102 protein-coding genes and 2 pseudogenes (2 of these 104 running past the window's edge) are annotated in these 115343 nt (G+C 66.9%); 46 read left to right on the top strand and 58 right to left on the bottom strand.

The features are described 5' to 3' along the window. From ACWEWT_RS01590 to ACWEWT_RS01565, 6 genes are all read left to right on the top strand, one after another. Positions 1–836: the 3' portion of a phosphotransferase gene (locus ACWEWT_RS01590; RefSeq protein WP_452555069.1), read on the top strand. 226 nt of this gene lie to the left of the window's left edge; the window shows 836 of its 1062 coding nt (coding positions 227–1062); its start codon lies off the left edge, out of view; its stop codon occupies positions 834–836. Between the two features lie 86 nt (positions 837–922). Beyond that, the gene (locus ACWEWT_RS01585) at positions 923–2569 is read left to right on the top strand and encodes an alkaline phosphatase D family protein (RefSeq protein ID WP_452555067.1); all 1647 of its coding nucleotides are present in this window, start codon (positions 923–925) and stop codon (positions 2567–2569) included. A 307-nt stretch (positions 2570–2876) separates the two neighbouring features. Next, entirely contained in the window at positions 2877–3965 is a 1089-nt protein-coding gene (locus tag ACWEWT_RS01580) for an ABC transporter substrate-binding protein (protein ID WP_452555065.1), read from the top strand. Continuing rightward, positions 3965–4825 (top strand): ABC transporter permease, encoded by an 861-nt coding sequence (locus ACWEWT_RS01575; RefSeq protein ID WP_452555063.1) that lies wholly within the window; start codon positions 3965–3967, stop codon positions 4823–4825. Before ACWEWT_RS01580 ends, ACWEWT_RS01575 begins: the two co-directional genes overlap by 1 nt. Further along, on the top strand, positions 4801–5547 hold the full coding sequence (locus tag ACWEWT_RS01570; protein WP_452555062.1) for an ABC transporter ATP-binding protein: 747 nt from the start codon (positions 4801–4803) through the stop codon (positions 5545–5547). The genes ACWEWT_RS01575 and ACWEWT_RS01570 overlap by 25 nt, the downstream gene beginning before the upstream one ends. Further along, complete coding sequence (locus tag ACWEWT_RS01565) at positions 5544–6890, top strand: LLM class flavin-dependent oxidoreductase (RefSeq protein WP_452555060.1); 1347 nt, start codon at positions 5544–5546, stop codon at positions 6888–6890. Before ACWEWT_RS01570 ends, ACWEWT_RS01565 begins: the two co-directional genes overlap by 4 nt. A 6-nt stretch (positions 6891–6896) precedes the next feature. Here the strand turns inward: ACWEWT_RS01565 and ACWEWT_RS01560 are convergent, their stop codons facing one another. Continuing rightward, positions 6897–7325 (bottom strand): MarR family winged helix-turn-helix transcriptional regulator, encoded by a 429-nt coding sequence (locus ACWEWT_RS01560; protein WP_452555058.1) that lies wholly within the window; start codon positions 7323–7325, stop codon positions 6897–6899. A 90-nt stretch (positions 7326–7415) separates the two neighbouring features. On the opposite strand from ACWEWT_RS01560, the gene ACWEWT_RS01555 reads away from it, so the two are divergent. After that, complete coding sequence (locus tag ACWEWT_RS01555; protein ID WP_452555056.1) at positions 7416–8138, top strand: SDR family oxidoreductase; 723 nt, start codon at positions 7416–7418, stop codon at positions 8136–8138. Positions 8139–8158: 20 nt separating this feature from the next. Here ACWEWT_RS01555 and ACWEWT_RS01550 read toward each other — a convergent pair whose 3' ends face one another. The 9 genes from ACWEWT_RS01550 to ACWEWT_RS01510 form a co-directional block, all read right to left on the bottom strand. After that, a complete protein-coding gene (locus ACWEWT_RS01550) occupies positions 8159–9292 on the bottom strand; it encodes an LLM class flavin-dependent oxidoreductase (RefSeq protein WP_452555054.1) in 1134 nt (377 codons plus the stop codon). After that, the gene (locus tag ACWEWT_RS01545; RefSeq protein WP_452555052.1) at positions 9289–10653 is read right to left on the bottom strand and encodes an NtaA/DmoA family FMN-dependent monooxygenase; all 1365 of its coding nucleotides are present in this window, start codon (positions 10651–10653) and stop codon (positions 9289–9291) included. The genes ACWEWT_RS01550 and ACWEWT_RS01545 overlap by 4 nt, the downstream gene beginning before the upstream one ends. Before the next feature lies 1 nt (position 10654). Next, complete coding sequence (locus tag ACWEWT_RS01540; protein ID WP_452555050.1) at positions 10655–11743, bottom strand: LLM class flavin-dependent oxidoreductase; 1089 nt, start codon at positions 11741–11743, stop codon at positions 10655–10657. Beyond that, a complete protein-coding gene (locus ACWEWT_RS01535; protein WP_452555048.1) occupies positions 11743–13377 on the bottom strand; it encodes a dipeptide ABC transporter ATP-binding protein in 1635 nt (544 codons plus the stop codon). Before ACWEWT_RS01535 ends, ACWEWT_RS01540 begins: the two co-directional genes overlap by 1 nt. Beyond that, positions 13374–13589 carry a hypothetical protein gene (locus ACWEWT_RS01530; protein ID WP_452555046.1) on the bottom strand — a complete coding sequence of 72 codons (216 nt, stop codon included), beginning with the start codon at positions 13587–13589 and terminating at the stop codon, positions 13374–13376. Before ACWEWT_RS01530 ends, ACWEWT_RS01535 begins: the two co-directional genes overlap by 4 nt. Then, positions 13586–14464, bottom strand: coding sequence for an ABC transporter permease (locus ACWEWT_RS01525; protein ID WP_452555044.1), 879 nt, complete (start codon positions 14462–14464; stop codon positions 13586–13588). The genes ACWEWT_RS01530 and ACWEWT_RS01525 overlap by 4 nt, the downstream gene beginning before the upstream one ends. Next, a complete protein-coding gene (locus tag ACWEWT_RS01520) occupies positions 14457–15425 on the bottom strand; it encodes an ABC transporter permease (RefSeq protein ID WP_452555042.1) in 969 nt (322 codons plus the stop codon). The genes ACWEWT_RS01525 and ACWEWT_RS01520 overlap by 8 nt, the downstream gene beginning before the upstream one ends. After that, positions 15422–17029, bottom strand: a complete 1608-nt coding sequence (locus ACWEWT_RS01515) for an ABC transporter substrate-binding protein (RefSeq protein ID WP_452555040.1) — start codon at positions 17027–17029, stop codon at positions 15422–15424. The genes ACWEWT_RS01520 and ACWEWT_RS01515 overlap by 4 nt, the downstream gene beginning before the upstream one ends. Positions 17030–17482: 453 nt before the next feature. Continuing rightward, entirely contained in the window at positions 17483–18700 is a 1218-nt protein-coding gene (locus ACWEWT_RS01510; RefSeq protein ID WP_452555038.1) for an acyl-CoA dehydrogenase family protein, read from the bottom strand. Between the two features lie 409 nt (positions 18701–19109). Between ACWEWT_RS01510 and ACWEWT_RS01505 the strand changes: the two genes are divergently transcribed. The 6 genes from ACWEWT_RS01505 to ACWEWT_RS01480 are packed head-to-tail and all read left to right on the top strand — an operon-like array spanning position 19110 to position 26470. Then, the gene (locus ACWEWT_RS01505; RefSeq protein WP_452555036.1) at positions 19110–20090 is read left to right on the top strand and encodes an ABC transporter permease; all 981 of its coding nucleotides are present in this window, start codon (positions 19110–19112) and stop codon (positions 20088–20090) included. After that, positions 20087–20932: an ABC transporter permease gene (locus ACWEWT_RS01500; RefSeq protein WP_452555034.1), complete on the top strand. Its 846-nt coding sequence runs from the start codon at positions 20087–20089 to the stop codon at positions 20930–20932. Before ACWEWT_RS01505 ends, ACWEWT_RS01500 begins: the two co-directional genes overlap by 4 nt. 1 nt (position 20933) lies before the next feature. Further along, positions 20934–22556, top strand: coding sequence for a dipeptide ABC transporter ATP-binding protein (locus ACWEWT_RS01495; protein WP_452555032.1), 1623 nt, complete (start codon positions 20934–20936; stop codon positions 22554–22556). Next, on the top strand, positions 22553–24193 hold the full coding sequence (locus tag ACWEWT_RS01490) for an ABC transporter substrate-binding protein (protein WP_452555030.1): 1641 nt from the start codon (positions 22553–22555) through the stop codon (positions 24191–24193). Before ACWEWT_RS01495 ends, ACWEWT_RS01490 begins: the two co-directional genes overlap by 4 nt. Before the next feature lies 1 nt (position 24194). Further along, positions 24195–25157 carry an LLM class flavin-dependent oxidoreductase gene (locus tag ACWEWT_RS01485; protein ID WP_452555028.1) on the top strand — a complete coding sequence of 321 codons (963 nt, stop codon included), beginning with the start codon at positions 24195–24197 and terminating at the stop codon, positions 25155–25157. Between the two features lie 44 nt (positions 25158–25201). Next, the gene (locus ACWEWT_RS01480; RefSeq protein WP_452557629.1) at positions 25202–26470 is read left to right on the top strand and encodes an LLM class flavin-dependent oxidoreductase; all 1269 of its coding nucleotides are present in this window, start codon (positions 25202–25204) and stop codon (positions 26468–26470) included. A gap of 29 nt (positions 26471–26499) precedes the next feature. Here ACWEWT_RS01480 and ACWEWT_RS01475 read toward each other — a convergent pair whose 3' ends face one another. Next, positions 26500–27414 carry a LysR substrate-binding domain-containing protein gene (locus tag ACWEWT_RS01475; RefSeq protein WP_452555026.1) on the bottom strand — a complete coding sequence of 305 codons (915 nt, stop codon included), beginning with the start codon at positions 27412–27414 and terminating at the stop codon, positions 26500–26502. Positions 27415–27633: 219 nt separating this feature from the next. Between ACWEWT_RS01475 and ACWEWT_RS01470 the strand changes: the two genes are divergently transcribed. Continuing rightward, positions 27634–28041, top strand: coding sequence for a hypothetical protein (locus ACWEWT_RS01470; RefSeq protein WP_452555024.1), 408 nt, complete (start codon positions 27634–27636; stop codon positions 28039–28041). A 48-nt stretch (positions 28042–28089) separates the two neighbouring features. After that, positions 28090–28716: a MerR family transcriptional regulator gene (locus ACWEWT_RS01465; protein ID WP_452555023.1), complete on the top strand. Its 627-nt coding sequence runs from the start codon at positions 28090–28092 to the stop codon at positions 28714–28716. A gap of 160 nt (positions 28717–28876) precedes the next feature. Here the strand turns inward: ACWEWT_RS01465 and ACWEWT_RS01460 are convergent, their stop codons facing one another. After that, positions 28877–29761 carry a helix-turn-helix domain-containing protein gene (locus ACWEWT_RS01460; protein ID WP_452555021.1) on the bottom strand — a complete coding sequence of 295 codons (885 nt, stop codon included), beginning with the start codon at positions 29759–29761 and terminating at the stop codon, positions 28877–28879. A 157-nt stretch (positions 29762–29918) separates the two neighbouring features. Here ACWEWT_RS01460 and ACWEWT_RS01455 point away from each other — a divergent pair, with 157 nt between their 5' ends. Beyond that, entirely contained in the window at positions 29919–31124 is a 1206-nt protein-coding gene (locus tag ACWEWT_RS01455; protein ID WP_452555019.1) for an acyl-CoA dehydrogenase family protein, read from the top strand. 332 nt (positions 31125–31456) lie between these two features. On the opposite strand, the gene ACWEWT_RS01450 is transcribed toward ACWEWT_RS01455, so the two are convergent. After that, entirely contained in the window at positions 31457–31954 is a 498-nt protein-coding gene (locus tag ACWEWT_RS01450; protein WP_452555016.1) for a DUF1269 domain-containing protein, read from the bottom strand. 209 nt (positions 31955–32163) lie between these two features. Here ACWEWT_RS01450 and ACWEWT_RS01445 point away from each other — a divergent pair, with 209 nt between their 5' ends. Further along, complete coding sequence (locus ACWEWT_RS01445) at positions 32164–32589, top strand: DUF7144 family membrane protein (RefSeq protein WP_452555014.1); 426 nt, start codon at positions 32164–32166, stop codon at positions 32587–32589. 18 nt (positions 32590–32607) lie between these two features. On the opposite strand, the gene ACWEWT_RS01440 is transcribed toward ACWEWT_RS01445, so the two are convergent. The 3 genes from ACWEWT_RS01440 to ACWEWT_RS01430 form a co-directional block, all read right to left on the bottom strand. Then, positions 32608–33144, bottom strand: coding sequence for a hypothetical protein (locus ACWEWT_RS01440; RefSeq protein ID WP_452555012.1), 537 nt, complete (start codon positions 33142–33144; stop codon positions 32608–32610). Positions 33145–33536: 392 nt separating this feature from the next. Beyond that, a complete protein-coding gene (locus tag ACWEWT_RS01435) occupies positions 33537–35690 on the bottom strand; it encodes an acyltransferase family protein (RefSeq protein ID WP_452555010.1) in 2154 nt (717 codons plus the stop codon). A gap of 450 nt (positions 35691–36140) precedes the next feature. Beyond that, positions 36141–37178 carry a cupin domain-containing protein gene (locus ACWEWT_RS01430; RefSeq protein ID WP_452555008.1) on the bottom strand — a complete coding sequence of 346 codons (1038 nt, stop codon included), beginning with the start codon at positions 37176–37178 and terminating at the stop codon, positions 36141–36143. Positions 37179–37359: 181 nt separating this feature from the next. Between ACWEWT_RS01430 and ACWEWT_RS01425 the strand changes: the two genes are divergently transcribed. Beyond that, the gene (locus ACWEWT_RS01425; RefSeq protein WP_452555006.1) at positions 37360–37692 is read left to right on the top strand and encodes a hypothetical protein; all 333 of its coding nucleotides are present in this window, start codon (positions 37360–37362) and stop codon (positions 37690–37692) included. 328 nt (positions 37693–38020) lie between these two features. Beyond that, complete coding sequence (locus tag ACWEWT_RS01420) at positions 38021–39484, top strand: SDR family NAD(P)-dependent oxidoreductase (protein WP_452555004.1); 1464 nt, start codon at positions 38021–38023, stop codon at positions 39482–39484. Positions 39485–39648: 164 nt separating this feature from the next. Here the strand turns inward: ACWEWT_RS01420 and ACWEWT_RS01415 are convergent, their stop codons facing one another. Beyond that, the gene (locus ACWEWT_RS01415; protein WP_452555002.1) at positions 39649–40554 is read right to left on the bottom strand and encodes a hypothetical protein; all 906 of its coding nucleotides are present in this window, start codon (positions 40552–40554) and stop codon (positions 39649–39651) included. A 393-nt stretch (positions 40555–40947) separates the two neighbouring features. On the opposite strand from ACWEWT_RS01415, the gene ACWEWT_RS01410 reads away from it, so the two are divergent. From ACWEWT_RS01410 to ACWEWT_RS01390, 5 genes are all read left to right on the top strand, one after another. Further along, positions 40948–42495 (top strand): ABC transporter substrate-binding protein, encoded by a 1548-nt coding sequence (locus ACWEWT_RS01410; protein WP_452555000.1) that lies wholly within the window; start codon positions 40948–40950, stop codon positions 42493–42495. A 55-nt stretch (positions 42496–42550) separates the two neighbouring features. Further along, positions 42551–43498: an ABC transporter permease gene (locus ACWEWT_RS01405; protein ID WP_452554998.1), complete on the top strand. Its 948-nt coding sequence runs from the start codon at positions 42551–42553 to the stop codon at positions 43496–43498. Beyond that, positions 43495–44403: an ABC transporter permease gene (locus tag ACWEWT_RS01400; RefSeq protein ID WP_452554996.1), complete on the top strand. Its 909-nt coding sequence runs from the start codon at positions 43495–43497 to the stop codon at positions 44401–44403. The genes ACWEWT_RS01405 and ACWEWT_RS01400 overlap by 4 nt, the downstream gene beginning before the upstream one ends. A 119-nt stretch (positions 44404–44522) precedes the next feature. After that, positions 44523–45533 (top strand): ABC transporter ATP-binding protein, encoded by a 1011-nt coding sequence (locus tag ACWEWT_RS01395; protein ID WP_452554994.1) that lies wholly within the window; start codon positions 44523–44525, stop codon positions 45531–45533. Further along, on the top strand, positions 45533–46558 hold the full coding sequence (locus tag ACWEWT_RS01390; protein WP_452554992.1) for an ABC transporter ATP-binding protein: 1026 nt from the start codon (positions 45533–45535) through the stop codon (positions 46556–46558). The genes ACWEWT_RS01395 and ACWEWT_RS01390 overlap by 1 nt, the downstream gene beginning before the upstream one ends. A gap of 270 nt (positions 46559–46828) precedes the next feature. Here ACWEWT_RS01390 and ACWEWT_RS01385 read toward each other — a convergent pair whose 3' ends face one another. The 4 genes from ACWEWT_RS01385 to hsaA all read right to left on the bottom strand — a co-directional run bounded on the left by ACWEWT_RS01385 (position 46829) and on the right by hsaA (position 50395). Further along, complete coding sequence (locus tag ACWEWT_RS01385) at positions 46829–47686, bottom strand: IclR family transcriptional regulator (RefSeq protein WP_452554990.1); 858 nt, start codon at positions 47684–47686, stop codon at positions 46829–46831. 119 nt (positions 47687–47805) lie between these two features. Continuing rightward, the gene (locus ACWEWT_RS01380) at positions 47806–48552 is read right to left on the bottom strand and encodes an SDR family NAD(P)-dependent oxidoreductase (protein WP_452554988.1); all 747 of its coding nucleotides are present in this window, start codon (positions 48550–48552) and stop codon (positions 47806–47808) included. Positions 48553–48761: 209 nt separating this feature from the next. After that, on the bottom strand, positions 48762–49226 hold the full coding sequence (locus ACWEWT_RS01375; protein ID WP_452554986.1) for a VOC family protein: 465 nt from the start codon (positions 49224–49226) through the stop codon (positions 48762–48764). Between the two features lie 2 nt (positions 49227–49228). Beyond that, on the bottom strand, positions 49229–50395 hold the full coding sequence (gene hsaA / locus ACWEWT_RS01370) for a 3-hydroxy-9,10-secoandrosta-1,3,5(10)-triene-9,17-dione monooxygenase oxygenase subunit (protein ID WP_452554984.1): 1167 nt from the start codon (positions 50393–50395) through the stop codon (positions 49229–49231). Positions 50396–50632: 237 nt separating this feature from the next. Between hsaA and ACWEWT_RS01365 the strand changes: the two genes are divergently transcribed. The 5 genes from ACWEWT_RS01365 to ACWEWT_RS01345 all read left to right on the top strand — a co-directional run bounded on the left by ACWEWT_RS01365 (position 50633) and on the right by ACWEWT_RS01345 (position 56726). Continuing rightward, a complete protein-coding gene (locus tag ACWEWT_RS01365) occupies positions 50633–51952 on the top strand; it encodes an MFS transporter (RefSeq protein ID WP_452554982.1) in 1320 nt (439 codons plus the stop codon). Between the two features lie 368 nt (positions 51953–52320). Beyond that, entirely contained in the window at positions 52321–53043 is a 723-nt protein-coding gene (locus tag ACWEWT_RS01360) for an SDR family NAD(P)-dependent oxidoreductase (RefSeq protein WP_452554980.1), read from the top strand. Next, the gene (locus tag ACWEWT_RS01355) at positions 53040–53933 is read left to right on the top strand and encodes an aldo/keto reductase (protein ID WP_452554978.1); all 894 of its coding nucleotides are present in this window, start codon (positions 53040–53042) and stop codon (positions 53931–53933) included. The genes ACWEWT_RS01360 and ACWEWT_RS01355 overlap by 4 nt, the downstream gene beginning before the upstream one ends. Before the next feature lie 89 nt (positions 53934–54022). Continuing rightward, positions 54023–55318, top strand: coding sequence for an LLM class flavin-dependent oxidoreductase (locus tag ACWEWT_RS01350; RefSeq protein WP_452554976.1), 1296 nt, complete (start codon positions 54023–54025; stop codon positions 55316–55318). Between the two features lie 184 nt (positions 55319–55502). Continuing rightward, positions 55503–56726, top strand: coding sequence for a DegT/DnrJ/EryC1/StrS family aminotransferase (locus ACWEWT_RS01345; protein WP_452554974.1), 1224 nt, complete (start codon positions 55503–55505; stop codon positions 56724–56726). Between the two features lie 475 nt (positions 56727–57201). Here ACWEWT_RS01345 and ACWEWT_RS01340 read toward each other — a convergent pair whose 3' ends face one another. Both ACWEWT_RS01340 and ACWEWT_RS01335 read right to left on the bottom strand, forming a co-directional pair. Then, the gene (locus ACWEWT_RS01340) at positions 57202–57753 is read right to left on the bottom strand and encodes a flavin reductase family protein (RefSeq protein ID WP_452557627.1); all 552 of its coding nucleotides are present in this window, start codon (positions 57751–57753) and stop codon (positions 57202–57204) included. Between the two features lie 6 nt (positions 57754–57759). Further along, a pseudogene (locus tag ACWEWT_RS01335) lies at positions 57760–59307 on the bottom strand (FAD-binding protein); the annotation flags it as partial. Between the two features lie 293 nt (positions 59308–59600). Here ACWEWT_RS01335 and ACWEWT_RS01330 point away from each other — a divergent pair. After that, positions 59601–60749 carry a Rieske 2Fe-2S domain-containing protein gene (locus tag ACWEWT_RS01330; RefSeq protein ID WP_452554972.1) on the top strand — a complete coding sequence of 383 codons (1149 nt, stop codon included), beginning with the start codon at positions 59601–59603 and terminating at the stop codon, positions 60747–60749. Beyond that, entirely contained in the window at positions 60746–61015 is a 270-nt protein-coding gene (locus ACWEWT_RS01325; RefSeq protein ID WP_452554970.1) for a ferredoxin, read from the top strand. Before ACWEWT_RS01330 ends, ACWEWT_RS01325 begins: the two co-directional genes overlap by 4 nt. Positions 61016–61368: 353 nt before the next feature. On the opposite strand, the gene ACWEWT_RS01320 is transcribed toward ACWEWT_RS01325, so the two are convergent. Next, positions 61369–63093, bottom strand: coding sequence for a 3-ketosteroid-delta-1-dehydrogenase (locus tag ACWEWT_RS01320; RefSeq protein ID WP_452557625.1), 1725 nt, complete (start codon positions 63091–63093; stop codon positions 61369–61371). Positions 63094–63451: 358 nt separating this feature from the next. Here ACWEWT_RS01320 and ACWEWT_RS01315 point away from each other — a divergent pair, with 358 nt between their 5' ends. Next, positions 63452–64231, top strand: coding sequence for an IclR family transcriptional regulator (locus ACWEWT_RS01315; RefSeq protein ID WP_452554968.1), 780 nt, complete (start codon positions 63452–63454; stop codon positions 64229–64231). 27 nt (positions 64232–64258) lie between these two features. Here ACWEWT_RS01315 and ACWEWT_RS01310 read toward each other — a convergent pair whose 3' ends face one another. Beyond that, the gene (locus ACWEWT_RS01310; protein ID WP_452557623.1) at positions 64259–64858 is read right to left on the bottom strand and encodes a PadR family transcriptional regulator; all 600 of its coding nucleotides are present in this window, start codon (positions 64856–64858) and stop codon (positions 64259–64261) included. Positions 64859–65012: 154 nt separating this feature from the next. On the opposite strand from ACWEWT_RS01310, the gene ACWEWT_RS01305 reads away from it, so the two are divergent. Together ACWEWT_RS01305 and ACWEWT_RS01300 are read left to right on the top strand one after the other, a co-directional pair. Next, entirely contained in the window at positions 65013–65360 is a 348-nt protein-coding gene (locus ACWEWT_RS01305) for a hypothetical protein (RefSeq protein ID WP_452554966.1), read from the top strand. Further along, entirely contained in the window at positions 65353–66030 is a 678-nt protein-coding gene (locus tag ACWEWT_RS01300) for a Dabb family protein (RefSeq protein ID WP_452554964.1), read from the top strand. The genes ACWEWT_RS01305 and ACWEWT_RS01300 overlap by 8 nt, the downstream gene beginning before the upstream one ends. On the opposite strand, the gene ACWEWT_RS01295 is transcribed toward ACWEWT_RS01300, so the two are convergent. The 12 genes from ACWEWT_RS01295 to ACWEWT_RS01240 form a co-directional block, all read right to left on the bottom strand. Next, positions 65973–66893, bottom strand: coding sequence for an alpha/beta fold hydrolase (locus ACWEWT_RS01295; RefSeq protein ID WP_452554962.1), 921 nt, complete (start codon positions 66891–66893; stop codon positions 65973–65975). The two genes, ACWEWT_RS01300 and ACWEWT_RS01295, sit on opposite strands and share 58 nt — an antisense overlap. 90 nt (positions 66894–66983) lie before the next feature. Next, entirely contained in the window at positions 66984–67244 is a 261-nt protein-coding gene (locus ACWEWT_RS01290) for a hypothetical protein (RefSeq protein WP_452554960.1), read from the bottom strand. A 188-nt stretch (positions 67245–67432) separates the two neighbouring features. Next, positions 67433–68665, bottom strand: a complete 1233-nt coding sequence (locus ACWEWT_RS01285) for an NADH:flavin oxidoreductase (protein WP_452554958.1) — start codon at positions 68663–68665, stop codon at positions 67433–67435. Positions 68666–68667: 2 nt separating this feature from the next. Further along, complete coding sequence (locus tag ACWEWT_RS01280; protein ID WP_452554957.1) at positions 68668–70635, bottom strand: flavin-containing monooxygenase; 1968 nt, start codon at positions 70633–70635, stop codon at positions 68668–68670. Then, complete coding sequence (locus tag ACWEWT_RS01275) at positions 70632–71516, bottom strand: SDR family NAD(P)-dependent oxidoreductase (protein WP_452554955.1); 885 nt, start codon at positions 71514–71516, stop codon at positions 70632–70634. The genes ACWEWT_RS01280 and ACWEWT_RS01275 overlap by 4 nt, the downstream gene beginning before the upstream one ends. Beyond that, positions 71516–72406, bottom strand: a complete 891-nt coding sequence (locus ACWEWT_RS01270; protein ID WP_452554953.1) for an SDR family NAD(P)-dependent oxidoreductase — start codon at positions 72404–72406, stop codon at positions 71516–71518. Before ACWEWT_RS01270 ends, ACWEWT_RS01275 begins: the two co-directional genes overlap by 1 nt. A 58-nt stretch (positions 72407–72464) precedes the next feature. After that, a complete protein-coding gene (locus tag ACWEWT_RS01265) occupies positions 72465–73451 on the bottom strand; it encodes an alpha/beta hydrolase (protein ID WP_452554951.1) in 987 nt (328 codons plus the stop codon). A 71-nt stretch (positions 73452–73522) separates the two neighbouring features. Then, on the bottom strand, positions 73523–75148 hold the full coding sequence (locus ACWEWT_RS01260; RefSeq protein WP_452554949.1) for a flavin-containing monooxygenase: 1626 nt from the start codon (positions 75146–75148) through the stop codon (positions 73523–73525). A 305-nt stretch (positions 75149–75453) separates the two neighbouring features. Next, positions 75454–76410 carry a VOC family protein gene (locus tag ACWEWT_RS01255; RefSeq protein WP_452554947.1) on the bottom strand — a complete coding sequence of 319 codons (957 nt, stop codon included), beginning with the start codon at positions 76408–76410 and terminating at the stop codon, positions 75454–75456. Positions 76411–76439: 29 nt separating this feature from the next. After that, positions 76440–77624 carry an acyl-CoA dehydrogenase family protein gene (locus tag ACWEWT_RS01250; RefSeq protein ID WP_452554945.1) on the bottom strand — a complete coding sequence of 395 codons (1185 nt, stop codon included), beginning with the start codon at positions 77622–77624 and terminating at the stop codon, positions 76440–76442. A 43-nt stretch (positions 77625–77667) separates the two neighbouring features. After that, complete coding sequence (locus ACWEWT_RS01245; RefSeq protein WP_452554943.1) at positions 77668–78852, bottom strand: Rieske 2Fe-2S domain-containing protein; 1185 nt, start codon at positions 78850–78852, stop codon at positions 77668–77670. Positions 78853–79047: 195 nt separating this feature from the next. Beyond that, the gene (locus tag ACWEWT_RS01240; RefSeq protein ID WP_452554941.1) at positions 79048–80142 is read right to left on the bottom strand and encodes a 2Fe-2S iron-sulfur cluster-binding protein; all 1095 of its coding nucleotides are present in this window, start codon (positions 80140–80142) and stop codon (positions 79048–79050) included. A gap of 245 nt (positions 80143–80387) precedes the next feature. Here ACWEWT_RS01240 and ACWEWT_RS01235 point away from each other — a divergent pair, with 245 nt between their 5' ends. Further along, the gene (locus ACWEWT_RS01235) at positions 80388–81188 is read left to right on the top strand and encodes an IclR family transcriptional regulator (RefSeq protein ID WP_452554940.1); all 801 of its coding nucleotides are present in this window, start codon (positions 80388–80390) and stop codon (positions 81186–81188) included. A 108-nt stretch (positions 81189–81296) separates the two neighbouring features. On the opposite strand, the gene ACWEWT_RS01230 is transcribed toward ACWEWT_RS01235, so the two are convergent. The 3 genes from ACWEWT_RS01230 to ACWEWT_RS01220 form a co-directional block, all read right to left on the bottom strand. Continuing rightward, positions 81297–82874 (bottom strand): FAD-dependent oxidoreductase, encoded by a 1578-nt coding sequence (locus tag ACWEWT_RS01230; RefSeq protein WP_452554938.1) that lies wholly within the window; start codon positions 82872–82874, stop codon positions 81297–81299. Between the two features lie 98 nt (positions 82875–82972). Next, the gene (locus ACWEWT_RS01225; protein ID WP_452554936.1) at positions 82973–83380 is read right to left on the bottom strand and encodes a VOC family protein; all 408 of its coding nucleotides are present in this window, start codon (positions 83378–83380) and stop codon (positions 82973–82975) included. After that, a complete protein-coding gene (locus ACWEWT_RS01220) occupies positions 83377–84135 on the bottom strand; it encodes an SDR family NAD(P)-dependent oxidoreductase (RefSeq protein WP_452554934.1) in 759 nt (252 codons plus the stop codon). Before ACWEWT_RS01220 ends, ACWEWT_RS01225 begins: the two co-directional genes overlap by 4 nt. A gap of 130 nt (positions 84136–84265) precedes the next feature. Here ACWEWT_RS01220 and ACWEWT_RS01215 point away from each other — a divergent pair, with 130 nt between their 5' ends. Genes ACWEWT_RS01215 through ACWEWT_RS01190 form a run of 6 tightly spaced genes read left to right on the top strand, consistent with a single transcriptional unit; the run spans position 84266 to position 90293 of the window. After that, positions 84266–85066, top strand: coding sequence for an enoyl-CoA hydratase/isomerase family protein (locus tag ACWEWT_RS01215; RefSeq protein ID WP_452554932.1), 801 nt, complete (start codon positions 84266–84268; stop codon positions 85064–85066). Further along, positions 85063–86229, top strand: coding sequence for an acyl-CoA dehydrogenase family protein (locus ACWEWT_RS01210; RefSeq protein ID WP_452554930.1), 1167 nt, complete (start codon positions 85063–85065; stop codon positions 86227–86229). The genes ACWEWT_RS01215 and ACWEWT_RS01210 overlap by 4 nt, the downstream gene beginning before the upstream one ends. Continuing rightward, positions 86226–87332 carry an acyl-CoA dehydrogenase family protein gene (locus ACWEWT_RS01205; protein WP_452554928.1) on the top strand — a complete coding sequence of 369 codons (1107 nt, stop codon included), beginning with the start codon at positions 86226–86228 and terminating at the stop codon, positions 87330–87332. Before ACWEWT_RS01210 ends, ACWEWT_RS01205 begins: the two co-directional genes overlap by 4 nt. Further along, positions 87329–88606 (top strand): CaiB/BaiF CoA transferase family protein, encoded by a 1278-nt coding sequence (locus ACWEWT_RS01200; protein WP_452554926.1) that lies wholly within the window; start codon positions 87329–87331, stop codon positions 88604–88606. The genes ACWEWT_RS01205 and ACWEWT_RS01200 overlap by 4 nt, the downstream gene beginning before the upstream one ends. After that, the gene (locus tag ACWEWT_RS01195; RefSeq protein WP_452554925.1) at positions 88603–89331 is read left to right on the top strand and encodes a GntR family transcriptional regulator; all 729 of its coding nucleotides are present in this window, start codon (positions 88603–88605) and stop codon (positions 89329–89331) included. Before ACWEWT_RS01200 ends, ACWEWT_RS01195 begins: the two co-directional genes overlap by 4 nt. Continuing rightward, positions 89328–90293, top strand: a complete 966-nt coding sequence (locus ACWEWT_RS01190; protein ID WP_452554923.1) for an alpha/beta hydrolase — start codon at positions 89328–89330, stop codon at positions 90291–90293. The genes ACWEWT_RS01195 and ACWEWT_RS01190 overlap by 4 nt, the downstream gene beginning before the upstream one ends. A gap of 101 nt (positions 90294–90394) precedes the next feature. Here ACWEWT_RS01190 and ACWEWT_RS01185 read toward each other — a convergent pair whose 3' ends face one another. The 9 genes from ACWEWT_RS01185 to ACWEWT_RS01145 form a co-directional block, all read right to left on the bottom strand. After that, a complete protein-coding gene (locus ACWEWT_RS01185; protein WP_452554921.1) occupies positions 90395–91675 on the bottom strand; it encodes an NAD(P)/FAD-dependent oxidoreductase in 1281 nt (426 codons plus the stop codon). Positions 91676–91678: 3 nt separating this feature from the next. Next, positions 91679–91999, bottom strand: a complete 321-nt coding sequence (locus ACWEWT_RS01180; RefSeq protein WP_452554919.1) for a 2Fe-2S iron-sulfur cluster-binding protein — start codon at positions 91997–91999, stop codon at positions 91679–91681. An 8-nt stretch (positions 92000–92007) separates the two neighbouring features. Beyond that, a complete protein-coding gene (locus tag ACWEWT_RS01175) occupies positions 92008–93246 on the bottom strand; it encodes a cytochrome P450 (protein ID WP_452554917.1) in 1239 nt (412 codons plus the stop codon). 33 nt (positions 93247–93279) lie between these two features. Continuing rightward, positions 93280–94185 carry an SDR family NAD(P)-dependent oxidoreductase gene (locus ACWEWT_RS01170; RefSeq protein WP_452554916.1) on the bottom strand — a complete coding sequence of 302 codons (906 nt, stop codon included), beginning with the start codon at positions 94183–94185 and terminating at the stop codon, positions 93280–93282. Between the two features lie 33 nt (positions 94186–94218). After that, on the bottom strand, positions 94219–95166 hold the full coding sequence (locus ACWEWT_RS01165; RefSeq protein ID WP_452554914.1) for an SMP-30/gluconolactonase/LRE family protein: 948 nt from the start codon (positions 95164–95166) through the stop codon (positions 94219–94221). Positions 95167–95609: 443 nt separating this feature from the next. Further along, on the bottom strand, positions 95610–97097 hold the full coding sequence (locus ACWEWT_RS01160) for an FAD-binding protein (RefSeq protein WP_452554912.1): 1488 nt from the start codon (positions 97095–97097) through the stop codon (positions 95610–95612). Between the two features lie 381 nt (positions 97098–97478). After that, a complete protein-coding gene (locus tag ACWEWT_RS01155) occupies positions 97479–98531 on the bottom strand; it encodes a hypothetical protein (protein ID WP_452554910.1) in 1053 nt (350 codons plus the stop codon). A gap of 311 nt (positions 98532–98842) precedes the next feature. Continuing rightward, the gene (locus ACWEWT_RS01150) at positions 98843–99232 is read right to left on the bottom strand and encodes a VOC family protein (RefSeq protein ID WP_452554908.1); all 390 of its coding nucleotides are present in this window, start codon (positions 99230–99232) and stop codon (positions 98843–98845) included. A 100-nt stretch (positions 99233–99332) separates the two neighbouring features. Beyond that, positions 99333–100829 carry an MFS transporter gene (locus tag ACWEWT_RS01145; RefSeq protein ID WP_452554906.1) on the bottom strand — a complete coding sequence of 499 codons (1497 nt, stop codon included), beginning with the start codon at positions 100827–100829 and terminating at the stop codon, positions 99333–99335. Between the two features lie 405 nt (positions 100830–101234). Here ACWEWT_RS01145 and ACWEWT_RS01140 point away from each other — a divergent pair, with 405 nt between their 5' ends. Beyond that, positions 101235–101615 (top strand): nuclear transport factor 2 family protein, encoded by a 381-nt coding sequence (locus ACWEWT_RS01140; protein WP_452554904.1) that lies wholly within the window; start codon positions 101235–101237, stop codon positions 101613–101615. Between the two features lie 187 nt (positions 101616–101802). Next, positions 101803–102750 (top strand): alpha/beta hydrolase, encoded by a 948-nt coding sequence (locus tag ACWEWT_RS01135; protein WP_452554903.1) that lies wholly within the window; start codon positions 101803–101805, stop codon positions 102748–102750. A 177-nt stretch (positions 102751–102927) separates the two neighbouring features. Here ACWEWT_RS01135 and ACWEWT_RS01130 read toward each other — a convergent pair whose 3' ends face one another. Both ACWEWT_RS01130 and ACWEWT_RS01125 read right to left on the bottom strand, forming a co-directional pair. After that, entirely contained in the window at positions 102928–103800 is an 873-nt protein-coding gene (locus tag ACWEWT_RS01130; protein WP_452557621.1) for an LLM class F420-dependent oxidoreductase, read from the bottom strand. Between the two features lie 5 nt (positions 103801–103805). Beyond that, a complete protein-coding gene (locus tag ACWEWT_RS01125; protein ID WP_452554901.1) occupies positions 103806–104321 on the bottom strand; it encodes a nuclear transport factor 2 family protein in 516 nt (171 codons plus the stop codon). Between the two features lie 284 nt (positions 104322–104605). Here ACWEWT_RS01125 and ACWEWT_RS01120 point away from each other — a divergent pair, with 284 nt between their 5' ends. Then, complete coding sequence (locus ACWEWT_RS01120; RefSeq protein WP_452554899.1) at positions 104606–105226, top strand: TetR/AcrR family transcriptional regulator; 621 nt, start codon at positions 104606–104608, stop codon at positions 105224–105226. A gap of 99 nt (positions 105227–105325) precedes the next feature. Beyond that, the gene (locus ACWEWT_RS01115) at positions 105326–105847 is read left to right on the top strand and encodes a nuclear transport factor 2 family protein (protein ID WP_452554897.1); all 522 of its coding nucleotides are present in this window, start codon (positions 105326–105328) and stop codon (positions 105845–105847) included. 69 nt (positions 105848–105916) lie between these two features. Here the strand turns inward: ACWEWT_RS01115 and ACWEWT_RS01110 are convergent, their stop codons facing one another. The 4 genes and pseudogenes from ACWEWT_RS01110 to ACWEWT_RS01095 all read right to left on the bottom strand — a co-directional run. Then, complete coding sequence (locus tag ACWEWT_RS01110; RefSeq protein ID WP_452554895.1) at positions 105917–106645, bottom strand: ABC transporter ATP-binding protein; 729 nt, start codon at positions 106643–106645, stop codon at positions 105917–105919. Beyond that, on the bottom strand, positions 106642–109419 hold the full coding sequence (locus ACWEWT_RS01105) for an ABC transporter permease subunit (RefSeq protein WP_452554893.1): 2778 nt from the start codon (positions 109417–109419) through the stop codon (positions 106642–106644). Before ACWEWT_RS01105 ends, ACWEWT_RS01110 begins: the two co-directional genes overlap by 4 nt. 37 nt (positions 109420–109456) lie before the next feature. Then, complete coding sequence (locus tag ACWEWT_RS01100) at positions 109457–110701, bottom strand: ABC transporter substrate-binding protein (protein ID WP_452554891.1); 1245 nt, start codon at positions 110699–110701, stop codon at positions 109457–109459. A gap of 189 nt (positions 110702–110890) precedes the next feature. Next, positions 110891–111394: pseudogene (locus ACWEWT_RS01095) on the bottom strand (SDR family oxidoreductase); the annotation flags it as partial. 1 nt (position 111395) lies between these two features. On the opposite strand from ACWEWT_RS01095, the gene ACWEWT_RS01090 reads away from it, so the two are divergent. Next, on the top strand, positions 111396–111734 hold the full coding sequence (locus ACWEWT_RS01090) for a hypothetical protein (protein ID WP_452554889.1): 339 nt from the start codon (positions 111396–111398) through the stop codon (positions 111732–111734). A gap of 101 nt (positions 111735–111835) precedes the next feature. Here the strand turns inward: ACWEWT_RS01090 and ACWEWT_RS01085 are convergent, their stop codons facing one another. The 3 genes from ACWEWT_RS01085 to ACWEWT_RS01075 form a co-directional block, all read right to left on the bottom strand. Further along, entirely contained in the window at positions 111836–112630 is a 795-nt protein-coding gene (locus tag ACWEWT_RS01085) for an SDR family NAD(P)-dependent oxidoreductase (RefSeq protein ID WP_452554888.1), read from the bottom strand. A 294-nt stretch (positions 112631–112924) separates the two neighbouring features. Further along, entirely contained in the window at positions 112925–114094 is a 1170-nt protein-coding gene (locus tag ACWEWT_RS01080; protein ID WP_452554886.1) for a CaiB/BaiF CoA transferase family protein, read from the bottom strand. After that, a protein-coding gene (locus ACWEWT_RS01075) for an aldehyde dehydrogenase family protein (protein ID WP_452554884.1) crosses the window boundary here: on the bottom strand, positions 114091–115343 show its 3' portion. The gene runs 223 nt beyond the window's last position; only the last 1253 of its 1476 coding nucleotides appear in the window; its start codon lies off the right edge, out of view; its stop codon occupies positions 114091–114093. Before ACWEWT_RS01075 ends, ACWEWT_RS01080 begins: the two co-directional genes overlap by 4 nt.

Below are 115343 nucleotides of genomic sequence, written 5' to 3'. Positions count from 1 at the left end.
CCGGGGCGGCGATGGGACTGTACGCGAGTGAGGTGCGGTTCTATCGCGAACTGGTCCCGCAGCTGTCCGCGGGCCCGGTCGCACGGTGCTTCCACGCCGCTATCGATCCGGACTCGGGCACCTTCGATCTGTTGCTCGCGGACGCGGCACCGGCCGTGGTGGGCGACGAGATCCGCGGTGCGACCGGGGAACAGGCGGCGATCGCGGTGCGCGAACTCGGGCGCCTGCACGCGCTGGTGGCCGCCCGGCCGGAACTCCTCGACGCCGAGTGGCTGGACCGGAGTTCGCTGCTCGATCAGGCATTGCTCGAACAGCTGTACGTTCTGTTCCTGGAGCGGTACGGGAAGCAGACGACGGTCGCCCAGCGTTCGGTATGCGACGCGCTGGTGGGCGCTTTCGACCACTATCTCGCGCTGGTGGACACCGACGCGCGCGGACTGGTCCACGGCGACTACCGGCTGGACAATATGCTGTTCGGGACCGCGGCCGCGGAACAACCACTGACAGTGGTGGATTGGCAGGGTGTCATGGCCGGCCCCGCATCGACCGATCTGGCGTATTTCCTCGGCGGCGCCCTGACCGTCGAGACCCGCCGCGCCGGCTACGACGAACTGCTCCGGGCCTATCACCGGGCGCTGGGGGCGGAGTCGGCGCTCACCCCGGCGCAGGTGCGGGAATCGGTGCGCCGGCAGAGTTTCATGGGGGTGGTGATGTCGATCGCGGCCTCGGTCGTCGTGGAACGCACCGACCGGGGCGACCGGCTGTTCACCACCATGCTGGCCCGGCACTGCGCCCATGTACTGGATACCGGCGCACTCGAACTACTACTCGGCTGAGCGGATCACCCGGCACTGGGACACACGGCGCCCCGCGCCACGCCCGGACTTGCCGATTCCGCCGCGATCGGCTGTGATCGGGAAACGTGAGCGGAAACGGCATCGTTTCGAAGAGCGGATTCCCGGGCGCATTGGATCGCCGGACGGTACTGCGCGCCGGGGTGGTGACCGCGGCCACGGCCGCACTACCGGTACCCACGGCGACCGCGGCGAGCCCGGTGTTCGCGCACGGCGTCGCCTCGGGCGACCCGCTGCCCGACAGTGTGATCCTCTGGACCCGCGTCACCGTCGGACCGGACGCCGTCCCCGGTTCGGGAGCGGGCGACCCGGCCGTCGTGCACTGGGAGATCGCCACGGATCCCGGGTTCACCGGCGTGGTCACCGCCGGATCCGTGACAACCAGCGCGGAATCGGACCATACGGTGAAGGTGGATGTACCCGGCCTGGAACCCGCACACGACTACTACTACCGATTCCGGGCCCTCGACCGGACCTCCGCGGTCGGCCGTACCCGGACCGCCCCGGCGGATTCGGCGGAACCCGACCGGCTGCGTTTCGGTGTGGTCTCCTGTGCGAACTGGGAAGCCGGCTATTTCGCCGCCTACCGTCACCTCGCCGCCCGCGACGATCTGGATATCGTCGTCCACCTGGGCGACTACCTGTACGAATACGCGGCAGGATCGCACGGCGGCCGCGGCGGGGCGGTCCGCCGGCACGAGCCGGCGCACGAGATCGTCTCGCTCGCGGACTACCGGATCCGGCACGGACAATACAAAACCGACCCCGACCTCACCGCCCTGCACGCGCGGGTGCCGTTCGTCTGCACCTGGGACGATCACGAATCCGCGAACAACGCCTGGTCCGGCGGGGCCGAGAACCACGATCCCGCGACCGAGGGCAGCTGGCCGGAGCGGCGGGCCGCCGCGATGCGCGCCTATTCGGAATGGATGCCCGTACGGATCCATTCCGCGGCCGGAGAAGTGCGGATCTACCGGCGGCTGCGGTTCGGGACCCTGGCCGAACTGTCCATGCTGGACCTGCGCAGTTATCGGGACCGGCAACCCGAACCCGGCACCAGGGAAGGTGACGACCCGGCGCGCACGATCACCGGTGCGCGCCAGCTGGAGTGGCTCACCGCGGGCCTGGTATCGGGATCCGCGCGCTGGCAGGTGGTCGGCAACTCGGTCATGATCGCGCCACTGGCGTTCCCGCCGCTGGACCCGGACACCACCGCGGCGGTCACCGCGGTCTTCGGCATCCCGCGAGAGGGTTTCGCACTGAACACCGACCAGTGGGACGGATACCCCGCCGACCGGCGGCGGCTGCTCCAGGTGCTGACCGACCGCGGAGTCGGCGATATCGTCTTCCTAACCGGAGATATCCACAGCTCCTGGGCCGCCGATGTCCCATTGGAAGCCGCCCGCTATCCCGCCGGCCCCACCGCGGGAGCCGAATTCGTGGTCCCGTCGGTGACCTCGGCCGGAATCGGCGACCTGCTACCGACCCCACCGCGCACGGGTTCGGTCGCACTGGAGAATTCGGTCCGCGCGCTCAATCCGCATATCCGCTACGCGGAACTCGATTCGCACGGGTACGGCGTGGTCGAGATCGTGCCCGACCGGATACGAATGGACTGGTACTACGTCGCCGACGTCACCGATGCGGGCACCGCGGCCCGGCTCGCCACCTCGTGGGAGCTGCCGCACGGCGGCCGTATCCGTCCCGCGGGGTGACGCGCTCGCCCGGGTGCATTCGATACGCGCGGCCCATCGACCACCCGCAACGGCGCCGAATCACCCAGGAGACCGGGCGCGCCGACACCCCCTCACACTCACTCCGGACGGTCCACCTCACCGGCGGGGCCCGCCCCGATTCCGGAGCGACGTAGCGAAGGAGCGCGGCGACTGAGCGCAGGAATGAAGACCGGGGTCGACAGGGCCCCGCCCCCTGCGGCGCCGAAGGCGCCGCAAAATAAACACAGTTCGGATCAGGGTCGAATTAATCATTCCCTCGCGGTCGCGGCGTTGTTTCAATGCCGCTATGCACCAGTCTCGTTCTCTCGCCGCGCGTTTCCGTCTCAGGTCGGTAGCGATGCTGCTCGCCCTCACCACTGCCGGAATGGCACTGACCGGGTGCACCAGCGGCGACGGGCCGAGCGGTGCGGCACTGGATACACCCCTGCCCACCGAGATCCCGCCCGGCACCACCCTGGTGATCGCCGACCAGCAGGAACGTTTCCAGACAGCGTTGCGTGCCTCCGGAGAGCTCGAGAAACTGCCGTTCGAGGTCGAGTTCGCGAATTTCATCGGCGGTCCGGAGATCCTGGAGGCGTTCCGGGCGGGGGCTGCCGACGTGGCTCCGGTGGGTGATGTGCCGCCCATCCATGCGCTCGCCGCCGGACAGGACGTACCCATTGTCGCCGCGTATCAGACGGATCCGGCGGGGATCAAGCTCGCTGTCGCGCCGGGGGTGACGGCGACCCGGCTGACCGATCTGAAGGGTAAGAAGATCGCCTACGCCGAGGGCACCGCACAGCAGGCCGCGGTATTGCGCGCACTGGACAAGGCCGGTCTGAGCACGTCCGATGTCGAGCTCGTGAACCTGAAGCTGGCCGATTTCAACGATGCGGTCCGGACGGGGCAGGTCGATATCGCACCGTTGAACGAACCACGGCTGACCCGGTTCCTGCGCACTCCCGGTGCCACGGTGATCGCCGACTCGGAAACCACCGGGATCTATTTCGGCCTGGGCTACCTGTACGCCCGGCGGGAGGCGACGCAGGATCCGGCGAAGTCCGCCGCGCTGCGCGCACTGGTGGGGGCGTTCGTCCGGTCGTTCCACTGGACCAACACCCATCGTGACGAATGGGCCCGGATCTACTACATCGAGAATCAGAAGCTCAGTGCCGAGGACGCCGGCCGGATCGTCGATTCCCTCGGCGAATTCACTTTTCCCCGTTTGGATCAGACGTTGATCGACGCGCAGCAGGCGACCATCGACGTCCTCGAGTCGGCCGGTCAGCTGCCGCGCAAGGTCGAGGCCGCGGACGGGTTCGATACACGGTTCGACCAGGTGATCACCGAAACCGTCCCCGCGGTGGGCGCGCGATTCGAACAGGAGAAACGGTAATGGCTACCTTGGACGTCTCCGCGGGCGCGCGGACCGGCTCCGCCCCGCTCGCGGCACCGGCCCGGTCCACCCGGTCCCGCCGCCGGGTCCGGCTCGGTCCCGGCCGGCCGATTCCCTTCGGTTTCGCGCTGGGGCCGGTACTGCTGTCGGCCGCCTGGGTGATCGGTTCGCTGTCGGGCCTCCTCGATCCCGAAACGCTTCCGGCGCCGTGGGATGTGGCCCGGACCGCGGGTGATCTGATCGCCGAGGGCACGCTCCAGACCAATCTGCTGACCTCGTTGCAGCGCGCCGCGATCGGTCTGGTGCTCGGTGTCGCGATCGGTGTGGTGCTCGCCCTGGTCTCCGGGCTGAGCCGGGTCGGCGAGGCGCTCGTCGACGGCCCGGTACAGATCAAGCGTTCCATTCCGACCCTCGCGCTGATCCCGCTGTTCATCGTGTGGTTCGGAATCGGCGAGGAGATGAAGCTCATCGTCATCACCGCCAGTGTGCTGGTGCCGGTATACATCAATACGCATGCCTCGTTGCGCGGGGTCGATGCCCGGTATGTCGAGCTGGCACAGACGGTCGGCCTGTCCCGCTGGGGTTTCGTCCGGCGGGTGGCGCTGCCCGGTTCGCTGCCGGGTTTCTTCACCGGGCTGCGGCTGGCCGTCACCATCTCCTGGCTGGCGCTGGTGGTGGTCGAGCAGGTGAATGCCACGAGCGGTATCGGCTATCTCATGACCCAGGCACGCACCTACGGCCAGATCGACGTGATCGTGGTCGGACTCGTGATCTACGGCCTGCTGGGCCTTTTCGGTGATCTCGCGGTCCGGGCGCTGGAAAGGAGGGCGCTGGTATGGCGACAGACTTTGTCGGACTGACGGTACGGGTCCGCGAGCTGCGGCGCGGTTTCGGTGACCGGATCGTGCTCCGCGGAGTGGATCTCGATATCGCGCGGGGCGAGTTCGTGGCGCTGCTGGGCCGCAGCGGCTCCGGGAAGAGCACACTGCTGCGGGCGCTCGGTGAACTCGATCACGATATCGCGGGCGACGGCGAACTGACCGTCCCGCGGGAGCGCTCGGTGGTGTTCCAGGATTCCCGGTTGCTGCCGTGGATCAAGGTGCTCGACAACGTCACGCTCGGCCTGACCGGACCGGGGGCCGCGCAGCGCGGGCGCGATGCGCTGGCCGAGGTCGGTCTGGCCGGCCGGGAGAAGGCCTGGCCCCGGGAGCTGTCCGGCGGCGAACAGCAGCGGGTGGCGCTGGCCCGGTCCCTGGTGCGCGAACCGGCCCTACTGCTCGCCGACGAACCGTTCGGCGCGCTGGACGCGCTGACCCGGATCCGGATGCACGGATTGCTCCAGGACCTCTGCGCCCGGCATCGTCCGGCGGTACTGCTGGTCACCCACGATGTCGACGAGGCGGTACTGCTCGCCGATCGGGTGCTGGTCCTGGACGAGGGCCGTATCGCGGTCGATCTCGCCATCGAGCAGGCCCGGCCGCGGCGGCACGGCGATCCCGCCGTCGCCCACTACCGCGATCGGCTGCTGGCCGCGCTCGGCGTCTCCACCGACTCCACTCAGTACGAGGACGATTCACGATGACCGAACCACGGCAGCTGAGCCTCAACGCGTTCATCTATCCGGCCGGGCACCACGAGGCGGCCTGGCGGCATCCGGCCAGCCGTCCGGACCGGATCTACGATGTCGGCTACTACCAGGAGATAGCCCGGACCGCCGAGGCCGCGACCTTCGACGCGGTGTTCTTCGCCGATGGACCGGCGCTGCGGACCAATGTCGCCTACAACGCGGCGCCCGGCCTCGAACCGATCACGTTGCTGACCGCCATCGCCGCGGCGACCACCCATCTGGGCCTCATCGCCACCGCGTCGACCACCTACTACGAGCCCTACAACCTGGCCCGGCTGTTCTCCTCGCTGGACCATATCTCCGGCGGCCGGGCCGGGTGGAATATCGTCACCACCGGTACCGATCTGGCCGCCGCCAATTTCGGGCTCGACCGGCATCCCGATCACACCGAACGCTATGCCCGGGCTCGCGAATTCGTCGACGCGGTCACGGCGCTGTGGGACAGCTGGGAGGACGACGCCATCCTGCTGGACCGTGCCGGCGGCCGGTACGCGGATCCGGACAAGATCCATCCCATCGATTTCGCGGGCGAGTACCTGCGGGTGCGTGGACCTTTCAACTCGGCACGCACACCGCAGGGGTATCCGGTGCTGGTGCAGGCGGGGGCGTCCAATGACGGCCGCGCGTTCGCCGGCCGGTATGCCGAGGCGATCTTCACCGCACATCAGCGGCTCGGCGACGCCCGGACCTTCTACCGCGATATCAAGCGGCGGGCGGCGGAGTTCGGCCGGGATCCCGGACAGGTGAAGATCCTGCCCGGGATCAGTCCGTTCATCGCGGGCACCGAAGGCGAAGCGAAACAGCTGGAGCGGGAGTTCAACGAGCTCACCGTGCCCGAGTACGGCATCGCGCAGCTGGAATCCCTGGCGCACGAATCGCTGCGGCATCTGGAACTCGACGAACCGGTTCCGGTCGAATTGTTCGCCGACGCCGGTGATGTCACCGATAATTCGGCCAGCCGGCGGCAGGTGGTCGCCGGGATCGTCGCGCGTGAGCAGCCGACCCTGCGCGGCCTGCTGCACCGGCTGGCCGGTGCGCGCGGGCACCGGGTGTTCGCGGGGACACCCGAGCAGGTGGCCGACACCATCGAGGAATGGTTCCGCGGCGGCGCGGCCGACGGTTTCAATGTGATGCCGCCCTACTATCCCGGTGGCCTGGAGATCTTCACCGAGACCGTGGTGCCCATCCTGCGGCAGCGCGGCCTGTTCCGGACGGAGTACACCGGCACCACGCTGCGCGACCATCTCGGGCTGTCCAAACCCGCGAGCCGTTTCGCGCCACAGCCGGTGGCCGGTTAGCGACCACTACCGGGAACCGCCGCGGTCGGACAGAGCGTCGACCAGATCGACTGCGGCGGTTGCGAGTTCGATCCGGGCGACATGCGGCAGGGTCGCGGCGAGCCTACCGGCGATGGCCGCGCGGATATCCTCGCCGATCGCCACTCCGGCCGTGGTCGGCGCCACCCGGCTGATCCTTCGGTCGGCCGGATCCGGTTGCCGCGCCAGGTATCCGCGACGCTCCAGCCGGTCCACCATGCCGGTGATATTGGTCTTGTCGCAGCCGAGTGCGGCGGCGATTTCGCCGAAGGTCGGCTGCTGGTCCTGGACCAGGCAGAGCAGCGCGATCTGCTGAGCGGTGAGGCCGAATTCCCGGGCTATCGCACCGTAGAACGCGTTCACCTCGCGGTAGAGCCCGCCGAGAGCGGCAACCAGGTCGTGATCGTTCACTGCCACGACGAGCAGTTTAGATGATCGACAGTTGACGGGGTATGTCTATTAGTCGATGATATCGACTATCTAGATCACACACTTTTGGAGGTAGTCGTGCCCGTAGCAGTGGTCACCGGCGGATCGCGCGGTATCGGCCGCGCCGTCGCGCAGCGCCTGGGCAGCACCGGGACCTCGGTCGTCGTCAACTATCGAACCGGCCGGGTGGCCGCGGACGAAGTCGTCACCGAGATCGAGAAATCCGGCGGCCGAGCGATTTCCGCCCGGGCCGAGGTATCCGATCCCGCACAGCTGCGCGGCCTGTTCGACGCGGCCACGACGGCATTCGGTGGTATCGATATCGTCGTGAGCAACGCCGGTATCGCACGCTTCTCCCCGCTCGCCGAGGCCACCGACGACGATTTCGATCAGCAGTTCGCGATCAATACGAAAGCCACCTTCTTCGTCCTGCGTGAGGCCGCGAACCGAGTACGCGACGGCGGGCGGATCGTCCTGGTGTCCTCCGGCGCGACACTCACCCACCGGCCCGGATCCGGACTCTACGCAGCCAGCAAGGCCGCGTCCGAACAGCTGGTACGCGTACTCGCCCGGGAACTGGCGCCCCGCGCGATCACGGTCAACAGTGTGCTGCCCGGCGCCGTACGCACCGACGCGCTGGCCGCCGCCGGGGTCGGGCAGCTCGAGCAGATCGCCGCGACGATCCCGATGGGCCGAATCGGCGAACCCGCCGATATCGCCGATATCGTGGCCTTTCTCGCTTCCGAGGGGGCCCGGTGGGTCACCGGCGCGTCCCTTGCCGCCTCGGGCGGAGCCTTCTGAGCTCACCCCCCGCCGCACGGCTATGCGGCACGAGCGCGGCTCAGACCCCATTCCTCGGCCAGGAGTCGGTGCGAGGTGAGGCGGTCCTCGTGGTGGTAGGTGACACTGGTGACGACCAGTTCGTCGGCGCCGGTGAGATCGCGCAGCGCGGCCAAGCGCGCGGCGACCGAGGCGGGGGTTCCGACGAATTGGGTGCTCACCCGGTCGTCGACCAGCCGCCGCTCATCGTCGGTCAGCGGCGGCGCGGTATCGGGGTCCAGATATTCCGCGGCGCCCGCGCCGCTGCGGATACCGGCCACCCAGTGCCCGTAGGTGGAGGCCAGACGGCGGGCGGTCGACTCCTGCGCGGCGACAACGACATCGGCCGAAACCACCAGATACGGCTCCGGATAGCGCGGCGACGGCCGGAACGCCTTCCGGTACGCCGCGACGGTTTCCAGGACGGTCCCCGGGGAGACGTGGTAGTTCGCCACGAACGGCAGGCCCAGCGAACCGGCCAGCTGGGCGCTCTCGCCGGCACTGCTGCCGAACAACCACAGTTCGACCCCGGCGCCCTCCCCGGGCACGGCGTGCAGGGCGATACCGTCGGCGGTCGAATAGGTGCCGGCGAGCAGCGCGCGGATCTCCTCGACCTGCCGGGTGTAGTCGAGCGGTTCGGCACCGGGCAGCCGCAGGGCTTCCAGTGAGGCGACCAACCGGGTGGTGTCGCGGATCCGGTCGGGCGCGAACGGCGGTGGGATCACCACCCCGTCGCGGACCTCGGTCGGGCGTTGCGGAGTGGGCGCGGCCGGGGCGGCCGCGGACCGGAACCGGCCGATCCGATGCGCCGAGCGACCCAGACCCAGATCGAGCCGTCCGGGGTGCAGTGCGTCGATGGTGCCGAACGATTCGACGACCGAGGCCGAGGTGCGGTATCCGGCCTGGACTGCGGCCGAACCGACGCGGATGGTCTCGGTGGCGCCGGCGATGAGCGCGATCAGTTCGGTCGGCGCCGCGGAGGCGACCGCGACGAAATGGTGTTCGGCCACCCAGAACCGTCGGTAACCCCATGCCTCGGCGTGCCGGGCGAGGTCGATGGTGTTCCGGATCGCCTGCCGGGCGGTGGATCCGGTGCTGATCGGCGACAGGTCCAGAACGGACAGGGGTACCGTCATGACGCTCGTACTTTCTCGTCGGCTCGATGGGGACGGCGCAGACCCAGGTGTTCACGCAGGGTCGTGCCGGTGTACTCGGTGCGGTAGGTGCCGCGGTCCTGCAGTTCCGGGACCACCCGGTCGACGAATTCGTCCAGCCCCGCCGGGGTGAGGTGAGGGACGAGGATGAACCCGTCGGCGGCGTCCTCCTGGACGTAACGGTCGATTTCGGCGGCGACCTCCGCCGGTGACCCGACGAACTGCTGACGCGCGGTGACCTCGATGATCAGTTCGCGAATCGTCAGGTTCTCCGCTGCGGCCCGTTCCCGCCACTGCTGTGCCACCGCCCGCGGATCCCGGGCATGACGTACCCGGCCGCGGGTCACGGTCACATCGTCGAGCGGTTCGATATCGGGCAGCGGGCCGTCGGGGTCGTAGGCGGACAGGTCGCGGCCCCAGACCTGTTCCAGGAAGGCGATGGCGGTCTGTGGGCCGACCTGCCGCCGCCGGATGTGCTGCGCGCGTTCCTCGGCGTCGGCCCGGTTGTCGCCGAGGACGAAGGTGGCCGCGGGCAGGATCAGCAGATCGTCGCGGTGGCGGCCGTACTCGGCGAGCCGGCCTTTCATATCGGTGTAGAACTCCTGGCCGGCGGCGAGTTCGCCGTGCCGGCTGAAGATCGCGTCCGCGGTGGCGGCACCGAATTCCCGGCCTTCCTCGGAATCCCCGGCCTGCAACTGCACCGGATATCCCTGCGGGCTGCGCGGGAGTACGAAAGTGCCCTCGATATCGAACTGGCCGCCGCGATAACGGAACTCGGGCGGCGGTGTCGTGAACACGCCCCGTTCCCGGTCGACCACGAGCGCGTCGGCCGGCCAGCTGTCCCACAGCGCACGGGTGGCCGCGACGACCTCCGCCGCCCGCGTATACCGCTGGGCGTGCTCGAGGTACCCGCCGCGACGGAAGTTCTCGCCGGTGAAAGCGTCGGAGGAGGTGACCGCGTTCCAGGCGGCCCGCCCGCCGGACAGGTGATCGAGGGTCGCGAACTGCTTCGCCAACTCGAACGGTTCGTTGAAGGTCGTGTTGATGGTGCCGGCCAGGCCCAGCCGGTCGGTGACCCCGGCGAGTGCGTTGAGCACCGTGAACGTATCGGGGCGGCCGACCACGTCCAGATCGTGGATCCGGCCGCGGTGCTCACGCAGTCGCAGGCCTTCGGCGAGAAAGAAGAAATCGAACAGTCCGCGTTCGGCCGTCCGGGCCAGATGTGTGAAGGAGTCGAAGTCGATCTGGCTGCCGGATTCGGGATCGTTCCAGACGGTGGTGTTGTTGACGCCCGGGAAATGAGCGGCCAGATGGATCTGCTTACCCGACTGCGGCTTCGGCATATCAGCTCCGTTCGGTCGCATAGCGGTTGTGGGGACGCGGCAGGCCGAGCCGGCCGCGCAGGGTGGTGAGCGGGACCGGTATCCGGTCCAGGAACGCGGGCAGGGCCAGCGGCCGCAGGACGAGTCCGTCCGCCGCGCATTCCTGCTGCACCTGCTCGGCGAGCTGCCGCAACGTCCGCGCGGTACCCACATGGCGAACGCTGTCCGGCCCGGTGGTGGTGGTCCACTCTTCCAGCCGGTCCACCTCCCGCGCCGCCCGATCGGCCGCATCCGCGATATGGACCTCCAGGTCGAGCAGTACTCGCACCTGCCGAGGGTCGCGACCCGCCGCCGCCACGGCCGAGCGCAGGACCGACCGGGCCTCGGCGGCAGTGGCGAGGTCGGGGGCGGCTATACGGATGAGATCGGCGTACCGCACCGCGGTACGGGTGGCGTGCGGTCCGGCGGCCCGGACCGCCAGCAACGGCTGCCCCTGTGGTGGACGGGGCGTGATCGACGGGCCTTTGACCGAGAAGTTGTCACCGGCGAAATCGATGTAGTGCAGCTTCTCGCGGTCGACGAAACGTCCCGACGAACTGTCCCGGATCTCCGCGTCGTCTTCCCAGCTGTCCCACAGCCGGGTGACCACTTCGATCGCCTCACCGGCCTCGTGCCACAGCGAATCCGCCGACTGTTCGGATTTGCGGCCGAACAGCCCCGCCTGCGCGGCGCCCGGCGATACGGTCACCTCCCAGCCCGCGCGACCGAAGGTCGCGTAGTCGAGGCTCGCGATCGCCTTCGACAGATGGAACGGTTCGGTATGGGTTACCGGGGCCTGCGGGACAATGCCGAGCCGGGTGGTGACCGCCGCGACCCGCGCGGCGATACCCACCGCGTCGAGCCGCCCCCGCGCTCCCCCCGATTGCAGGGCGAAGGAATCCGGCAGGAAAGCCAGATCCAGCCCCGCGCGGTCCGCGGCGACGGCCGCGTCCATCCAGTAACCGCCGGTGAACAGGTCCTCGGCCCGCGAATCGGATCGGCGCCAGGACGCGGGATGTACTCCCGTACCGGCCAATTCGACAGCGAGCAGCAAGTTCGGCACCGGCGCCATCACGCGGTCCTCTCTCTCGGCCGGTGCCGGCGCGCGGCACCCGGCACAGCCAGCAGTAGCTCCCGGGTGAACTCGTGCCGGGGTGCTTCGAAGATCTCCGCGGTCGGACCCGTTTCCACGATCCGCCCCTCCCGCATGACCGCGACCCGGTCGCTCATCCCGCGCACCACCGCGAGATCGTGCGAGACGAACAGATAGCTCAGGGACAGTTCGGTCTGCAGATCGTCGAGCAGACCCAGGATCTGCTCCTGCACCGAGACATCGAGCGCGGAGACCGGTTCGTCGAGAATCACCAGGTCCGGACGCAGGGCCAGTGCTCGGGCGATGGCGACGCGCTGGCGCTGACCGCCGGACAGTTCGGCGGGCCGCCGTTGCGCGGCGGAGACCGGCAGCGCGACCTGGTCGAGCAGTTCGGCGACTCGGTCGCGACGAGTGGATCGATCCCCGATACCGAATGCTCGCAACGGCTCGGCCACGATATCGCCGATCGTCAGCTTCGGGTTCAACGAGCTGTACGGGTTCTGGTACACGATCTGCACACGTCGCCGCCACTCCCGCAACCGGGTACCGCGCAGACCGCCGATATCGGTGCCGTCGAATATCACGGTGCCGCGATCGGGTTTCTCCAGCCGGGCGATGATCCGGGCCGTGGTGGATTTGCCGGAACCGGATTCGCCCACGATGGAGAGGGTTTCACCGCGATCGAGGGTCAGCGAGACATCGTCGACGGCCGCGAGAGTGCTCGCCCGCCCGACCCGGAAGGTCTTGTGCAGACCGTGGGCCGACAGTAGCGGAGCCGCGGCGCGCGGGCGTTCGGGACGACGGGACCGGCTCGTTCCGGACACGGCGGCCAACAGGCGGCGGGTGTACTCGTGGCGTGGTTCGGTGAACACGTCGGCGGCCGGGCCGGATTCGACGATCCGGCCGTGCCGCATCACCACGATCCGGTCGGCCCGGTCGGCGGCGACCCCGAGGTCGTGGGTGATCAGCAGGACCGCCGTGCCCGATTCCGCGGTGCGCCCGGCCAGATGGTCGAGGATCCGCCGCTGCACGGTGACGTCGAGAGCACTGGTCGGCTCGTCGGCGATCACCAGACGCGGTCCACAGGCCAGTGCGATACCGATGAGCACCCGCTGGCGCTGGCCGCCCGACAGATCCTGCGGGAACTGCCCGGCGCGCAGTGCGGGGTGATCGATCCCGGCCTCCGCGAGAATCCGTTCCGCCTCCACCCGCGCGGTCCGCCGATCCGCCAGACCGTGGATCCGCAATGTCTCGGCGACCTGCTCCCCGATGCGCAGCACCGGATTCAGCGAGACGGCCGGGTCCTGGGGAACGAAACCGATCTGGGCACCGCGGATCTGCCGCCAGGCCCGCGCCGGTAGGCCGTCGAGCCGCCGGCCGGCGAAGGTGACCGTGCCCGAGGTGGTCTCGCCCCCGCCGCTCGGCAGGCCGATCACGGCATGGGCCAGGCTGGATTTACCCGATCCGGACTCACCCACCACGGCAACCGTCTCACCGGCACGGATCGTGAGTGATATCCCGTCGACCGCGGTGGTCGTCGTGGCGCCGGTCCGGTACTCGACGGTCAGTCCGTCGATCTCCAGCAGCGGATCCGCGGCTCGGATCGCGCTCACCAGGACCACCCCGAGAGGAACAGGTGCGGCATCCGGGCGGCCAGACCGGTCTGGAAACGCCAGCCCTCCCCCAGGAAGCCGCGGATCCGGCGCACCGTACCCACCAGTGGGTCTTCCGCTGCCGAATCGGCGGCGGCAGCCGCCGGTCGGCGATCGGCCCGCACGCGGGCTGTGCGATCGGCCCACACGCGGGCAGGGTCGTGCTGTGTCATCGCAGTCCCTCCTGGGCGAAGGCCCGGCCGAGGCGCTGGGCGGCGAGCACCACCGCGACGATGACCAGACCGGGCAGGGTGGTCAGCCACCAGGCGGTGGCGAGATAGTTGCGGCCCTCCGAGATCAGCGATCCCCATTCCGGAGTCGGCGGGGCGGCACCGTAACCGAGGAAACTCAGCGAGGACACCGCGAGCACCGCGAGACCGAATTCGACGGCGGCCAGTGCGGCGACCGGCGCGTAGGCATTGCGCAGCACATGCCGGAACAGCACCCCGTACCAGCGCACCCCGCAGGCCCGTGCCGCCTCCACGTATGGTGCCTGCCGCACCCGCAGCACTTCCGCGCGCATCAACCGGGCGAAACGCGCGATGAGCGCGATACCGACCGCGATCGCCACATTGCCGGTACCGAAACCGAGCACTGTCACCAGGGCCAGTGAGACCAGCAGTTCCGGGATCGACAGCAGGACGTCCACGCAGCGCATCACGATGCTGTCCACCGTGCCGCCCAGTACACCCGACACCACACCGAGCAGCGAACCGGCCACCAGCCCGATCGCCACCGCGAGCACGGTCGCGGTGAGCGACAGCGCCGCCGCGTGCACGACCCGGGTATAGAGGTCGCGACCCAGGTTGTCGGTGCCGAACCAATGGTCCGGGCCGGGTCCCATGAACTTCTCGGCGGGCACACCGCTCAACGGATCGCCGCCGGCGAACAGCGCGGGCAGCACCGCCCAGCCGAGTACGAGAACCAGTACGGCACCGGAGATCACGACACCCGCGCCCGTACGCGCCCGGCGAGGTGACCGTCGCTTCGCTCGCGGCGGCGCGCTCTGCTCCGGTGGCGGCGCGACGAGTTCGCGGATCTCAGGCACGGGCCCTCTCCTTCTCCCGGATTCCGTCCACCACTCGTGCGTCGAGCAGCGGATACACCAGGTCCACGAGCAGGTTCACCAGGACATACACCGCCGCGCTGAAGACGACGATGCCCTGTACCACCGGAATGTCCTGGTTCAGCACGGCGGTCTGGGTGAGGCGGCCGACCCCGGCACGCGCAAAAACCGTTTCCACGATCACCGATCCGGCGAGCACCGTGCCGACCCAGACTCCCGCGATGGTGAGTGCCGGACCGACCGCCGCGCGCAGCACATGCCGCCACTGCACCCAGGACCGGGACGCTCCTTTCGCGAACGCGACCGCGACGAACGGCTGGTGCCAGGTGGCGATCAGATTGCTGTACAGGACCTGCGCGATGACCGCGCCCACCGGAATCGCCAGAGTGACCGCCGGCAGGATCGTCCCGCTGAAACCGGTACCGCCGAATGCCGGTACCAGGCGCAACTGGAACGAGAACAGGTGCAGCAGGACGAGCCCGACCCAGAACGTGGGCATGGCCGCCCCGACCGGCGGGAGCGCGGTCAGCAGGCCGCGTACCCGATCGCTTTCGGTGTAGGAGGCGGCCAGGGCCAGCGCCGCGCCGAACACCGCGGCCAGCACCAGCGTCGTGGCGGCCAGCGCCAGGGTGGAGGGCAACGCCTCCCCGATCGCCTCGACGACGGTCTGGCCGGTACTCAGCGAATGCCCCAGATCACCGCGCACGGCGTGGATCAACGCTGTCGCGTACTGCTCCCAGACCGGTTTGTCGAGGCCGTACCGGGCCTGGAGTTCGGCCACCGCGGCCGCGTCGACCGGGGTGCCCGGGTTGGCGTCCACGGCCAGCTGCACCGGATCGGCGGGCAGCAGGTACAGCACCGCGAACGAGAGGGTGAACGCGGCCCACAGCACGCCGGCCGCCTGGAGCACCCGCAGCAGTACGTACCGGGCCGGCGCGGTCATCGGCCGCTCAGCCAGGTATCGAAGAACTGCAGGCGCGCCGAGGCCTCGAAGGTCAGTCCGCCGACAGTGTTCGCGACCCCGATGGCCTGGGAGAGCTCGATGGTCGGAATCCACAAACCCTCGTCGAGCAGCAGACGCTGCGCTTCCCCGATCTGCCGGGCTCGCTGCGCACTGTCGACTGCCGCCAGCTGCCCGGACAACACCGCGTCGAGCGCGGGGATCGCACCGCGATCGTTCAGGTTCCGGGCGTCGAGGCCGAAATTGCTGCGCAGGATATCCCCGTCGGCACGGGTGACGTTGTAGTAGATGGTGTCGAAATCCTTGGTGTTCTGCCGCACCGTGTAGTCGGCGTTGGCGGCCGGTTCCAGCCGCAACTCCACCCCCGCGGCCCGCAGCTGCTGCTGCAGGAGTTCGAGGATCGCCTGGTTCCCGGCGAAGGCCGCGCTGAACAGCACTCCGAAGGACAACCGTTCACCGTTCTTCACCCGGATACCGTCACTGCCCGGCACCCAGCCACCCGCGTCGAGAGCCCGTCTCGCCGCGTCGGGATCGAACCCGAGTTCACCGCTGAGATCGATGTATCCGGGTGTCGTATGAGCGAGCGGACTGGTCGCCGCCCGGAACTGCGGGCCCAGCACGGTATCGACGAGTTCCTGGCGGTCGACCGCGGCCAGTAGCGCCGTACGTACCACGCGGTCACGCAGCGGACCCCGGTTCACGTTGGGTTGCAGACCGAAGGTGATACCCGGATTGGAGGCAGTGGCCACCACTCCGCCCGCGGCCTCGATCTGGGGCGCGTCCTGGGGCAGGGCGTCGCTGGTGGCGTCGAGTTGACCGGATACCAGGCTGCCGGTGCGCACCCCGGACTCCGGAACCACCGTGAACTGGATGCGGTCCAGGTACGCCTCACCCTGATGCGCGAACACCGCCGAGCCCCAGTTGTATCCGGCGCGTTTGGCGAGGGTCACCGAATCGCCCTGGCGGTATTCGGCGTAGGTGAACGGCCCGCTGCCGATCGTATCGCCCAGGCAACGTTGTTCCGCGTCCTTCGCCGTGGTGGCCGCGGCGAGGATACCGAGCTGCGGGGTCGATGTGGCCTGCAGGAACTGCACATTGGCACTGCTGAACCGCACTCGCGCGGTCCGCGGGTCCACCACATCGGTACCGGTGTAGCCGGCGAGATAGGTGGCGGCCAACGGCGCCTTGGCACCGCCCAGCACCCGCACGATCGAATCGAAAGTGCCGCGTACCGATTCCGCGGTCAGCGGGGTGCCGTCGCTGAAGGTCACGCCGTCGCGCAGATGGAAGGTGAAGGTCCGCGCATCCGGGCTCACTTCCCAGCGCTCGGCCAGCCACGGCCGGAGCTCACCGCCGGCCGGATCCTGATCGGTCAGCGAATCCGCGATCTGGCGGGTGACGTAGATGGTCTGGTTGGTACCGCCCTGCGCCGGATCGGAGCAGGTCGGCGCCTGGGAGAGTCCGTACCGCAGGGTTCCACCGGGTTGCGGCGGGCCACTGGCACCGGTCCGGCTCACCCCGCCGCCGCACCCGGTGAGGGCGAGTATCGCGGCGAGTACCCCCACCAGGGCTACGGGTCGTTTCATCGAGTTCTCCGGATCGCACCGCGCCGGGACCGGCCGCGGCATCGTCGGGCCGGGGCCGCTCGGGTGGGCGGTCTCCCGGATGCTGGGAAAGACGTTAAAGAGCGACCGGCGAGACGTCGCCGGTCTCGATCACTCTGAATCCAAACCTTGGGCGCCCCGGGCAGCCGGTGCCCCGTCCCTGCCTGTTGCGCAGGGCCGCGGCACCCGCATCCGGGCACCTATCTCATCGAACCGGCGGTGGTCTGCGGCCGGTTCCGGCGGACGCCGCCGGAACCGGCCCGCACACCGCGGTCACGAGTATCTCGGTTTCCATCGACTGCATCCCTCATCTCTCATCGCAGTACGAGGCAAAGATGCCGGAGCGGCCGGGCGCCGGACAGACCAGGACTCATCGCGATTCGGGAAATCATCGCGATCCGAAACGGTGACATGTCCCCACCCGGTCACCGCTTGTCAGAAATGGCCGGCCAGCGGCAGCGGTTCCTCGTTGACCCGCAGATTCCCCAGCGCCCGCGCTTTGTACGCCGCGGGATTGTGCGAGAAGAGCGTGCGCAGATTCCGCCAGTGCCGGTCGAGTGCGGCAGCCCCACGAGTGGCGGAGGCGCCACCGACATCGAAGATCCGCCCGGCCGCCCGCAGGGCGAACTCCTCGATCACGATTTTGGCCTGCGCGGCGCGCACCGAGGAATAGCTCTCCAGCACCGGATCGATTCCGGTGGAGCGGGCCGCGGCGAACGAGAGGTCCTGCGCCGAGGCGGCGGCGAGCACAATGGCCTGCGCGGCGAAGGCCGCGGCGTCCAGTTCACCCACCACCGCTAGCAGTTGCGGATCACGGCGCGGTTCCTCGGTATTGGCGAAAACGAAGTTCCGCACCCGCGAACGCACCAGTTCGGCGGCGTCGGCGGCGACCGAACGCAGGATCCCGGCGGCGACAGCGTGCAGGTAGAGCTGTGGGAAGGACTGACGAGGGCGATCCGCGCCACGCGGATCACGGAAGGGCAATGTTTCGTTCACCGCGACAGCGACATCGGTGAACACCGTGGTGCCACTGCTGGTGTGGCGCTGACCGATCCCGTCCCAGTCGTCCACATGTTCCACGCCGGCCCGGTCCACCGGGACGATCGCGCTCAGCACACCACGATCCGGGGCCTCGGCGGTGACCCGGACGTAATCGCCGTAGCGGGCGCCGGTGCTGTAGAACTTGCGGCCGTCGAGCCGGTAGCCGCCGGGTGCCGGGGTGAGGGTGCTGTCGTAGGTGTAGGCGCCGACCGGGTTCGTGCCGAGTTCGGTCAGCGCACCGCCGAAGAGCTTGCCCGCCAGCACCTCCGGCAACCACGCGTCCTGGTGTTCGGTGCGCGGCAGCCGGTAGAGGTCCTCCACGAAACCGAAGTGCACCCGCAGAATATGCGGGACATCGGGATCGGCCTCGGCCAGATCGATGAGGAAGGCGAACAGTTCGGTCACCGTCCAGCCCGGGCCGCCGTCGGCGACCGGTACCCGCACCGCGCCCAGCCTCAGCCGTTTGATCGCGGCGATCGCGGCATCGGGCGGCTCGGTACCGCCGGCGACCCGGCGGCGGCGGGCGTCGGCCGCGATCTGGGCGACCAGTTCGGCGAGCTCGCCGGACCCGGGGCGCGGAACGGGTGTGAGTACGGTTTCGGTACTGGGCATGGGGTCTCCTCCGAATCAAGGTCGGCGCAGGTGCCGCGGCCGGTGGCTGGGGTCTCGGGGCCGGTCGCCGCACGATCGGCGCGGCGCGGAATCACCGCTCGCCGGAAATGTTCCGTTCGCCGGGTGGTGGATAAGGATTCCGGGCGGGTCGGGAATTCGACGGCCGGTCCAGTATCGAGAAGCCGAGCGCCGGTGAACAAGGCAGCCCCGCTACGAATTCCGTTCAGAGAATCCCGACTTCTGACCGCTGCATATGACAGTGCACCCGCCCTCCTATCGAGCAAAAGCCTTGAAATCAACGAGATTCCATGACGAATGATGGAGATTAAGCTCGATTTCACAGTTCCATTAATTCTCCTTCCGAGACAAATTGTGGTTCGTCGCCTGCCCCGGAGTTAGGTTCCCTTTCGTGTCCGGCTATCTGTGGCGTCGTATCGGTCAGGCCCTCCTCGTGGTGGCTCTGGCGTATTCGGCCGTGTTCTTCATCCTCAACGTCCTGCCGGGCGACCCGATCGAGCAGCAGATATCCAACCCCGAGAACCCGATCACCGATGAGGACGCAGCGGCACTGCGCGCCTACTACCGGCTCGACCGACCCGCGTACCTACAATTCGCGGTATCGATCACCCGGCTGTTCACCGGAGATCTCGGGTATTCGCTCAACAGTGGGCAGAGCGTTTCCCGGCTACTCGGGGAAGCCGTTCCGTCCACGCTCGCACTCGCGACGGTCGCCTTCGCACTCGCCGCGCTGATCGGTTTCGCCATCGCCCTCGTGGCGGTATTCGCGCCCTGGGCGCCGCTGCGCGAAATCGCCCGGACCGTTCCGGCGATATTCCTGTCCGTTCCGGCGTTCGTCACCGGACTGCTGGTCCTGCAACTCGTCGCCTTCCAGCTGGGCTGGATGTCGGCGGTCCGCGATCAGGGGCTGCGGTCGGTGGTGTTCGCGGCGCTCCCGCTGGCGCTCCCGGTGGCCGCGCCGATCGCGCAGATCCTGACCCAGGGCCTGGCGAACGCGTGCGGACAACCGTACGTGGAAGTGCTGCGCGCCAAGGGTTTACCGTCGCACCGCATCATCTTCGGGCATATCGTGCGGAACGGCTCGATACCGACGGTGACGATCGTCGCCATCACCGTCGGTGAACTCCTGGCCGGTTCGGTGATCACCGAGACCGTGTTCAACCGCACGGGGATCGGTTATCTCACCGAAACCGCCGTGCGCAATCAGGACAGCCCGATCATCCAGGCGGTCGTCATCTCGGTCTCCATCACCTTCGTGGTGGTCAACCTGCTGGTCGACCTGGTGTATCCGCTCATCGACCCGCGGATCCGGAAAAGCGCGCCCGCGCGCCGGGTGTCCGCGCCGCCCGCGACGGAAGGTGCGGTGGTATGACCGCGACAACAGTGCCCCGGAGGCTACGGCTACCGCGCCGGCGGGAGTTCCCGCTGAGCGCCTGGGATGTTCCCACCCTCCTGATCCTGTTCCTGATCACGGCGATGATCCTCGTACCGGGCCTCGTCGCCCCCTACGATCCACTCGCCGAGAATCTCGCACCACCCCTGTCGGGCCCGAGTCCGGCGCACCCGTTCGGGACCGATTATCTCGGCCGGGATCTGCTGAGCCGGATCGTCGCGGGAACGGCGGCCACGATCAGCGGTTCGTTCATCGCGGTACTGATCGGGCTGGTCGCCGGGACGACGCTCGGGCTGCTGGCCGCCTATTTCGGCCGGGTGGTGGACGGTGTGGCCGGGCGGATCGTCGATGTCCTGCTGTCGATCCCGACCCTGCTGCTCTCGATCACCATTATCGTGGCCCTCGGTTTCGGCACGGTGAACGCCGCCGTCGCGGTGGGGGTCTCATCCGTCGCGGTATTCGCCCGGCTGGCACGTTCGGAGGTGCTGGCCGTACGCCGTCTGCCGTTCGTCGAGGCCGCCGAGCATATGGGCGCGGGCCATCTACGCCTGCTGCTGCGGCATGTACTGCCCAATTCCTACTCCGCGGTGCTGTCGCTGGCCGCACTGCAGTTCGGGACCGCGATCCTGGCGATCGCGTCGCTGAGTTTCCTCGGCTACGGCGCGCAACCGCCGGAACCCGAATGGGGCCTGCTCATCTCCGAAGGCCGCAACTACATCAACTCCCATCCGACCCTGGTGTTGTTCCCGTCGCTGGCGATCGTGCTCGCGGTGATGACGCTCAGCAGGCTCGCGCACCTCATCCGGAAGAAGGTCGGCTGATATGGCCCAGCAGGATCCGCTCCTGGCGGTATCGCATCTGAGCGTGGACTACGGCACCGCGGGATCACACCGCGAACGCCCGGTCGTCTCGGATATCTCGTTCGGGATCGACCGCGGGGAGGTCGTGGCCGTGGTCGGCCAGTCCGGATCGGGTAAATCCACGATCGCCCGCGCGATACTCGGTCTGCTCCCGGACGGCGGGCGCGTCGTGGGTGGCAGCGTCCGGCTCGACGGTCGCGACATCACCGGCCTGGACAGCCGCGGCTGGCGCGATATCCGGGGCAGCGCCATCGGATTCGTACCCCAGGACCCGCTGGGTTCCCTCGACCCGCTCGAGCGGGTGGGCGATCAGATCGCCGAGGTACTGCTCACCCACGGTCTCGCCGAGCCGCGGACCGCCCGGCGCCGCGCGGTCGAGCTGCTGGACCGGGTGGGTATCGCCGAGGCCGGGAAACGGGCACGGGACTACCCGCACCAGCTCTCGGGCGGACAGCAGCAGCGGGTGCTCATCGCCATCGCGATCGCCGGGGATCCCGATCTGCTGATCGCCGACGAACCCACCTCCGCCCTCGATGTGACAGTTCAGCAGCGCATTCTGGACCTGCTCGATGATCTGCGCCGGGAACGCGGGCTCGGAGTCGTGTTCATCACCCACGATCTCGCGCTGGCGGAGAACCACAGCCACCGGGTCGTGGTCCTCTCCGACGGCACCGTCCGGGAGACCGGCGACACCGAACAGGTGCTGCGCTTCCCCACCGACTCCTACACGCGCACCCTGATCGAGGACGCGCCCGCGCTGTCACCGGACCGGTACGCCCGCCCGGATCTGCCGACGGATGCCCGGCCGGTACTCGAGATCAGGAATGTCGGCAAGGCGTTCCATCCCGGGGCACCCGTACTGGACGACGTGAGTTTCACGGTCACCGAGGGTTCGGTACACGCCTTGGTCGGTGAATCGGGCTCCGGTAAGACGACGCTGGCCCGGACGCTGGCCGGACTCACCGGTTTCGATACCGGCACCGTGACCGTCGACGGCGTCTCGCTGACCGCGCGGGACTGGTCGACGCCCCGCAGACGACGGGAACGCGCCCGGGTGCTGACGCTCGTCCAGCAGAACCCCCTGGCGGCGCTGGATCCCCGGATACCGATCGCCGAGGCGGTCGCCGAACCACTGGCCGTCAACCGGATCGGCACCCGGCGCTCCCGGCGCGCTGCCGCGGTGGCCGCGCTCGACCGGGTCGGACTGCCCGCCGAGATCGGTGCCCGCCGCCCGGCGGAGGTGTCCGGCGGGCAGCGACAGCGGGTGGTGCTGGCGCGGGCGCTCATCGTGGACCCGCGGATCCTGGTGCTCGACGAGCCCACCTCGGCGCTGGATGTGACGGTACAGGCGCAGACGATCGGCCTGCTGCTGGAATTGCAGCGGAGGCTGGGCCTGACACTGCTGTTCATCTCCCACGACCTGTCGCTCGTCCGGCAGATCGCCGACGAGGTGAGCGTGCTGCACGACGGCCGCCTCGTCGAGAGCGGACCGGTGCGTAGCGTTTTCGCCGCACCGCGGCAGGCCTATACCCGCCGGTTGCTGGACGCGGTCCCCCGGTCCGGCGCGGTGGTGAGCGCGGCATGAGCTTCCTCGTCCGCGTCGTGCGCACCGCGACGGCCGTTCTGCTGGTCGCCGCCGGTGTCACCGCCTGCTCGGTGGCCGACGAAAACGATCGTCCCGTCACCCCCGGCCGCGGCGGGCATCTGACCTACCTCGACGCCGAAGCCCTCGCCTCGATGCAGGTACAGGTCAGTTATTGGCAGAACAGCCTGGTCAAGGATCAGGTACTCGATCGTCTCGTCTATCAGAATCCCACCACGTTCCGGTTCGAACCGTGGATCGCCGAGAAATGGACCCTCGACGAATCGGGGACGGTCTACACCTTCACCATCCGCGACGGAGTCACCTTCAGCGACGGTCAGGAACTCGACGCAGGCGCGGTGGAGCGCAACCTGAACTGGCAGTTCACCGGCGACAAAGCCAAAGGCATCACGCCCAATCCGATGCTCCCGAAATCCGGCGTCACCATCACCTCCGACGATCGGGCCCGTACGGTGACGGTCACCCTGCGGGAGCCCTACACCCCGTTCATTCCCGTGCTGTCGATCAATACGGCCGGCCTGGTCGCCGACCGGACGATCGAGGCGTCCAAGGAGACCCAGTCGGTACCCACCAACCTCGTCGGCTCCGGGCCCTTCGTAGTCGAATCCGAGGTACCGGACAAGAAGGTGGTCCTGGCCAAACGGCGTGGTTACGACTGGGCCCCGGCCACCGCCCCGCACCAGGGCGAGGCCTATCTCGACACGGTCACCGTCATCCCGGTCACCGAGGACAGTATCCGGGTCGGTGCGCTGCGCGCCGGCCAGGGCGATGTGATCCGATACGCGCAACCCCCCGACGAAACCCTCTTGCGCAGTGAAGGGTTCGAGGTACGCGGGCTGCGCACCCCGGGGTTGGCCAATACCCTCGATATCCGGCAGACCGCGCCGTACCTGCGCGATATCCGGGTTCGCCGGGCCGTCGCTTCCGGGATCGACCGGCAGGAGATCCTGCGCACGCTCTACACCGACAACTGGCGCGCGGCGAAGAATGTGGTCACCGAGAACTTCCCCGGCTACCGCGACCGCTCGGATGTGGTCCGCTACGACCCGGGCGAGGCGCAGCGACAGCTCGATGCGGCCGGTTGGGTGACCCGGGATTCCGACGGCTACCGGACCAAGGACGGTGCCCGGCTCTCGATCCTCGTCTACGTCGATGTCTACGACCACACCGCCCGGCCGATGTACGAGCTCATCCAACGGCAGTTGCGCCGGGTCGGCATCGAACTCGTGGTGCGGCAGACCGATTTCGCGAACTATCCCACCGCCAGCATCGCCGACGAGGTCGGCCTGCGCCGCAACGGCTGGCCGACCCCGGATCCGGTGCGCCTGTGGCAGAACTACGACAGCGGCGGCGGTGATCTGTACGCCCTCGACGGCGCCGATCCGACCATCGACCGGTTGCTCCGGGCCCAGCTCGTCGAAACCGATCCCCGGCGCCGCGCCGCGCTGCTGCTCGAATACACCGATTACGTCCTCGACAACGCCTACACCGTCCCGCTGCTCGAGGACACCCAGATCTTCGGGGTGGCACCCCGGGTCCAGGGCCTCACCCATGCCGCGAATTCGGTGCCCTGGTTCTACAACGCCTGGATCGACGCCGGACCCGGAAAGCGAGATTGATATGTCATTCGTCCTCGGTCTCCAGATCCCCGACGAACAGCTCGCCCGGGAAGCCGCTACCGGATTCGGCGATCTGCCCGAACGCCTCGACGCCGCGGGGGTCGGATATCTCGTGCTCGGCGGCGACCGCGGTGCCGGGGCCGGCACCTCGCTGAACCCCGCTCTGCTCGGCACCTTCTTCGCCCGCCGCACCACGGGTCTGGGGATCGTGGTCGCGGCCGCGCCGCAGCGGGACCATCCGTTCAATATCGCCCGCCGCGTCGCCGCCCTCGATCACATCTCCCGCGGCCGGGCCGGCTGGCTGGCCCTGCGCGCCGACCATCACCTCGCGTTAGGTGCGCCGCGGCAGGGAACCTGGGCGGCGCCCGATGCTCCGGTGGGTGCCGAACTGCTCGCCGACGCGGTGAGCGCGGCCCGGGCTCTGTGGCGCACCTGGCCGCTGGAAACCCTCACCCGCGAATCCGCCGGCCGGGAACGCACACCCGATATCGAAGTCCGCTACGCCGACCACACCGGAGCGTTCCCGACGACCGGCCCACTGAATGTCCCCACGACACCGCAGGGTGAGCCGGTCGTCGGATGGGTTTACGAGCCGGGCGACCGCGCTCATTACGGCGTCACCGATATCGCGTTCGTCTCGCCTCGTGACCTCGCTGTGGCGGTATCGGGGGATCCGGCCGTGACGACCCATGTCCGGCTGCCCGGTGAGGAAGCCCGATTACGGTCCCGGATCGAAGAACTGGCCGATGCGGCGTGGGGTGTCACCGGAGTGGTGATCCGGATCGGCCTGGCCGAAGTACCGGGTTTCCTGGACCGCACCCTGCCCGCCCTGTCCGCGGCCGGGCTGGTCCGGCCGCGTGACCCCGCGGCCGATGCCGCGCCGACGCTGCGCGATCATCTCGGTATCCCGCGGCGAACCGAACCGGATCCACTCCGGTGGCGACCGGTCTACACCTCAGCCTGAAGGAGTCCGTCGTGGCACGCGAACACATCATCCTCAATATCAATGTGCTCGATCTCGGAATCAGCCCGGCCGCCTGGCAACTGTCCGGTCTGCCCCGGGACGCGACCACCACCGGCGAGTACTTCGCCGCGATCGGGCAGCTGGCCGAACGCGGTACCCTCGACGCCCTCTTCCTCGCCGACAATCCCGCGCTGCGTGAGGATCCACTGCGCAAACCGGGCGATCGGGCCCTGGAACCGACCACCATCCTGGCCACCGTCGCCGCGGCCACCCGTCATCTCGGTCTCATCGGCACCCTGTCCACCACCTTCAACGATCCCGTCGAGCTGGCCGAACGGATCCTGTCCCTCGACCATCTGTCCGGTGGGCGTGCGGCGTGGAACGCGGTCACCACCTACAACCCCTCGGCGGCAGGAAATTTCGGGCTCGGCACGACACCGGACCGGGCGACCCGCTACCGACGTGCCGGTGAATTCGTCGATACCGTCCTCGGTCTGTGGCGCGCGGCGGGCACCGAGCGGGATTTCACCCATCGGGGGGAGTTCTTCGAAATCGCCGGCCGGCTACCGCTGGGCGCCTCACCCCAGGGATATCCGCTGATCGTGCAGGCGGGCGGGTCACCCCAGGGCCGCGACCTCGCCGGTCGCACGGCCAATGCCGTCTTCACAGCGGAGATGACACTCGCCGCCGGACTGGAGCACTACGAACAGGTCAAACTGGGTGCGGTCCGGCACGGCCGGCCCCGCCGCGATATCGCCGTACTGCCCGGATTGATCACGATCATCGGCAGTACCCACGCCGAAGCCCGCCGCCGCTACGAGACCGCCCGTGAAATCCAGGACCCCACCGCAGAATTCACCCGACTGGGCGCACCCCTGGGCCACGATCTCACCGAGTATCCGCTCGACGATCCCTTCCCGCCGCATATCCTGGCCGATCTCGCCGATCCGGACGCCTTCACCGGGTCGCTGGGTTTCCGGGAATCGCTGGTGCGCGGGATCCGGGACCGGATCGCCGCCCGCGGCCGCGGCTACACCCTGCGCGAGGCCCTGTTCGAATTCGGCGCGGGCGGGCACCGCCGGATCATCGGCACCCCGGTGGAGGTGGCCGCGACGATCGAGGAATGGTTCCGGGCGGGCGCCGCCGACGGTTTCAATCTGATGCCCGACGCCTTCCCCCAGGGATTGGAGATCTTCGTCGACGAGGTGGTGCCGATCCTGCGCCGCCGCGGACTGTTCCGCTACGAGTACACCGAGCGGACCCTGCGGGAGCGATTCGGAATCAGCCCCGCGACCACCCACGCGGCCGCCTGAACGGCCCCGGACCGGCGGAGGCATCCCCCTCACGACACCAGTTCGCGGGGTACGCGAAGGATATCGACGGTGCGCAGAATCCGGATGGCCGCGGCCACCGCCGGTCGTGCCGCGGAAGCCTGGCGATAGGTCACGCCGACCCGGCGGATACTATCGGCCACCGGCCCGGCCACCAGTGCGCGGTGTTCGCCGGACAGCGACATCTCCGGCACGATCGCGACGCCCAGACCGTGTGCCACCATATCCGCCATCCCGTCGAAACTCCCGCTGCGGTGCTGGATCCGTGGCGCGAAACCCGCTTCCCGGCAGGCGAACATGATCGAGGCGATCGAGGGCGCGCCGTCGCGGGCCGCGATCCAGTCGGCGTCGCGGACCGCCACCAGACCACGCCGCCGCACCTCCTCCCGCAGACCGGCCGGCGCGATGAGTACCAGCGGATCGTCGCCGAGGAATTCGGAAGCCAAGCCGACCGGCAGGTCCCGGGTCCCGAAGGAATACGCATAGGTGATCGCCAGATCCACCTCCTGGCGGCGTAGCGCGGGCACCGATTCCACCGGCATCAGCTCGACCACCCGCACCCGCAGGCCCGGGTACTCCCGCATCAGTTCGGCCGCCGCCGGAAGCGCGAATCGGGACTGTGCCGTACGGAATGTCGCCAACGTGAGCACCCCGGTCACCTGCTCGGCCGTGGCGGCCACCGCACTCTCCGCCTCTTCCAGCGCCGCGACTATCCGCGATGTGTGGTCCACGAGTACCCGGCCCGCGTAGGTGAGGCGCAGTACCCGGCCCTCGCGGCGGGTGAGAACGGTGCCGACCTCCTCCTCGAGGATCCGCAACTGCTGCGAAACAGCCGAGGTGGTGATGCCGTGCAGTTCCGAAACCGCTGTCATGGTGGATCGTTCGGAAAGGTCACGGAGCAGGATCAAGCGGCGGATATCGTACATGGAATCCTCGTTTCGCAGACGACGGAAGCCATTGTCCGCAGCGGTCGCTGTGCGGGAAATCCTTACGATCCGACTGCGCCGAAGCCCGGTCGCACAGCTCTGGACACGACCGTATGGATAGCGTAGCTTTCCATTATGGATACTTCAGGTATCCATAATTGGTTCGCTCCAGAACCGCCGGCCACCCACCGGACCCGCGACCGGACAGGACCCCGATCGATGTACAAACCACTGCTCACCCTCGCCGCGCTCTATCTCGCCGCGATCGGATTCGCGCTACTGCTCGTCCCGGCACAGTTCGGCGTCGGCGCGGTACCCGAGGACGCGTCCCCCGAACTGATCGCCCTACTTCGCCTGCTGGGCGGACCCTTCCTCGGTATCGCACTGCTGAACTGGAGGTCACGCGATATCGACCCGGCCGCACTCGGCAATACGGTCGCCCTGGCGAACCTGACCGGTTTCGGTGTCGTCACCGTCAACGACGTATGGGGTGTGCTGAGTGGGGAAGCGCGCGATGTGGCCGTGCTGTTCGGCGTCGTCCACCTGGCTTTCGCCGCGGCATTCTGCCTCGCCTGGTTCCGCGCCCGGCCCACGCCGGCCGTGGCACCCGAACCGCGCGACGCCTGACATGATCGAGACGCGCGACGATACGAGGAGGAACGGCAGCGAATGCGGATGGCGGAGTTGAGCCGGGAGTCCGGCGTCGCGATCGCGACGATCAAGTACTACCAGCGCGAAGGCCTCCTCCCCTCCGGCGAACTGACCAGTCCCAACCAGGCCCGCTACGGTCCGGCGCATGTGCGGCGGCTCAAACTCGTCCGCGCCCTCATCGAGGTGGCCGGCCTGCCGGTAGCCGGCGTACGCGAGGTCCTGGCCGCGATCGACGAACCGGAAACCTCACTGCACGATGTCCTCGGCTCCGCGCAACCCGGCCTGCCGGCCACCCCCGCCGGGACCGGCACCGAAACCGATCGCGTCTGGGCCGCGCGGCGCATCGACGAGGTGGCGGCGGAACGCGGTTGGCGGCCGCCGCCGGGGTCACCGCTGGTCGAGGCCCTGGTCGGGGTGCTGTGCACCTACCGCGCGGTCGGGCACGAATGGGCGCTGGACAGCCTGTCCGCCTACGCCGAATCCGCGGATCGAGTGGCCGCCGCCGATATCGCGGCACTCGCCCGGCTGAGCACCACGGAGAACATCGTGGAGGGCGCGGTGGTCGGTACCGTCCTCGGCGACAGTCTGCTGGCCGCGCTCCGCCGGGTGGCACACGCCGAAGCCTCGCGACAACGCTTCGATTCGGCCTGACCCGGCGCCGGTGGTTCCGGTTCGCGACACCGGGTTCGCGTTCGCGCGCGACTCCGCGAACATCACGGTCCGGCAGCACTTTCCACGCAGACTCCCGGCGCGTCCGTTACCCGGCGCGCGGTAGTGACCTCCCGGGGATCCGGAAGGTCGGGAGGGTCGCCTATCGGCCGCTCCCCCGTCCGGCTACGGCGGCGCCGAGCATATCGAGAGCGAAATCCCCGTACTGTGCGGCGATCTCCTCCGCGCTCGCACCGCCGGACTCGCGATACCACTGCGAGATCCCGGTACACATGGTGGCGATCGCCCGGCCCGCCGTCCGCGGATGCGCGGTGGTGAGCTCACCGGCCGCCGCGGCCGCGGCGATCTCGTCGTCCAGGATCTGCTGGAGCTCGCGGCGGGAGCGGGCGATCCGGCTCCGGTCCGCGGGCAGCAGGCTGCGCATTTCGCTGGCGCCGATGAATCCCAGTTCCCGGCGATGGGTGTGGAACAGAGCCAGCGCCTCCACGATCAACCGCACCCGCTCCACCCCGTCGTGCCCGTCGGCCCGGGCCGCGCGGATCCGCCAGTGCAGATCGTCCATGGTGAGGTCCAGGATCCGCACCAGCACTTCCTGTTTGTCGCGGTAGTGGTGGTAGAGGCCGGGCACGCTGGTACCCGCCCGGCGGGCCAGTGCGCGCACGGTGGTGCCGTGGTAGCCGATCTCCACGAACAGGGCGATGGCGGCGGTGAGCACCGGGTCGAACCCGGGCGGACCGAACTCCCGCCAGCGTCCGGCACCGGACGTCGCCGCCGGCTGTCCCGGCCGGCCCGCCTGGACGGCCGGGGACCCACCGAGCAGGTCGCGAGCAGGAACACCGAGGGCCGCGGCCAGGTCGGTGAGACGGCCGACCGAGATCCCGGTGCGCCCGTTCTCGAGCGCGCTCAGCGTCGCCGGACTCACCCCTATCCGCCGGGCGACCTCGCGCAGCGACAAACCACCGCCGCGGCGAGCCGCCCGGATCGCCTCATGCGGCGGTAGCGGTGCGTCGGTGGTCGGATCCGGCATGGTGTTCAGAATAACCGAACATTTACCAAGTTGCTCGGTCCGAATGCAGTCGCAGTTAGCGCGGCAATTTTGACATCTTGCTGCCCTGATGAGAGTGTTCATCCGGAGCGATCGCTCGGTTGTCTCAGCGATCCGCCGGAACGCCAGGAGGACTGCGATGCCGATCGATCTCACCTATTCCGCCGATGTCGAGGCGCTCGTGGAACGCACCCGGGTCTTCGTTCGCGAGTCGGTCCTGCCGGTGGAGGACGCCCACCGCGGCGACATCACCGCGGCGGGCGGCGACGAAATCCGGGTCACCCTGCAGGAGCAGGCGCGGGCGGCCGGTGTGTTCGCCCCGCACGCACCGATCGAATACGGCGGGCACGGCCTGTCGATGTCGGACCGGGCGCCGGTGTTCGAAGAGGCGGGCTACTCCCTGTTCGGTCCGACCGCGCTGAATATCGCCGCGCCCGACGAGGGCAATGTGCATATGCTCGCCCATATCGCCGACCCGGAGCAGAAGGCGCGCTACCTGGAACCGCTGGCCCGCGGCGATCTGCGATCCGCCTTCGCGATGACCGAACCCGCCCCCGGCGCCGGCTCGGATCCGTCGGCACTGGCGACCCGGGCGGCGAAGGTGGACGGCGGCTGGCGGATCAACGGCCACAAACATTTCATCACCGGTGCCGACGGGGCCGGTTTCTTCATCATCATGGCCCGCACCTCCGGTGATCCGGGCCAGCGCGGCGGCGCCACCATGTTCCTCGCTCCGGCCGATACCCCCGGCCTGCGGGTCGGCCGCCATATCGACACCCTGGACCGGGCCATGATCGGCGGCCACTGCGAGGTCTTCTTCGAGGATCTGTTCGTGCCCGACGAGGCGGTTCTCGGCGCGGTCGATCGCGGTTTCGAATACGCGCAGGTCCGCCTGGGCCCGGCCCGGATGACCCATGTGATGCGCTGGCTCGGCGCGTGCCGCCGGGGCCACGATGTGGCAGTCGCCTACGTCGCCGAGCGCGAAGGCTTCGGTTCGGTCATCGGCAATCTCGGGCTCGCGCAGAAGATGGTGGCGGACAACGAGATCGATATCGCCGCCACCCGTGCCCTGCTGGTGCGGGCCTGCTGGGAACTCGACAGCGGGCAGCAGGCCGGTAATGCGACGTCGATCGCGAAAACCTTCGCCGCCGAGGCCATCTTCCGCGTCGTCGACCGCAGTATCCAGCTCTGCGGCGGACTCGGTGTCTCCGACGATCTGCCGCTGGCCCGGCTCTCCCGCGAGGTCCGGCCCTTCCGGATCTACGACGGACCCTCCGAGGTGCATCGCTGGGCCATCGCCAAACGTGCCGTGGGGGCGGCTCGCCGGGCGGCCGCCGCGGGCTGACCCACGGGTCCGCCGATGAAAAACGCCGCCAGGTGAATCACCTGGCGGCGTCGAGCCGTCCGGCGCCGAAAGCGCCGCGGCTCCTTCGCCGACGTCCCACAAGCGCCTCTCGGCGAGTGGTCGCTCGTAGCGACAAATGGGGTGAGGCCCGGGGCTGTCCGGACGCCGACAGCCGTTACAACCGGGATACCGCGTGGACTATTCCGGCCGCGGAGTGTGACCCGGCGGACACCCCGTCACGCACTGGTCGCGGACCGAACCGAGCGGCCCGCCCGACCGGAATGTCCACCGGGCAGCACACACCGTGTGGCAACGTCCGTGCGTGCGGCGGCTCATTCGTGATCGTCGGCGAACACCTCGCGTAGTTTCTGCTCCTCTTCATGCGAGAGATTGGTGGAGATCAGCTCCGCCGTCTGCCCGTGGAACTCCTCGTGCACCCGGTCCAGGGTGGTATCGGAGGTGAGTACGAACAGGGCCGAGGTACCGGGTGTGACCTTGTCCTTCAGGTCGGCGATGAACTTGTCGTCGATTCCCACATCGGTCAGTGACCCGCTCACTGCGCCCATCCCGGCGCCGACCGCGGCACCCAGCAACGGGACGAAGAACAACAGTCCGAACAGCAGGCCCCAGAATGCGCCGCTGAGCGCGCCGATCCCGGCGAGGCTGCGCAACTGCCTGGTCTCGGGCCGCTTCGCACCCTCCGGCCAGCTGAGCACCGCCGCGTCGTGAATGGTGACCAGTTGCCGACGCTGCAGATCTTCGAGTGTGGCCACGGCGTTCTCGGCGCCGTCGGCAGTAGGGAACTTCCAGACGGTCAGGGTCCCGGCCATACGGCTCTCCTTCGTCGCGGATTCCTCCGTGCTCTCGCCCGCCGACAGTAGCCACGCCATCCCGGCGCGGCCTCGCACATCGCGGGTGAGATGCGCGTCGGCGGTGGGGGCGGAACCCGATCCTCACCCGCGACGGGTGAGTTCCCACGCCACCGGGACGGCGACAATCACCGGGTCCGCTCCCGAACGACGGCGACGAGGAGTCCACCATGGTCCATCGAACCGGCACCGGGGACGCCCCGCCGGCGGAACCGTTCCAGCGGCAGAGCGTCGCCACCGGTATCTCGATCGTCGCCGCGGTGATGTTGCTGCTGGCCTCGGCGATGTCGGTGCTCGAGGGGGTCGTGGCGATCGCCGGAGACGAACTCTATATCGCCGGTACCGACTACCTCTACGCCTTCGATACCACCACCTGGGGCTGGATCCATCTGGTTCTCGGTGTCATCGGATTCCTGTGCGCCCTCGGGCTGATGTTCGGTACCACCTGGGGACGGTACGCCGCGGTGGCGATCGCGGGCCTGGTCATCATCGCGAACTTCCTGGCCCTGCCCCACTATCCGATGTGGTCGGTGCTGGTGATCGTGCTCAGTATCGCGGTGATCTGGGCGGTGGCCGCCTGGCGTCCGAAGGCCTGAGCACAATCCGCTACCGGTTCAGTGCGCGAGCGCGATCTTGACCACGACGACGACGGTGGCGACCAGCGTCAGCAGCACCGCGACCATGATCGAGGCACGACCGGGATCTTCGCCGCGCAACCGGCCGATCACGAAGACGATTCCGCCGATGCGGATCAGGACGACGAGTTCGGCGAGGATCTGCGCGGAACGGGGTTCGATCCAGTTCCACCAGCCCGTGGCCAGGATCGCGCAGGGCAGTACCGCCGAGGTGAGGATCGGCACCGAGTTGCGCAGTTCGCGGATCCGGTCGTGCACGGTTGCGCTGCGCCGGTGCCGCACACTGTCGCCGACGGTTTCGGCGAAGCTGTGGGCGACGAAGGTGGAGGCCGCGGCGCCGAGGACCACCAGGATTCCGACATGCCCGGGCGCGGTCGCCACCGGCACCAGGGCGGTGAGTACCAGGATGTTGCCGTAGATATAGGCGCTGATGCGGCTGGCGGCGTTCTCCGGGTCCAGCGGCGTGCGGCGGGAGAAGAGCGGGCCGTGGATCAGCGTCTGCTGGTCGGTGTCCATCTCGGTGTCCTCCACGGAGTACCCCTCGGGGGTGCCGGACCCCGTCGACAACACCGGCAGGCGGATCCGGCAACACCTCGGTCGGACGGACGAGGCCCCATAAGTGTGCGCCCGGCCGAGCCGGAAATCGACCTATCGCAATCTATGAGCAATCGACCCGTACAGCAGCCGATACCGGAGCACCCCGACGACTCTCGACCGACGGCACGACCGCTCGACCCCTGGGGGGATATCGAAGCAGAACCTGGCTCGCGCCGCCCCGCGGCAGGCCCTCCGAACGCGGCCGCCGGCTCCGCACAACCCGGACGATCCCTGCCGGCTGTTCGTGCGCCCCCCGATCGCGGCCGGCAGTTCACCCGTGCGCGGTGCCGGTGCTGAATCCCTCGCCGATATCACCACCAGCGCAGCAGTGGATGCAGCGCGCGTCCGAGCGGGCCGGCCAGCGAGCGGGAGAAGCTTGCGCTCAGATGGTGCTCGTCGTGGTAGACGAGAATATTGCCCACGACCACCGGGCACACCTCAGCGCTGCAGACAGCATCACTGAGGTCGATGGGGAAGACATTCGGGAAACGGGACGCCGGTTCGAGCCCGGGGTTGATCTCGTCCAGCGCGTCGATGCGGTGCATCCCGCAGTCGATCGCGGTACCGCCGAAGGCCAGGCAGTCACCGGCCCGGTACGGGACGCCGCCGTCACGGCGCAACCAGGGCGTATCCCGGATCGCGATCACATTCAGGCGGTGATCGGCGAGTGCCGCCCATACATCCGGATAACCGGGCGGAGTTTCGTCGCCGCTTTCCAAACGGGGGTGGCTGCCGATGGTGAACACCCAATCGGGACGTTCGGTCCCTAGCCTGTCGATCACCTCGCGAGACCAGTCGCGGCAGTCCGGGATGGCCTCCCCCTGGTAGGTGGCGTCCTCGGCAACCGTCAGGGCGCAGCCCATTTTGAGGTAGGTCCGGATGCGGAAACTGTGCTCTTCGGCGAGCACCTGGAAGGCGGGCAGCCAGTGCTCCACATGTGAACTGCCCGCCAACGCGATCGTTCGTTCCGCATCCGGGTCGCCGTAGGTGCAGGTGACGACATCACGGGTATCCCAATCGGCGATGCAGCCGTCCAGCGTCGAAGGCGGCAGGTCCGCCGCGACCTCCAATGGGCCGGGACGCACCGGGGCTTCCGGCACGGGCACATCGGAGGCGAGCGCTTCCGCACCGGGATACCGGGCGACCTCGAGATCGCTCGGTACGGTCGCCTGGGCTACGACGAGGGCCTGCCAGGCGACCGTTACCGCGACCAGCGCGACCGCGGCGGCCGCGACCAGCGATCCGGCGATCCGCTGGTACAGCCGGATCCCACCGCCCGCGGTGGCGCCGGGCCGGGAACGCAACCGGAGCGGTTGTTCGACCCAGCGGTGCGTGCACCAGGCCAGGAGCAGCGATAGCGCGATGATCGCCGTTCCACCGGCGAGACCCGCCTGCGGCTGTTCCCGGTAGGCGAGATAGAAGATCAGAATCGGCCAGTGCCACAGGTACAGCGGATAGGCGATATCCCCGAGCCGGCGCGCGACGGACGTGGCCAGGATCCGATTCGGCCACGGCCGGAGTTCCGGGGCCGGCCCGCTCCCGGACAGGATCAGTGCCACGCAAGCGCCGACGGGCAACAGAGCGGCCGGGCCGGGAAACCGGTTGGCGCCGTCCACGATCAGCCATCCACATCCGACCACCCCGGCCAGCCCCAGCCAGGCCAGGACATGACGCAGCGGGCGCGTGGGCGACCAGAAGGGCGCGGCGAGTACCAGGGCCGCACCCGCCAGCAGTTCCCAGGCGCGGGCGAAGCTGTCGTAATAGTTCCAGCCCTGATAGGTGACCGTGCCGTACGCCGCATACGCGAACGATGTGACCGCGGCCCCGGCCACGATCACCGCCAGCACCGGCCGGGCGAAGCGGTGATACCGACCCCGGCACAGCACGGCCACCCCCGCCACGACGAGTAGCGCCGCCAGATAGTACTGACCCTGTACCGACATCGACCACAGGTGCTGGAGCGGACTCACCGACGGATCCGCCGCCAGATAGTCCGACCAGGTCCAGGCGAGCTGCCAGTTCTGGTAGTAGAACATCGACGCCAGCGTCTGAGTGGCGATATCCGCCCATTGCGTATAGGGCCGCAGAACCACGGCCGCGCCGACAACCGCGATGAGCACCACGATCAACGCCGGCAGCAGTCTGCGCAGCGTCCGGCGCACCGTGAACCACACACCCACCGACCCGGTGGCATCGGCCCGGCGCAACAGCAGACCGGTGAAGAAGAAGCCCGACAGCACCAAGAAGACGTCCACGCCGCCGGATACCCGGCCCATCCAGATGTGGAATACCACCACCAGCGCGATCGCCACCCCGCGCAGACCGTCCAGGTCCGCGCGATACGCCGCGGCCGAGGAACCACTCGCGGCGAACGCCGCACCGGTCCGGGGCCCGGCCGACGACCTGTCGGCTACCGCACCGGCGCCCGTTCCGAGATGCCCCTGCCCTCCGGACGACCGAGGCACACGGCCGGGCAAATCCGACACAGCCATGCCAAAACCCATTTCCTAACCACCGTGGAGCCGGTCGCGTCATCGTGCGGACGCCCGCTGCTGCCGCTCGACACCAGGCTCCACGCGGCGGCACGACCTGTGCGGTGCCGGACCGCGTACACCATTTCCCACCTGCTTCCACTGTATCGGACGCTTCTCACTCCTCCGGGCTCCCATCCCTGCGCCACCGTCGCACCGGACCGGACACAGGTTCGTACCGGGCAGTACCGGCTCGACCGCCGGTTCGGCACGGGCCCGATCGAGGGCGTGCGCCGCCCGAGCCCACACCTCATCGGTTTCCCATACCGAAGATCGAGCCGCCGCGCGGCTGCGTCCCCTCGGAGAGGGGCGGGGCCATGCCATTCCTGAACCCGCTGACGGGTGGCGCCGCTCCCCTGTGCCCAACCCCCTTCGACACACGCCCTAGGGGTCCAGCGGGTTGTTCCGCGTCACGATCAGCGGGTCGGCCGGGGTGAGCGGCAGGTCCGGCAATTCGTCGAGGGCGACGCCGAAAGTAGCCGCCAGCACCTTGCGCGAATACGCGCTCATCGACGCGCGATAACCGATATCGGCCGGTGTGGGCTGATCGAAGAAGATCAGCAGATGGATCCGGGGTGCGTCGATCACCTCGATATGGTGCGGATAGGCGCGCGGGACGAAGTACACCTCACCGGCGTTCACCGTATAGGTGTCCAGGTTCCCGTCGGGATCCATGATCGTCATCCGCGCCGAGCCCTCGTGGACATAACCCATCTCGGCAGTGACCGGGTGCCAGTGGGGTTCGCGCATACCGTCCTCGCGGATCCGCAGCGAATACATCGAGATATCGCGCAGGGCCGGCCAGAACTGCGCCCGGGCGGTGCGCGCCGAACCGACCGGTGAGTCCACCGGCGCGGGCATGGCCTCGACGGCGAAGTGGTGCGGATCGCCGAAATGGGCCCCGGCGGGGATATCCGGTTCGCCGTCGCGCCGGGCGACCAGCCGCGCGGTGGTGCTGCGGCGGATATCGGCGAACGCGGCCGCGGGCAGGTCGTAGGTGTTGCCGAGCACGGCATCGGTCATCGCACCCACCGCGGCACTGAGACCGAAATCCTCGGGCCGTTCGTGACGGAAGCCGAGGACGAACTCGGCATCGGTATCACCGATGTTCTCGACATGGTGCAGCGCGCCGGAGTCGATATGGAACATCTCCCCCGCCGCGACCGTGAACGAGGAGAATCTGCTGCCGTCGTCCAGCACCGATACCAGCGCCCGCCCGGCGGTGCAGTAGGTGAGTTCGGTGGCATTGGCATGCCAGTGGGGTTCACGGAAGGCACCGGGCGCCAGGGTGAGACGTTTGATCGACAGTCCCGAAAGGATCGGGAAACTGTCGGCGGTGAGCCTGGTCAGCGAACCGAGTTCACTACGGTAGATCTCTTCGCCCTGCCACAGGGATGCGACGTGGACCGACGGTGTGCGCATAGATCCTCCTTGCTCGCAGATGACCTCTCATCGATCATCCGCTCGCGGCAACTCACCGGCCATCGGCCCACAGCCCACATCTGTATCGGGGCCGGATTCCACTCAGCGGATCGGGTGGTTCGCATTTTCGGTGTGATCGCCGACTCTCGGTATTCATGGGCAGCGATGTGATGGGGCACGGATGACCGGCTTGATGGGTGACAGTATCGCCGCTGGGATGGCGCAGTACTATCGGCCCGAATATGCCGCACCCGCCGTAGGATTCCTCGCCCACCGGGAAGTTCCCATCTCCGGAGAGATGTTCGTAATCGGCGGCGACCATATGCGACGTGTGTTCGTCGGCGTCGGACAGGGACATCGAGCAGATTCCGGGGAACTGTCCATGGAACGGATCCGCGACAACTTTGCGACCGTCATGAGCACCCAGGGACATATCGTCGCACAGAACACGCTGGACAAGGTCATGCTCGACCCTCGGGTTCCCTGGGAGGACGGGGTCGACACCGTATTCTAGGCACGGCGCCGAGCCTGCCCCCACCGCACTCCGCCGAGTACCTCCACGATCGCGCCGGACCACAGACGGAGCGACAGCAGGAGGCTGGAATGCGGCGTCGGTGAAAAGCGACCGGCCGGGAAAGTGATCCTGGGACCGCGGCGCTCAGGGCGCGCAGCGGGGCGGCCGCGTCCGGGGCGCCCTATTACACACCGAAATTTCTGTCGGCGGACCGGGTGCGTTCCGCTGAACGGGAACGCCACCGGCCGGTAGTCGATACCACAGGCACGCTGGCCGGGAAACGCAACCCGGACAGGAAGGACGACACAGTGCACGGAGGGACCGCACGGTGAACGAGACCGATGGCCGCGTGGCAGTAGTCACCGGCGCCTCGCGCGGCGCCGGTAAGGGGATCGCGCTGGCCCTGGCCGGCAGCGGTGCGACCGTCTACGTCACCGGCCGCACCCAGGAGGAAGGGCGCAGCGCCGACGGGTTACCCGGCACCATCTACCGAACTGCCGAAGAAATCACGGCCCGCGGCGGTACGGGTATTCCGGTGGTCTGCGACCACGGTGACGAAACCCAGGTACGCGCTCTTTTCGAGCGAATCGGGCATGAGCACGGGCGACTCGACATATTGGTGAACAATGCCACCGCACTGTCGGCATCACCCGGAGCGCCCGGTCTGCCTTTCTGGCAGCGACCACTCGCCGACGAGTTGAAACCGCTCGATGTCGGCCTCCGCTCCCACTTCGTCGCCACCTACTACGCGGCCCCGCTACTGGTACGCGGTGGCGGGCTGGTCGTGCACACTTCTTCTCCGGGGGCACGCACCTACCTCCCCGGAGTACACGGCCCGGTATACGGGGCCGGGAAAGCCGGCTCGGACAAACTGGCCCATGACATGGCGCAGGAGTTCCGCCCGCACGGTGTCGCGGTCGTCTCGATCTGGATGGGTGTCCTGGACACAGAACAGCTCCGGCGCGGCGAACTCGGTGCCGATCGGTTGGTCGGCACGTTGTTTCCTGGTGTCGAATCACCCGAGATGACCGGCCGGGTGATCGGAGCCCTGGCCGACGATCCGGCGGTGATGGCGCGCACCGGACACACCTACTGGGGATCCGAACTGGCGAGCGAGTACGGGATAACCGATACCGACGGTTCGGTTCCGCCGTCGTATCGCGAGTGGCTCGGTGCGCCGTCGGATTTCCCGGCGGTGGCACCCACGTACGCCGCCTTCCTGGCGGAACGGGACGCCCGCACTCGGGAGGACCGCACGACGGTTCTGCGCCCGAACGGTCCGAGGCAGCCCGGCGAGCCCGCGAACACAGGTGCCGACCGGATAGCCGTCAGCGACCACGACCGCATAATGGCGATCGAACATCTCAAGTATCGATACTGGCGAGCCTGTGATGCCAAGGACCCCGCGGGTATTCGCGCGTGCTTCGTCGAGACCGGTGCGGATATCGATTTCGGCCCGCTCGGCCGCTTCGATGCCGACGGTTTGACTCAGGTGTTCCAGGACATCGCGCTGCGCACGCACGAAGGCGGGCACCGAATCCTCGATATGCACCACGGCATGATGCCGGACATAACCCTCCTCGGCGCCGCCGAGGCCGTCGGATCCTGGACACTGCGCTTCACCCAGCTCGATCTGCGTGCCCGGACACAGACACTCGCGGCCATCGAATACGACGACCGTTACGTGCTCGAAAATGGTGAGTGGCGCATGAGCACATGTCACTCTCGTACCCTCTGGTCGGTAACCCAGCCGCTGCCGCCGGACGCCACGATCACCGACAACATCGGCTGACCACCGGGCCGCCCGCACCGGGCGGCCCGGGACCGTCGTCATACCCGCCCGCCTCTGGCCCGGTCGGATATTCTCTCCGCGATTCGCGGCAACCTGCGCCATCATGGGCATCACCGCTGCTGCCACCGGCCCACCGATCATGAGCAGGTGGGCCGGTGGGGTAGTTACCAATCCTGCCAGGGGATGATCGTCCGCAGCGGACTGTCGAAGAGCTTCTCTCCGACCACCGGTCGCAGCGAACCGCCGCCTACGGTGGCCGAGTCCTGTTCCAATTCCACAAGCGAACGAGTCACCTCGGCGGGGTCGTCGTCGAGGTACAGCATCCGGATGCGGATCGACCCCGGCGAGTATTCACGATTCCCGTCGCCGAGGGGCAGGGTGGGATGTTTCTGTAGCGAATGCAGAGAGAAGGTCCACGCTCCCGCCACTCCGGGGCAGTCGAGTAGTGCGGGAATGCCGACGCGGTCGTCCCATCGGAACTGCTCGTGCACGTCGACGCCGTGTGGCTGCGCGAAGTGGGTGACGGTGAGATGTAACCCGCGGTTGGGGCGGAAAGGCAGTGCGTCCGCCGACACCCCGATGCGCGGGGCCGCGTATCCCTTGACGGGGGTGAAGAATCCGAGCAGCGGTCGCCGGACACCCGGCAGTTGAGGGCCTCTGCCCCACTGGAAGGAATCCTCGCCCAGTTTCGTCCACGCGGCGACGCTGTCGTCATATGGCGGGCGGAACCAGTACATCGCCACATAGTCGATCTCGGACAGGTCCGGGGACGACGACCTGTCCAGTGTGGTGTATTCGGTCGGCCGCGCCCATCGATCGCCCCAGGCGACGCCGGGCAGCAGCAGGTTCTCCGGGCGGTGGTCCAGCTGATGCCATTCGTTGTATTCACGGTGTACGCCGGGATCGGTGAGATCGATGAAGGAGAAGAACGCGTGTTCCGAGAACATATAGCCTGCCGATTCGATTCGATGAACAATTTCCGGGCGGTTCCGGGCGACCGGACCGCCGGCGCCGGAGGTGAGCACTGTGCCGGTCGCCGGGCATCCGGACGGCCCGGCACGGGGTGCCATCTCACCACCGTCGATCATGACGCGAACACGGCCGGTACGTCCGAGGGTCTTTCCACTGAATGGGCACCGAAATATCCGCGTGCGTACTCTCGCGGCGAGACGCCGACTGCGACAGTCCTGGCTTACTGACCGTCTCTACGCCGGTTCACTCCGCGATCCCGGCTCACTTCCCGCTCAACGGAACACACTCTGGTCACAGATGATGACCGATGGCGTAATTCTCTCAGCTCTCGCGAAGTGATCCGAGATATCACCCCGCGCGGCAATTCGACCCACTCGTGCGCCGACCGCCCGGTGCGGCTCTGGATCGCCTCACCGACACCGACGACTACACCAACCGACGGCGCACGATCTGCGGTACTGCTCGCTTCACCATGACAAAGGAGTCATTCGTTGAGAATCCGAGACCGGGTGACATCCTCGGTGGGCGCGGTAGCCGCCGTACTGTTGCTCACCTCGTGTACCGGCTCGGCCACCGTGGAACGTCGCCCGGCCGGGGAACCCCGGCACGGGGGGACGGTGACGCTGGCCTGGAATACCGAGTCCCAATCCGTGGATCCGGTGACCTGCGCCATCGGTATCGGGTTGGGACCCTGCCAAGCGATCTACGGCGCCCTGCTCTATTACGACTCCGAAGCCCGCGAAGTCGTGCCCGGTATGGCGGAATCGTTCACGAGCGAAGATGGAAAACACTGGACATTGAAACTCCGCCCTGGGGTCACTTTCACCGACGGCACCCCGTTCGATGCCGCGGCGGTGGCGTTCAATTGGGAACGCGCGCTGGACCCGAGCATGCTCTCCCCCAGTAGGGCCGCGGCGAAAACCATGCGCTGGAGAGTTGTCGACACACTGAACTTGGCGGTGACCTCCACGGAGGTCAATCACCAACTTCCCTATCAGCTCACCGAGTCACTCGCGTTCGTCGGTTCTCCCACAGCCATCGAACGCAAGGGCGCGGACTTCGCCAATGCTCCGGTCGGAGCCGGCCCGTTCGTCTTCGCTTCCTGGACACGCGGCACCGAACTGGTTCTCGAACGCAATCCCGACTATTGGGACCGCCCCCGGCCGTATCTCGACAGATTCGTCTACAAGACGATCCCCGCCGACGACCAGCGCTACAACGCCCTACAGGCCGACGAAGTGGATGTCATGGTCGTGGTCAGCGATAGGTACGCCGAACGCGCCCGAACCGCCGGGATGGAGGTCGTCCAGTCCACGATGCTCGGCGGAAACGGGGTGCGTCTCAGCAGCCGAGGCGCCCTGACCGATCCAGACCTTCGCACCGCCATCGGGAAGTTGATCGACAACAAGCAGATCTTGGCCGCGGCCTTCCCGGGTGACGACGGCGCCGACTACTTCATGCCCGAGGATCATCCGCTCTTCGACAAGGCCGCGAAATGGCCGGACAAGGACGTCGACGGCGCGCAACGGCTCGTCGACAGTTACCGAGCCCGCCATGGCGGGGAGAGAGTCTCCCTGTCGTATATCACGACCGCGGGTAGTCCGATCCTGACCCGAGTGGCCGAAGTCTTGCAGGCCCAACTCCAGCAGGCCGACGGCCTCGAGCTCGTCATCGAACCACTGGACGGCGCCGGCTACGCGAGCGCGCTGGTCTCCGGCGACTACGATCTGATCCTCTCCTCACTCGGTACCGCGCACCCCGAGAACCTTTATCGCATATTCCATTCGAAGGGCTCCGGCAACCCGGCGAAGTACTCGAATCCCACCGTGGACCGGGCGCTGGAACTCACCCACACCTCCAGCGACCCTGCCATTGTCGACGAGGCCTACCGAACCGCGATCCGGGAACTCGTGGCCACCACCGCCTACCGATACTGGCGGCCCTCCAGGACGAGCCTGCTGCTCCGTCCGGAGGTCTACGGCGTCGAACCGGCGTACCAATACTGGATGCGCCCGGAATCGGCCTGGATACAGGAGTGAAGTCCGATATGACAAGCTCGAGCGCCTATTCGGCATCACACCGGCGGGCAGATCGGTGACCCGGCGCGTTCTCGCCGCGTACCTGGCGAAACTGCTCGCTGTCCTGGCTCTGGTCAGCATTTCGACTTTCCTGCTCCTGGAGATGATCCCGGGCGACCCCCTGGCGACTCTCCTGCCCGAGGGCGCAACTCCGGAGATGCGGGCGGCCGCGGCCGAACGGTTCGGCCTCGACGGCCCCCTGCTACAGCGGTACTTCGAATGGCTGGGCTCGGCCCTGCAGGGCGACCTCGGCAGGTCGATGCAGTCGCAGCTGCCGGTCACCGATGCCATCCTCGAAAGGCTGCCCGTCACTCTGGAACTGGCAGGGGTCTCGATCCTGGTCGCGCTGGTCGTCGCCGTTCCGCTCGGTGTATGGGCGGGCTACCGACCGGGCGGCGCAGCGGATCGGATCACGACATTCCTGTGCTCCGTGACACTTTCGATTCCCAGCTTCCTGCTCGGGATCCTGCTCGTTTTCGTATTCGCAGTGACCTTGCAGGCACTACCGGTGCTGGGCTGGACACCACTGTCCGAAGGTTTCGGCCCGCACCTGAGCGGTCTGGTACTGCCGGTGGCGACGCTGGCCGCCATCGAAGCTGTCGCATTCATCCGACTGCTCCGCAACGATATGGTCGCGACACTGCAGCAGGACTTCGTCCTGTCGGCACGCGCCCGCGGCATTCCCACCAGCCGGATCCTGTTCGTTCACGCGCTGCGCCCGTCCGCCTTCTCCTTGCTCACAGTCCTCGGTGTATCGATGGGCCGGTTGATCGGTGGGACGGTCATCGTCGAATCGATTTTCGCGCTACCCGGATTGGGATCGCTCGTAATCACCGCGATCAACTCCCGGGACTATCTGCTCGTACAAGGCATCGTCCTGGTGGTCGCCGTGGGATATGTCCTGATCAACGCGCTGGTCGACCTGGCCTACCCCGTGCTCGACCCGAGAGTGAGAACGTCATGAGCACCATCACCGACAATCCGGCTGTTTCCGGCCCGATCACCGTGGAAGCGCCACCGGACCGGGCGACTACAGCCGGTCCGCCCGCTCGCACGCGGCGTCGTACCATCGGTACCCTCGCCGGAACCGTCTGGCTGATCGCGATCACGCTCGCGGCCGTGGCCGCACCGGTGCTCCCGTTACCGGATCCGGCGGAGATCACCGACCGGTATTCGATACCGCCGTTCCGGCAGTCCGCGCACCTGTTGGGCACCGATCCCCTCGGGCGGGATTTGCTGAGCCGGGTCATCCACGGCGCCCAGATCTCGCTGGCAGTCGCGATAGGAGCGACGCTGCTGGCGCTGGCCGTGGGGACAGCGCTCGGCCTGACGGCCGGATTCTTTCGCCGCAGTGTCGATATCGCACTCGATATCGGCACCAACACCATCCTCGCGTTCCCACCCTTGATCCTCCTGATCGCGTTGGTGGCGGTCATGGAACCGAACCTCGGCACGTTGATGGTCGGGCTGGCGCTGGTCGGTATGCCGACATTCGCGCGTATCGCCCGCGCGAACACCATCGCCTTCGCGGGCCGCGAATTCGTCACCGCGTCGAAAGCTCTCGGCGCGAGCACATTTCGGATCCTGATCCGGGAGATACTGCCCAACGTCGCGCTGCCGGTGTTCTCGTTCGCGATCGTCGTCGCCGCGTCACTGGTGGTGGCCGAGGGTTCGCTCAGTTTTCTCGGGCTGGGCGTACCACCCCCGGCGCCGAGCTGGGGCGGGATGATCGCAGCCGGCCGGGAAAACCTGTACGAAGACCCCTATCTCGTACTCGTGCCGGGCGTGTTCTTCTTTCTCACCGTGCTGTCACTCAACATGACCGGCGACTGGGCACGCGACCGCATCGGACGGGAGTCGTCACTGTGACATCACTCGACAAGGCTCAGGATCACCCGATTTCGGTAGAACTCACACCGGTAAAGCCCGCTCGGACACCCGCACTGGCTGTCACCGACCTGCGGGTATGGTTCGACACTCCGCGCGGAATGGTACGCGCAGTCGACGGAATCGATCTGGCGGTCGCCCCGGGCAGCACTCTCGGAATCGTCGGAGAGTCCGGTTCGGGCAAGTCGGTACTCGCGCGCACAGTAATGAACATTCTCCCGCGCAACAGCAGCATCCGGCCAGGGTCCCGGATCGAGGTCGACGGTCGCGATACCGCCGCACTCGACCGTAGAGAAGCTCGTGCACTGTGGGGTTCCCGGATCGCCATGGTGTTCCAGGATCCGATGACCTCCCTGACACCTGTTCTCACGATCGGTCAGCAACTCACCGAGACCCTGCGTCGGCACCTACCGCTTTCCCGCGCCCAAGCGGCACACCGCGGCGAGGAACTACTCGCCTCGGTAGGGATCCCGGACGCACGACGCCGTCTCGACCAGTACCCACACAACCTCTCCGGCGGCATGCGGCAACGCGTGGTGATCGCCCTGGCCCTCGCGTGTTCGCCGCGGCTGCTCATCGCCGATGAACCCACGACAGCTCTCGATGTGACTGTGCAGCACCAAATTCTGACGTTGCTGGCCCGGCTGCAGCGGGAGACCGAGATGGCGATGGTACTCATCACCCACGATCTCGGGGTCGTGGCCGGCCGGACAGACGAAATCGCCGTCATGTACGCCGGCCGGATAGTCGAACACGCACCGACCAAGGACCTGTTCCGCGCGACCCGGCATCCCTATACGCAGGCGCTGCTCCGGTCCATTCCACGTCTGGAATCACCCAGCCACACCAGACTGGAAGCCATCCCCGGTCGGCCGCCGACCATCACCGACCCGCCACCCGGCTGCGCGTTCGCGCCGCGCTGCCGGTACGCCCGGCCACGCTGTCTGACCGAGACACCCGGATTGACTGCCGCGGCCGATGAGGGGCCGCGGCATCGCTTCGCCTGTTTCTATCCGGCGGGCACTCCCGACGGCGAGGCCGCCCTGGCAACGAACACGGCAGCGGGCGCCTCGGCCGCCGGATTATCCCTGGAATCGAGGAGTGTGCTCTGATGGCCGGAACGGGAACTGCCCATTTGCGTCCGGACGGCACCGATGTCGTACTCACCGTCCGGAACCTCGTCGTGGAGTACAACACCGCCAACGGGGGCAAGGTACACGCTGTCTCGGGTGTGAGCCTGGACATCCGGCGAGGAGAAACACTCGGCCTCGTCGGCGAATCAGGGTGCGGGAAATCGACTCTCGCCAAGGCGATCATGCAACTCCCGCCGCCCACCTCGGGGCAGGTGCTGTTCAAGGGCGACGATCTCGCCACCAAGTCCGCGCGGAAGTTGCGCTCGGCCCGCAGGCCGATCCAAATGATCTTCCAGGATCCGATTTCGTCGTTGAACCCGCTACGCAAGGTCCGCCATATCGTGGCCGAGGGCTTGGAAATCGCCGGTCGGCACACCGGCGCGAAGCGGGCCGAGATGGTCGCCGATATTCTCGATTCGGTCGGACTCGATCCGGTTACCGCGGGTGACCGGCGGCCACACGAATTCTCCGGTGGCCAGTGCCAGCGGATCTCCATCGCTCGCGCGATGGTCGTCGAACCGGAGATGGTGATATGCGACGAGCCGGTATCAGCTCTCGATGTCTCCGTCCAGGCCCAGATCCTGAACCTGCTCGAGGATATGAAGGATCGATACGACCTCACGCTGCTCTTCATCGCCCACGATCTTGCGGTGGTGAAGAACATCAGCGATCGAGTGGCCGTCATGTATCTCGGCAAGATCTGCGAGATCGCCGCACCCGACTCGCTCTACGCGAGCCCGGCGCACCCATACACCACCGCCCTGCTGTCGGCAGTACCCGAACCCGACCCCGAGGTCGCACCAGGCACACTCACCCTGTCCGGCGATTTGCCCTCACCCCACGATCCACCCTCCGGATGCAGATTCCGGACCCGCTGTCCGCGGGCCACCGCGTTATGCGCGGAAGCCGAACCGACGATCCGTGAGATCCGGCCGCGACATTTCGCTGCGTGCCATTTTCCGGCGGAGTCGTCGGTGGCCACCGGAGCCGCGGTACCCGAGTAAGCACCACCGAACCGAATCGGCGAACGCCGTTTCGCCGATTCGGTGCCGGACGAAGTGAGGGCCGAAGTGCGGTATCGACTCCACCGGCACGATCCGGCGGCAGATATCCGGCCGCTCTACCGAGTGGATACTTCGTACCGCGGATGCGCGAGATTCGACAAGCCCGGTCGGTCGGCATTTCGAAGCCGGCCACCGCAGGCCGGCACGGACCGACATCGGTAGCCGATCACTGGGCGACTCCCCAGAGCGGCGGGATCTCCCGGGAGCCGGTCACCCGACAAGAGGCTCGGCATCCGGTGACCACATCGCGCCGACGGGTCGCGATGCCCGCGTGAAGGCCCCGGGGGGTCGTACCTCGGTGGCGCGCACCCGCAGCGGTGGGATTCCTGAAGCCTGCCGCCGGACAGCTGTTGCTGCGTGCCGGATATCGGCGATCATCGTCTCGATCCGGGCGGAATTCGTCGGACCGCACAGCGAAAGCGCGAGGTGCCCACCCGCGCCGGTAGCGATCGGTGCCGCCACCACGGTCACGCCCAGCGCGCAACCTTGCGCATCGACCGCTACCCCACCCCGGTCTCGGGTTCTGGCCAGATCACGGTCGAGCTGAACGGCCGAACGCACTGTGTAGCAAGTGGGAACAGCGCCGAAGACGATCTCGGGCCAATCCGTCCTGGGGACGGCCGCCAGCAAGGCCCGGCCGGCCGCGGTCCGAGCTACGGGCTGCCGCGCACCCACACCCCATTCACCGGCATCTCCCGGCCAGACACCGACACGTTCGAGGTGAAGGATCTCCGCACCGGCCAGCATGCTCAGATGGGCGGTGAGGCCGGTTCTGCGATGCAGTTCGGTCATCACCGGCAGCGCGGCACGGTGAATGCTGCGCTGCCGGGTGAACTGCGTACCCAGTTCGAACATACGGTGCCCCAGCGTGTACTTGAACTCGTTGCGCTCCACCCACCCGAGCTCGACGAGGCGTTGCAGGATGCGGTGGGCCGAGGATCTCGGCAGACCCGAGCGGCGCGCCACCTCCGCCAATGTGAGGGGCCGCTGCCCGACGAAACATTCGAGTATCGACGCCACCCGGTCGATCATCGCCGTGGGAGTCTCGCCGATTCGCACCATTGCCATGCACACCTCCAGCCGACCATGGTCAGCTTCTGCCTATCTGTCATAATGTGACATGTGTGAGTGTAGCCACAATGTGACGCGCATGTAAAGCAGCTCACAAACGTTGAGGCACCAGCGGATTACGCCGTTTGCCCGCCATCGACCACGAAGTCCTGTCCCGTGCAGTAGCCGCTCGCATCACTGGCCAGATAGACGACCAGCGCGGAGACCTCTCCCGGACGGCCCACCCGGGCGATCGGCAACCGCTCCACTGCGCCCCGGCCACTCCGGGTCTCCTCCGACACCATCGCCGTGTCGATCGCACCGGGACATATGGTGTTCGCCCGGATCCCCCGACTGCCCAGTTCTTTCGCTACCGACCGAGTCACGCCCCGCAAACCCCATTTCGCCGCGGCATACGCGGGCGCCTCCGGGTATCCGGTCAGTGCGGCCGTCGATGCGATATTGATGATCGATCCGCCGGCCCCCATGGCAGGCAGCACGGCCTGCATACCCAGCACAGCTCCGATCAGATCGACATCCAGGACGAAACGTAGCTCGGCCTCCGACAGCTCGGCCAACGGCGCCTTACGCAGTACTCCGGCATTGTTGACCAGCACGTCGATCCGCCCGAACCGGTCGACCGCGGCTTCCACGGCCGCACGCCATGCCACGGCGTCCCGAACGTCCAACTCGATCGCCAGATGCGGTCCGGTCAGTTCCGCCGCCGTCTGCGCGAGTGCCACCGTGTCGAGATCAGCGAGAACGACCGCCGCGCCGTGCGCCGACAGCTGCCGTGCGTGTTCGGCGCCCTGGCCGTGCGCCGCCCCGGTAACGAGGACGACCTTCTGGTCGAGATCGAACAGATTTCCGCGGTTTGCACCCACTGGGCGATTCCTTCCGTACACGCAGCCTCCGCCGAGCGGAAACAGCGACGATCTTCGGGCGCCGGTGATGTCCGGTCAGCCGCAGTGTGAAAGAGTTCGCCGCTTTGGTCGGGAAAGCGGCGAACCCATCAGGGTTCTCGGCACGAACAGGTTGCCGGCGGCGTGGTCCGACCATCGCGCGCCGGAGCGAAACCCGATGAGCGGCAGAGTCAACAGACCGGCTCCGCGGTTGCCCGCCGCGCCGCCAGCCGTTCCGCGGTCGATCGATCGAGCAATTCGATCACCTGCCCGAGTGGATCCCGGTGGTAGACGGCGCCGCCCGGAGACACTCCACCGTGGCCACCGGACATCCACAGCGGAGCTCCCCGCGCGGCCAGTTCCGCGGACGCGGACACCAGGTCGTCGACCACGAAACCCAGGTGATGGATACCCGTCCGCGGCTGCCACACCGGCGAGCCGGGCACGGTGCGTATCAACTCCACGAACGGCGGCCCCGCGGATAGACCCATCCGCTGCACCGTGTCGTACCGGACGCCGTCGATCAGGCAGGGGTACTGTGCCTCCGCGAAGAGTGCCACATCCACTCCGTACAGCTCGTGCAGCAGCGCGGCCGATTCTTCCAGGTCATCGACCACGAGCCCGATATGATGGAGGCCGGCCAAGTCGTAGCACATGGTCAGTACATGCCCTCGTCGATCGGCACACCGAGCTCCCCGCGCCCGTACATCGCCAGCGCGCGCTCGACATCATTGATCACGTGCACACTGCCGGCGTGCGCGTCCCGCCAGTGCCGTTCGATCGGATTGTCCTTCTTGATCGAATGCCCACCCGAGTTCTCGAACAGCATCTCGATCGCGTGCAGCGAACGTTCGGTGCCCAGCACCTGATCACGCCGCGCACGCAACCGCACCCGTTCGGGGATCTCCTCTCCGGCTTCGACATAACGGGTCTGTTCGGCGACATTGTGGTCCAGGGAGAGCGCCGCGGCCTCGATCTCGCCGGCGGCTCGGGCGACGCGGACATGGGCGAACGGATCGGCGGCGACCTTCTGTCCACCGTAGGACAGGCGCACCCTCTCCTTCATCCGCTCGACGTGCGCCGAATATGCACCTTCGGCACACCCGACAATGGCGTTGGTGATCGCGTAGGAGAACACCATTCCGAACGGCAGCTTGTAGATCGGGTCGGTATTCACCTGCTGCCCAGGGCCGCGCAGCGCGTCCTGATCCCGCGAACTATAGGCGCGGTGGGCAGGAACGAACGCGTTGTCGATGACGATATCGTTGCTTCCGGTGCCCGAGAGGCCGACGACATTCCAGACGTCCTCGACCGCATAGTCGGTGCGCGGCACGAGCGCGGTGAGGTACTCCGGTGACGCACCGTTCCCACCCTGGCGCAGCGTACCGAGCAGCACCCACTGGCAGTGATCGCTACCGCTGGAGAAACTCCACCGGCCGGTCAGCCGGTAGCCGCCCTCGACCTCGGTGAGCATGCCGGTGGGGGCGTAGGACGAGGACACCAACGCATCCGGCGTCTCTTTCCACACATCATCCTGGGCCGCTTCGTCGAACAACGAGATCTGCCACGGATGCACGCCGACGACGGCGGTCACCCAGCCGGTCGACGGACACGCCGCGGCCACTTCCCGCACCACCGAGTACAGATCCGCGGGATTGCGCTCACGGCCGCCGTACCGCTCGGGCTGCAACAGTGTGAACACACCGGCTGCCGTCAGTTCGCGGATCGTTTCCGCGGGCACCCGCCGCTGCTCGTCGGCTTCGGTGGCACGCTCCCGGATCACCGGCAGCAGCGGCCGCACCCGATCCAGCACCTCGTTACTCATCTGTTCTCCTGATCCCCGGTACCGGTATGTCGAGTACTTCGCCCCGGCACTGTGCCGATGACGGTAAGCCCGGCCACCACGAAGGAATCGCGAAAATCTCAACCACCGGAACGTTGCCGGGAATGCGCGATGTTCGATCCCGGCGAGCACGAATTCCACTGACCAGGAAGGAACACAGTCCCCTCGGGATTCGCCGTTCAGGATGAGCCCCTGATCACTTCCGAGGAAGGACCTTCCATGAGTTCGGCACCCGGTCCGGAATCCGTTTCCACCGACCCCACACAGTTGCGCAGGGTCGCGGCCTCCAGCCTGCTCGGTACCGCTATCGAGTACTACGATTTCCTGCTCTACAGCACCATGACCGCGCTGGTGTTCAACAAGGTGTTCTTCCCGGATTCCAACCCGGCGCTGGGCACAATCGCCGCTTTCGGCACACTGGCCGCCGGCTATGTGGCCCGGCCGATCGGTGGCATCGTCTTCGGGCATTTCGGCGACCGCCTGGGCCGGAAGAACATGCTCGTCCTGACCATGGCGATGATGGGCGCGGCGAGTTTCCTGATCGGTGTGCTCCCCACCTATCAGGCGGTGGGAGCCGTCGCCCCCTTGCTGCTGGTGCTGCTGCGCGTCATCCAGGGCGTAGCGATCGGCGGCGAATGGGGTGGAGCCACCCTCATGGTGACCGAACACGCCCGACCCGCCGAACGTGGCTTCTGGAACGGCATCATGCAGATGGGCTCACCTATCGGCTCATTGCTCTCCAGCGCGGTCGTCGTGGTGGTCGCCATGCTGCCCGAAGACGACCTCATGTCCTGGGGATGGCGAATCCCGTTCCTGGCCAGCATCATCCTGCTGGCGGCGGGTCTGTACACCCGGCTCGGAGTCACCGAGAGCCCGGTTTTCCGCGAGACCGCGGAAACCGTCGAGAAACCCCGGGTCCCGCTGCTGTCGGTCCTGAGCCGACCGGGAAATCTGTTACTGGCCTGTGGTGTCGGCATCGGTCCCTTCGCGCTCACGGCGCTGATCAGTACGTACATGATCAGCTACGCCACCTCGATCGGCTACGAACGATCCAGCGCCGTCAACGGTCTGCTGTTCGTGGCGAGCACCGCACTCGTCGCGATTCCGCTGTTCTCCGCACTGTCCGATCGCGTCGGCCGCCGGCCCGTGGTGTTGTCGGGGGCGGTCGCCATCGTGGTGTTCGCCTGGCCGATGTACGCACTCGTCGACAGTGGTTCCGTACCACTGCTGATCGCCGCCATGATGCTCGGCCAAGTGATCCAATCGGCGATGTACGCCCCACTGGGCGCGCTGCTGTCGGAGATGTTCGGCACTTCGGTCCGCTACACGGGTGCGTCCATGGGATACCAGCTGGCGGCACTGATCGGGGGTGGCTTCACACCGCTCCTCGCGAGCACGCTGCTGGCCGGTGGGCCCAACAGTGTCCCGCTGATCATTCTCACGATCTGCTGCGGCGTCGTGACAGTCGTTGCTGTCTACCGCATCCAGGAGACCAGCGGCCGAGATCTGCGCGAGGCGGTGGCCCTGCCCACCCGCTGAGGCCGGCACCCGGTGCCGGGCACGGGACCGGCACCGGGTGTACCCACAAGGTTCCTACATCTCCTGTACACCCGCGGAGATGCCTATTCCGATCTGCCGTCCGCCGACACGGGTGTTCCGCCGTGTGGACGCTTCGATTGCCGCACGTCACCCCCGGTAATACGTTGAACCCGTTCTGTGATCCGACGGCGGAGATCGCCCGGTGCCGCGACCCCCGTCGGCTCCTGGGCCCAACCGATCAGCGCTGAACTCGATCACACTGCCGCAAAAGAGTTTCGGCCCTTCCGGCGGCACGGCGCGAGGCGATCCCTCGCCGACAGATCCGAACAGTCCGGACCCAAAAGCCTTTCACACTAGGAGCAGTAATCGTGGTCGCACACCATGCCGTGGTCACCGGCGGAGCCAGCGGAATAGGCGCCGCCGTAGTCGAGCGATTGCGCGCGCGGGGTCTGCGGGTGAGCGTTTTCGATCTCGGCGAACCCCGACCCGCTCGCGAGGGGGTGGACTACTACCGGGTGGATGTGACCGACCACAGTGCGGTGGAGGCGGCGCTCGCTCGAGCCTCGGCGCAGTCGTCGGCTCCCGATGTGCTGGTGGCCTGTCACGGAATCCGTGGTTCGTATGTTCCGGCCCTGGAGCTCGACCCCGAGCAAGTCCGTCGCCTCTTCGATGTCCACGTACTCGGGACCTTTCTCGTGGCGTCCGCGTTCGCGCGGCCGCTGCTGGCAGACGGCAGAAACGGATCGATCGTCACGGTCTCGTCGACAACCGCCTACGGAGGCTGGCATCGGCAGGCCGATTACGGCACTGCAAAAGCCGCGGTACGCCAGCTCACCGCAAATCTCGCCGTCGAGTGGGCACCGCTGATCCGGGTCACCAGTGTCGCGCCCGGCCATACGCGGACCCCGATGGTCCAGGACTTGATCGACAGCGGCTACGACATATCCGCCACGGAGGCGCGAACACCGCTGGGTCGACTGTGCACTCCGGACGAAATGGCACGATCTATCGAACATCTCGCACTCGACGCGACCTTCGTGACCGGCGTCTGTCTGCCGGTCGACGGTGGATGGACGACGGTCGGCAAATGAGCGAGATATCGTTGCCGCTCCGGAAACTGGGCGACCTCGCGGTACCGGCAATCGGATTCGGCGCCATGACGATCACCCAGCTGAACGGCTATGACATCGACCGCGGGCGACGGGCGGTCCATGCGGCTCTCGACGCCGGAGTCAGATTGTTCGACACCGCGGACGTCTACGGACCTGCGGGAACCGGGGACGGAATCAACGAGCTGGCACTGATGGAAGCGCTCCGCTCGTGGTCCGGCCCCGCCGACGACATCATCGTGGCCACGAAAGGCGGCCACCTCCGTTTCCCCGAAACCGACACCTGGTGGACGAACGGCAGTTATGCACACCTCCGCCGCGCCTGCACGGCGTCGATCCGGCGCCTCGGGCTCGACCCACTGCCGCTATACCACCACCATCGCCCCGACCCGCAATTACCCTACGAGGAGTCCATGTCCGCTCTGCGGGCACTGCACGACGAAGGCCTCATCGCGCGAATAGGGATCTCCAACGTCGATATCGACCGGATCGACATCGCCCGGACCATCCTCGGCGACGCACTGGTATCCGTCCAGAACGAGTACTCACCGGGTGCACGCGGAGCAGAGAAGGAGATCCGCGCCTGCGCGGAGCGCGGACTGACGTTCCTGTCGTGGGGGCCCTTCGGCGGAATGCGACAGGCCAAAAGCCTGGGCGGCGGCGGGTCGCCTTTCGCCGAGGTCGCCCGGGCTCGCGGCGTGAGCATTCATCGGGTCGCGCTCGCCTGGCAACTGCATCGGTCCCCGGTCGTCATCCCGATCCCCGGCGCGTCACGCCCCGAATCGGTACTGGATTCCGTCGCCGCGACGTCGCTGGAACTGACGGCCGACGAACTCGCTCTGCTCGACACCCCGGATGAGACCGGCTCCTGACCCGAAACGAACGCCGAATCGATCCTCGAGACCACGCGTGCGCCCGGATCCTGTCGGCGGGCCGCAATCGCAGAAAGAAGACAGATTCCATGAGCAGACTCATGCACCTGGCCGTATTCGCACAAGGAGTCGGCGTCGGCCAGTCGGTGTGGCGGTCACCGCGCACCGCCCCTGACCGGATGCACACCTTCGGTCATTGGGCACATCTCGCCCGAGCAGCCGAGCGCGGCTGCTTCGACGCGTTCTTCATCGCGGATGCGCTGAATCTGTCGCCCGCGGTCGAAACCGATGCCACCGATCGTCCCGATCCTGTTTCGGTCCTCTCCGCGTTGTCGGTGGTCACCGATCGCATCGGATTGATCGGAACGAGTTCGACCACGTACAACGATCCGTTCACGGTTGCGCGGCAATTCGCGACACTGGATCACCTCAGCGACGGCCGAGCCGGCTGGAATGTGGTGACCACCGCCATTCCGGCCGCCGCCGAGAACTACGGTTCGGCCGGACTACCCGAACACACGGACCGCTATGTGCGCGGCGAGGAGTTCGTGGACGTCGTCCGCGCGCTGTGGAACGGCTGGGACCCCGATGCCATCGTCGCAGACCGGGAGGCCGGGATCTGGGTCGACCGGGCGAAAATCCGCCGCATCGACCACCACGGGGAGCACTTCGATGTCGCGGGCCCGCTCACCATCCCGCGTTCCCCACAGGGCCGGATCCCGCTCGCGCAGGCGGGCTCGTCACCGACCGGGATGAAGCTCGGCGCCCGGGTGGCGGACCTGGTGTTCGCGACACAGCATTCGATCGAATCCTCGCTCGAGTTCGCCGAGGGCATGCGCGCCCTCGCGAAGGCCGCGGGCCGGGAACGCTCGGCGGTCAAAGTGCTACCGGGTGTCACCCCGATCATCGGGCGCACCGACGAGGAGGCCCGCGATCTCGCCATCGAACTCGGGTCGCTGATCAGCGAGCAGACCACGCTGAAATTCTTGAATCAGACCTTCGGCGGTATCGATCTGTCCCGGTTCGGACTCGACGAGCCGTTCCCGGATCTGCGGGATTCCCTACCCGGCAACGCCAGTGTGGGCAGGCCTACCCTGCTGACGGAGGTCGCGCTGCGGGAAGGGCTGACCGTGCGCCGGCTCGCGCAGCGGGTGGGTCTCAGTATCGGCCACCGTACACTCGTCGGCTCGCCCGACACAGTTGCCGACGACCTCCAGCAATGGTTCGAGGCCGGCGCCGCCGACGGATTCATCGTGCTCCCCGCCGATCTCCCGCTCGGACTCGACGAGTTCGTGGACGAAGTCGTGCCCCGGCTGCAGGACCGCGGTCTGCTACGGAACAAGTACCGAGGCACCACCCTGCGTGACCACCTCGCCGACGGATGAGGCCTCTCGCCAGGACACACCGCGAAATCACGGCCGCCGAATCAGGCCGACCGCAGCGGGTTCGATTCCGGACCCGACGAGACCACCGGCCCGAACCGCCTGGATTCCAGACGCACAGGAGCCGGCGAAACGCCGTACCAGGCGACATTTTCCTTACCGATTTCACACTACGAGGAGATCTATCGTGACCAGGGTCATCTACGCACGCAGCGTCCACGACGAAGCCGAGATCAACGCCTGCCTGGAGGTGCTGCAGGGCGGACCGTACGCGCTCAAGATCGGCAAGAATGTCGCCGAGATGGAACGTCGTGTCGCCGACCTGTACGGCAAGAAACTCGGACTGATGTGCAACTCGGGCTCCTCGGCGCTCTACCTGGCGCTCGAACTGCTCGAACTGCCCAAGGGCTCGGAGGTCATCACCTCACCACTGACATTCTCCACCGATGTCTCCCCCATCGTCCGCGGCGGCTGGATTCCGGTATTCGTCGACGTCGAACCCGATACCTACAACGCCGACCCCGCCGCCGTCGAGGCGCTGATCACCGACAAGACCAAGGCCATCCTGCTGCCGAACCTGGCCGGGAACGCTCCCGACTGGGATACCATCCGCGATATCGCCGACCGCCACGGCCTGAAGGTCATCGAAGACTCCTGCGATTGCATCGGCACCACACTGCGCGGCACCAAGACCGGTAGCCGTTCCGATATCACTGTCACCAGCTTCGCCATGTCACACATCATCACCTGCGCGGGCAATGGCGGCATGGTCTGCGTCGACGACGAGAAGCTCCGCGACAAGGGCCTCATGCTGCGCCGCTGGGGCCGGCGCTCCGAACCACACCTCTTCGGTTCCCAGGCGGCCGGCACCGGCCGGGTCTTCCGCGAGGATCTCGACGGTGTCGCCTACGACAACGACTTCATCTTCGACGTCCTGCCCTGGAACTTCGAGCCCTCGGAACTCGGTGCCGCCTTCGGCCTCGTCCAACTGTCCAAGCTCGACAAGAACTATCAGCGACGCGCCGAGATCTTCGACGCATTCAACGGCGCTTTCGGCGCCTACCCGTCCCTGTTCCGGCTACCGCGCCAGCACCCCGACTTCCACACCGCCTGGCTGTGCTACCCGGTCACCATCCGCGAAGACGCCGGATTCGCCCGGGCCGATCTGCAAGGCCACCTGGAGGCCGCGGGTATCGACACCCGCACCGTATGGAGCGGCAATGTCACCCGCCATCCGATGATGCGCGGAGTCGAATACCGGGTACCCGAAGATGGTCTGCCCAACGCCGACGAGGTATTCGAACGCGGCATGTCACTGGGCATGAGCCACGGAATGACCGCCGAAGAACTCGATCACGTCGTCGCACAGGTCCATGAATTCGCGCGCCGCTACGCACCGGCCGCCGACTGAGGCGGTCCGCGCGTGGCGGCGGTACGGCACCCCGCGCAGCGGGTTCTCTCGACAGCATCGGGTCGACCGGGCGGCGTCCCGGCCCGCCCGGTGCGCCACCGGTGACTACGTCTCGTGAACGGTAGGACGACTCGGATAACGAGTGCAGGGCTCGACGCTGCCGGTACCGGCAGCGTCGAGCCCTTCCTGTGGCGTGCGGGTCTTCCCAGGACCCATCTCGCAGATCCCGGCTGCCGACCAACTGGGGTGCAGCTTCGCCGCGGATGCTCGACCAGCGCGGATACCGAAGCTTTCCATACGAGATCGACTCGGGAACAAGCCTGGACTGCATCCGCCGGTCTACGACCCAGCCTTCCGGCTCGGTCCTACGACCCGGTGCCGTTGCGCTCGAAGCGTCCGTGTGGGTCAGGCGGTACGCATGTGCGGGCGTGGTGCCGGGCTCGTCTCAGGGGCGAGTCCGGCACCCACCGAGCGGTCAGCCCCAGCGCCAGGTATCCGCACCGTATGCGCCGGCGGCCACCGGGTCCGATGCCAGGTCGCGGAACGACGACCGGTAGAACAGCAGCGGCTCGGTCTCCCGGATCGGCCCGACCGCGGTGACCCGTGCGATCACGATGGTGTGGTCACCACCGGGTACCTCCTCCTCCAGTGTGCATTCCAGCGATACCAGCGATCCGGCCAGCCGTGGAGCGCCGTTATCGCCCGGCGCGCACTCCACACCGGCGAACTTGTCGGTCCCGCTGCGGGCGAAGGCGCGGCATACCTCGTCCTGATCGGCGGCGAGAACGTTCACACAGAAGTTGCCCGCGGCCCGGATCCGGGGCCAGGAAGTGGAGGTCACCGCCGGACAGAAACACACATACGGCGGCTCCAGAGACAGCGACGAGAACGATTGGCAGCTGAATCCGACCGGGCCGTCCGCGCCGGTCGCCGTCACGATGGTGACGCCGGAACAGAAACGCCCGAGTGCCGATTTGAACTCGCCCGGCGTGGGTTCGGAACGCGGAACCGTAGGTACACCAGGCATCCCGGTCGCGGCCGCCATATCCAACGCGGCGAGGTGCGCGAACACCATCGAGGCGCCGATGGGATTCCCTCCCCCCGGATACGTGGTACCGCTCACCGCCGCCATCGAATTACCCGCGGCGTACAGCCCTGGAACAACCGCGCCCGTGGAATCCAGGACCCGGGCGGCGGCATCGGTCCGCAAACCCCCTTTGGTACCCAGATCCGACAGGCCGAACGCCGCGGCGCAGTAGGGTCCGCCGTCGATCCGCACCAGGGGATCCGGACAGCCGGGTACCGAACGGTCGTAGGGTTCACCGCCCCGGCCGAAATCCGGGTCCGCCCCTGCGTCCGCGGCGGCATTGAAACGCTCCACGGTCTCGGTGAGCACCGGTGCGGGGACCCCGATGAGTTCGGCCAGCTCGGCGAGAGTGTCGGCACGATGCCACAATCCGGCCGCACGGTATGCCTCGTGATCGTCCAGCGGTATCCCCGCGAACAGTACAGGGGGCGCAAGATCCGTTGTGCCGCTGTAGATCATCCAGTACGGCAGCTCGATACGGCCCGAATCCATGGCCGCGAGCACATCCCGGCCGACCCGGTCATAGGGTGCCGACTCGTTGGTGAACCGGCGGCCATCGCTGTCGACGAAGATGCCGCCGGTGAACCACATCGAGAAGGTCGAGCTGCCGTCGGGATGAGTCAGACCCGGCGCCCACCATGCCTCGTCCATCAGGTCCACATCGCCGCCGACTCCCATCGCGGCTTCCATCGCCGCGCCCGTATTCCCCGACGGCGCCATGGAATCGCGCGCGAAGCCCGGCACCCCGAAAGTCGAACGCATCCGGCTGTTCCGCTCGAACCCACCCGCCGCGACGAGCACACCGCGCGTGGCCCGGATACGCCGCAGGCCCTGGGGGGTGGAGACCGACGCTCCCACCACCCGGCCGTCCAGCCGGATCAGTTCCCGGCAGGCCGCGCGCCGCTTCAACTCGACGGTCGGCAGCGCCCGCAATGCCAGCAGCAGGCGGCCGATCAGCGCACGGCCTCCCTCCAATTGATCGGGTACCGGAACCGAACGGCGATCGGTGGCCAGCGGTGCCCGTACCTCCGGCGCCGACTCCCCCAACACATCGGCGCGCAGGGGGACCGGAGTGATATGACGTCCGGTGGGCCGCGCATGCGGTGCGTTGCCGAAGTAGTCGGGCCAGGGCAGTACCTGGAACCGCAGTGCGGGGTCCTGTTCGAGGTACTCGACGAGGGGGGCGCCGCCGGTCACGAAGGCCCGCTGCAACTCCGCCGGTGTCCGGTCACCCACCACCGCCCGGAAATACTCCAGAGCATCCTCCGGAGTGTCGTCGTCGCCCGCACGCCGCAGCACCGGGTTGCCCGGAAACCACATCCCACCGCCGGAGTACGCCGTGGTGCCGCCGAACCGATCGGTGGCCTCGGCGACGATCACGTGCAATCCCTCGCGCCCGGCGGTGTAGGCCCCGGTGAGCCCACCGCCGCCGGAACCGAGCACCAGCACCTCGCACCGTTCGTCCCATTCGACCGCCGAATCCACCCAGCTCATGGGTCACCCTTTCTCACCGCAATTGCTGAGCCCCGTCGCCGCCAGGCGCCCACCCGTGCCGTGCGGCGGTGACCAGTGCATTGCTCTTCTATGGACCGTGCGAATAGTGACAGCGATACAGGGGCGCGACGGGCCCGCGTTCCGTTCAACGAGATGGCAATCGAAGAGGGTCCAGTCAGTGAAATGTGACTGCTCCCACCGATCGGGGGCTTGCTACAACCGAAGTATCGCGGAGGCCGCCGTATCGACGGTGCCTCAGCTCGCTTCCGCGCTATCCCCGAGGAGAGTCGATCATGACTACGACGCAGCCGGATCAGGACGTTCGACGGATAGAAGCAGCGGCCGCGCCCACGCGGTTCGCCCGCGGCTGGCACTGTCTGGGCCTGCTTCGCGATTTCACCGCCGGAAAACCACACACCGTGCAGGCATTCGGGACCAAGCTGGTGATCTTCCGCGGCGCCGACGGCACGCTCAACGTCCTCGACGCGTACTGCCGGCATATGGGCGGCGATCTGAGCCAGGGCGAAGTCAAGGGCGATGAGATCGCGTGCCCCTTCCACGATTGGCGCTGGGGCGGCGACGGCCGCTGTAAGCAGATCCCCTATGCCCGCCGGGTGCCTCCGCTGGCACGCACCCGGTCGTGGACCGCGCTCGAACAAGACGGCATGCTGTTCGTATGGAACGATCCGGAAGGTGAACCGCCGACCGAGGATGTCACGATTCCGCGGATCGAGGGCGCGGGCAGCGACGGCTGGACCGACTGGCATTGGTACACCACCGTGGTGAATACGAACTGCCGCGAGATCATCGACAATGTGGTGGATATGGCCCATTTCTTCTATATCCACGGGTCGCTGCCGACATATTTCAAGAACGTTTTCGAAGGGTCGATCGCCACCCAGTACTTCAAAAGTGGTGCGCGAGCGGACTTTCCGGCGCCCGAGGGACAGCCGAAGATGCTCGGCACGTCGTCGGTAGCCTCTTATTACGGCCCCTCCTTCATGATCGATGATCTGACTTACCGCTACGAGCAGGGTGACCAGCGGACCGTGTTGCTCAACTGCCACTACCCGATCGACTCGGAGAGGTTCGTGCTGCAGTACGGCATCATCGTCGAGAAATCCGCGGGACTGCCCGACGACGAGGCGATGCGTGCCGCCGTCGCGCTCGGCGATTGGGTGAAACTCGGCTTCGAGCAGGATGTGGAGATCTGGAAGAACAAAGCACGCATCGACAACCCGTTGCTGTGCGAGGAAGACGGCCCCGTCTACCAGCTGCGACGGTGGTATGAACAGTTCTACGTCGATATCGCCGATATCGCGCCCGAAATGGTGGACCGTTTCGAGTTCGAACTCGACACCACCCGTCCACTGGAAGCCTGGAACCGGGAGATCGAGGAGAACCTCGCGCGGCAGGCCGATTCGGCAGGCTCGGCGACATGACCGCTCCCCGCACCGACGATCGCCTGCTCGACACACCGATGCAGCCGCTGCGCTGCCGGGTCTGCACAGCCGAATTGCTGGTGCGAAAGAGCAGCCGGCACCAGACGAGTGTGCAGTGGAACGCCGAGGCACTGTCGACATGCCGGGAACTCGGCGCCGCCCCGATGCCGGGGCCGTCGCTGGCGGGTTGCTCGCGGCTACGCGAGACCATCCGGGACGCCGCGGCCTCCGGCGATCTCCCGGTCGTGGAGCGACCGCTCGCCTGACCGGTCCGGGCATCCGCTCAGGAACTCGGGATCACACAGCGGTCAGCGTCGGATACGCAGCGACCCGCAGGTCGGCGCCGGCCCGACGGATCCGGCGCCCGGATCATTTCCGGATACCGACACAGGCGTCGCCGACGAACCGGATCGTGGCGGGACTCGCATGCCACCGCGCCTTCCGGAGGCGCCTGGCAGGTAGTGGGTATGCCCGTCCTGCGCAGAACAGTCGGTGGCACATCTCGGTCGCGATCGTCGAACAGCACGGTTCACCAAAGCGTTGAGTGCGGTGCCGTTCCGCGCACATCCACCGTCGGCGGTTCAACCGCAGGCAGGCTGCCGGCGACTCACCGTCCGGGCTACTCGACGGACGCCGAGATCACAGCCTCCGTTGTATTGTTTGCCGCGGCGTGCCGGGCGGCGATGTAGCCGTAGACCAGGCCCTGCCCGATGGTGGCACCGGCACCGGGGTAGGTCGTGCCGAACGCGTTGCCCGCCGTATTGCCGATGGCATACACGCCCTCGATGAGGCTTCCGTCCTCCCGCAGGACCCGGGCATGCTCGTCGGCGACGACCCCGCCGCAGGTGCCGAGGTCGCTGAGGATCATCTTCACCGCGTAATAGGGCGCCTTGCGCAGCGCGGACAGGTTCGGGTTCGGAGCTACCGTGGGATCGCCGTAATAACGGTCGTAAGCGCTTGTGCCGCGACCGAATTCGGGGTCGGTCCCGTTCTCGGCATAGTTGTTGAACTGCGCGAAGGTGCCGGTGAACGCATCCACCGGGACTCCGATGGCCTGCGCCAGCGCGGCAGGATCATCGGCACGGTGCGCGATCCCGGCTTCGAACCAGGCTTTCGGTATCGGCTGCCTGGGGAAGACGCTGCCGGCGAGAATATAGCTGTTGCGGTAGCGCTGATCGAACACCAGCCACATCTCGGAGACCGGGTCGCCCGCCCGTTCGCGAGCGAGCACCTGTTGGCCGAAGGACATGTAGTCGATGGATTCGTTGATGAATCGCCGGCCGGTCTGGTCGACTATGAACGAGCCCGGCAGGGAGCGTTCCGCGAGCATCACCGCCGGTGCCGAAGCGGGCAATGGGGCAAAGGCAGGGAACCACCATGCCTGATCCATGGAAGCGGTCGCGGCACCGAGCTCGCGGGCGGCTTCGATCGCGTCGCCGGTATTGCCTTCGGATCCGAGACTGGCGTGTGGTACCAGTGCGGGCGATTGATACTTGTGCCTTCCATCGACATCGTGATCGAAGCCCCCGGCGGCGAGCACGACACCACGACGCGCTCGCACCGTGATCTCACGCTCGCCCTGCCGGAGCACCGCGCCCGAGACACGTCCGTCGGCGTATACGAGCCGTACCAGGCTCGTCTCGGTCCAGACCGGGATTCCCGCACTCAGCACACCCGCGTACAACCCCGCGGCCAGAGCCTGGCCGCCGGCCAGGTACTCCCGCCCGATGAGCATGCCACCGATTCCCAGGGCAGCCCGCCGCATGATGCGTGGCAGCGCCTTGACCGGCTTGCGTGCCACGAGATTCATCCACTTGTAGTCCGCACCTGTCACCGGCATGGGTACCGGAGCCTCCATGACCCCCGGTCGCAGCCTCGGGCGCTCCGGTCCCAAGACGGAGGCGTCGAAGGGACGGCACTCGCAGGTACGTCCCGCCGCTCGGCCGCCGGGCGCTTCGGGGTGATAGTCGGAATACCCTTCGGCCCAGAAGAAACGCATGGGCGTTGTCCGTTCCAGCATCGCGACGGCCTGCGCGCCGTGCTCGAGGAACGCCGCGCCGCGTTCGCGGGGAGCCGAGTCACCGACAACGGCCCGGATATAGGTTCCGGCCTCGTCGATTCCCTGCTCGTGTGGCTCCGGCAGAATCGAACTGCCCGGGATCCAGAACGCACCGCCCGATCGCGCGGTCGAGCCACCGACATATGCCGTCTTCTCGACCATCACTACCGACAGCCCCAACTCGTGAGCTGCGAGCGCGGCGGCCATACCGGTGCCCGAACCGATGACGAGAAGGTCGACGATCGTGTCGTGAGCGGGCACGACCGGGGGGATTTTCTTCACCATCTGTTCCGAGCTCCACAATCGAATGGGACGACAAGTGCGTGTAAACGTAGGCCGGGCAGCGCCTCCTCCACGGGCCGTTTCCATTGAGCGGGAAGCTTGCCGCGCGGCGTTCCGGGCGTTCGGCGGGGCGGTACTTCGACCCCGGACGTCACCTGTGGCGCCGCTGTCGACCGCCTGCCGCGCACCCGGCCCGAGTTCCGGATACCAGCACTCGGCCGACCCGACGATGCGATCCGATTACGCCCATGACCACCCGAGCTCCGTGAGCTGCTTCACATACCGGCTGGTATATGTCACTATTTTCTAATAGAAATAGCCATGTCAGAGCGATGGCGCTAGTGAGCAAGGGAGCCACAGCATGACGATCACGACCCCGGATGCGCAGACCGGTACGGCGGCGACACCCAGCGCCATTCTCGAGCGGATCTCGCTTGTACTCGATGCGTTCAACGGGCACGAGAGCCTCGGCTTGGCGGATGTCGTCGACCGCACCGGCCTGCCCCGGTCGTCCGCGCACCGCATGCTGGAACGCTTGGTTCAGTTGCGCTGGCTGCGACGTGAGGGCCGCAGTTACAGCCTCGGAATACGGCTGGTCGAGCTGGGCTCGCTGGCCGTACACCAGGATCGAGTTCACGCGGCCTCCGCCGAGCATCTCCAGCACCTCTATCGGGCCACCGGCATGGTCGTCCATCTGGCCGTCCTCGACGGTGCGGACGTCGTCTATCTCGAGAAGATCGGCGGTCGCCTCGCCGCACATGTTCCGACCCGGGTCGGAGCGAGGCTGGCTGCCGACCGATCGGCACTCGGCAGAGCTCTGCTGGCATTCAACGGCGGCAACGCACCCGAAGACGCACAGATCCGGGAACTCGGGTACGCCACAGCACGCAACGGCACGCTGCAAGGATTCGGGTGCATCGCCGCACCGATCGGGCCGGTCGGGGAAGCGACGACCGCGGTCTCCATCTGCGGTCCACTGACCAAGATGAACTTCGGCAGCCAGATGACAAGTCCGGTCCAGCTCGCCGCGAACGCCATCTGGCGCAGCGTATCGGTCGGCGTGCGGGTCACACCGACCATGCAGCGCCGCAACATATTGCGGTCACTTCCCACCGCGCCCAGCGTGCGCTTCGAGGGTTGAGCGAATTGCCCCTGATACCCGGGAACGTCAGGGGCGATCGTCTCCGATCGTGCGCCATCTGCCGGGAATTCGCGGAACCGGCAGATCATTCTCGTCGTGTGCCGCGTACTCGCGATAGCGTGCGGCCGCCTCGTCGATATCGGCAAGCAACTGATTTGCCAACTCGATCTCCGCTTCGATGCTGCGTTGCGACCACCGCAGGCTCATCTGAGTGAATGCCCACCCCGGTTCGGGCTCGGAGTGTTCCGCGTGAATTTGTGCCTGACGGGCACGGTCACGGAGGTTGGCGATGTGTTTACGGACGATCTGCTTGAGATGATCCGGGTCGTGTAGATGTCCCATCCAGAGACGGAGCATGACCCCGTGCTTGAGCACCGGCATATCCACCTCGGCATCACGGGACCAGTTCCGCAACGCACGCAACCCGAGATCGGTGATTCCGTAGAGGCGCCGGCCACGGGTGCGCTCATCGGCGACCACGCGGGAACTCACCAGGGCGAGTTCCTCGAGTTTCTTCAATTCACCGTAGACCTGACTGACCGACGGACTCCAGTAGAAGAAGCCGATACTCCAGTCGGCCCACTTCTTCAGATCGTTACCGGTCAGTTCCTCGCCGAACGCCAACATGCCCAGGACAGCCCAGCTCGTCGTCGGCAGATCGGGGTAGGAATCGAGGTCGGTGGCCACGACCGTGCAGCCTACAAGGACTTGTACCGTGCGCACTCCCGACCACTGGGAGAGCCGACTTCCAAACGACGGGCCACCACCTACGTTCGTCTCCATGGATGACCACACCATCTACGTCATCGATCAGATCGTGCTCGAGCCCGGTCGGGCGCGTGCATTCATCGACGCCTATCTCAGTGACTACGCACCGCGCGCCAGAGAGCGTGGGTTGACATTGGAACGAGTGCTGATGAGCCCACCGGTCCTGGTCGACGGGGAGACCAATACGGTCACCGCCACGTGGACCGCCGCGGGAACTCGCTCATGGTGGGCGGCCGCCGTCAGCGCACGACACGACCCGGAACCGGCCCAGTGGTGGGCCTCGATGGCGCCGCTGATCGTCGAGAGAACCCGGTCGATGGCCGCCCGCGCCGAGGACGTAGAAGGACTGTGCAATGTATAAAGTGACGCATCTGGTACACCTCGCCGACAAAACGGACGAGCTGGCAGCGAAGATGACCATCGAGCGCCTCACCGCCGCCGGAGAATTCGCCGGCGCGAAACGCATCGTCGTGTCACCGACCCTGCCGGGCGTCCGCAACGGCGGAGATATCATCGCGCACTTCCAGTTCCCCTCGAAAGCCGAGTGGGTACGCCGTCGCCCGATCATCACCGAGGCGACAGCCGGGCCGGCCATCGAGCACACGGACTCCGCGGAGTACGCGGGGGGATCGCCCAGCTCGGGACGAACCGGCAGCCGCACAGCGTCGAGTCCCCCCACCGTGTACCGAACGCTCCTCCTGCGCGTCGACGATACGGCGGTGCCCGCTGCCGTTCATCGTTTCGAACAGGCGACTCTGCAGATGCCCGAACATATCCCGGCGATCCGAGCGTGGCAGCTCAGCCAGATCGATCGGGCCGGCGGCACCACACAGTGGACCCACGTCTGGGAACAGGAATTCACCGATACGGACGGTCTGTTCGGGCCCTATATGCATCACCCCATCCACTGGGCGCTGGTCGACCAGTGGTTCGATCCGGAGTCGCCCGAGCAGATCGTCAAAGACCGTATCTGTCACAGCTTCTGCGCGATCCCGGCGCCGGTCATAGATCCGGCGCCGGAACCCGGCTGACGGCGCAGGAAAGCCAGCACGGCAGCTTCCCAGGCGTCCTTTTGCTCGATCATCACCCAGTGGCCGCAGTTGGGGAAGATGTGCACCTCACCGTTGCGGAGGGTGCGCATCGGGAGCAACGCCATATCGACCGGGCTGACCCGATCGTCCCGCCCCCAGGTGACAAGAGTCGGAACCGATATCCCGGCCAGTTTCGCCCAGCTCGGGGTCGTATCCGCACTTCGCGCGGCAGCGGCCATTCGCTCCAAGGCTGCGCTGCTGTACATCCTGCGCGAATTCTCCAGTGTCGCCGGGTCGGTCGCCTGCGCCCACCGTTCTTCGATGAGCTGCTCGGTGACCAGCGCCGGGTCGAACACCATCGACCTCAACCATGCGACCAGCGAGTCACGAGTCGGGTTGTCGACGAACTCACTGAGCCGGATGATCCCTTCACCCGGCTGCGGGCTGAAGAACGGGGTACCGATTCCGCCGATCGTGACCAGCCGTTCGACCCGATCGGGGGCAGCAAGCACGAAATCGGTGGCCACGAAGCCACCCATGGAATTTCCGATGATCCGGACCCGGTCGAGCCCGAGTCCGTCGAGAAAGGCGGTCACGGCTTGCCGGGCGGACATCATCGGGTGTGCCGCACCGAAATCGTCACTGACGCCGAATCCGGGGAATTCCAGGATCAGTGTCCGGTAGTGCTCGGCGAATGTTGCCGAGTTACCGCCGAAGTTACGCCATCCGGTGACACCGGGACCGGAGCCGTGCAGCAGGAGCAGGGGCGGGCCGTCCCCACACTCGCGGTATCGCAGGGTGCCGTGCTCGGTCGGCAGCTCCTGCAGCTCTGGGACGACTCGGCTTTCGACTGGGGTGCTCATGGGTCTCGAGCCTGCCATCGGCGCATCGGCTCGGCGGCGCGTCTTCCCGATGAACGGCACAGTGATCGGAGCTCGGATACCCGGCACACCTCAATGCAGTCTCGGTATCTCGTCACCACCGGGCAGCTCGATACTCGACACGGGCAGTTCGTGTTCGGCTACGGCACGATCGATACTGCGGCGCAGTGCTTCACAACCGCGCTCGGGGTGCCCGATGCCTCGGTCCAGAGCCGAGATCAACGGGCATTCACCGGCATCAGAGGTCCATTGCACCGCGGTGTGGACAGCGCTGAACTTCTCGACCAGGACTTGTTTCCCGCACTCCCGGCAGGCGAGCGGACGCATTGTCATGCCGACTGTCGCTCTCCGCCGGCTTCCCGGTCGAGCACGGTGGCTTCCGGCCGGGAACGCAGACCGTCCGGCACGATGCCGGTTCCCAGTGTCATCGCGTACTCCTCGTGGTCGAAATCCACATAACGCGAAGCTAACCGCTTCCGCGGCGGTCGGAGGGCCTGCTCCCGTTGGCCGGAACGCCCCGTTCAGCGGATCTCGGTCACCGTCGCCGAGCCGGGGTTCAGTTCGTCGGCAGGAGTTCTCGGGGCCGCCAGCGGGCAGTGGGTCCCGAAAAAGATTGTCGGCATGCACTTGTTACAGTGGATACACAACGATTTCGCCGAGTGGTCGGCACTGATCCGGTTGATCAGATCGGGCTCGCGCAGCAGCGCACGGGCCATGGCCACGAATTCGAAGCCCTCGGCCATCGCCGTATCCATAGCTTCCTTATCCGTGATACCACCCAGCAGGACCAGCGGCATATCCACGCTCGCCCGAATCTGGCGGGCCGCGTCGAGCATGAACAGATCTTCGTACGGGTAGCTGTGCAGGAAATATTTCCCCGCCAGCTTCACGCCGAGCCGCATCAACGGCGGCATCACCGCGCCGAACTCGGCCAGCGGTGCGTCGCCCTTGAACAGATACATCGGATTCATCAGCGAACTGCCGATGGTCAGTTCGATGGCATCCAGGCTGCCGTCCTCCTCGAGCCACTGCGCGACCTGTATGGCCTCGTCGAGCCAGAAACCGCCGGGCACCCCGTCATCCATGTTCAATTTGGCGAGCACCGCGATGCGGTCGCCGGCGGCGGCCCGCACCTCGGCGGCAGTCTCACGGACCAGCCGAGCCCGGTTGCGCAGTGAGCCGCCGTAGGAGTCGGTGCGCGAATTGAGCACCGGGCTCAGAAAGGAGCTCGCGAAATAATTGTGTCCGAAATGGATTTCGACCGCATCGAAGCCCGACTCGATGGCGTATCGGGTGGCATCGCCGTGCGCATCACGGATCCGGGTGATATCGGCCAGTGTCGCGGCATGTGTGACCCGGGGCCCCAGCGGATTGATACGCCGGGAAGCGGACAACGCCGGGAGGCCGTTCGATTTCCCGTTCGCCACCGGCCCGGCGTGACCGATCTGCGCCGAGGCAGCGGACCCGTGCTCGTGCACCGCGTCGGTGAGCCGTCGCAACCCGGGCACGACCTCGTCGCGCATCCAGAGCTGATCCGCCTCGGTTCTCCCCTCCGGAGCGACGGCGCAATAAGCGACAGTCGTCATACCGACACCACCGGCGGCCAGGCGGCGATGGAAGTCGACGAGCTCCTCGCTGACCAGCGCGCCTGGTGACATGTGCTCGAATGTCGCCGATTTGATGATCCGGTTTCGCAGGGTCACGGGCCCGAGCCGCGCCGGGGCCAGGACATCGGGAATCTCGCGTGTGCTCACTGTTACGCCTTCTCGTTCGCGAGGAAGATGAAGTCCTCGGGATTCGGTTCACGCAGCATGGTCCAGTAGTCGACGAGACGCCACGGGCAGGGCACGACGGCCCGGCCAGCACTGTTGCGGTAGTAGCCGTTGACCTGCGCGCCGGGATGTACCCAGACCGTCTCGTCGAGAGCCGTATCGACGCGGTCGTTGTAGTCGTCCTGCGCGGACTGCACGACGTCCATCGCGGCGTGCTCGTTCTCGAGCAGGTACTGCAGGCATTCGATGAGGTAGTGGACCTGTTCCTCGCCGGTGATGTTGTGGCCCGCACCATGATTCGGTGCCGAGTTCGGGCCCGCCGTGACGAACAGGTTCGGGAAACCGGATACCTGGACACCCCGGTAGGCGCGCGGGTCCTCGCCGCCCTTCCAGACCTCGGCCAATGTCCGGCCGTCCCGGCCGGTGATATCGATCGTGGTGGTGAACTGGAGTTGGAATCCGGTGGCGAGCACGATGACATCGGCGGGAATGAACGTTCCGTCGGTGGTGACGACACCGTCCGGGGTGACCTCTCGGAAGGAGGCGCGATGCAGGTTCGCATGCTCCCGGTTCAGCGCAGCGAAGAAGCCGGGATCCTTCACGATCCGTTTCGCATAGGGGCGGAAATCGGGGGTGAGTTTTTCGATGAGGTCCGGGCGCTCGGGGAAGCTCTTCTGTAGATATTCCAGCGCCGTGTTCAGGACCATATCGTTGGCAGGTGAGGCCGACCGGTGCGTGGCCGCCCATTCCTTGTCGATGCGGGGTAGCACGTAGAGATTGTCCGAGGCGAACCAGTAGGTCCGGAGCCGGAACCACCGGTCGTAATACGGCAGGTTCGCCATGGCCCATTTCTCGCCGTCGGGTACCTCGCCACCCACCGTCTTCTCCGGCACCAGCCAGTGCGGGCTCCGGACGACGACATCCAGGGATTCGACTTCGTCCACGATGCTCGCGACCACCTGCACCGATGTGCAGCCGGTCCCCAGGACAACGACCCGCTTACCTCTCAGATCGAGCTCGGTATCCCACTCGGCGGTGTGGGTCACGGTGCCGGCGAAGGTATCCATCCCCGGCACGCTGGGGATGTTCGGGGCGTTGAGCATGCCCAGCGCGGTGACGATGGCACGTGCCCGGTGCCGGCGAGCGGTGCCGTCCCGATCCTCGGTCACCACCTCCCACCGGTTCTCCTCGGTGAGCCAGGTCGCCGACCGCACCCGGGTGCCGAACCGGATGTGATCCCGCAACCGGTATTTGTCGACCACATCGAGCAGGTAATTCTGGTATTCCGGCCCGGTCGGATAGTACTTCGACCAGTTCGGGTTCAGTTCGAAGGAGTACGAGTAATAGTGACTGGGGGTATCCACGGCCGCACCCGGATAAGTATTGCGGTGCCAGGTCCCGCCGATATCGTCACGTTCTTCGAAGATGGTGTAGCGGAATCCGGCTTCACCGAGTTTGATTCCGGCGTTGATACCGACTATTCCCGCACCGATCACGATGACCTCGAAATCTGCGGGAGGCGTGGTGGTGACCGGGACCCGACGCCGATTCTTCGTGAACCCGGCCTGCTCCAGCAGGATGGGAACGAATTCGGCGTCCACTCGCTGCGCGGTGCACACGGACGCCATCCGGCGGAACAGCTCGTCGTCGGGTACAGCGAGTTCCGCGGCGGACTCGGTGGTCAGTAGCTCGCGAGCCCGGGCGCGGATATCGGCAGCGACATCGTCGGGATAGGTACCGGGCGGAGCGGTCGGGCGAATACCGGTTCGGTAGTGGTTTCCCGGTTCCTCGAGCGTCAGTCGTGCGCCGAATTCCTCGAGGAGCCCGGTGTCACCGGTCGCGTGCACCATCGCCATCAGCAGCGGAGCCGGATCGCATTCCGCTATCGCGTTGCGCAGAAGAACTTCGGGATCGGCCGCGGCGTGGGTGCCGGTGTCGAGGGTGTCGGTCATGAGCTGCCTTCCGGGAGCGGCACGCCCATCCGGGCGAGCATATCGCGTGGGTTCGTGGGCGGATTCAGGTCGAGTAGTTGCTGTCCGCGCCGAGTTGCCGACGCGATGCACATCTCGTCGTCGGAGAAGATCCAGAAATCACCGCGGGCAATTTGTTCGAGCATGTGTTCGGCCGCGTCGAGGGGATCGAGACCTTTCTCGACGTTGTCCCTTTGCATCGCCGCGAACACCGCGTTGGCAATCGGGTTCGTGGTGGGCGCTGCGCGCTGCGCCGAGCGGAATATCTCGCTGCGGATGGAATGGGGCACCACTGCGCTGACCTGGATCGGTGCACCGACGATCGACAGGTCCTGATACAGACACTCGGTCATCGCCTGCACCGCGAACTTGCTGACAATGTAGGGGGATTGCACGGCGACCGGGTTCAGCCCGCCGACCGAGGAGAGATTGGCGATGCATGCCGGTGTCCCCACCTCTAGCATCCGCGGCACGAACGCCTTCAGACAGTAGAAGACGCCGTCCACATTGATCTGCATCACCCGCTGCCACCGATCGGCATCGATTTCCCACAGCAGACCGGCCGACTCGACTCCGGCATTGTTGATCAACAGTTCGACGCTGCCGTAGCGCTCGAAGATCGTCGCGGCCAACTCTTCGACCTGGTTCGCGTCCGCGACGTCGACACCGAAACCTGCTGCTGCGCCCCCGTGTTCGACGATTCGGGATGCGACGTCGGCCGCCCGGCGGGTGTCGATATCGGCGACGACGACGAACATCCCGAGTTCGCCCAGCCGCTGGGCCAGACCCTTCCCGATACCCGCCGCGGCGCCGGTCACCACGGCGGTGCCCCGGGCGAACCGCTCCTTCGCCGTCGTGACCATCAGATTCCCTCCGACCGAATATTCGGGTTCGACCAGGCCGGCGGCTCGCGTCGCGGCAATTCGGTCCGTCCGTCGAGCGACATGACCGGTGTGCCGGTGGCGTACGGGTAGTGCAGACTGAACGCCACCAGGCCGGTGCGCTCGGACGCCGGCGCCGTCGACATCTCCAGCACCGTCTGCGCGAGGTACTCGACCGGTTCGGTCTCGTAACCATCCGGGAGCAGAGTCGCCGCCCCCGGCGTCATGACGGCCGTCGACGGCCCGACCGCGTTGACGGCGATACCATCGTCGAGCAGTTCCGCGGCCAGCCCCTGGGTGAGGCGGTGCAGCCCGGCTTTCGCGGAGGCGTAGACGACATCGCCGGAGGTCTTGTTGTACTCACGGAACGGTCGGATCGGATCCAGTCCGGTGGAAGACCCGATATTGACGATCCAGCCTCCGCCGCGTGCTCGGAAATGAGGTATCGCTGCCCGGCTGAGTACGAACGGAACCTTCAGATAGTGCTCGATCGTGCGGTCGAAAGTGGCGTCACTCATCTCCGCGATCGGGCTGTAGTCGGCGAAGCCCGCGTTGTTCACCAAGATGTCGATGCCGCCGGTCGACGCGACGACCTCGTCGACCAGTCCGGCGCGCTGCTCGGTGTCGTCGAGGTCGGCGGGGATCGCGATCGCCTTACCGCCGGCGTTCTCGATCGCGTGAACGGTCTCCCCCAGCGAGCCGGACAGCAGGTGCGTCGCTCCGTCTCGGATCGACGGGGTCGGGGCGGCCGCCGACCGAGCGGTGACGACGACGGTCGCGCCTTCGGCCGCCAGCCGTTGCGCGATCGCGCGACCTATTCCACGGCTGCTGCCGGTCACCAGGGCGGTGCGGCCTGACAATCGCTGTGTCATATTCCTCTCCGTGCTCACTGGGCCTGGGTCCGCTCCGGGTTCCGTGGACCGGCGGTGCTCACCCGGCCGCGCCGCGCACATCGTGGGAAGGCGCCCCGGAGGATTCGATCTCCGCCAGGACCTCCCGCATCATTTGCCAGAGCTGTTCTCGGGCGGGCCCGGTGAGCGATAGCGCCGGAAAGGTCAGGAAACCGTGGAAGAGGCCGTCGAACCGATGCGCACGTACCGGGACTCCCGCTTCGGCGAGCCGGCGGGCGTAGTCGTCTCCGGCCGAGCACGGCGGGTCGAGTTCGGCGGTCGCGACGATCGCGCGGGGCAGACCGGCCAGTGAGTCGGCGCGGCTGGGGACCACATAGGGATCGCCGGTTCCGTCCGGTGCGTACTGTTCCCAGTACCAGCGCATGGCCTTGGTGGTGTTGTAGTACCCCTCGCCATACAGCCGGTAGGACTCGGTGGTGAAGTCGTCATCGATCACCGGGTAGAGCAATATCTGCGCGGCGATCGCCGGGCCACCCCGGTCACGAGCAGCCAAGCTCACCGTAGCGGCGAGATTACCGCCGGCGCTGTCACCGGCGACCATGAGCCGATCCGGGTCGATACCGAACTCCGCGGCGTGCTCGGCAGTCCATCGCACGGCCGCGTACATATCCTCCATCGCCGCCGGTCCCGGATGCTCGGGCGCCCGCCGGTAGTCGACCGAGACGACCGCGACACCGACAGCGTCGGCCATCGCCCGGCAGAACTCGTCGTGACTGTCGAGATCACAGAAGACGAAGCCGCCGCCATGAGCGAACACGACCACCGGCAACGGATCGGAGCCACCGATCGGCAGATAGACCCGCAGGGCCAGTGCCCCGCCCGGGCCATCGATCAATCTGTCCGCGACGACACGCATCTGCGGCTGTCGGGCCATCGGGGCACGCCGAGCCACGATGATCTCGCGTAGCTCGGCTGCCGAATACTGGGTCACGTCCGGAAACGCCTCCAATGCCGAGAGCATCGCTTCGACATCCGGATGCAGGTCGGACCGTCGTTGTCCGCCCATCTCGACCACGTCCTCACTTATCGTCGTACGGGGAAGGCGCACTCGCGCCGGGGAATTCGCGGCGTGAACGGTCAGCCGAGTCGTGCGGAGGTCCGGCCGTCGAGAGTGAATCCCTTGTATCCGGCTGCCGCAACTTCGGCGCAGATGCCGTTGTAGTTTCCGAATCCGCCTATATACGGCATGAATACACGTGGCTTACCCGGGATATTCGCGCCCATATACCAGGAATCGGCGCTGGGGAACAGCGTTGCCGCGGCCTTCGCATTACATTCGGCTACCCATTCGTCCACCGATTCCCGAGTCGCCTCGATCGTGGCGATATCGTGCTCGTCCAGGTGATCCATACAGCTCGCGATCCAGTCCACGTGCTGTTCTGCCATCAGCACCATATTCGCGAGCACGCTGGGGCTGCCGGGGCCGGCGAGTACGAACATATTCGGGAAGCCGGCGACGGCGAGTCCCAGATAGGTGCGGGGCCCCGCCGACCATTCCACCTTCAGTTCACGGCCGGACCGGCCGCGGATATCGATCCGGGACAGTGAACCGGTCATCGCGTCGAACCCGGTCGCGAAGATGAGAATGTCCAGTTCATGAGAGGATTCGGAGGTTTGTACACCGGACTCGGTGATGGCGGTGATCGGTGCGCGCCGCAGATCGACCAGGGTGACATTGTCCCGGTTGTACGTCTGGAAGTATCCCGTATCGGTGACGATCCGCTTGGTTCCGATGGGGTGGTCGGTAGGTATCAGCTGCTCGGCGACCTCGGGATCATCGACCATCTCCCGGATCTTGGCTTCGACGTATTCGCGGGCGGTGTCGTTCGCCGCCCGGCTGACGGTCTGGTCCGGGAATGCCTTGGCGAACAGATACCCGCCGCGTTGCCACCATTCGTCGTACACCCTGGTCCGCTCGGCCTGGTCGACGTCCAAGGCGCCTTTCGGGTACGGGCTGTTCGGCGTACCGCCTCCACTGAGCCGGGACAGGCGACGTCGCTCGGCATAATCGGCTTTCACCTCGGCGACGAATTCGTCGGTCAGCCGTCTGTTACCCGCGGGAATCGAGTAGTTGGGACTGCGCTGGAACACGAGGACCTGGTCGGCGTCCTCGGCGATCACCGGAATGGCCTGGATACCTGATGAACCCGTTCCGATGACACCCACTCGCTTACCGGTGAAATCGACCGGATCGTGTGGCCATTCACCAGTGTGGTAGGTCGCCCCCGCGAAGGTGTCCCGTCCGGGGATATCCGGTTTGTTCGTCGCGGAGAGCACTCCGGTCGCCAGAATGCAGAAGCGGGCGGTGACGGTTCTGCCGGTATCGGTGGTCACGGTCCACCGGCGGGCGTCCTCGTCGTAGACGGCCGCGGTCACCCGGGTCAGGAAATCGTAGGCAGAACGGAGATCGTGGCGATCGGCGACATATTCGAGATAGCGCAGGATCTCCTCCTGGGCGGCGAACCGCTCGGTCCAGGTCCATTCCTGTTGCAACTCTTCGTCGAACGAGTACGAATAGTCGATACTCTCGACATCGCAGCGCGCTCCCGGATACCGGTTGTGATACCAGGTGCCGCCCACTCCCTCGGCGGATTCGAAGCCGTGCACACGCATACCGCGCTGCCGGAACTTGTACACCGCGTACAGCCCGGAGATACCGGCACCGACGACAACGGCGTCGAAATCACTGTCCTGGGTTGTCACCACATTCTCTTCCCTCGCTGAGGTACCGCCGCTCGAAGTCAAGTTAGATGCCCGGCAACACTTATCGATCACCTTTTCCCACCCAGCGGTATCCGAATCCGATTGGTATTACTCATGGTTGGACGAGTGGAGGAATTCCGGGGCGACCGCATGAGCCGCTCTCCAGGGCGGGCCATCCAACCCACGGCACTACCCCGATCTGGCCGGTCCCGATTGCCGAACCCCGGCGGTTCAGCGGTCGGCCCGGACACACCGTCAACCCGAGGAACGATCACCCCCGCCGCGCTCTCACCGAACGTTCGTCATCAGGCCCGAGCAGGTTCCGTTTCCCCGTTCTCCTGTGCCGCGGCGGACCGCTGCGCCTCCTTCATCTCCCGCGCCCACATCCACTCGTGGCCCCAGTAGCTGTCGGCGGTGATTTCCTCGGCTGTGTAATAGGCCTCGTCGACCGGTTCGCCGCCGTACCCGTACTCGATATCCCAGCCGCCGGGCACGCGCACATAGAAGGAGATCATCTTGTCGTTGGTGTGCCGCCCCAAGGTCGAGGACACCGGGAAGTCCCGCGCCATCACCTGGTCGTACGCGCGGCCGACCGCGTCCAGCTCATCCACCTCGACCATGACATGGATCAGACCCGGATCGCGGCCCTCCATACTCGGCATGATCGCCAGGCTGTGATGGCGCTGGTTCACACCCATGAACCGGATCCGCAACGGCCCCATCTCGGGGGGCGTCGGCATGCGGAATGCGCCCCGGGACAGGAATCCCAATATCTCGGTGTAGAAAGCGAACGATTCGTCGAAGTTGGTCGTCGGCATCACCACATGGCCCAACCCTTGCGCTCCTGTGACGAACTTCTGACCGTACTTCGTCAGCACCGGACTGTGTTCGAGCACCGGTCCGTGGAAGAACTCCAGCGGCGTGCCACCGGGATCCTTCATGCAGATACCGGCTTCGACTTTCCGCCGGTCGGCGAGTTCCTCGGACATCGGCGTATACGCGAAGCCGGCCTCGTCCAAGCTGGCGGCAAGCCGCCGCAGTGCTGATGCGTCCCGGACCTCCCAGCCGACCGCGGTCACCCGGTCGACGTCACCACGTTCGACAGTGATCCGGGCGGGACGCTCGTCCATGCGGAAGTGCAGGGCGTCCTCTTCGTCCCCGAAACCCGGCGCGAAGCCCAGGACGTCGAACCCGAGTTCACGCCAGCGGTCCATATCCGTGGCCAGAACCCGTACGTAGCCGAGCGCTTTGATTTCCGTCATCGGTTGGCTCATATTCCTTTCCGGAGTGATCAGATCATGACGCGCAGCGGTCCCTGCGGGACCTCCACGCCGAGGGATGCCACGGCCGCCGCGTGATAGGTGGTGCTGGTGACATGGATGGCGTGGTGCAGACCGGCGTGCGCGTCACGCCAGAAACGCTGCAACGGATTGTCCATCCGCAGCGCGTTCCCACCCGCCCGGTCGAAGATCTCATCAGCGGCGCGTACCGCCCGCCAGGCCGCGCGCGCTTGATCACGGCGGACCGCGGCGCGTGTCTCGAAATCGATTTCCTCACCTCGGTCGACCCTGTCCCAGATCCGATCGACATTGGCCAGCAGTTGCTGCCGGGCCGCGTCGATCTCCGAGGCCGCTTCGCCGAGCGCGTGCAGCACGTACGGATCGTCCTTGACGAGCGTGCCGGTCGCACCCACCCGGTTACGCTGATAGTCGACCCCGGCCGCGAGCACGCCCTCGCAGATGCCGATCGTCGCGGAGGTGATTCCCAACGGGAACATGGTGGACCACGGCATCTTGTAGAGCGTTTCGGTGACTCCATACTCCTCGGCGGCCGTACCGTCCATCACTTTCGCCGAATCCATCACCCGGTAGTCCGGAATGAAGGCGCCCTCGACGATGATGTCCTTGCTACCGGTCCCGCGCAGACCGACCACATCCCAGGAGTCCGCGACGATCTCGTAGTCCGATCGCGGCAGGATCACGTGCAGACCTTGCGGCGGCATCAGCGGTTTGCCGTCCGCACCACCCACCATCGCGCCGAGAAATATCCAGTCACAGTGGTCGGTGCCCGAGGAGAACTGCCAGCGTCCGGTCATCACGTAACCGCCGTCGGTCGGCACGGCTACGCCGCCGGGCATGTAGGGCGAGGCCTGCCAGGTATCGCTGTCCTGGCCGAGTACTTCGTCCTGCACCCTGGGATCGGCGAAGGCGAGCTGCCATGGATGCACCCCGACGATGCCGCCGACCCATCCGGCGGAACCGTAGATGCTCGCGGTTTTCATCACCGCTTCGGCGAACTCACGCGGATGTGCTTCGTAGCCGTCGTACTTCTTGCGTTGCAGCAGCCGGATGATTCCGGCATCTTTCAGATTCTTGGCCATCGCGTCGGGCAGTCGGCCGAGGGAATCCCCTTCCTCGGCGCCGGAACGGATCTCGTCGGCGATGGCAACGATCTTGTCGAGTACGGGATGGGACATCGGAACTCCTGGTTCGCGATCGGAAAGTGGTTCAGGGGAATGGTCAGGACGGGGTGGGAGCGGTCCGACGGTGTGCCGCGATGGCACTGCGACCGGCGGCCACATTCGCGTCGACCTCGGCCTGCCAGTTCTTCAGTGCGCGCTCGGTATCGATCTCGAACTCGAAACGGTTGACCATCTCCGGCCGGATATCCGCGATATCGACATAGAACTGCTCGTACCAGCGCCGCAGCTGGTATACCGGGCCGTCCTCCTCGCACAGGAGGGGATTGTCGATGCGCGATTTGTTCTTCCAGATCTCCACGTCCTGTTCGAAACCGATCGCGACCCCCTCGGCGACGGCAGCGGCAACCTGCTCCGCCGCGGTGTCGTCCATTCCGCTCGGCTTCTCCACGATCACGCCGTACTGCAGGCGGAACGATGTCGCGTCGATCGGATAGTGGCAGTTGATCAGATAGATGTTCGGCTGTCCGGCGCCGGCGCGGCCGCCACTCCAGAGCTTGTCGATCATGTAGGAGGGACCGTAATACGTAGCGTCCGATTGACTTTCGGTGCTGTAATTGGTATTGGTGCTGACCCCGGCGGCATCGGCGCGCGGACGCGAGCGCATGATCTGGGTCGCGGTATGGCCTTCGAAGACATTCCGGAAATAGGTCGGCATGCCGTAGTGGACGTAGAAGAAGTGCGCCATATCGACGACGTTGTCGACGATCTCGCGGCAATGCGATCCCTCGACGACCAAGGAGTTCCACACCCAGTCGGTCCAGCCCGCCTCTCCGTATGTGGGGATTTCCGGAATGGTCAGTTCGGTGGAAGGCTTGCCGCCCTCCGGGTCGTTCCATACGAACAGTTGGCCGCTGATCTCCATGGTCGGCCACGATTTGGTCCGCGCCAGTGGTGGGACCCGCCGCGCGTAGGGAATGGATGCGCATCGACCGTCCCCGCGCCACCGCCAGTCGTGGAAGGGACAGGCGATATCGTTGCCTTTCACGGTGCCGTGGGCCAGATTCCCGCCCATATGCGGGCAGAAGGCATTGAGCACGTTGACTTTTCCGTCTTCGCCACGAAATACGACGAGTTCGGTGCCGAACGCCGCCACCTGATGGGGCCGGCCGTCCGCGAAATCACGGATCAGCCCCAGGCAGTGCCAGCCCCGCGCGAATCGCGCGGGCGGCGCGCCGGTGTCGATGACACGGACCTCGTTGCCGGTGTCGGTCGTGGAACTCACGATACCTCCTGGTCAGACGGTTGCGACCGTGGATCTCGTCGCAATGGGTCCACCTTCGCAGGCGTCAGGACGGTGTGACGCGGATCTCCTGCTGAATGGGAGGCTTTCCGGACCGGCTGCCGGGACTCGACGCCACCGCGTCGCGGTGGCGGATACCGACTGTCCCGCGGCCCGGCCCCCGGTGGTCGTCAGCGCTCAGTACTCGATCGCGACCTCTGCACTCACCGGCTCCGCCTGACACGCCAGAATGTAGCCCTCCGCCAGATCTTCCTCAGTGAGGATCTCGTTGTGAGCCAAGCTCACCCGGCCCGATCTCAGCGCGCAGACGCACGCACTGCATGCACCTTCCCGGCATGAACAGGGGGCGTCGAGACCGGCGTCGAGTAGCGCGTCGAGAAGTTTCCGACCCGCGGCCCAGGGCACCGAATACTCGGCACCGTCGAGGGAGACCTGGACTCGGCGGACAACGGCGCCCCCGTCCGCGGACTCAGCGCTCTCCGAGGCGGGCTCGTCCGCGAACGGATCCTTGCTCAACGAGAGGAACCGCTCCGAGTGGACCTGGTTCCGGGGAAAGCCCACCTCCGCGCACACCCGGACAGTCGATTCCATCAACGGTTCGGGGCCGCAGACGAAAACCGACCTGCTCGGAAAGGGCCGGAGCAGCGCGGACAACAAGCGCGCACTCGGATAACCCTGCACGGACTCGAGCACGTGGACGACGTGGAACCGGTCGCCGAAGTGCTGCTCCAGGGACTTCAGTTCCGCTGCGAAGATCACCGACCCCTCCTCCCGGTTCGCATAGATCAGCACCACGTCGCCGGTGCCACCGAAAAGGATCGACTTCGCGATGGCGACAGCCGGGGTGATACCGCTGCCGCCGGCCACCAGGACGACCGGCTCGTCGAGGGACCGCGGGGTGAAGAGGCCCGCGGGTGGCAGCACCTCCAGGTCGTCACCGGCCGAAACGGCGTCACACAGCCAATTGGAACCGTGTCCGCCCTGGACCCGTTTCACCGTGAATTCGAGTGAGTCGTCGGTGTGCGGGGAACTCGACAGCGAATAGCACCGACCGGATCCGGTACCGCCGGCGGGCATCCGGACCGTGAGGAACTGCCCCGGCTTGTAGTCGAATGACCGCGAGTGTCCGGGGTGGGGTTCGACGACGAAGGAGCGCGCGTCGGCCGTCTCCTCGATCACCTCGAGCACCCGCACCCGACGGGTGCGCGAGTGTGTGGCGGGGGCGGCGGCGGCACGACCGGATTTCGGGCCGGCACTCGTCTCCGTGGACATCCACTCTCCTGATCGTCTCGGGCCCGCCCGCAACCCACCGGATCGGCTTCGGGCCACCGGCAGGCTACGGTGCGTGGTGAGGGCATTCCGGCCGGCGTCTCGCTGATCGGGAGACTCCCTCGGCTCCGGCCGAAGCCGGATGCGATGGTCTGTGACGACGCACGTCACGGCGCTTTCGATGGGCACGCCCGCAAAGTAGTACCGTGACTCATGTCACAAAGTTGTGATTGGTGCTGGGAGGCCGCATGAGAATTTCACGTCACGCCGGGGGGCCGGTATCAGTGGTCGAGCGGGTATCCCTGGTGCTGGAGACCTTCAACGGGGCGGGACCACTCACACTTGCACAGGTCACCTCTCGCACCGGATTGCCCCGTTCATCGGCACACCGGCTCCTGGAACAACTCACCAGCGCGGGGTGGCTCGCGCGCTCACCCGAGCAGACCTATGAACTCGGTGTCAAGGCCTATGAGATGGGGCAGGCCGCCCTGAATCAGAATCGGCTACTGCACGGCGCACGGCCCGTGATGCAAGCGTTCGCGCATCGCACCGGTCTCACCATCCAACTCGCCATTCTCAACCGCGGAGACACCGTCTACCTGGCAAAAGTCAACGGGCGGGCATCTGGGCCCACTCCGACGGCCGTCGGACAACGGGTACCCGGACATCTGACCGCCGTGGGCAAGGCCCAGATGGCGCTCGCCGATGTATCCGGCCGCCCGCGGCCGGTCGATGAACGGCAGCGCACCGGCGACGGCCTACTCGTCCGGCGTACCCCACAGAGCGTGACCACGGACGCCCAGCTCGAAGAAGATCTCGCCGCGGTCCGGGACCGCGGCGCCGCCTTCGATCGCGGGGAAGCCTTCACCGGTCTCGGCTGCGTCGGGGTCTCGATCGGGCCGCCGGACCACATCTACGGCAATCTGGCCGGTATTTCGATATGTGCGCCCGTGACCTCGCTCGACTACCGCGCGTTGGTGGGTCCCATGCGAGTGACCGCGCGTGAGATCTGGGATCGCTGCGTGGCCGCGGACCTCGCCTCGCATTAGCCGGGACACCGTTCTCCGAGCCGGCGGCGGCTCGTCCACCTTCCCGGCCCAGGTCGGTTTGCTCGCGCCGCGGCGGCGGTAGTCGGCGCCGCGGGCGGTGCCCGTCTGCTACGACGCTACTCCGATCCTCGCCTCGCCCAGTCGTGCGGCCATATCGGCCACGGCACGGTAGGCCATCACCATGCCCGAGCCCAGTGGCACGCCCGGCCCGGGATAGGCCGCTCCGGAGACCGACGCCGAGGAATTGCCCGCGGCGTAGAGGCCGGTTATCACCGAGCCGTCCGGACGCTCGACTGCAGCATTGCGGTTGATCACCGCGCCCCCTTTGGTTCCGAGATCGCCGAGGACCAGCCGTACCGCATGGAACCGGCTTCCGTCGAGCGCCCGCAGGCACTGGCCGGGTTCGGTGGCACCCACGAAGAAACGCCCGAACGGGTCTTCACCGCGGTGGAAGTCTTCGTCGACTCCGCGCGCGGCGAATTCGTTGAACCTGTCGACGGTACCGGCGAGTTCGTCGGGGTCGATACTCAGCGATTGCGCGAGGTCCGCGACGGTCTCCGCCGTGTGCCACAGCCCAGCCGCGGCCAGTTCTCCTAGGTCCGGGTAGGGAACGCATATCGCCGGGAGCCCGTCGCCGAAGCGATCGTCGAAGACGAACCAGAATTCGTCACTGCCCAACTCCATCCGCGTACGCATGGCGCGTCCCATCTGGTCATAGGGCAGCATCTCATCGGCGAAACGGCGACCGTCGCCGTCGACGACAATCCCAGCGCGGAGGCCGAGAGTGAAGGCGGCATGCCCGTTGGGGAACAACGTGGCCGGGCACCACCACGATTGATCCAGCAGGTCGAGTGCCGCGCCGACCTCGCTCAGCATCGCCACCGCGTCACCGGAGCCGGTATCCGGATGCGACGACGACCAGTCGGCCGTCGGCATGTTCTGCCACTGCTGTCGCAACTCCGCGGAACGCTCGTATCCCCCGGCGGCCAGAAGGACACCGGCCCGCGCCCGGATACGGAACTCTCCGCTGTCGGGGAGGGCCACGACGACACCGGTGATCTGCCCCGACTCGTCCTGGACGAGATGTCCGGCCGGAGTGGACGACAACAGATCGACGCGCCCCGTCGCGTCGAGGGCGAGCAGCATCCGCGCGATCCACGCCTGGCCACCATCCAGCGTGGAACGGTCGGCGCGCTCGTCGAATTGGTCGGTGGCCACCATCGGACGCACCTGGACCAAGCGTTCGCCCACCTCCTCGGCCGAGATGGATCGAGCAAAGATGCTGCGGCCGTTCGCGCTTCGCCCGGGTGCGTCGAAGTAGTCCGGGAAGGGCCGGTGTTCGAGCGGGATCCCGGCCACATTCTCGAGGAAGTCGGCGACGACCGGCCCGGTTTCGAGGTAGGCCCGCGCAACCTCCGCGCGCGTCCGATCGCCGACGACAGCGCCGAAGTAGGTCAGTCCCTGTTCGACGGAATCGTGGACGCCTTGGCGCGCCAGGACGTGGTTTCCGGGTAGCCAGACGCTGCCGCCCGAATACGCGGAGGTGCCGCCGAATCGATCGGTCTTCTCTATCACGCAGGCCGACAGGCCGCGGTGGGCGGCGGCCAGGGCTCCGGCCAGGGCGGCGCCGCCGGATCCCACCACTACTACGTCATAGGTCTTACCCCAGGTCATCGTGGACTGCACTCTCTCTCGCTGTTGCGGGTGAAGGCCGCACGCTAGCGGGCGACAGACCGCCGACAGACCCGGTTTTCCCGCTCAGCGGTATCGACGGCCGAACTCGTTCAGGTCGGTCGCTGGACCAGTTCTATGCGATAACCGTCGGGGTCGCGCAGAAAAGCGACGGTGACCCCGCCGAACCCTTCGAGTACCCGGGCAGGTGCCTCCTCGGTACCTCCGAACCGGCAAGCGCGGGCGAGCAGTGCGGCGGCGTCCGGTGTGTTGAGCACGAGCTTCTCGAACATATTGCCCGGTTGCGGAGTGTCCGCTGCACCTCGCGTCGCGATGAGTTCGATACCGGCCGGACCGGCCCGCAGGATCGCCGCGTCGAAATCCGCAGTGGAGAACTCGCGCTCGGTTTCGAATCCGCATCCCGCGGTGTAGAACTCGGTCGACTTCGCGAGGTCCGAAACCCGGATCGCGGTCAGCGACAGCATCGTTGTGGCCGGCCCGACGGCGGCTTCCGGATTCATCGGGTCTGTGACCCGCCGTTGAAGTCCAGCGTCTGTCCGGTCATTCCCCCCGACTCGCCGGAGGCCAGATACGCGCAGAACGCTCCCACCTCGATCGGATCGCCCAGCCGGCCGATCGGGATGGTCGCGATGATGTTGTCGATCATCTCCGGCGTCATCTTGTCGACGAGGTTGGCCTGGTGGCCGAGCGCGACGATATTCGCGGTCACCCCGTACCGGCCGGTCTCCGCCGCCAGATGACGAATGAAACCCTCGACACCACTTTTGCCGGTGGCATACATCGACACATTGATGTTCTGCCCGGTCCGCGCCGACCCTGACGAGATCTGCACTATCCGCCCCCACCCGGCGTCGCACATCCCGTCGAGGACAGCTTTGATGCAGTTCATCGCCCCGTAGATGTTCAGATCTATCGACGGCGGCCATTGGTCGGGGGTGAGTTCCCGGAACGGTTTGCTCACCCTGGCCTCCGCCACACCAGCGTTGTTCACCAAGATGCTCACCTGTCCGCCCAATTCGGCTTCGGCCGAGCGGACGGCCTCGAGGGTCGCCTCGTAATCGGTGACGTCGAAGGCTCGCGCGGTGGCCGTGTTGCCTTCCGCGACGATATTCGCGGCCACCTTTTCCGCACGGTCACCGAAGAGATCGTTGACGATCACGGCCGCACCCTGGCGCGCGAGAACTGTCGCGATGCCTTCGCCCACGCTCTGGCCCGCCCCGGACACCAGGGCGATCCGCCCGTTCAACTCGAACACGAGTTGCTCCTTTCCGCTCACCACCCGGAGAGTCCGGGCTCTCGCTGGTATGTCACTCTCCGGGCGCACCCCACAGATTGTCAATCAATATTGGATTTTATTTTGGATCCAATCTGCTAGCGTGCGATCTATGACGTCAGACGATTCGGTCGGCGCCCCGCCGGAGGCCTCGGTGCTCACCGAGTTCGCCGGCGGTATTGCGCGACTGACCCTCGACAATCCCCGCCGAAAGAACGCGATCACCCTGGAGATGGCCGCACGTATCGGCGAATTCTGCGATCGGGTCGAGGACGACCCCGCCATCGGTGCGGTCGTCGTCCGGTCGGCCGGTGCGTATTTCTGCAGCGGTGCCGATACTCGCGATCTCGCCGCCTCCTCCGCCGACCCGGCCTCGCCCGAGGCCGTGCGCCGAACTTCGGCGGTCTACGGCGCTTTCGTGCGAGTCGGCTCTCTCCCTGTTCCCACAATCGCCCGGGTCGTCGGTGGCGCCGTCGGCGCAGGCCTGAACCTGGCGCTCGCCGCCGATATCATGGTGGTGACCCCGGATTCCGTACTGGACAGCGGCTTCCTGGCCCGCAACATCCACCCGGGCGGCGGCCACCTCGCTCTGCTGGGCCGTGCGGTCGGCTGGTCGAGGACGGTGGCCCTCGCCGCGTGTGGGCGGTCGATGACCGGCACCGAGGCGGCCGCCTGCGGACTCGCCTACGCCGCTGTCCCCGAAGCCGATCTCGATACGCTCATCGCCGAGCTCACCACCGCGCCGGCTGCCGATCCCGAACTCAGCCGGCGGATCATGACCAGCGCCCGCCTCGAACTCGGTCCTCCGGCGGTCAGCTGGTCGTCGGCCCTCGAGATCGAGCGCGGTGTGCAGATGTGGTCGATGTCGCGTAAGGGGCAGAAGTCCTGGTCGTCGCGGGGTCCGGGCCGATGACCGTCACCACCGGGTCCGGCGCGGCGGCGGTCGCCGACAGCCCGGAACTGCACGCGCTTCGCGCCGAAGTGCGCGCCTTCTTGGCGGCCGAACTCACGGCAGGCTCCTTTGTTCCGGCCGTGGACAATTGGATGAGTGGCTTCGACCCCGGATTCAGTGCACGGTTGGGACAGCGGGGCTGGCTCGGGATGACGTTGCCGACCGGGTACGGCGGTCACGGCAGATCCGCGATCGAGCGTTTCGTGGTGACCGAGGAACTGCTCGCGTACGGCGCCCCGGTCGCCGCACACTGGATTTCCGACCGCCAGATGGCGCCGGGCATCCTCGCCCACGGCACCGAAGAACAGAAGCAGCGCTATCTGCCCGGAATCGCCTCGGGCACATTGTTCTTCGCCATCGGCATGAGCGAGCCCGATGCGGGTTCCGACCTGGCCGCCGTACGCACCCGGGCTGTTGCCCACGACGATGGATCCTGGACGCTACGTGGTACCAAAGTGTGGACCACCGGGGCGCATATCGCGCACGCCATGGTGCTGCTCGCCCGCAGCGACGGTGAGACCGTCGACCGGCAAGCCGGGTTGTCGCAGTTCGTGGTGGACCTCTCGCACCCCGATATCGAGGTGCGACCGCTGCGCAGTATCGACGGAGCGGCGCATTTCAACGAGGTGATCTTCCACGACGCCCACCTGGGCCCGGAAGCCCTGTTGGGGAGCCGCGGCGCAGGCTGGGCACAGGTGATGAGCGAACTCGCATTCGAGCGTTCCGGACCCGAACGCTATCTGTCCACGATGCCGCTGCTCCGGGCCTGGGCCGACGAGCTGCGCCGGTCGGGCGCCACCGAAGAACAGCGGATCACCCTGGGTTCGCTCACCGCCCGCGCCTGGGCCCTGCGCCGAATGTCGTTGTCGGTGGCCGCCGAGCTCGCCGCCGGTCGCCGCCCCGATGTGCGAGCAGCGATGGTGAAAGACCTCGGCTCGGCATTCGAGGGCGATCTCGTCGAGGCGGTGCGAGCCGCCTGCGATACCGATCCCCGGCGCAGCGGCGGTGACCCGTTCTCCCGGCTACTGGCCAACAGCATCCTGCACACCCCGGCATTCACACTACGCGGCGGTACGAACGAGATCCTGCGCGGAATCGTCGCCCGCGGAATGGGATTACGATGACCTCTCCGAATTCCGAACTACGCGCGGCAACCCGGGCGATGGTAGAACGGTCCGGCGTCGACACTGCCACGCCCGCCACCGGTCAGGACACCGCTGTATGGGCGGCACTCGCCGAGGCGGGTTTCACCGAAATCGGGATTCCGGAATCCGCGGGCGGCAGCGGCGGCAGCCTCGCCGAAGCGCTCACCGTCGTCTCGGCAGCGGTCACCGGCGGTGCGCTCACCATGCTCATCGAGCATACGGTCCTCGCCACATGGCTGGCAGCGCGCTGCGGTATCTCCCTCGGAGCGCATACCGCGACCATCGCCACCGCCGGCCCCGACACCGCGGTCCACGAAACCGGCGACGGCCGACTGCTCTTGGACGGCTCGGTGCGGTCGGCGGTACACGGGCCCGACGCCGATCGGCTGGTCGTCCTTCTCGACCCGGCCGCCGACCGCCCCCGGGCGATCGCAATCCTCTCCCCCACCGGCCCGGGAGTCACCAGCACAACCGGCGCCGACCTCCTCGGCGCTTCCGTCGCCGATTATGATTTCGCCGCGGCTCCGGTCGAGTCATACGCAGAATCCACGGTCGGCGGTTCAGAACTCCGTTTCCGCGGCGCGCTGGCGTACGCGGTGGCGATGGCCGCGGCGGCGCGCGCGGTCTGCGACCGGACCATCGACTACGCGGGACAGCGCACCCAGTTCGGCCGTCGGCTGAGCAAGTTCCAAGCCGTGCAGCAGCGGCTCGCAGGGTTGGCCGCGCTGACCGCGCTCACCGAAACAGCCGCCCGGAGCGCGGTGGCCGAGAACGATGCCGGGGAAAACTCGGACCGGGCCCGGATCGCGATCGCCGCCGCGAAAGTGGTGACCTCCGCCTCGGCTCGGGAGATCGCCGCCGCGGGCCATCAGCTCCACGGCGCGATCGGATTCACCTCCGAATATCCGCTCGGCCGCTCCACAACGGCGCTGTGGACCTGGCGAGAGCGATACGGCTCGGAACGCTACTGGGCCGGTGATCTCGCCGACCGGATCCTCGAAGACGGGGCCGATGTCTGGGATCTCGTGGCCGGCTCCGGCCCCGCGGATACCGGCGCGGCGGCAGAAGGGAACAGTCGATGACCGTCACCACACCACAAGCCGCCGACGATTCCGCCGCACCCGCGATCGACGGCCGCGCGGCCTGGCGCACCGCGGACACCTCGACCGGAAACGGTGTGCTCACCGGAATCCGAGTGCTCGACCTCAGCCGGGTGCTGGCCGGTCCCTATACCGCCCAGATGCTGGCCGATCACGGCGCAGAGGTCATCAAAGTGGAAGCTCCGGCCGGGGACGAGACCCGCGGCTGGGGGCCGCCCTTCCTGGAGAACGGCAACAGCAGCGCCTACTACGCGAGTCTCAACCACAGCAAGGACAACATCGTCCTCGACTTGCGCACCGACGCGGGCCGCGAGATCCTCGCGCACCTGCTCGCCGGCGCGGATATCGTGATCGAGAACTTCAAGGCGGGCACGCTGGGGCGCTGGGGGTTCGACTACGAGTCCGTCCTGCGCGAACGTCATCCGCGCATGATCTACTGCCGGATCACGGGTTTCGGCGTAGACGGACCGATGGGCGGACTGCCCGGCTACGACGCCGTTCTGCAATCCTTCGGCGGCCTGATGAGCGTCAACGGCTATCCCGACGGCAGCCCGCTGCGGGTCGGGATCCCCATCGTCGATATCGTCGCCGCCAATATGGCGGTGAGTGGCATCCTGCTGGCGATGCTGGAACGTGAACGCAGCGGGCGGGGACAGCTGGTCGACATCACGCTGCTGGACTCGGTCATCTCCATCCTGCATCCGCACGCCGCCAATTGGATGGCCAGCGGCAGGGTGCCACAACGGACCGGAGACCTCCATCCCACGGTGGCGCCATACCAGGTGTTCCGCGCCGCGGACGGCGATTTCTTCGTCAGCGCGGCCAATGATCGCCAGTTCCGCTCGCTCGTGGAGACCCTGGGGCTGCCCGAACTCGCCGACGACCCTCGATTCACCTCCAACGGCGACCGCTACACCCACCGGGATGCCCTCGTCACCCTGCTGAGCGAGCGCATCGCCGAACGTTCGCGCACGGATCTGGGTGGACGGCTCGAGGCGGTCGGTGTGCCCGCGAGCCCGGTCCATACGATCGACGAAGCGCTGCAATCCGCGCAGGTCCGTCATCGCGGCCTGTTCATCGATGACGACGACTACCGCGGTGTCGGCGTCCCGATCACACTGGGCCGGTCGCCCCGCCGCCGACCGCGTCCCGCTGTCCCGCTCGGCGCCGATACCATCGAAGTCCTCGCCGCGATGGGTTACCGCACCGAGCGCATCGAAGAACTGCGCGCGGCTGGTATCTTCGGGAACCCGTGAACAGACCGAGCGGAGACACCGCGCCCGCCGACCGCGGGCGTGACGGCGAACGGGCGGCCACCCGAGTCGTCGAAGAGATCGAACGACTCATCGTCACCGGCGAACTCTTGCCCGGTCAGCCCATCCGGCAGGTGCTGATGGCCGAACGTCTGGGCGTGAGCCGACTCCCCATCCGGGAGGCATTGCGCCAGCTCGCCGCCGCCGGACTGGTGGACCACGAACACAACGTCGGTTATACAGTCGCGCGGTTACAGCAATCGGATTTCGATCAGATCTACCTGATGCGCGCGGCGCTCGAGCGGGAGATCATCGCCACCCTGCCCCGATTCACCGAGGAAGCGCTCGCCGAGGTCCGGCGGCTCGGCGACCTGGTCGTCGACGCCGCCGAACGCGGTGACCTCCTGGCCATGCGGCTGCACAACCATGCCTTCCATTTCGCCGTCTTCGACCGGTCCCCGCTGAACCTCGTCGTCAACGAGGTGCGCCGACTGTGGACGCTGGCGATGCCCTACCACGCGGCATATCTGTACGACCCGGCCGCCCGCGCCCGGGTCGTCGCCGAACACGACCAGATGATCGAGGCACTCACCGAACACGACAACGACCGCCTCGACGAACTGATGAACTTGCACCGGCGCGGCGGGGAAACGAGTACCGGGGTCATGCTCCGGGCCACCCGCACCACGGTCCGCAAATCACCCGACCCCAGCGATCACGAGGAATGAGCCCAGTGCCCACCCCGACCGACAGAAGACCCACCCGGCCGACCTGGGATCCCGACCTGGCCGAGCTCATCACACGTGCGAATCGCTCCAAGTCCCTGCGCTCCGTCGGCGTGGTGGGCGCCCGGCGCGCGCTGGAGGCCATAGACCGCCCCGCCGGGCCCCCGATGCAGTCGGTCCACGACGCCACCGCCGACGGCCCACACGGACAGATCCCACTGCGCATCTACCGGCCGCCGGCCGCCCCATCGGAGAACGCACCAGCGCTGGTCTGGTTCCACGGCGGCGGCATGATCATGGGCTCACTGCACTCGTTCGACCGCCTCGCTCGAGATCTGGCCGACGCCACCGGCGCCGTCGTCTGCAATGTCGACTACCGTCTCGCCCCCGAACACCGCTATCCGGTCGCCAACGAGGATGCCTACGCCGCACTGTCCTGGCTCGCCGGCAACGCCGCCGCCTGGGGTGTGGATCCGGCCCGCATCGGTGTCGGCGGCGACAGCGCCGGTGGCAGCCTGGCCACCGCCACGGCTCTGCGCAGCCGCGACGAGAACGGGCCGGCCATCGCACAGCAGGTGTTGTTCTACCCGGGTATCGAACGCCGGACCGACCGCCCCTCCATGCGCGAATTCGGTGATTCGCCATTCCTCACCGCCGAAGACATCGACTGGATGAAGAACCTCTACCTCGGTGATGATCCGTCCACCGATGACCCCTACGGTGTCCCTGCCCTGGCCGATTCGCTCGCCGGGCTACCACCGGCCATCCTCGCCGTGGGATACGGCGACCCGCTCCGCGACGCGGTAGAGGCATACGGCGATCGGCTTCGCGCGGCAGGGGTACCCACCGCTCAGCTCCGTTATCCGGGCGTAGGCCACGGATTCGCCATGCAGGCACCTTCCGTCGCGCGAGCGCGGATGGCGATATCCGAGGTCGGGGCGCTCGCGGCGGCACGGTTTCGGTAGCGGGCGAAGCGCGCATCCCGGCGAGCCCGGTGACTGTCGTAGATCCTGCACCGACACCCTTCCTGCTCCACCGGGTCGCTGCCCGGACATCGACCGAAGCCTCAGCTGCGAACCGGCGCGAGCAGTCTCTTGAGCGGGATACTGCTGTCGGCCAGCGCTTCCGGTCGTGGACGATGGCCGCGCCCAAGCGCCGCGCGCAGCGCCACGAAGTCCGCCGGAGCGTTCAGGCATTCGGCCGCGATCAGAGCATCATCGGTGAAGTACAGCGCGACCCGGCGTCGTGGCCTGTCCGGATCGGTGCGCACCACGACCGACGTGTAATCGCCTATCAGACCGACGATCTGCAGTTTCTGATCGCCCTGATCCGACCAGAACCACGGAACTGCCGGGACCGGCGCGGCACTCCCCACCAGTGCCGCGGCCGCGACCTCGGCCTGGGTTGTGGCGTTGTCCACCGATTCGAGTCGGTAGTTGCGGCCGGTGGGCGATACCCGGGTGGTGCAGTCGCCGATGGCCAGCGTCCAGCCGTCGGAGGCCAGACAGTGGTCGTCGACCACCACCCCACCTGCGCAGTGCAGGCCGAGCTGGGTAGCCAGTTCGATGCGCGGCTGGGCGCCGATCCCGACCACCACCGTCGCCGCGGGAATCTCACGTCCGTCGTCGAGCCGGACGCCGCGGATCCCGCCGTGCTCGATAATGACAGCCGTCGGCCGTGCATCCAGCTGGATATCGGTCTCCATCGCCTGGTGCGCCGCGAACAACGCCTCCGCGGTGATCTGCCCCACCGCACGACCCAATAGCCGCGGTCCGGCCTCTATCACCGTCACTTCCGCGCCCAGGGCCCGTGCGGTAGCGGCGACCTCGAGTCCGACGAAGCCGCCACCGATAACCACGAGGGGTCCTTTCCGGACCCGATCGGCCAGGACCGAAGCCTGGCCGAGATCACGCAGGAGCACGACATCGGGGTGATCGGATCCGGGCAGTGCCAGGGCCCGGGCCCGCGCGCCGGTGGCCAGCACCAGTCGATCGAATTCCCTTGCGCACGAGCTGTCTTCGCCAGCCAGCCGGACCCGGATTCCGGCCTGTGTCCGAGTCACCTGGTCGGCCCGTGCACCGGTGATCAGTTCGATCTCTTTGTCGGCGTAGTGCGCGGGGTCGCGCAACAGCAGCAACTCGCTGGTCGCCTCACCCTTCAACCATCCTTTGGACAGCGGTGGCCGTTGATACGGCATCCGTGGTTCATGCGAGATGAGGGTGATGCCGCCGTCATAGCCGGCTTCGCGCAGGCTGTCCGCGAAATGGACGCCGGCGTGCGAAGCTCCCACCACCACGACGCTGCGCGGCGGTGTTCCGGAGCCCGGCGCCTTTTCCGATTCCCCCACGGATCAGACCTGCTCGTCCGGGACGGTGACGTGCAGATCGATCCCGTCGGCCAGCTTCAGCTGACAGGACAGCCGCGAATTGTCCTCGCGGTCGGAGGCGGTGCATTCGAGCATATCGTCCTCGTCCTCGCTGGGATCGGGGAAATTTCCCAGCTCGGCACGGTCGACGTACACGTGGCAAGTCGCGCACGAGAGGGTGCCGCCGCACTGGCCGACGATGCCACGCACGCCGTTCTTCACTGCGGTCGACATCACCGAATCGCCCACGGCGCCGTCGATCACCTTCACCGCACCGTCCGGTTGGGTGTAGAACACTTTCGGCATGGTTGCTCCTACCAGGAGACGGGCAGATCGACGACCGCCTGGGTCAAGTTGTCCATATCGATAACGGCCTCACCCTCGAGCCGCAGGTCCGGCAGTCGTTTGAACAACTCCGCCAGACCGACCTGCATCTCCATCCGCGCGAGCGGAGCACCGAGACAGTGGTGCAGTCCGTAGCTCAGGGTGAGATGTGGATTGTTCGCACGCCGGATATCGAACACTCCGTCGTTCTCGACGACCGCACCGTCGTGATTGACCGACGCGGGATCGACCAGGACAGCCTCTCCTGCGGCGATCATCTGCCCGTCCAGCTCCACATTCTCAATCGCCACGAACGGCACCAGTCCACCGCCACCGGTGACCGTCGACCCGACGGCCATCCGTCCGTGGCGCAGGATCTCCTCCACCGCGGTCGGCGCCACACCGTCGGGATCGGCAAGGAAGAGGTCGAGCTGATCGGGATTGCGCAACAGCGAGTGCACACCGGCGCAGATGAAGTTCGCCGTATTGTCGAAACCGCCGATGATCAGCACCAATGCGATCGGCAGGATCTCACCGTCGGTGAGGCTGTCGTCTTTGTCGCGGGCGTTGGCCAGATCGCTGAGCAGATCCTCGCGCGGATCCTTTCGACGTTCCTCGATCAGGCCCATCATGTAGACGACGAGCTCGGTCATGTTCGCCACGACCTCTTCCTCGGGCATATTCGCGACCGCGAGCGTCGAGGAGCTCCACTTCTGGAATTTCGGCCGGTCCTCCGGCGGCACGCCGAGCAGATTCGCCAGCATCTGGATCGGCAGCGCGACCGCGTAGTCGTGCACAAGGTTGGCCGGCGCACCTTTGGCGACCATCTCGTCTATGAGGTGATCGGCGAATTCCACCGCCGAATCACGCATCGCCTTGACCCGTTTCGGAGAGATCGAGCGCTGCACCAGCTTCCGCAGCTTGGTGTGATGCGGCGGATCCTCGAACTGCAGCGTGGTCTTCAGGAAGTCCGGGAACTCGACGAAATAGGGCACCACCCGCTCGCCGGTACGGAACGGTTCGCGAACGAACCGGCCGTCACTCAGCATCTCCCGGGCCGCGGCGTTACGGTGGATCACCCAGACATCGCCACCGAAGGGCATGGTCATCTTGGTCATCGGCCGATCGGCGGCGATCGCGTGATAGCGGTTCATCGCTTCGTCCGGCGCCACCGGCGGGAAGGGGTAATCGGTGCTCACGGCATTGCCGGCCGTTTCGGTTGTACTCATCGGATCACTCCAATAGGGGTGGTGGGACCTGGATCAGGAGGCGGGTAGCTGCGCGGGCGCGACCAATTGCGGAATCGCTTCCGGGGTGATCGCCATGACCGCGCCGAACCGGTCGGCCACGGTTTCCACAGTGAGGCCCGGATCGTGGATACCCACCGTGTTCACCAGGGCCAGCCTGTTCACGATGCCGCCCGCCACGTTGAATACTTCGCCGGTGACCTCGCAGTAGGGATGCAGCAGGTAGGCGACGACCGGTGCGACATGCTCGGGCAGCAATGCCGTGCGCATGTACTCCATGACCTCCGGGGACAGGGTGTCCGCGGCGGCCTCGGCCATCCGGGTGCCGGCGCCGGGCGCGATCGCGTTGACCTTGATACCCGCCTCCAGTCCTTCGAGGGCGAGGTTGCGGGTGAGGCCGAACAGCGCGCCCTTGGAGCCGCCGTAATGCGACATTCCCGGATTGCCCAGCATCGCCTGGGAAATGGTGTTCACGATCCGGGGCGCCTCCGCTCGCAACAGATGTGGCCACGCGGCGCGAATGACCCGTAGTGAACCGAAATAGTGGACATCGAGATGCCGCTGGTACTCCTCGTCCGGCACTTCGGCGAACGGGGCCGCCCGCACGATCCCGGCGTTGTTGACGACCGAGGTCAGCCCACCGAAGGAGGCCACCGCAGTATCGACGAGCGCGCGCGCTCCTTCTTCGGTGGACACATCGCCGGTGCAGGCTACGGCCTTGCCCCCCGCGGCCGCGATCTCCGCGACGACCTCCGCGGCCGGGTTGTCGCCGTCGACTCCGGAGCCATCGATGCGGGCGCCGAGATCGCCGACCACAACCGAAGCGCCACGGGACGCGAGCAGCAGTGAGTGGGCACGACCGATACCGCGCCCCGCGCCGGTGACGATGACGATGCGATCGGAGAAGTCCAATGTTGCCATGTTTCCTCAGAGTTTCTGTGGTATATGTACAGGTCAGGGGCGGGTCGCGCCACCGGAGTGATCGACGTCGGCGACCCAGATGGATCCCTGTGCTTCCCGGGCAGATTTCTCGAAGTCGAAGACCTCGAAGCCGACAGTCATATAGAGGGTTCGGCGCTCCGGGCCGCCGAGCAGGCAGGCCGAGGCGATTCCGTCCTGTAACGGCAACGCGACCGCGTGGGTGAGCCCCTTGTCGGTGAAACGTGCGACGTAACCGCCGCCCGGCATGGCCGCCCAGACTCCGCCGTCGGCGTCGAGGCCGATACCGTCGGGCATGAAGGGACAGGGGGCGAATTCCCTCGGGTTCGAGAGAGTGCCGTCCACGGCACGATCCATCACGGTGATCTTGAAGGCCATTACTTCGGCCGTGTAGACCTTGGTGCCGTCCTCGCTGATGGCGATACCGTTCGCGCACATCAGCGGCCCGACCTTCTCCGGCGTCGTGACCGTGCCGTCCGGATCCACCACGATGAGGGGGGAGGCCACCGGCTCGTCGCCTTTGAAGATATCGAATCCGAGCTGAGTGATATAGGCGCGGCCGTGGGCGTCGACCACCATATCGTTTGCGGCGGCCGCGGTGTGCGGAGCGAGGTCGGCGTACACGCTCAGATCGTCGGGTGCGCCGCCACCGTGGATGAGGACGAGTTTCTCGTGCATCGAAACCACGATCAGTCGCCCGTCCGGCAGCCAGCCGAAGCCGCCCAGCACGATCGGCGCCTCCGTATCGGCGGCACGGCCTGTCGCGTCCACAACCACCTGGGCATTGCCTTGCGTATCGAGTTTTTTCAGTGTGCCGGTGTACATATCGGAGAACCAGAAGGTGTCCTCGTGCCACCGCGGGCACTCCGGCCAGGAGTAGCCACCGGAGATACGACGGGCTCCGTTTGTCGGGGCTCCTGCTGCGGCGACGGCAGCGGCAACGGTGTCGACGGGGTTTGTCATGATTGCAGGACCTTCCAGAAACGGTGACCGGCGGTCCGACGTATATCCCTGGGGCAGGGGGTGATCGAGTCGGACCTGGTGAATGGTCGGGTCGTGATTACGAGTGGCGGAGCGCGCGCTTTCCGTTGGCTTACTCGTGCGGCGAAGCCGTGCGGGTGCCCGGTACTACCGAGCGATGCAGCGGCTCACGACGCCCCGGGGGCGGAGCGGTGCGACGGGTTCGGCGAACGTGGTCTCCGTCGGTGAACTGCGTCACAAGCGCGTAGCATGTCAGGACGATAGGGTCTGGGTAAGGGCCCGATCGATGCCCTCCCATTCAGCGGGAGCACTCGGCCCTTTTTCGACGGAATGCGCAGTTCAGGTGGTATCACGGCCCCATCCCGCCGAATCTGGCGGCCGAGCCCGACGGATGATTCGTGTACCCACCGATGCGGCCGGGGTGCTCATTGCCCGGAACCGACCGGGAGTACCGAACGCAGGGCACGCCCGGCCGCGTGTTGTCCCGCCCGGCGACCGAAGTAGGAGCCCGCGCCCAGCTGTGTACCGCTCGCGTAGCCTTTCCCGTCCTGGGCCAAATTCGCCGCACAGGCTCCGGCCGCGTACAAACCCGCGACCACGACCCCGTCTGTGCGCCGGACTTCACCGTCGACGGTGGTACTCAGCCCACCGAGAGTGAAGCCGGCATATGACGCCACGCCCAGGGAGAGGTCGAACGCGGCCCATGGACCGCGATCCTGGGCCTCGACGTATTCGGGTTGTTTGTGGAAATCCGGGTCGGTCCCGTTCGCCGCGTACGCGTTGTAGCGAGCGAGAGTGTCCTGCAGCTTTCCCGCCGGAATGCTCAGCGCGGCTTCCATTTCGGTGACCGTTTCCCAGCCGTCGATGAACGGCACCAGTTGAAAGTCACGTTTGCCGAGGTGTGCTTCGTCGAGTATCAGATAGGCCTTCGCATCCGGCTGTTCCAGCACGAACGCGGCCGTGCGGGCGTGGTAGGAATCCTCGGCCACGAACCGCTCACCCGCCGAGTTGACCACAATCCCGGTCAGGTGGCGGGCCGGAGGATAGATCGGGGCGGTGAGAAAGCACCGGTCCATATGTCGCACGGCGCCGCCCGCCGAAATTCCGAGCCGGATACCCAGCCCGTCGTCGAAGGGTGTACCGAGCGGATAGGGCCGCTGCGCGAGTGCCGGAACGAAGTCCCGCACCATCTGCTCGTTCATCACGAAACCACCGGCCGCGATGACAACGGCCGCTGCCCTTATGGTTCCGTGTTCGGACAGCCGCTTCCAGCCGACACCGACCACCGTGCCGTCCCGACCGCGCACCAGGTGCCGGGCGCCGGTCTCGTAGCGGATCTCGACGCCGAGCCGGCCGAGTCGCTCGACGAGTAGGTCCGTCACCAGCGCGGCGCCCCCGGTGTCGCCGCTGACCGGAACCTTGTGTCCTCTCGGTGCGGGCAACGCCGATTCGCAGAAGGGCCACACTTTTTCGTTGCCGGTGTACATCAAGCCCTCGGTCCCGGGCTGAATCACCGCCTTCTCGGAAAAGAAGCTGCGTTCGAACCGGAATCCGAGATCTTCGAGCCAGGTGAAATGCTCCACGCTGCCGGTGCAGTAGGCCCGGATCTTGTCCTCTTCCGGATCCGGTGATACTGCGGTGAGGTACCTCTCCATCTCTTCGGCCGTATCGCGGTGGCCGGTCTCCAGCTGTACCGCGGTGCCGCCTCCCAGGTAGAAGTGGCCACCCGCCAGTGCCGACGTGCCACCGGCCACCGCGGCGCGCTCGAGCACCAGTACCCGAGCGCCGACGGCGGCAGCCTCGGCGGCCGCACAGCAGCCTGCGATACCGGCACCTATGACGACGACATCGACTTCATCGGACCAGTCCCGCACCTCGTCGGTGTGCATGATCCGGGGAGTATCCACGTGCATGGCGGGAGCATCGGCTCATCGACCGCCGACTCGGAAGACTCGTTCCCATCTGGCGGAACGCCGCCGCGCGCAACCGGGGCCGAGTAGTGTGCCCCAGTCGGTTCGCACCGTCGGTGGCTCTGCCACAGACGATATCGACCTGGCATCCGAGGACACCTCGGGGCCTGATCATCGAGCGCAGGCGCCAAAGCCCGAGCTACTTTCTCGCAGAACTGCATCTGCTGTCGTGCAACAGGACGACGGCCACGAGCACGCACGGCCGACGACCCGACGTTGCGCACCGTGAACGGGGTTCCGTCACCGAGGGGCTCGGCCGACGTGGCTCCGCGCGGGTAGAGAAGCGGTGCGGATGCTCATCCGCACCGTGTATCGGGCCGGTGATCAGTTGACGTCGAGCGGCGCTTCGGCAGGGTACGCGGCGGGCGCCATGGCGTAGGTGGCGGTGAGCAGCGCGATGAAGTCACGATCGGCCATCGGGTCGGCCGGGAACTCGAAGGCGATCCCCCGGCGCTGCAGATCGTCGCCCAGGATGTCGAAAACCTTTGCAGCGGTCAGGTCGTCGGTGTGGTCGAGACAGCGGTCCGCGTCGCGCTGGTCGTCGAAAACCAGCGCCGTGTAATGGAAGAGGGTACGAACATCACCGTCGGTGTATCGCCCGATCTCGGCATCGCCGTTGCGCACCACCCACTGCCCGTCCTCGCCGTGCAATCGGGTGTGCATCCGCAGCTGGGGTATATCCCGTTGGTCCCGTGGTCCGTTCGCCTCACGCCGGTGATACATCTTCGAGTTGTCCGACAGGACAGCCGTATTCCAGAACGGGGCAGCCAACCGCTGCGGTGCGCGTTCGGGGCCGTCGGGCCAATAAGTGAACCCGCCGTCGAGGTCGGAGTCGTAGAAGTAGGTGATCACCTGCGCGGTCTTGACCTCCCACTCGTCGAACAGCCCCGATTTCGCCATTACACTCAGCAGCCACACCGGGGTGTCCACCGAACTCATTCCCCGCCAGTTGCCGCTGTCGAAATGACCCGCGTCGAAGCTGCGCGAAGGCACCGCCATGTTGAACAGCATGTGGTGGGCCATGCCGTACCGAGCACCGTGCACGCTCTTCGCGTGGTCGAGCAACGTCCGGCTCAGGTAGATATCGCGGATCTCGTCGTAGAAGGCAACCCCTTCTTTGGCCAGGTAGCCGCGGAATACCGGCGCGGCGAAGTCGGACAGTACGGCGTCCGGCCGGTGGTCGGAACCGCCAGAAACGGCGAGATACTCCTCGGTCGAGGTGAAGTGATGGGCGAGCACCAGTGGCCACGGTCCGTGGTCGCCGACCACCCCGAACAAAGCGGCGATCTCCGCGCTCGAGTAGAGGTCGTCGACCACGCGGGGCGGCGCGACCGGGACGAGTGGACGGCGGCCGGGAGCCGAGACTGATGTGGTCATGATATTCCCTTCCTTCGATCCGCGACGCCGTAAAGTGAACAGCCGTACGCGGTGTTGGGCCGGCCGGTGACCGGCTGGTCTCGTCCATCGGCCCCAGGGCGTCTGCGGAACCCGCAGCCGACCGGCGGGGCGGAGTCGGTGTTCCTACCGGGTTGGTGGATCGGATCGCAACCCCGCTGCGAAGCTGGGTGGGGCCTGAGTGGTCGGGACTGTTCCCTTTCGAAGCTATGTCGCGGCACCGATGGAAGACCATCGCGTTTCCCGTTCAACGAGAAGCACGACACGGGTTGGGAAAGGACGCCGAATCCCGGTCACATCCGCTCGAAGAGTTCCAGCACGTGGCCCTCCGGGTCGTGCACGAAGGCGACTCTGATACCGATCTCTGCCATCGTCCGGGGTGCTTCGGTAACGGTGGCACCGGCCTCCTCGGCCCGCCGGACCACATCATCGAGGCCGTGTACTTCGAACCCGATCACAGCCGAACCCGGCGCCGGCGCGGGCCGGTCCCTGTAGTGCAACAGGACCAGCGACTGCTCGGTTCCGTCGGAAGAGGTCATGATGATCTCGGCCAGCGGATCGGCGCGGTCGTCGAACTCGTAGCGTGTTCGCTCCGCCCGGCCGAAGACCGCCGAGTAGAAATCGAATTGCGCGGTCAGATCATTCACGAGAATCTTCGTGAAGGCAAAGCGCGGATACGGCATGTGTATTCCTCTCTCTGGATACACGGTGGGTGAATTACACCGTGGGCGTCGGCGGCTACGGAGCGATGGAGAACGCCGGGCAGAATCGGCAACCCGCCGACTATCGGACACGCACCACCGGTGCTCCGGTTCCCTCCTCACCGGTAGCGATCTCGCAGTCCCCTCCTCCTGTCTGCTCGGGCCGGCCGATGAACAGGCAGATGACCGCGACGACCAGCGAGCAGCCGATGAACCAACCGACCGCCACATTGAACGAAGACAATGCGGGTGCGGTGGTCCCCGGCACGGTCGCCAGGGAGAGCATGACCGACACAACGGCCACACCCACGGCCGAGAACGCCTGCCGGGCGGTGCTCAGAACACCCGTCGTGACGCTCGTGACGCTGTCGGGTACGGATTCGATCACGATCTTCGGATAGCCGGTATAGGCGAATGCAGTGGCGACGGCCGCGACAGCGAATACACCCATCATCACAGGTAGGGACTTGTGGCCCACGAAGATCATGAGGTTGGCCACGGCCAGCAGCGCGGCCCCGATCAGGAAAGCTGTCCGACCACCCCACCGGCCGGCCACCGCCCCCGCGATCGGTGAGGCGGCGAAACCGACCAGCGCTCCGATACCGGCCACCAGCCCCGTGACCGTCGCGGATACGCCGAGCCCGACCGGTAACGCCGTCGGCGACTGCAGGATCATCGGCGTCACGATCTGCACGGCGCCGACTGGTCCGAGCGCGAGGACCGACAGCCCGATCAGGTTGAGCGACATTCTCCTACTGGCCAGGACGCGCAGGTCTACCAGAGGTTCCGGCTGTCCCAGTTCCCAGAACGTCCACACCGTCAAGACGCCCAGACCCGCAACGATCGGACCGACGACACCGAAGCTGGTCCAGCCCCACTTCGGACCCTGCGTAATGCCGTACAGAAGCGCGGTCAGGCCGGGCGTCAGCAGGACCGCGCCCACATAGTCGAACCGGGGCAGCCCCGTGGAGGGTTGCGCCCCCGGAAGCCCGAATCCGACAACAACGGAGGCCACAACGGCCAGCACAGCGGCGAAGACGAAGATCATATGCCAGTCCGCCACATCGAGGAGGACCCCGGCGATCAGCGAGCCTCCCGAACCTGCCAGCAGCGCGGCACCGCCGATGAATCCCACTGCTATCGGAACCTTTCGAGCGGGTAGCACCTCGCGCGCGAGGCCGTAACACAGCGGCAGGATCGCACCCGCGGCCCCCTGCACACCCCGTCCGGCGATGATCGCAGCCATGGAATCACCGAACACGCTGATCAACGATCCGAGAGCCGAGACGAGCATGACGACGAGCAGAATCTTCTTGCGCCCGTACATATCACCGAGCCGACCCCCGACCAGAGCTGCGGTGGCGGCCACGAGCATGTAGGCCGTGACGGACCACCCCGTCGTGGAGGCCGGAGCCTGGAATATCTCGCCGAATCGGGGCAACGCGATGAAGATCATGCCGGCTTCGAAGGCGCTCACGCATTCGGCGAGAACCAATGCTGTGACAACCAGCGGCCACGAAGTGTCAGCCGGGGTGACTCCGGAGTTCCCGGTACCGGACCGGGACGAGAGAGCGGACATCGATTGTTCTCCTGAGTCGAGTGGGTCCGGGCATCGGCCGCCTGGATCACCGGATTGCACTCACAGCGCGGTTGTCAACCCGGCCGCTGCTGCTCGATTCGAGCTTCGGCAGCCGAATTCGGCGGGTCCAGGGTCGACGCGGAAGTACTGCACCGGAATCGGCGACGGATCGAACGTGACTCCGGTCACCACCGGTCGGCACAACGGGACGATAAGGTGCGCGCGGCCGGGCCGAACCGCACGATTCCGTTCAGCGGGAGCGGGTCGGTCGAGTGCCCGGTGAGCATCCGCCGACGGCACGGGTCACTTTCCCATCCAACGGAATGCGGGTAACCACACGTCGGCTCGATGCGTTCCCATTGTGGCTGTCGCGACGGCCGACCGTGCCGTCGGGAAAGGAATCCGATGCCCTCCACCGCGCAGATCACCGCTGCGGTCGCCGAGTACGTCTCCAGGCTCGGCAGTGGTACCGCGGAGGAGATCGGGGCCCTCTACCACGGGACGGCCACTCTGGAAGACCCGGTGGGCGGCGATATCCGTATCGGTCGCGACGACATCATCACCTTCTACAGCTCGCTCGACAGTGTCGCCCGCACCGCGGAATTGCTCGCGCGCCGCGTCTCCGGTGACAGCGCGGCGTTCCATATGCGAGTCGTCACCACGATGCCGGACCGGACCGTCACGATCGAGCCGATCGATGTGATGACCTTCGGCGACGACGGTCTCATCACCGGTATGCGCGCCTACTGGAATCCGGACGACGTCGAAACCACTCGCGGACGGTGACCATGCAGGTGTTCGCGTGCGGCGAATCCGCCTGCGCTGTCACGCCTTCTACGCAGTCGGGGGCCGAAACCCGAGCCTCCGAACGGGGCGGGAGGCACGGTGGGTGCCCGAATCCGGCCGACTACGCGGCTGTTCAATGCCTCCGCCCCGCTTCCTATCCCGCTCATTTGTCGTCGAGGAGATGATCGTGCCCGTTCCCCCGCTCGATCCCGATGTCGCGGCACGCATCAGCGTCCTTCCGACGGCGCGGACAATGCGCTCCCGGGGGATCGATGCGGTCCGCGCCGATGTCGAGGCGATGAAGCCCCCTGCCGAGATGCCGCCCATGGCGGAGATCGACGATCTCGCCGTACCCGGGCCGTACGGGCCTGTGCCGCTGCGCGTATACCGGCCCTCGACCGACCCCGGAATACCCGCCATCATTCATCTGCACGGCGGTGGTCTCGCGATGGGCTCCAATGCCGCTTTCGAGCCGCTTGCTCGGCAGCTGGCCGCCACCGCCGGTGCAGCGGTCATCGGCGTCGATTACCGGCTGGTACCGGAGTGGGGTCCGCCGGTCCAGCTCGAGGAGTCCTATGCCGCTGCCTCGTGGGTCGCCGACCATGCGGAGATGCTGCGAATCGACGCCGACCGCCTGGTGTTGCTCGGCGACAGCGCAGGTGGGGGTCTCGCGGCCGGGGTCGCCCTGCTGGCCCGCGACCGCGGCGGACCGGCTCTTTTCGCTCAGGTGCTGCTGTACCCCGGATTGGACCGCGACATGGGCGCACCATCGGTCGTTTCCATGCCCGACGCTCCGATGCTGCTCCGCGACGACATCATTTATCTGCACGAACTCGCCGATTCCGGCGCAACCGCATCTCCCGACTCCTATCGGATCCCGGCCTATGCCGAGGATCTGTCCGGTCTCCCCCAGGCGATCGTGGTCACCGCCGAAGGCGACCCGATCCGGGATTGGGGCGAACGCTACGCCGGCCGGCTGCGTGACGCGCGCGTCCAGACCACCGTGACCCGATACCCGGGCGTATTGCACGGGTTCCTCATGCGGCCGGAGAATTCGGCCCGGGCTACGCTCGCGATAGCGGAAACCGGGGCATTGTTGCAGGCCAAATTCGCCAATCCGCTCGACTTCGGGTGAACGTTCAGGAGGGGCCACCGCCGGGCAGAACAACTTCCGCTGCCTTCGTTTCGCGGAGTGCCTCGAGGCATCGTCGCCACTGCGAGCCGGGCAGCAGACCCGTAGCCCGGGGTGCCGATCACGCCGACATAGACGCGGAAGCGCACGCTCGCCCCGAATAAGCGGGCAGTACATCCGTCAGCTGTCCTCGGCCTCCACGAATTCATCGGGACAGATCTCGGCCAGCGCGCCGAGCTGCTCGCAGTAGTGTTCGACAGAGGTCGCTTCGACTCCGGCGCCGACGATTGTCGCGCCGGCTCGCCCCATACGGTCGAGCATCGTGCGAACACCGTCGGCGTCACCGAGCGGATCGAGATTTCCGGCGGACAGGACGATATCGAAACCGCTGGGTAGCGCCCGTCGGCTCAGCATCGCGCCCAGCTGGTCGAGGTCCAGGCCGAACGGAACCCAACCGTCGGCCGATTCACAGGCCCGCCGTAACGACCGCACGGTGCGGCCGCCGATCCACAAGGGAACCCGCGGCTGCAGCGCGTGTGGATCTACGATCATCTCCGAGAATTCGTAATACGGACCGCGATACCGCGGTTGCCGCTCGGACAGAGCGGCACGCAGCGCGCGCAGGGCGTCGTCGGCCCGCGCGCCCCGATCATCGAAGGGCACCCCGAGCAGTTCGAATTCCTCCCGCAACGATCCGACCCCCAGTCCGAGGATCAATCGCCCACCGCTGACGGTATCGAGCGTGCCGTACCGTTTCGCGATCTCCAGAGGATGGTGGTAGCCGAGGACCAGAACCTGGGTGGCCAGCCGTATCCGCTTCGTGCGCGCGGCCAGAAATCCCAGTGTCGCCAGCGGATCCCAGTAGGTCCCGCCGCGGACAGCGGCTACCGAGGCCGGTACCGCGACGTGCTCGCTACAGGTGAGATGGTGGAATCCCGCCCGATCCGCGGCGATCGCTATCCGGACGAGATCGTCGATACCCGCTGCCGCCTCCCACGGCTGGTGAGCACCGGGAAAGCGGGTGACAACCGGAGTGTTGATACCGATCCGCAGGACTGTCACAATCCGGAGCCCCCGGTAGTGGGTCCGGTCGCCGAACCCGGCATCCCGGTCAAGAGCATGCGTCCTTCGGCGTCACCGTTCAACGGCCGGGTGACCCGGCGGGTGACGCACCAGCCGTCATCGGTCCGGCGCAGCTCTATCCGATGGGCACCCGCGCGCCAGATATAGAATCTGCCGTCCTCGTGCCGGACCAGGATCGACTCACACAGGGCGGTGGCCTCGTCACCCTCGATACGCTCGATATGTGCGGGGCCGAAGAAGTGGGCACTGCCGCCCGTGATGATGTCCTGGTGGGCCTCCGACCGGACCATCGCCCGCAGGTCCGCGCGGCCGACCATACGCCAGCCCTCGACGTCGTACTCACCGTCCTCGGTCCACAACGCCGCGACAGCGTCGGCCGCGCCCGAATCGACGAGCGGTCCGTAGGAGGTGAGTTTCCGGATGATGGCCAGTTCGTCCTCGAGGCGCTGCACCCGTACAACCAGTCCGGCGAGTGACTCTTCGTGGTTCAACTGTCGACCTCTTCGTTGTATTGCCTCGCGCTCTTGCCGCCGCAGCACGACACCGATGGGTCGCACCGCTCGGATACGAGCCGGTACCGTGGCATGAAACCAGGCAGCCGACAGGCCACAGGCGCGATGTTCCACTGGTCGGGAGCAGCGCATCCCAGGAAACGCGACTTTTGTCATCATCTGCCGTAATGTCATACTATGACGACATTACCGGGAGCCGTGGGCAGGCGCCTCGGCAGGCGTCGATGCCGAGACTCGTTGCTACAGAACGAAAGAGAGACCTGGTGACCAAGTCGGCACGCCCCACCCTCACCGAGCGGCGGGCGGAGGAACTGCGCCGGACCATCGCCCTCACCGCCCGGGACCTCTTCATCGCCGACGGCAACACCTCGGCCACGGTGGAGCAGATCTGCGACATCGTGGGAATCTCGCCCCGCACATTCCACCGCCATTTCCCGGTGAAGGAGGATGTGCTCTCCCCTCTGTTCCGGCAGAGCGAAGATCTCATCGTCGATATCCTGCGCACAGCTTCCACCGAAGCGGATCCCGCCGAGGTGCTCGCACATGCCTTCACCACCGAGGTCCATCGGCGGCAGGTACCCGAGTTCGACCGCAAGTTCATGGAGCTGATGATCAATACGCCCCCGTACCGGCTGCGGTGGCTGGAGTGGGGCGAAGGACTGTGCGGGGAAATCACTCGTTTTCTCGACCATCACTTCGAACTGGGCCACGATCCGTTTCTGCGTGAGCTCCCCGCACAACTGGTGATGCAGACCATGCGGCAGGCCTATATCCACTGGGTCGACACCGGCCACTCCGCTGAATTCGGCGAAGTCGAACGGCTTTTGCTGCGAGGTATGCGGATGCTGCTGACCGGTATCGAGGCGGCCACGCCGACACGGTGACGGGGCACCGTACGGGTACGGTTCGAATGTGGCGGCGCGGATTCCGCTGAGCGGAAACACCCATTACTACCCGAATAGCCGCCTCGCTAGCGTCCGCGCATGAGTGACACATGGCCCAGAGAAGAACTCGAATCGGCATTTCAGACCTGGCGTACCACCGTGGCCCGGGCCGCCTCGGGCGAGGGCAGCTGGCGTGATTTCGTCGAACTCTTCACCCATGACGCCGAATACCACGAACAGATGGTCGGAGTGCTGAAAGGCCGCGATGCCATCTGGGCATGGGTGGAACCGACCCTTGCACAATTCCCCGGATCCGCGATGACTTCGTTCCCTGTCCACTGGCACCTGATCGACGACGTCAACGGCATGATCGTGGTGAAACTCAACAATCTGATGCGCGATCCGGGCGACGGTGCCGAAATGGGTGCGGACAACATCAGCATTCTCACCTACGCGGGCGCCGGAAAGTTCTCCAAGGAGGAAGACATCTACGATCCTGCCGAGTTCAACGAACTCGTCCCCGCCTGGATCGGCCGGGCCGCGGAGCTGGGGACACTGAGTGCGGCCGAACTCGAGTGGTGCGCGCAGGCGCAGTCGCAGAGCGGCTCCGCCACGGCCTGACCCGCGCGTCCGGAGGACCGGTGAGTCGCCATGGCCACGGCGACTCACCGGTCCATCCCGACACTGCGCTCAGCGCGCGGCCACCACACTCTTCCCGAGGTATGCCCGTTCGACCCGCGCCGGATCGTCCCGCAGTCCAACGGCGTCACCTCGGTCGACGATCTGCCCGTGCGCCAGCACGGCGGCCCGGTCCGCTACCCCGAGCGCCAGGTGCACATGCTGTTCCACCAGCAGGACGCTGGTCCCCTCCGCAACGGCCGATCTCTTCAGCACATCGAGGATCTCGGTGACGATCACCGGGGCCAGCCCCATACTCAGCTCGTCGATCACCAGCACCGCTGGGCGCTGCAGGATCGCCCGCCCGATAGCGAGCATCTGCTGCTCACCACCGGACAGGCGGCCGGCCGCCACCGGCAACCGCTTCTCCAGTGCCGGAAAGTACTCGAGAATCTGGTGGAGTCCGGTGCGCCGCCGCGAGCGTTCTCCGACCGCGAGCAGGAGATTCTGCCGCGTGCTCAGTTGCCGGAACAGGGCACGGTCGTCGGGTACCAGGATCAGTCCGGACCGGACAGCGTCCCGGGGGCGGCCGCTGCGGACGGTGTGTCCGGCGACCACGACCGCACCCGCGGTCCGTGGAAGCAACCCGGCCAGCGCCATCAGCAGCGTGGTCTTACCCGCCCCGTTCGGACCCAGCAGACAGGTGATCTCACCGGACTCCAACCGCAGGTCGATATCCCGCACGCATGGACGTTCCTTCAGATAGCCGGCGGTCAGACTCCGGCATTCCAGTGCGATCACAGTGCTGCCTCCGAGGAAGTGAGCGGGCGAGGACGGAGTTCCGGCTCCGCCTCCTGATCGCGAGCAACCGCACCGGCGGGTGCGCCGAGGTAGGCACGCAGCACATCGGGATGTGCGCGAACCTCTTCGGGCGTGCCTTCGGCGATGACGACTCCCAGATCGAGAACAATGACCCGATCGCATACCGTGAGCACCAATTCCATATCGTGATCTACCAGCAGCACACCGGCGCCGTCGGCGGCCACCGCACGCAACTTCTCACCCAGCCAACGACTTTCGGTGCTGTCCAGACCGGCGGCGGGTTCGTCCAGCAAGGCCACGGCGGGTCCGGCCGCGAGCACCCGCGCCATCGAGACCAACTGGCGTTGCCCCTGCGACAGCACACCCGCCTCCCGATCGGCCAGTTCGGTCAAGCCGAGCACGGCCAGTGTCCGGGCTACTCGGCGCGCGACGGATAGACCCGAGCTGGACCGGACCGCGCCCACCCCGACGTTCTCGGCGACTGTGAGGTCGTCGTACAGCTCGACATCTTGGAAGGTGCGCCCGAGCCCGGCTCGGCTGCGTACGTGCGGCGGCCGTCCGGTGAGTGACCTGCCGGCCAGGACGACCGATCCCGCGGCCTGTGTGAACCCGGTGATCGCGTCGATGACCGTGGTCTTGCCGGCGCCGTTGGGTCCGATGAGACCCACGATCTCGCCGGAGCACACCTCCAAGGTGACGTCGGTGACGGCCTTGACTGTGCCGTAGGTGACACTTACTTTCCGGACCGACAGGATCGGCTCGTCCCGGTCGGCCACCGCTCGCGCGATGGGCACCTGCTCCGATGCGCCGCCGGTTGTGGAACGGCGCGGCAGCGCGGGCAACGGGAGTCGCGGGAGCTTGCTCGCGATTCCATCGGGGTTGGCCAGCACCGTAACCACCAGCAGGATGCCGCTGAGTACCGCGTAGTAGTCGCCGACGTGTAGGAAGCGGTCGACCAGCAAGTACAGGATCCCACCGGGGGCCATTACACCGGCGAGGATTCCGCCCGTGATCGAGGTGATGCCCGCGACGTAGACCATGGCGAACAGCGAGATGCCGAGAAAGACCGCGAACGGTTCCGGCGTGGCCAGACTTTGCTGATACCCGAGCAGAGCGCCGCCGAGCCCGGCGACGAAAGCGCCGATGGCGAAAGTGATCAACTTGGTCCGGGACACATCGATACCCGCCGCGGCCGCCGAGCGCTCGTTGGCCCGGACGGCGAGCATCTCCGTGCCGAGGCCACTCCTGCGTAGCCACGCCACCCCCAGGCCGACGACCGTGAGCACCGTCAGGCACAGCAGGCCGAAGGCAATACGCGGATAGGCTTCACCCGCACCGATACCGAGATCCATCCCGAACAGCACGGGTGTGTCGATCGGGGCGCCGTGCACACCGCCGTTGAGTCCGGGATTACGGAACCAGAACGCCGCCACGAACACTGCCAGAGCCAGTGTCACCACGGTGAGTGGCAGCCCGCGCACCCGTAGCGCGGGCAATCCGACAACCACACCGACCACCGTGGCGAACAGTGCGGCCACGATCGGAGCAAACGGGAACGGGATACCGAGATGCTGATTCAACGCACTCAGCGCGTAGGCCGAGACCCCCGCCAGTGTGAGTTGCGCCAGCGAAACCTGGCCGGCGTAACCGGTGACGATCACCTGGGAGAGCCCTAGTATTCCGAATACGATGCTGCTGACGAGAGCGGCACGGTAGCTGCCGGAGGTAACCAGCAGAGCGGCCACCGCCACGGCGAGCGCCAGCAGGACCGGGACGAATACGCGGTCCGGACGGGGTGCCCGGCCGAGAGTCCGGCGGATCACCGCCCCGCGGTCGGGCAGCGGCCGGCCTTTGACCACCAGGAACACCAGAATCAACAACAGTGAGATCGCCTCGGCCGTACCCGATCTCGGCCACCAGTCATAGAGACCCTGCAGGTTGGTGGCTTCGGCTTGCAGCGCGCCGATGGTGATGCCGGCGGCCACGGTCAACCAGATCGAGGCGAAGTTCCCCACCAGTGTGGCCGCCAACGCCGGCACGATGAACAGCGAGTACGCCACGGGATTCAGTGCCACCAGCGGGGCGATGAGGATTCCGCCGAGCCCCGCGACGACCGAGGACAGCGCCCAGTTGGCGAACGCGATCCTGTCCGGCGACAGGCCGGTCAGGTACGCGCCTTTCTCGGACTCGGCCGCCGCCTCGGTGGCCGCGCCGAATCGTGTGTAGCGGAACACCAGGGCGGCCACTGTCGCGAGACCCACGATGGACGCTGCCAACAGGACGCGGTCGGTGGGTACCGGGCGGTCCCCCAAGGTGACCGTGTCGAGCGCGAAAATCGGTTTGACCGAGACCAGACCGGTCCCCACCCGCTGTGCGATCACGGCTTGGATCACGATCATCAACCCGATCGAGGCGACGGCCTTGGCGACGACCGGGGCAGTACGTAGGGGACGGAAAACCGCGGCGTAACAGAGGACGCCGAGAAGACCTGCGGCGACCAGCGAGATCGCCATGGCGGGTGCGATTCCGAGCGGCCGGCCGAGATCGATCGTCTCGGGCAACCCCGGGATCGGCACCAACAGCTCACCGGTTCGCAACAGTGCGAAGGTGTAGGCGGCGTAGAGCGCCACCGCGCCCGTTGCGAAGTTCACGACCCCCGAACTCTTGAAGGTCAGGACGAGCGCGAGTCCGAGCGCGGCGTATACCGCCCCGTTACCGAGGCCGAGCACGAGATACGAAAGGTGTTCTGTCATGGCTGATCTCCCTGGCCGAAGTCCGTCGGCCGGCGGGTTATCCGGTCACCTTCAGGTTCACCGGCACACCTTGATCGTTGATCTCCCCGATCAGCATCTGACGCGAACAGATCGATGCCATCTGCGGTACGGCGGTGCCGTCGCAGGTGAAGGTGATACCGCCACCGGCGGGCATTTCCACCGCCGTCGCGGTGCGCAGTGCCTCCGCGAGACTCGCCGGGGTGATGTCGCCCTGGATATCGCCGGCTGCCGCCGCGAGCGCCATGAGCACCTGGTAGCCGGACGAAGCAGCACCGGCCACTGTCGCCTCGGGCGCATAGGCCTGCAGGACCGAGCGATAGAGCACCGAGTCCGGGCGTTCCGACAGGTAGTCGGTCGCGGTGATGCCGACACTACCCGCGATGGTGTCCATACCGAGAACGTCGATGACATTCGGATCGAGGCAGGCCGGAATGAACACCCGCTGCACCGCCGGGTCGGTCGTCAGGATCGCTTTGTAGACCGAGGCGCAGGTGGCGGCGTCGGCGATAACACTCACTCCGGCCGGTTTATCGGAGAGGCCGGAGGTGACCAGTGGCGTCGGGTCCGGCACGCCGAGCGGAATGGGTACGACCTTCAGTTTCACGCCCGCAGCCTGGAACAGGGGCGCACCCATCGCATCGACCAGGGCGCCGAGGCCACCGCCGTCACTGGCGAACAGTGTGAAGGTATCCATACCCTTGTCCGCGGCCGCGGTAGCCATCGCGGTGATGGTGCCGGGCAGGCCCGCCGACAGCGCCGCGGAATCAGGGGAGGTCAACTCCTGCGGGGACACTCCGTTGAGAGTGATGTAGGGGATGCCCGCTCCGGCGACGATCGGGAGGATCGTGCCGCCCTGCGAGGTGCCCGGCGACAACACCGCGGTCACCTTCTGCTCGACGAAGTCGTTGGCGCATTTCGTGGCAGAAGTCGGCTCTTCCTGCTGCTTGCACACCACGAGTTCGATCGGGTGGCCCGCGACACCACCGGCGTTCTTGTTCACGTATTCGACAGCTGCCTCGGCACCCTCCCGCATCTCCGGCAGCGACACCACCGCGCCACCTTCGGTCGATACGAAGCCGATGCGCACCGGCGTCCCGGTCGCCGGCGCGTCCGGCAGCGCGGTGGTCGGGGCCCCGGCCACCGCGCCATTGTTCGATTCGTCGCCGCCGGCGCACCCTGTCGCCGCCAACGCGATCGATAGCGCGGCGACGCCGAGTCCGGCGACGATCCGCCGACGACGGCTCAGACCACCCAGTCCCATGATCTGGTTCTCCTTCTCCGAAAGCGAGAGGCACCGGGCATTTCCCGATACGAGCAACTTCCTCGCGTGATCCACATCACCGATCGATGCGGGCGGAGAATTATGGACGTACACCGCGCCCGGCTTCGTAGACCGTTTCCCAGTCACCGGGAAATGCCCGGCCGAATTCCGTTACGTCCGATATGCCGGTCAGCCGGCGCCGAAACCGCGAAAACGTCGCAGGTAGACGGGTAGCCCCCACACCGGTACGGCGCGTGGCCAGTCGTCGGCGCGGAAGTGCGCATCGCTGCCGCCGTCGACGAAGACCACACTCTCGCACAGGAAGCGTGCGGCGTCGGAGAGCATGAACACCGCCCATTCCGCCAGATCGCCGGCCTCCCCGAAACCTCCTGTCGGCACCGGGAACTTGCGGACGGCCGCCGCTTCGGCCGGCGTGGTGAGTTGCTTCTCCAACAGAGGTGTCAGGACTGCGCCGGGTGCCAGTACGTTGATCCGGATCCCCGCAGCCGCCCACCCGGCAGTCACGGCCCGACGCCGGGCCCAGCGGCTCACCGCGATCTTCGACGCCCCCTAGGCCAGAGCCGGCGCGTTCCGGCCGAATATCCGGACAGCGCGCATCGCCTTGTCGATATCCCCGGCGAGGAGCGCTCGGATCGCACGGCCGGGCACCGCGGGGGTCGTGGTGGTGGCCGAGATGAACATGGCCGACGGCGTGCCCGGCGGTCTGTGGCTCGACGAATCGCTGGTGTTCGCACAGCTGCTCGAGCGTGACGGCCATGTCGACGCGCTCGAACTGACCGGTGGTTCCCCACTGCTCAACCCGATGTACTTGTTCCGCGGCGCGGTACCGATACGCGAAATGGCCGCGACCCAGACCGGCCTGGTGAAGCTCGGGATGAGGATGCTCGGCCGGCTGCTCTTCGAGCACTATCCCTACGACCCCTGTACTTCCGCGACTACGCTCGACAGTTCCGCGAGGCGGTGGATATGCCGCTGGTGCGCAATGGGCGCAACCGCGACCCCGGAAACATAACCCTCCGGTGTCTCGTCATGAGCAGCGATCGCGGTTGTCGTCGAGGCCCGGGGGCACTGCTCCGGTCCCGATGGGCGCCGGAACACGCGCTGCCGACGACGTTATTCGTTCGCGGGCGGGAGTAGCTTCTTCGCCGCCGCCCGCGCCTCCAACAGCAACTCCGCCCGGTTGTGCCCGCTGTTCTTCTCTACCGCTTCCTCGAACTGCTGCACGACCACGACCGGGCCGTTGGCGAGATTCGCCAACCCCTGCGCGGCGACATCACGCGGTTCGGAGATCCGCAGACCGGGTGTATCCATTTTCAAGCCCGCCCGGTCCATGGCCGGCGTGCGCGTCAGCCCCAGCACCAACTCCAGGACGTCGACGTCGTAGTCGCGCATCTCCAGCCACAGTCCTTCGGCGAAGATGCGGCAGAACGACTTGACCGCCGAATAGATACTGATCTGAGCCGATCCCAGATAACCGCTGAGTGAACCTGCCAGCAGGATGCCGCCCCGGCGCCGCTCGGCCATGAGCGCACCGAAATGCTGGACCCATTTCAGCTGAGCGGTGATGTTCAGGTCGATGACCGCCTGGAAGCGGTCCAGGTCACCGGTCACGAACTCGTGGCCATAGGTATTGGCGCCCGCGTTGTAGATGAACAGTCCGACCACCAGATCATCGGTGACTTCGCGGATACGCTCGAACGCGTCCGCAGCGAGCAGATCGACCGAGAGTGTACGCACCTCGACCCCGTAGGCGAGGCAGGCGTCCGCAGTCGCCGCGAGCGGTTCCGGCTTACGCGCCAGCAAGACCAGATTCATACCTTGTTCGGCGAGCTGGATCGCGAACTCGGCCCCGACACCCTCGGATCCACCGGCGATAACGGCCCAGGGCCCGTATTTCTGCAAATCCACGTGTTCTCCTTGTCCCGAGCCGATACCGGGCTCGTCGGCCGACCGGCGTCTGCCCGTCCGACAGAGCCGCGGCCGAGGCTAGGCTGGATCGTCTGCTCCTCGGGGCAGGCTCCCACTCAATGGGCTGGAACGAACGACCGGAAAGGCTTCCGGCAGCCGCGACCTGCTCACCCGTCATTACCTCGCGCAGTACGGGCCGGGCCGGCCTCCGGATCCGGTGATGTTCGACTCGAGCGGTGAAATACCGACTCCAACAGCGTATTCAGCGGCGCCGTCCCGGCACGTCGTCCGAGATCAATCGTCAGCGCCGCGGACATTTCTTTCGCGCTCACCAGGATCAGCGCGGTGCGTGCGGCTGCAGCACCCGAGTGCGGGCGGTCCGGACGAATAGACGACCGGGGTCCGGGAAAACCGGATCGGATTGCCGACCTGCGGCACATCCGAATCGGGAACTCGCACCGTGGCGGTCAGCCCCAGGCTTTCGGCGAAGGCGAACGCTTCGGCGATGTTGTTGATCGGTCCGGCGGGCACTCCCGCGCCGGTGAGATCGCGAAACCATGCCTCGGCGGGACGCCCGGCCAGTAATGGCTGGATTTCGGCCCGCAAGGCATCGCGGTTGTCGACGCGGCCGGCGTTCGTCGCGAAACGGGGGTCCGCGGCGAGTTGCGGGGCGCCGGCCACGGTGACGAAGTCCCGGAACTGCCGGTCGTTTCCGACCGCGACGACCAGCGGCCGGTCCTGGGTGGCGAATTCCTCGTAGGGTGCGATGCTGGGATGCCGGTTGCCCATGATCGCGGGCACGACACCTGCTCCCCAGTAGGCGGCTGCCTGATTGACCAGCGAGGACAGCAGGACCGAGAGGAGGTCGGTTTCGATGTGCTGGCCCTGGCCGGTCCGGTCGCGGTGGTGGAGTGCGGCGAGTATTCCGCTGAGTGCGTGTACGCCGGTGAGGACGTCGACGACAGCGACACCGACCTTCGTCGGGACGCCCGGTTCCGGCCCGGTGATGCTCATCAGCCCGCCGACCGCTTGAACGAGCAGATCGTAACCGGGCAGGCTTGCGCCGGGGCCGCTGCCGAATCCGGTGATGGAACAATAGATCAGACCGGGCGCGGTGGCCGAGAGCCGCTCGTAATCGAGCCCGAGTCGGCCCATCGTGCCGGCTCGGAAGTTCTCGATCACGATATCGGCGGTCGCGGCGAGTCGGCAGGCCTCCTCGCGGCCCTGCTCGGTGGACAGGTCGAGCACCGTGGATGTCTTGTTCCGGTTGACGGAGTTGAAGTAGGTGGCGGTTCCGGTGGCGTCGTAGGGCGGGCCCCAGGATCGAGTGTCGTCGCCGGTGCCGGGTCGTTCGATCTTGATGACCTGTGCTCCCATATCGGCGAGCATCATCGTGGCGTACGGTCCGGCCAGAACCCTGGTGAAGTCGAGTACGACGAGTCCGTCGAGTGCGCCGGCAGTCATCGGCGGCTCCTTCCGTCGCGCAGGTAGACGGTGGTCGGGTGGGTGAAGAATTCGACGGCGGCCCGGCCCTGCTCCTTCGGTCCGTATCCGCTGGCCTTGGCGCCGCCGAAGGGGACGTGCGGGTCGGCGCCGGCGGATTCGGAGTTGATGTGCAGGATTCCGACGTCGAGGTCGTCCACCGCGCCGAGTACGCGTCCCAGGTCGCTGGTGAACACTGCCGCGGAGAGGCCGAACTCGCTGTCGGCGGCGAGTGCGAAGGCATGGCCGGTGTCATCGGCGCGGTGCACGGCCAGCACCGGTCCGAACAGTTCCTCGCGCCACACATCCGCAGCGGTGTCGGCGAGTCGCAGGATTGTCGGCGGGACGAAGCATCCGGTGTGCCGGATTCCATCCGTGTAGGGCCGTCCGCCGGAGAGAACGCGGGCGTTCTGGTCGGTGGCACGGCGGATTCCGGCGAGTATCGATAGCTGCGCGGCCCGGTCTACGACGGGGCCCATCTGGACCCGCTCGTCGAGGGGGTCCCCGACGGTCCAGGTTTCGAGGCGGGCCACGAGCTCGTCGAGGAATGCGTCGGCGATGCCGGGGGTCACAACGAGCCGCGAGGTGGCGGTGCACTTCTGCCCGGCCGAGCGGAACGCTCCGGCCAGCACCTGATCGGCGGCCGTGCCGAGGTCGGCGTCGTCGAGGACGACGGCAGCGTTCTTACCACCCATCTCTGCTTGTACCGGTACCCCACGTCCGGCAGCCGAGGCGGCGATGGCGCGGCCCACGGATGTGGAACCGGTGAAAGTGATTCCGTTGATATCGGGGTGTGCTACGAGGCCGGCGCCGATCTCGTGGTCGCCGAGGACGAGATTGCACACTCCGGGTGGCAGCCCGGCGTCGGCGAGCGCCGCCATGAGACGCACCGCCAGCAGCGGCACTACGCCGGCCGGCTTCCACACCACGGTGTTGCCGAGTGCGAGCGCCGGCGCGATCTTCCAGGCGGGTATCGCGATCGGGAAGTTGAACGGCGTGATGACGGCCACGACGCCGAGTGGTTTGCGGGTGATCAGGATTCGTTCGCCGGGGCGTGGTGAGTGGTAGATCTCTCCGCTCGGACGGTCGCCTTCCGCACCGTGGTAACGCAGGATCTGCGCGGCGCGGCGCACCTCACCGACGGCTTCGGCGCGGGGTTTACCTTCTTCGCGAGCGAGTTCGCCGCCCCACTGTTCGGCGGCGGCCTCGATCGCCGTAGCGGCTCGCATCA

This window comes from Nocardia sp. NPDC003963 (assembly GCF_053605105.1).
This window is presented reverse-complemented; position numbering and strand designations above follow the sequence as displayed.

Bases quoted from the DNA above. Each gene is read 5' to 3' on its own strand.
- ACWEWT_RS01580 (WP_452555065.1), top strand. From the start codon at position 2,877: ATGCACCAGTCTCGTTCTCTCGCCGCGCGTTTCCGTCTCAGGTCGGTA.
- ACWEWT_RS01575 (WP_452555063.1), top strand. From the start codon at position 3,965: ATGGCTACCTTGGACGTCTCCGCGGGCGCGCGGACCGGCTCCGCCCCG.
- ACWEWT_RS01570 (WP_452555062.1), top strand. From the start codon at position 4,801: ATGGCGACAGACTTTGTCGGACTGACGGTACGGGTCCGCGAGCTGCGG.
- ACWEWT_RS01565 (WP_452555060.1), top strand. From the start codon at position 5,544: ATGACCGAACCACGGCAGCTGAGCCTCAACGCGTTCATCTATCCGGCC.
- ACWEWT_RS01550 (WP_452555054.1), bottom strand. From the start codon at position 9,292: ATGACGGTACCCCTGTCCGTTCTGGACCTGTCGCCGATCAGCACCGGA.
- ACWEWT_RS01545 (WP_452555052.1), bottom strand. From the start codon at position 10,653: ATGCCGAAGCCGCAGTCGGGTAAGCAGATCCATCTGGCCGCTCATTTC.
- ACWEWT_RS01540 (WP_452555050.1), bottom strand. From the start codon at position 11,743: ATGGCGCCGGTGCCGAACTTGCTGCTCGCTGTCGAATTGGCCGGTACG.
- ACWEWT_RS01530 (WP_452555046.1), bottom strand. From the start codon at position 13,589: ATGACACAGCACGACCCTGCCCGCGTGTGGGCCGATCGCACAGCCCGC.
- ACWEWT_RS01520 (WP_452555042.1), bottom strand. From the start codon at position 15,425: ATGACCGCGCCGGCCCGGTACGTACTGCTGCGGGTGCTCCAGGCGGCC.
- ACWEWT_RS01515 (WP_452555040.1), bottom strand. From the start codon at position 17,029: ATGAAACGACCCGTAGCCCTGGTGGGGGTACTCGCCGCGATACTCGCC.
- ACWEWT_RS01510 (WP_452555038.1), bottom strand. From the start codon at position 18,700: ATGCCCAGTACCGAAACCGTACTCACACCCGTTCCGCGCCCCGGGTCC.
- ACWEWT_RS01500 (WP_452555034.1), top strand. From the start codon at position 20,087: ATGACCGCGACAACAGTGCCCCGGAGGCTACGGCTACCGCGCCGGCGG.
- ACWEWT_RS01495 (WP_452555032.1), top strand. From the start codon at position 20,934: ATGGCCCAGCAGGATCCGCTCCTGGCGGTATCGCATCTGAGCGTGGAC.
- ACWEWT_RS01490 (WP_452555030.1), top strand. From the start codon at position 22,553: ATGAGCTTCCTCGTCCGCGTCGTGCGCACCGCGACGGCCGTTCTGCTG.
- ACWEWT_RS01485 (WP_452555028.1), top strand. From the start codon at position 24,195: ATGTCATTCGTCCTCGGTCTCCAGATCCCCGACGAACAGCTCGCCCGG.
- ACWEWT_RS01475 (WP_452555026.1), bottom strand. From the start codon at position 27,414: ATGTACGATATCCGCCGCTTGATCCTGCTCCGTGACCTTTCCGAACGA.
- ACWEWT_RS01470 (WP_452555024.1), top strand. From the start codon at position 27,634: ATGTACAAACCACTGCTCACCCTCGCCGCGCTCTATCTCGCCGCGATC.
- ACWEWT_RS01465 (WP_452555023.1), top strand. From the start codon at position 28,090: ATGGCGGAGTTGAGCCGGGAGTCCGGCGTCGCGATCGCGACGATCAAG.
- ACWEWT_RS01460 (WP_452555021.1), bottom strand. From the start codon at position 29,761: ATGCCGGATCCGACCACCGACGCACCGCTACCGCCGCATGAGGCGATC.
- ACWEWT_RS01455 (WP_452555019.1), top strand. From the start codon at position 29,919: ATGCCGATCGATCTCACCTATTCCGCCGATGTCGAGGCGCTCGTGGAA.
- ACWEWT_RS01450 (WP_452555016.1), bottom strand. From the start codon at position 31,954: ATGGCCGGGACCCTGACCGTCTGGAAGTTCCCTACTGCCGACGGCGCC.
- ACWEWT_RS01445 (WP_452555014.1), top strand. From the start codon at position 32,164: ATGGTCCATCGAACCGGCACCGGGGACGCCCCGCCGGCGGAACCGTTC.
- ACWEWT_RS01440 (WP_452555012.1), bottom strand. From the start codon at position 33,144: ATGGACACCGACCAGCAGACGCTGATCCACGGCCCGCTCTTCTCCCGC.
- ACWEWT_RS01430 (WP_452555008.1), bottom strand. From the start codon at position 37,178: ATGCGCACACCGTCGGTCCACGTCGCATCCCTGTGGCAGGGCGAAGAG.
- ACWEWT_RS01425 (WP_452555006.1), top strand. From the start codon at position 37,360: ATGACCGGCTTGATGGGTGACAGTATCGCCGCTGGGATGGCGCAGTAC.
- ACWEWT_RS01415 (WP_452555002.1), bottom strand. From the start codon at position 40,554: ATGGCACCCCGTGCCGGGCCGTCCGGATGCCCGGCGACCGGCACAGTG.
- ACWEWT_RS01400 (WP_452554996.1), top strand. From the start codon at position 43,495: ATGAGCACCATCACCGACAATCCGGCTGTTTCCGGCCCGATCACCGTG.
- ACWEWT_RS01395 (WP_452554994.1), top strand. From the start codon at position 44,523: ATGGTACGCGCAGTCGACGGAATCGATCTGGCGGTCGCCCCGGGCAGC.
- ACWEWT_RS01390 (WP_452554992.1), top strand. From the start codon at position 45,533: ATGGCCGGAACGGGAACTGCCCATTTGCGTCCGGACGGCACCGATGTC.
- ACWEWT_RS01385 (WP_452554990.1), bottom strand. From the start codon at position 47,686: ATGGCAATGGTGCGAATCGGCGAGACTCCCACGGCGATGATCGACCGG.
- ACWEWT_RS01375 (WP_452554986.1), bottom strand. From the start codon at position 49,226: ATGTGCTACGACTTGGCCGGCCTCCATCATATCGGGCTCGTGGTCGAT.
- hsaA (WP_452554984.1), bottom strand. From the start codon at position 50,395: ATGAGTAACGAGGTGCTGGATCGGGTGCGGCCGCTGCTGCCGGTGATC.
- ACWEWT_RS01365 (WP_452554982.1), top strand. From the start codon at position 50,633: ATGAGTTCGGCACCCGGTCCGGAATCCGTTTCCACCGACCCCACACAG.
- ACWEWT_RS01355 (WP_452554978.1), top strand. From the start codon at position 53,040: ATGAGCGAGATATCGTTGCCGCTCCGGAAACTGGGCGACCTCGCGGTA.
- ACWEWT_RS01350 (WP_452554976.1), top strand. From the start codon at position 54,023: ATGAGCAGACTCATGCACCTGGCCGTATTCGCACAAGGAGTCGGCGTC.
- ACWEWT_RS01340 (WP_452557627.1), bottom strand. From the start codon at position 57,753: ATGCCTGGTGTACCTACGGTTCCGCGTTCCGAACCCACGCCGGGCGAG.
- ACWEWT_RS01330 (WP_452554972.1), top strand. From the start codon at position 59,601: ATGACTACGACGCAGCCGGATCAGGACGTTCGACGGATAGAAGCAGCG.
- ACWEWT_RS01325 (WP_452554970.1), top strand. From the start codon at position 60,746: ATGACCGCTCCCCGCACCGACGATCGCCTGCTCGACACACCGATGCAG.
- ACWEWT_RS01320 (WP_452557625.1), bottom strand. From the start codon at position 63,093: ATGGTGAAGAAAATCCCCCCGGTCGTGCCCGCTCACGACACGATCGTC.
- ACWEWT_RS01315 (WP_452554968.1), top strand. From the start codon at position 63,452: ATGACGATCACGACCCCGGATGCGCAGACCGGTACGGCGGCGACACCC.
- ACWEWT_RS01310 (WP_452557623.1), bottom strand. From the start codon at position 64,858: ATGTTGGCGTTCGGCGAGGAACTGACCGGTAACGATCTGAAGAAGTGG.
- ACWEWT_RS01305 (WP_452554966.1), top strand. From the start codon at position 65,013: ATGGATGACCACACCATCTACGTCATCGATCAGATCGTGCTCGAGCCC.
- ACWEWT_RS01300 (WP_452554964.1), top strand. From the start codon at position 65,353: ATGTATAAAGTGACGCATCTGGTACACCTCGCCGACAAAACGGACGAG.
- ACWEWT_RS01295 (WP_452554962.1), bottom strand. From the start codon at position 66,893: ATGAGCACCCCAGTCGAAAGCCGAGTCGTCCCAGAGCTGCAGGAGCTG.
- ACWEWT_RS01290 (WP_452554960.1), bottom strand. From the start codon at position 67,244: ATGACAATGCGTCCGCTCGCCTGCCGGGAGTGCGGGAAACAAGTCCTG.
- ACWEWT_RS01280 (WP_452554957.1), bottom strand. From the start codon at position 70,635: ATGACCGACACCCTCGACACCGGCACCCACGCCGCGGCCGATCCCGAA.
- ACWEWT_RS01275 (WP_452554955.1), bottom strand. From the start codon at position 71,516: ATGGTCACGACGGCGAAGGAGCGGTTCGCCCGGGGCACCGCCGTGGTG.
- ACWEWT_RS01270 (WP_452554953.1), bottom strand. From the start codon at position 72,406: ATGACACAGCGATTGTCAGGCCGCACCGCCCTGGTGACCGGCAGCAGC.
- ACWEWT_RS01265 (WP_452554951.1), bottom strand. From the start codon at position 73,451: ATGGGCGGACAACGACGGTCCGACCTGCATCCGGATGTCGAAGCGATG.
- ACWEWT_RS01255 (WP_452554947.1), bottom strand. From the start codon at position 76,410: ATGACGGAAATCAAAGCGCTCGGCTACGTACGGGTTCTGGCCACGGAT.
- ACWEWT_RS01250 (WP_452554945.1), bottom strand. From the start codon at position 77,624: ATGTCCCATCCCGTACTCGACAAGATCGTTGCCATCGCCGACGAGATC.
- ACWEWT_RS01240 (WP_452554941.1), bottom strand. From the start codon at position 80,142: ATGTCCACGGAGACGAGTGCCGGCCCGAAATCCGGTCGTGCCGCCGCC.
- ACWEWT_RS01235 (WP_452554940.1), top strand. From the start codon at position 80,388: ATGAGAATTTCACGTCACGCCGGGGGGCCGGTATCAGTGGTCGAGCGG.
- ACWEWT_RS01225 (WP_452554936.1), bottom strand. From the start codon at position 83,380: ATGAATCCGGAAGCCGCCGTCGGGCCGGCCACAACGATGCTGTCGCTG.
- ACWEWT_RS01215 (WP_452554932.1), top strand. From the start codon at position 84,266: ATGACGTCAGACGATTCGGTCGGCGCCCCGCCGGAGGCCTCGGTGCTC.
- ACWEWT_RS01210 (WP_452554930.1), top strand. From the start codon at position 85,063: ATGACCGTCACCACCGGGTCCGGCGCGGCGGCGGTCGCCGACAGCCCG.
- ACWEWT_RS01205 (WP_452554928.1), top strand. From the start codon at position 86,226: ATGACCTCTCCGAATTCCGAACTACGCGCGGCAACCCGGGCGATGGTA.
- ACWEWT_RS01200 (WP_452554926.1), top strand. From the start codon at position 87,329: ATGACCGTCACCACACCACAAGCCGCCGACGATTCCGCCGCACCCGCG.
- ACWEWT_RS01190 (WP_452554923.1), top strand. From the start codon at position 89,328: ATGAGCCCAGTGCCCACCCCGACCGACAGAAGACCCACCCGGCCGACC.
- ACWEWT_RS01180 (WP_452554919.1), bottom strand. From the start codon at position 91,999: ATGCCGAAAGTGTTCTACACCCAACCGGACGGTGCGGTGAAGGTGATC.
- ACWEWT_RS01175 (WP_452554917.1), bottom strand. From the start codon at position 93,246: ATGAGTACAACCGAAACGGCCGGCAATGCCGTGAGCACCGATTACCCC.
- ACWEWT_RS01170 (WP_452554916.1), bottom strand. From the start codon at position 94,185: ATGGCAACATTGGACTTCTCCGATCGCATCGTCATCGTCACCGGCGCG.
- ACWEWT_RS01165 (WP_452554914.1), bottom strand. From the start codon at position 95,166: ATGACAAACCCCGTCGACACCGTTGCCGCTGCCGTCGCCGCAGCAGGA.
- ACWEWT_RS01160 (WP_452554912.1), bottom strand. From the start codon at position 97,097: ATGCACGTGGATACTCCCCGGATCATGCACACCGACGAGGTGCGGGAC.
- ACWEWT_RS01155 (WP_452554910.1), bottom strand. From the start codon at position 98,531: ATGACCACATCAGTCTCGGCTCCCGGCCGCCGTCCACTCGTCCCGGTC.
- ACWEWT_RS01150 (WP_452554908.1), bottom strand. From the start codon at position 99,232: ATGCCGTATCCGCGCTTTGCCTTCACGAAGATTCTCGTGAATGATCTG.
- ACWEWT_RS01145 (WP_452554906.1), bottom strand. From the start codon at position 100,829: ATGTCCGCTCTCTCGTCCCGGTCCGGTACCGGGAACTCCGGAGTCACC.
- ACWEWT_RS01140 (WP_452554904.1), top strand. From the start codon at position 101,235: ATGCCCTCCACCGCGCAGATCACCGCTGCGGTCGCCGAGTACGTCTCC.
- ACWEWT_RS01115 (WP_452554897.1), top strand. From the start codon at position 105,326: ATGAGTGACACATGGCCCAGAGAAGAACTCGAATCGGCATTTCAGACC.
- ACWEWT_RS01105 (WP_452554893.1), bottom strand. From the start codon at position 109,419: ATGACAGAACACCTTTCGTATCTCGTGCTCGGCCTCGGTAACGGGGCG.
- ACWEWT_RS01100 (WP_452554891.1), bottom strand. From the start codon at position 110,701: ATGGGACTGGGTGGTCTGAGCCGTCGTCGGCGGATCGTCGCCGGACTC.
- ACWEWT_RS01090 (WP_452554889.1), top strand. From the start codon at position 111,396: ATGAACATGGCCGACGGCGTGCCCGGCGGTCTGTGGCTCGACGAATCG.
- ACWEWT_RS01080 (WP_452554886.1), bottom strand. From the start codon at position 114,094: ATGACTGCCGGCGCACTCGACGGACTCGTCGTACTCGACTTCACCAGG.